The 111808-nt window shown below is 69.2% G+C and carries 116 protein-coding genes and 2 tRNA genes (1 of these 118 only partly in view); 68 read left to right on the top strand and 50 right to left on the bottom strand.

Annotated elements, in window-relative coordinates:
* Positions 1–75 precede the first annotated feature (75 nt).
* Both ABZV40_RS01370 and ABZV40_RS01365 read left to right on the top strand, forming a co-directional pair.
* A complete protein-coding gene (locus tag ABZV40_RS01370) occupies positions 76–549 on the top strand; it encodes a DUF3291 domain-containing protein (RefSeq protein WP_355433994.1) in 474 nt (157 codons plus the stop codon).
* Positions 550–581: 32 nt separating this feature from the next.
* The gene (locus ABZV40_RS01365) at positions 582–1061 is read left to right on the top strand and encodes a GAF domain-containing protein (RefSeq protein ID WP_355433992.1); all 480 of its coding nucleotides are present in this window, start codon (positions 582–584) and stop codon (positions 1059–1061) included.
* Between the two features lie 6 nt (positions 1062–1067).
* Here the strand turns inward: ABZV40_RS01365 and ABZV40_RS01360 are convergent, their stop codons facing one another.
* From ABZV40_RS01360 to ABZV40_RS01350, 3 genes are all read right to left on the bottom strand, one after another.
* Positions 1068–1292, bottom strand: a complete 225-nt coding sequence (locus ABZV40_RS01360; protein WP_355433990.1) for a hypothetical protein — start codon at positions 1290–1292, stop codon at positions 1068–1070.
* 405 nt (positions 1293–1697) lie between these two features.
* Positions 1698–1771 (bottom strand) — tRNA-Pro (locus tag ABZV40_RS01355).
* A 19-nt stretch (positions 1772–1790) separates the two neighbouring features.
* Positions 1791–2744 (bottom strand): metallophosphoesterase, encoded by a 954-nt coding sequence (locus ABZV40_RS01350; protein WP_355433988.1) that lies wholly within the window; start codon positions 2742–2744, stop codon positions 1791–1793.
* A gap of 69 nt (positions 2745–2813) precedes the next feature.
* On the opposite strand from ABZV40_RS01350, the gene ABZV40_RS01345 reads away from it, so the two are divergent.
* Entirely contained in the window at positions 2814–3284 is a 471-nt protein-coding gene (locus tag ABZV40_RS01345) for a GatB/YqeY domain-containing protein (protein WP_355433986.1), read from the top strand.
* Positions 3285–3323: 39 nt separating this feature from the next.
* On the opposite strand, the gene ABZV40_RS01340 is transcribed toward ABZV40_RS01345, so the two are convergent.
* Positions 3324–4043: an HAD-IA family hydrolase gene (locus ABZV40_RS01340; RefSeq protein WP_355433984.1), complete on the bottom strand. Its 720-nt coding sequence runs from the start codon at positions 4041–4043 to the stop codon at positions 3324–3326.
* Positions 4044–4096: 53 nt separating this feature from the next.
* Between ABZV40_RS01340 and ABZV40_RS01335 the strand changes: the two genes are divergently transcribed.
* Complete coding sequence (locus tag ABZV40_RS01335; protein ID WP_355433983.1) at positions 4097–4756, top strand: GntR family transcriptional regulator; 660 nt, start codon at positions 4097–4099, stop codon at positions 4754–4756.
* On the opposite strand, the gene ABZV40_RS01330 is transcribed toward ABZV40_RS01335, so the two are convergent.
* Both ABZV40_RS01330 and ABZV40_RS01325 read right to left on the bottom strand, forming a co-directional pair.
* Positions 4739–5179, bottom strand: coding sequence for a hypothetical protein (locus ABZV40_RS01330; protein ID WP_355433981.1), 441 nt, complete (start codon positions 5177–5179; stop codon positions 4739–4741). The two genes, ABZV40_RS01335 and ABZV40_RS01330, sit on opposite strands and share 18 nt — an antisense overlap.
* 2 nt (positions 5180–5181) lie before the next feature.
* A complete protein-coding gene (locus ABZV40_RS01325; protein ID WP_355433979.1) occupies positions 5182–7635 on the bottom strand; it encodes a transglycosylase domain-containing protein in 2454 nt (817 codons plus the stop codon).
* A 238-nt stretch (positions 7636–7873) separates the two neighbouring features.
* Between ABZV40_RS01325 and ABZV40_RS01320 the strand changes: the two genes are divergently transcribed.
* Positions 7874–8164: a WhiB family transcriptional regulator gene (locus tag ABZV40_RS01320; RefSeq protein WP_109630938.1), complete on the top strand. Its 291-nt coding sequence runs from the start codon at positions 7874–7876 to the stop codon at positions 8162–8164.
* 3 nt (positions 8165–8167) lie between these two features.
* Here ABZV40_RS01320 and ABZV40_RS01315 read toward each other — a convergent pair whose 3' ends face one another.
* Genes ABZV40_RS01315 through ABZV40_RS01305 form a run of 3 tightly spaced genes read right to left on the bottom strand, consistent with a single transcriptional unit; the run spans position 8168 to position 10580 of the window.
* Positions 8168–9295, bottom strand: a complete 1128-nt coding sequence (locus tag ABZV40_RS01315; RefSeq protein ID WP_355433977.1) for an ArsA-related P-loop ATPase — start codon at positions 9293–9295, stop codon at positions 8168–8170.
* Positions 9292–10284: an ArsA-related P-loop ATPase gene (locus ABZV40_RS01310; protein ID WP_355433975.1), complete on the bottom strand. Its 993-nt coding sequence runs from the start codon at positions 10282–10284 to the stop codon at positions 9292–9294. Before ABZV40_RS01310 ends, ABZV40_RS01315 begins: the two co-directional genes overlap by 4 nt.
* Positions 10285–10328: 44 nt before the next feature.
* A complete protein-coding gene (locus tag ABZV40_RS01305; protein ID WP_355433973.1) occupies positions 10329–10580 on the bottom strand; it encodes a hypothetical protein in 252 nt (83 codons plus the stop codon).
* A 68-nt stretch (positions 10581–10648) separates the two neighbouring features.
* Here ABZV40_RS01305 and ABZV40_RS01300 point away from each other — a divergent pair, with 68 nt between their 5' ends.
* From ABZV40_RS01300 to ABZV40_RS01285, 4 genes are read left to right on the top strand one after another with little or no spacing between them, the layout of a single operon-like run.
* Positions 10649–10804 carry a DUF4177 domain-containing protein gene (locus ABZV40_RS01300; protein ID WP_086668176.1) on the top strand — a complete coding sequence of 52 codons (156 nt, stop codon included), beginning with the start codon at positions 10649–10651 and terminating at the stop codon, positions 10802–10804.
* A complete protein-coding gene (locus tag ABZV40_RS01295; RefSeq protein ID WP_355433971.1) occupies positions 10801–11253 on the top strand; it encodes a RidA family protein in 453 nt (150 codons plus the stop codon). The genes ABZV40_RS01300 and ABZV40_RS01295 overlap by 4 nt, the downstream gene beginning before the upstream one ends.
* Position 11254: 1 nt before the next feature.
* A complete protein-coding gene (locus ABZV40_RS01290; protein WP_355433969.1) occupies positions 11255–11857 on the top strand; it encodes a hypothetical protein in 603 nt (200 codons plus the stop codon).
* Positions 11858–11868: 11 nt separating this feature from the next.
* Positions 11869–13008: a hypothetical protein gene (locus ABZV40_RS01285; protein WP_355433967.1), complete on the top strand. Its 1140-nt coding sequence runs from the start codon at positions 11869–11871 to the stop codon at positions 13006–13008.
* On the opposite strand, the gene ABZV40_RS01280 is transcribed toward ABZV40_RS01285, so the two are convergent.
* Both ABZV40_RS01280 and ABZV40_RS01275 read right to left on the bottom strand, forming a co-directional pair.
* Entirely contained in the window at positions 13002–13811 is an 810-nt protein-coding gene (locus tag ABZV40_RS01280; protein ID WP_355433966.1) for an MBL fold metallo-hydrolase, read from the bottom strand. The two genes, ABZV40_RS01285 and ABZV40_RS01280, sit on opposite strands and share 7 nt — an antisense overlap.
* Positions 13808–14602, bottom strand: coding sequence for an NUDIX hydrolase (locus ABZV40_RS01275; protein ID WP_355433964.1), 795 nt, complete (start codon positions 14600–14602; stop codon positions 13808–13810). The genes ABZV40_RS01280 and ABZV40_RS01275 overlap by 4 nt, the downstream gene beginning before the upstream one ends.
* 39 nt (positions 14603–14641) lie before the next feature.
* Here ABZV40_RS01275 and ABZV40_RS01270 point away from each other — a divergent pair, with 39 nt between their 5' ends.
* The 3 genes from ABZV40_RS01270 to dnaN all read left to right on the top strand — a co-directional run bounded on the left by ABZV40_RS01270 (position 14642) and on the right by dnaN (position 17063).
* Positions 14642–14998, top strand: coding sequence for a hypothetical protein (locus ABZV40_RS01270; protein WP_355433962.1), 357 nt, complete (start codon positions 14642–14644; stop codon positions 14996–14998).
* 14 nt (positions 14999–15012) lie between these two features.
* The gene (locus ABZV40_RS01265) at positions 15013–15906 is read left to right on the top strand and encodes a Gfo/Idh/MocA family oxidoreductase (protein WP_355433960.1); all 894 of its coding nucleotides are present in this window, start codon (positions 15013–15015) and stop codon (positions 15904–15906) included.
* A gap of 65 nt (positions 15907–15971) precedes the next feature.
* Positions 15972–17063, top strand: a complete 1092-nt coding sequence (dnaN, locus tag ABZV40_RS01260; RefSeq protein WP_355433958.1) for a DNA polymerase III subunit beta — start codon at positions 15972–15974, stop codon at positions 17061–17063.
* A gap of 148 nt (positions 17064–17211) precedes the next feature.
* On the opposite strand, the gene ABZV40_RS01255 is transcribed toward dnaN, so the two are convergent.
* The 3 genes from ABZV40_RS01255 to ABZV40_RS01245 all read right to left on the bottom strand — a co-directional run bounded on the left by ABZV40_RS01255 (position 17212) and on the right by ABZV40_RS01245 (position 19915).
* A complete protein-coding gene (locus ABZV40_RS01255; protein ID WP_355433956.1) occupies positions 17212–18465 on the bottom strand; it encodes an MFS transporter in 1254 nt (417 codons plus the stop codon).
* A gap of 329 nt (positions 18466–18794) precedes the next feature.
* The gene (locus tag ABZV40_RS01250) at positions 18795–19469 is read right to left on the bottom strand and encodes a Crp/Fnr family transcriptional regulator (protein WP_030469453.1); all 675 of its coding nucleotides are present in this window, start codon (positions 19467–19469) and stop codon (positions 18795–18797) included.
* A 206-nt stretch (positions 19470–19675) separates the two neighbouring features.
* Positions 19676–19915 carry a hypothetical protein gene (locus tag ABZV40_RS01245; RefSeq protein ID WP_045311605.1) on the bottom strand — a complete coding sequence of 80 codons (240 nt, stop codon included), beginning with the start codon at positions 19913–19915 and terminating at the stop codon, positions 19676–19678.
* Positions 19916–20051: 136 nt separating this feature from the next.
* On the opposite strand from ABZV40_RS01245, the gene nth reads away from it, so the two are divergent.
* Genes nth through ABZV40_RS01225 form a run of 4 tightly spaced genes read left to right on the top strand, consistent with a single transcriptional unit; the run spans position 20052 to position 23178 of the window.
* On the top strand, positions 20052–20759 hold the full coding sequence (gene nth, locus ABZV40_RS01240; protein WP_355434124.1) for an endonuclease III: 708 nt from the start codon (positions 20052–20054) through the stop codon (positions 20757–20759).
* On the top strand, positions 20756–21319 hold the full coding sequence (locus ABZV40_RS01235) for a TlpA disulfide reductase family protein (protein ID WP_355433954.1): 564 nt from the start codon (positions 20756–20758) through the stop codon (positions 21317–21319). The genes nth and ABZV40_RS01235 overlap by 4 nt, the downstream gene beginning before the upstream one ends.
* On the top strand, positions 21316–21975 hold the full coding sequence (locus ABZV40_RS01230; RefSeq protein WP_355433953.1) for a CoA pyrophosphatase: 660 nt from the start codon (positions 21316–21318) through the stop codon (positions 21973–21975). Before ABZV40_RS01235 ends, ABZV40_RS01230 begins: the two co-directional genes overlap by 4 nt.
* 15 nt (positions 21976–21990) lie before the next feature.
* Positions 21991–23178 carry a MarP family serine protease gene (locus tag ABZV40_RS01225; RefSeq protein ID WP_355433951.1) on the top strand — a complete coding sequence of 396 codons (1188 nt, stop codon included), beginning with the start codon at positions 21991–21993 and terminating at the stop codon, positions 23176–23178.
* On the opposite strand, the gene ABZV40_RS01220 is transcribed toward ABZV40_RS01225, so the two are convergent.
* On the bottom strand, positions 23175–23870 hold the full coding sequence (locus tag ABZV40_RS01220; RefSeq protein ID WP_355433949.1) for a TetR/AcrR family transcriptional regulator: 696 nt from the start codon (positions 23868–23870) through the stop codon (positions 23175–23177). The genes ABZV40_RS01225 and ABZV40_RS01220 overlap by 4 nt on opposite strands.
* Before the next feature lie 69 nt (positions 23871–23939).
* Between ABZV40_RS01220 and ABZV40_RS01215 the strand changes: the two genes are divergently transcribed.
* Complete coding sequence (locus ABZV40_RS01215; protein ID WP_355433947.1) at positions 23940–25427, top strand: FAD-dependent oxidoreductase; 1488 nt, start codon at positions 23940–23942, stop codon at positions 25425–25427.
* Here the strand turns inward: ABZV40_RS01215 and ABZV40_RS01210 are convergent.
* From ABZV40_RS01210 to acs, 4 genes are all read right to left on the bottom strand, one after another.
* Positions 25399–26316, bottom strand: coding sequence for an alpha/beta hydrolase (locus ABZV40_RS01210; RefSeq protein ID WP_355434121.1), 918 nt, complete (start codon positions 26314–26316; stop codon positions 25399–25401). The two genes, ABZV40_RS01215 and ABZV40_RS01210, sit on opposite strands and share 29 nt — an antisense overlap.
* Entirely contained in the window at positions 26313–26768 is a 456-nt protein-coding gene (locus ABZV40_RS01205; protein ID WP_355433945.1) for a phage holin family protein, read from the bottom strand. Before ABZV40_RS01205 ends, ABZV40_RS01210 begins: the two co-directional genes overlap by 4 nt.
* Entirely contained in the window at positions 26765–27931 is a 1167-nt protein-coding gene (gene nhaA, locus ABZV40_RS01200; protein WP_355433943.1) for a Na+/H+ antiporter NhaA, read from the bottom strand. Before nhaA ends, ABZV40_RS01205 begins: the two co-directional genes overlap by 4 nt.
* Positions 27932–28057: 126 nt before the next feature.
* A complete protein-coding gene (gene acs, locus ABZV40_RS01195) occupies positions 28058–30040 on the bottom strand; it encodes an acetate--CoA ligase (protein ID WP_355433941.1) in 1983 nt (660 codons plus the stop codon).
* A gap of 259 nt (positions 30041–30299) precedes the next feature.
* On the opposite strand from acs, the gene ABZV40_RS01190 reads away from it, so the two are divergent.
* Positions 30300–31028 (top strand): oxidoreductase, encoded by a 729-nt coding sequence (locus ABZV40_RS01190; RefSeq protein ID WP_355433939.1) that lies wholly within the window; start codon positions 30300–30302, stop codon positions 31026–31028.
* On the opposite strand, the gene kynU is transcribed toward ABZV40_RS01190, so the two are convergent.
* Both kynU and ABZV40_RS01180 read right to left on the bottom strand, forming a co-directional pair.
* Entirely contained in the window at positions 31018–32118 is a 1101-nt protein-coding gene (kynU, locus tag ABZV40_RS01185; protein WP_355433937.1) for a kynureninase, read from the bottom strand. The two genes, ABZV40_RS01190 and kynU, sit on opposite strands and share 11 nt — an antisense overlap.
* A complete protein-coding gene (locus ABZV40_RS01180; protein ID WP_355433935.1) occupies positions 32115–32930 on the bottom strand; it encodes a tryptophan 2,3-dioxygenase family protein in 816 nt (271 codons plus the stop codon). The genes kynU and ABZV40_RS01180 overlap by 4 nt, the downstream gene beginning before the upstream one ends.
* A gap of 106 nt (positions 32931–33036) precedes the next feature.
* On the opposite strand from ABZV40_RS01180, the gene ABZV40_RS01175 reads away from it, so the two are divergent.
* On the top strand, positions 33037–33477 hold the full coding sequence (locus ABZV40_RS01175; protein ID WP_355433933.1) for an Lrp/AsnC family transcriptional regulator: 441 nt from the start codon (positions 33037–33039) through the stop codon (positions 33475–33477).
* Positions 33478–33572: 95 nt separating this feature from the next.
* On the opposite strand, the gene ABZV40_RS01170 is transcribed toward ABZV40_RS01175, so the two are convergent.
* From ABZV40_RS01170 to ABZV40_RS01160, 3 genes are all read right to left on the bottom strand, one after another.
* Positions 33573–34484, bottom strand: a complete 912-nt coding sequence (locus ABZV40_RS01170; RefSeq protein WP_355433931.1) for an N-acetylmuramic acid 6-phosphate etherase — start codon at positions 34482–34484, stop codon at positions 33573–33575.
* Positions 34481–35401, bottom strand: coding sequence for a MurR/RpiR family transcriptional regulator (locus ABZV40_RS01165; protein ID WP_355433929.1), 921 nt, complete (start codon positions 35399–35401; stop codon positions 34481–34483). The genes ABZV40_RS01170 and ABZV40_RS01165 overlap by 4 nt, the downstream gene beginning before the upstream one ends.
* Positions 35402–35518: 117 nt before the next feature.
* A complete protein-coding gene (locus ABZV40_RS01160; RefSeq protein ID WP_355433927.1) occupies positions 35519–35965 on the bottom strand; it encodes a carboxymuconolactone decarboxylase family protein in 447 nt (148 codons plus the stop codon).
* Between the two features lie 50 nt (positions 35966–36015).
* On the opposite strand from ABZV40_RS01160, the gene ABZV40_RS01155 reads away from it, so the two are divergent.
* On the top strand, positions 36016–37353 hold the full coding sequence (locus tag ABZV40_RS01155) for a PLP-dependent aminotransferase family protein (protein WP_355433925.1): 1338 nt from the start codon (positions 36016–36018) through the stop codon (positions 37351–37353).
* On the opposite strand, the gene ABZV40_RS01150 is transcribed toward ABZV40_RS01155, so the two are convergent.
* The 4 genes from ABZV40_RS01150 to ABZV40_RS01135 all read right to left on the bottom strand — a co-directional run bounded on the left by ABZV40_RS01150 (position 37336) and on the right by ABZV40_RS01135 (position 43147).
* Positions 37336–38859: a serine hydrolase domain-containing protein gene (locus ABZV40_RS01150; RefSeq protein WP_355433923.1), complete on the bottom strand. Its 1524-nt coding sequence runs from the start codon at positions 38857–38859 to the stop codon at positions 37336–37338. The two genes, ABZV40_RS01155 and ABZV40_RS01150, sit on opposite strands and share 18 nt — an antisense overlap.
* A gap of 7 nt (positions 38860–38866) precedes the next feature.
* A complete protein-coding gene (locus tag ABZV40_RS01145; protein ID WP_355433921.1) occupies positions 38867–40072 on the bottom strand; it encodes a DUF1343 domain-containing protein in 1206 nt (401 codons plus the stop codon).
* Positions 40069–41724, bottom strand: coding sequence for a glycoside hydrolase family 3 N-terminal domain-containing protein (locus ABZV40_RS01140; RefSeq protein ID WP_355434118.1), 1656 nt, complete (start codon positions 41722–41724; stop codon positions 40069–40071). Before ABZV40_RS01140 ends, ABZV40_RS01145 begins: the two co-directional genes overlap by 4 nt.
* A 628-nt stretch (positions 41725–42352) precedes the next feature.
* Positions 42353–43147: an HAD-IB family hydrolase gene (locus tag ABZV40_RS01135; RefSeq protein ID WP_355433919.1), complete on the bottom strand. Its 795-nt coding sequence runs from the start codon at positions 43145–43147 to the stop codon at positions 42353–42355.
* Positions 43148–43595: 448 nt separating this feature from the next.
* On the opposite strand from ABZV40_RS01135, the gene ssd reads away from it, so the two are divergent.
* The 8 genes from ssd to ABZV40_RS01095 all read left to right on the top strand — a co-directional run bounded on the left by ssd (position 43596) and on the right by ABZV40_RS01095 (position 49542).
* Complete coding sequence (gene ssd, locus ABZV40_RS01130; RefSeq protein WP_355433917.1) at positions 43596–44630, top strand: septum site-determining protein Ssd; 1035 nt, start codon at positions 43596–43598, stop codon at positions 44628–44630.
* 782 nt (positions 44631–45412) lie between these two features.
* A complete protein-coding gene (locus ABZV40_RS01125; protein ID WP_355433915.1) occupies positions 45413–46528 on the top strand; it encodes a TadA family conjugal transfer-associated ATPase in 1116 nt (371 codons plus the stop codon).
* Positions 46522–47292: a type II secretion system F family protein gene (locus tag ABZV40_RS01120; RefSeq protein ID WP_355433913.1), complete on the top strand. Its 771-nt coding sequence runs from the start codon at positions 46522–46524 to the stop codon at positions 47290–47292. Before ABZV40_RS01125 ends, ABZV40_RS01120 begins: the two co-directional genes overlap by 7 nt.
* Positions 47289–47816: a type II secretion system F family protein gene (locus tag ABZV40_RS01115; protein ID WP_355433911.1), complete on the top strand. Its 528-nt coding sequence runs from the start codon at positions 47289–47291 to the stop codon at positions 47814–47816. Before ABZV40_RS01120 ends, ABZV40_RS01115 begins: the two co-directional genes overlap by 4 nt.
* Before the next feature lie 14 nt (positions 47817–47830).
* A complete protein-coding gene (locus ABZV40_RS01110; RefSeq protein ID WP_355433909.1) occupies positions 47831–47992 on the top strand; it encodes a DUF4244 domain-containing protein in 162 nt (53 codons plus the stop codon).
* Between the two features lie 10 nt (positions 47993–48002).
* Positions 48003–48302, top strand: a complete 300-nt coding sequence (locus tag ABZV40_RS01105) for a TadE family type IV pilus minor pilin (protein ID WP_355433907.1) — start codon at positions 48003–48005, stop codon at positions 48300–48302.
* Positions 48299–48724 carry an Rv3654c family TadE-like protein gene (locus tag ABZV40_RS01100; RefSeq protein ID WP_355433905.1) on the top strand — a complete coding sequence of 142 codons (426 nt, stop codon included), beginning with the start codon at positions 48299–48301 and terminating at the stop codon, positions 48722–48724. The genes ABZV40_RS01105 and ABZV40_RS01100 overlap by 4 nt, the downstream gene beginning before the upstream one ends.
* Positions 48725–48921: 197 nt before the next feature.
* Complete coding sequence (locus tag ABZV40_RS01095; RefSeq protein ID WP_355433904.1) at positions 48922–49542, top strand: bifunctional DNA primase/polymerase; 621 nt, start codon at positions 48922–48924, stop codon at positions 49540–49542.
* Positions 49543–49990: 448 nt separating this feature from the next.
* On the opposite strand, the gene ABZV40_RS01090 is transcribed toward ABZV40_RS01095, so the two are convergent.
* The gene (locus tag ABZV40_RS01090; RefSeq protein WP_355433902.1) at positions 49991–50758 is read right to left on the bottom strand and encodes an aminoglycoside adenylyltransferase domain-containing protein; all 768 of its coding nucleotides are present in this window, start codon (positions 50756–50758) and stop codon (positions 49991–49993) included.
* Positions 50759–50905: 147 nt separating this feature from the next.
* Entirely contained in the window at positions 50906–53221 is a 2316-nt protein-coding gene (locus ABZV40_RS01085) for a DEAD/DEAH box helicase (RefSeq protein WP_355433900.1), read from the bottom strand.
* 197 nt (positions 53222–53418) lie between these two features.
* Here ABZV40_RS01085 and ABZV40_RS01080 point away from each other — a divergent pair, with 197 nt between their 5' ends.
* The 11 genes from ABZV40_RS01080 to ABZV40_RS01030 all read left to right on the top strand — a co-directional run bounded on the left by ABZV40_RS01080 (position 53419) and on the right by ABZV40_RS01030 (position 66100).
* Entirely contained in the window at positions 53419–55731 is a 2313-nt protein-coding gene (locus ABZV40_RS01080) for a sodium-translocating pyrophosphatase (RefSeq protein ID WP_355433898.1), read from the top strand.
* A gap of 67 nt (positions 55732–55798) precedes the next feature.
* Entirely contained in the window at positions 55799–56371 is a 573-nt protein-coding gene (locus tag ABZV40_RS01075; RefSeq protein ID WP_355433897.1) for a hypothetical protein, read from the top strand.
* A 29-nt stretch (positions 56372–56400) separates the two neighbouring features.
* A complete protein-coding gene (locus ABZV40_RS01070) occupies positions 56401–56973 on the top strand; it encodes a hypothetical protein (protein ID WP_355433895.1) in 573 nt (190 codons plus the stop codon).
* A gap of 84 nt (positions 56974–57057) precedes the next feature.
* Positions 57058–57669, top strand: a complete 612-nt coding sequence (locus tag ABZV40_RS01065; protein ID WP_355433893.1) for a hypothetical protein — start codon at positions 57058–57060, stop codon at positions 57667–57669.
* Between the two features lie 8 nt (positions 57670–57677).
* A complete protein-coding gene (locus ABZV40_RS01060; protein WP_355433891.1) occupies positions 57678–58256 on the top strand; it encodes a hypothetical protein in 579 nt (192 codons plus the stop codon).
* 5 nt (positions 58257–58261) lie between these two features.
* Complete coding sequence (locus ABZV40_RS01055; protein ID WP_355433890.1) at positions 58262–58807, top strand: hypothetical protein; 546 nt, start codon at positions 58262–58264, stop codon at positions 58805–58807.
* Between the two features lie 68 nt (positions 58808–58875).
* Positions 58876–59448, top strand: a complete 573-nt coding sequence (locus ABZV40_RS01050; RefSeq protein WP_355433888.1) for a hypothetical protein — start codon at positions 58876–58878, stop codon at positions 59446–59448.
* A 129-nt stretch (positions 59449–59577) separates the two neighbouring features.
* Positions 59578–62343 carry a type I DNA topoisomerase gene (gene topA / locus ABZV40_RS01045; protein WP_355433887.1) on the top strand — a complete coding sequence of 922 codons (2766 nt, stop codon included), beginning with the start codon at positions 59578–59580 and terminating at the stop codon, positions 62341–62343.
* Positions 62344–62358: 15 nt separating this feature from the next.
* Complete coding sequence (locus ABZV40_RS01040) at positions 62359–62772, top strand: hypothetical protein (RefSeq protein WP_355433885.1); 414 nt, start codon at positions 62359–62361, stop codon at positions 62770–62772.
* Positions 62773–62872: 100 nt separating this feature from the next.
* A complete protein-coding gene (locus ABZV40_RS01035; RefSeq protein ID WP_355434115.1) occupies positions 62873–64879 on the top strand; it encodes an MFS transporter in 2007 nt (668 codons plus the stop codon).
* 24 nt (positions 64880–64903) lie between these two features.
* Positions 64904–66100, top strand: coding sequence for a DNA polymerase III subunit delta' (locus ABZV40_RS01030; RefSeq protein ID WP_355433883.1), 1197 nt, complete (start codon positions 64904–64906; stop codon positions 66098–66100).
* A 3-nt stretch (positions 66101–66103) separates the two neighbouring features.
* Here the strand turns inward: ABZV40_RS01030 and ABZV40_RS01025 are convergent, their stop codons facing one another.
* Genes ABZV40_RS01025 through kduI form a run of 3 tightly spaced genes read right to left on the bottom strand, consistent with a single transcriptional unit; the run spans position 66104 to position 68387 of the window.
* Positions 66104–66841 carry an IclR family transcriptional regulator gene (locus ABZV40_RS01025; RefSeq protein WP_355433881.1) on the bottom strand — a complete coding sequence of 246 codons (738 nt, stop codon included), beginning with the start codon at positions 66839–66841 and terminating at the stop codon, positions 66104–66106.
* Positions 66838–67563 carry an SDR family oxidoreductase gene (locus ABZV40_RS01020; RefSeq protein WP_355433879.1) on the bottom strand — a complete coding sequence of 242 codons (726 nt, stop codon included), beginning with the start codon at positions 67561–67563 and terminating at the stop codon, positions 66838–66840. Before ABZV40_RS01020 ends, ABZV40_RS01025 begins: the two co-directional genes overlap by 4 nt.
* The gene (gene kduI, locus ABZV40_RS01015) at positions 67560–68387 is read right to left on the bottom strand and encodes a 5-dehydro-4-deoxy-D-glucuronate isomerase (protein WP_355433877.1); all 828 of its coding nucleotides are present in this window, start codon (positions 68385–68387) and stop codon (positions 67560–67562) included. The genes ABZV40_RS01020 and kduI overlap by 4 nt, the downstream gene beginning before the upstream one ends.
* 133 nt (positions 68388–68520) lie before the next feature.
* Between kduI and ABZV40_RS01010 the strand changes: the two genes are divergently transcribed.
* Together ABZV40_RS01010 and ABZV40_RS01005 are read left to right on the top strand one after the other, a co-directional pair.
* Positions 68521–70110: an L-lactate permease gene (locus ABZV40_RS01010; protein ID WP_355433875.1), complete on the top strand. Its 1590-nt coding sequence runs from the start codon at positions 68521–68523 to the stop codon at positions 70108–70110.
* Positions 70107–71300 carry a glucuronyl hydrolase gene (locus ABZV40_RS01005; protein ID WP_355433873.1) on the top strand — a complete coding sequence of 398 codons (1194 nt, stop codon included), beginning with the start codon at positions 70107–70109 and terminating at the stop codon, positions 71298–71300. The genes ABZV40_RS01010 and ABZV40_RS01005 overlap by 4 nt, the downstream gene beginning before the upstream one ends.
* Here the strand turns inward: ABZV40_RS01005 and ABZV40_RS01000 are convergent.
* Positions 71254–72612 carry a hypothetical protein gene (locus ABZV40_RS01000; protein ID WP_355433871.1) on the bottom strand — a complete coding sequence of 453 codons (1359 nt, stop codon included), beginning with the start codon at positions 72610–72612 and terminating at the stop codon, positions 71254–71256. The genes ABZV40_RS01005 and ABZV40_RS01000 overlap by 47 nt on opposite strands.
* Positions 72613–72720: 108 nt before the next feature.
* On the opposite strand from ABZV40_RS01000, the gene ABZV40_RS00995 reads away from it, so the two are divergent.
* A tRNA-Thr gene (locus tag ABZV40_RS00995) sits at positions 72721–72794 on the top strand.
* 19 nt (positions 72795–72813) lie between these two features.
* On the opposite strand, the gene ABZV40_RS00990 is transcribed toward ABZV40_RS00995, so the two are convergent.
* The 3 genes from ABZV40_RS00990 to ABZV40_RS00980 all read right to left on the bottom strand — a co-directional run bounded on the left by ABZV40_RS00990 (position 72814) and on the right by ABZV40_RS00980 (position 74996).
* Positions 72814–73200, bottom strand: coding sequence for a tyrosine-type recombinase/integrase (locus tag ABZV40_RS00990; protein WP_355433869.1), 387 nt, complete (start codon positions 73198–73200; stop codon positions 72814–72816).
* A gap of 113 nt (positions 73201–73313) precedes the next feature.
* Complete coding sequence (locus ABZV40_RS00985; RefSeq protein WP_355433868.1) at positions 73314–74456, bottom strand: helix-turn-helix domain-containing protein; 1143 nt, start codon at positions 74454–74456, stop codon at positions 73314–73316.
* Between the two features lie 126 nt (positions 74457–74582).
* Complete coding sequence (locus ABZV40_RS00980) at positions 74583–74996, bottom strand: NUDIX hydrolase (protein WP_355433866.1); 414 nt, start codon at positions 74994–74996, stop codon at positions 74583–74585.
* Between the two features lie 160 nt (positions 74997–75156).
* Between ABZV40_RS00980 and ABZV40_RS00975 the strand changes: the two genes are divergently transcribed.
* Together ABZV40_RS00975 and ABZV40_RS00970 are read left to right on the top strand one after the other, a co-directional pair.
* Complete coding sequence (locus tag ABZV40_RS00975) at positions 75157–75900, top strand: TauD/TfdA family dioxygenase (RefSeq protein ID WP_355433864.1); 744 nt, start codon at positions 75157–75159, stop codon at positions 75898–75900.
* Complete coding sequence (locus tag ABZV40_RS00970) at positions 75897–76241, top strand: hypothetical protein (RefSeq protein ID WP_355433862.1); 345 nt, start codon at positions 75897–75899, stop codon at positions 76239–76241. Before ABZV40_RS00975 ends, ABZV40_RS00970 begins: the two co-directional genes overlap by 4 nt.
* A 412-nt stretch (positions 76242–76653) precedes the next feature.
* Here ABZV40_RS00970 and ABZV40_RS00965 read toward each other — a convergent pair whose 3' ends face one another.
* Positions 76654–77307: an HNH endonuclease family protein gene (locus tag ABZV40_RS00965; protein ID WP_355433860.1), complete on the bottom strand. Its 654-nt coding sequence runs from the start codon at positions 77305–77307 to the stop codon at positions 76654–76656.
* Between the two features lie 65 nt (positions 77308–77372).
* Here ABZV40_RS00965 and ABZV40_RS00960 point away from each other — a divergent pair, with 65 nt between their 5' ends.
* Positions 77373–78821 carry a DUF885 domain-containing protein gene (locus ABZV40_RS00960; RefSeq protein WP_355433859.1) on the top strand — a complete coding sequence of 483 codons (1449 nt, stop codon included), beginning with the start codon at positions 77373–77375 and terminating at the stop codon, positions 78819–78821.
* Here the strand turns inward: ABZV40_RS00960 and dctA are convergent.
* Genes dctA through ABZV40_RS00945 form a run of 3 tightly spaced genes read right to left on the bottom strand, consistent with a single transcriptional unit; the run spans position 78768 to position 81405 of the window.
* The gene (gene dctA, locus ABZV40_RS00955) at positions 78768–80045 is read right to left on the bottom strand and encodes a C4-dicarboxylate transporter DctA (RefSeq protein WP_355433857.1); all 1278 of its coding nucleotides are present in this window, start codon (positions 80043–80045) and stop codon (positions 78768–78770) included. The two genes, ABZV40_RS00960 and dctA, sit on opposite strands and share 54 nt — an antisense overlap.
* Before the next feature lie 47 nt (positions 80046–80092).
* The gene (locus ABZV40_RS00950; RefSeq protein WP_355433855.1) at positions 80093–80812 is read right to left on the bottom strand and encodes an SRPBCC domain-containing protein; all 720 of its coding nucleotides are present in this window, start codon (positions 80810–80812) and stop codon (positions 80093–80095) included.
* Entirely contained in the window at positions 80809–81405 is a 597-nt protein-coding gene (locus tag ABZV40_RS00945; RefSeq protein ID WP_355433854.1) for a helix-turn-helix domain-containing protein, read from the bottom strand. Before ABZV40_RS00945 ends, ABZV40_RS00950 begins: the two co-directional genes overlap by 4 nt.
* Positions 81406–81548: 143 nt before the next feature.
* On the opposite strand from ABZV40_RS00945, the gene ABZV40_RS00940 reads away from it, so the two are divergent.
* Entirely contained in the window at positions 81549–81722 is a 174-nt protein-coding gene (locus ABZV40_RS00940; RefSeq protein ID WP_355433852.1) for a hypothetical protein, read from the top strand.
* On the opposite strand, the gene ABZV40_RS00935 is transcribed toward ABZV40_RS00940, so the two are convergent.
* The 3 genes from ABZV40_RS00935 to ABZV40_RS00925 all read right to left on the bottom strand — a co-directional run bounded on the left by ABZV40_RS00935 (position 81704) and on the right by ABZV40_RS00925 (position 83947).
* Positions 81704–82666 carry a TIGR03617 family F420-dependent LLM class oxidoreductase gene (locus ABZV40_RS00935; RefSeq protein ID WP_355433850.1) on the bottom strand — a complete coding sequence of 321 codons (963 nt, stop codon included), beginning with the start codon at positions 82664–82666 and terminating at the stop codon, positions 81704–81706. The two genes, ABZV40_RS00940 and ABZV40_RS00935, sit on opposite strands and share 19 nt — an antisense overlap.
* A 29-nt stretch (positions 82667–82695) precedes the next feature.
* Positions 82696–83376, bottom strand: coding sequence for an excalibur calcium-binding domain-containing protein (locus ABZV40_RS00930; protein WP_355433848.1), 681 nt, complete (start codon positions 83374–83376; stop codon positions 82696–82698).
* Between the two features lie 118 nt (positions 83377–83494).
* The gene (locus ABZV40_RS00925) at positions 83495–83947 is read right to left on the bottom strand and encodes a DUF4442 domain-containing protein (protein WP_355433846.1); all 453 of its coding nucleotides are present in this window, start codon (positions 83945–83947) and stop codon (positions 83495–83497) included.
* Between the two features lie 174 nt (positions 83948–84121).
* Between ABZV40_RS00925 and ABZV40_RS00920 the strand changes: the two genes are divergently transcribed.
* Positions 84122–84637 carry a MarR family transcriptional regulator gene (locus ABZV40_RS00920; protein ID WP_355433844.1) on the top strand — a complete coding sequence of 172 codons (516 nt, stop codon included), beginning with the start codon at positions 84122–84124 and terminating at the stop codon, positions 84635–84637.
* Between the two features lie 2 nt (positions 84638–84639).
* Positions 84640–86280: an MDR family MFS transporter gene (locus ABZV40_RS00915; protein ID WP_355433842.1), complete on the top strand. Its 1641-nt coding sequence runs from the start codon at positions 84640–84642 to the stop codon at positions 86278–86280.
* A 68-nt stretch (positions 86281–86348) separates the two neighbouring features.
* On the opposite strand, the gene ABZV40_RS00910 is transcribed toward ABZV40_RS00915, so the two are convergent.
* Positions 86349–86855: an inorganic diphosphatase gene (locus ABZV40_RS00910; protein WP_330853529.1), complete on the bottom strand. Its 507-nt coding sequence runs from the start codon at positions 86853–86855 to the stop codon at positions 86349–86351.
* A 123-nt stretch (positions 86856–86978) separates the two neighbouring features.
* Between ABZV40_RS00910 and dacB the strand changes: the two genes are divergently transcribed.
* The 4 genes from dacB to hpt are packed head-to-tail and all read left to right on the top strand — an operon-like array spanning position 86979 to position 91783.
* On the top strand, positions 86979–89237 hold the full coding sequence (gene dacB, locus ABZV40_RS00905; protein WP_355433840.1) for a D-alanyl-D-alanine carboxypeptidase/D-alanyl-D-alanine-endopeptidase: 2259 nt from the start codon (positions 86979–86981) through the stop codon (positions 89235–89237).
* Between the two features lie 28 nt (positions 89238–89265).
* Complete coding sequence (locus ABZV40_RS00900; protein ID WP_355433838.1) at positions 89266–90309, top strand: zinc-dependent metalloprotease; 1044 nt, start codon at positions 89266–89268, stop codon at positions 90307–90309.
* Entirely contained in the window at positions 90306–91217 is a 912-nt protein-coding gene (gene tilS, locus ABZV40_RS00895; protein WP_355433837.1) for a tRNA lysidine(34) synthetase TilS, read from the top strand. Before ABZV40_RS00900 ends, tilS begins: the two co-directional genes overlap by 4 nt.
* A 17-nt stretch (positions 91218–91234) precedes the next feature.
* Complete coding sequence (hpt, locus tag ABZV40_RS00890) at positions 91235–91783, top strand: hypoxanthine phosphoribosyltransferase (protein ID WP_355433835.1); 549 nt, start codon at positions 91235–91237, stop codon at positions 91781–91783.
* Between the two features lie 108 nt (positions 91784–91891).
* On the opposite strand, the gene ABZV40_RS00885 is transcribed toward hpt, so the two are convergent.
* The gene (locus tag ABZV40_RS00885; RefSeq protein ID WP_355433833.1) at positions 91892–93589 is read right to left on the bottom strand and encodes a substrate-binding domain-containing protein; all 1698 of its coding nucleotides are present in this window, start codon (positions 93587–93589) and stop codon (positions 91892–91894) included.
* A gap of 327 nt (positions 93590–93916) precedes the next feature.
* Between ABZV40_RS00885 and ftsH the strand changes: the two genes are divergently transcribed.
* From ftsH to ABZV40_RS00850, 7 genes are read left to right on the top strand one after another with little or no spacing between them, the layout of a single operon-like run.
* Positions 93917–96097, top strand: coding sequence for an ATP-dependent zinc metalloprotease FtsH (gene ftsH / locus ABZV40_RS00880; protein ID WP_355433831.1), 2181 nt, complete (start codon positions 93917–93919; stop codon positions 96095–96097).
* The gene (gene folE / locus ABZV40_RS00875) at positions 96094–96741 is read left to right on the top strand and encodes a GTP cyclohydrolase I FolE (RefSeq protein ID WP_355433830.1); all 648 of its coding nucleotides are present in this window, start codon (positions 96094–96096) and stop codon (positions 96739–96741) included. The genes ftsH and folE overlap by 4 nt, the downstream gene beginning before the upstream one ends.
* Positions 96742–96785: 44 nt before the next feature.
* Positions 96786–97571, top strand: a complete 786-nt coding sequence (gene folP / locus ABZV40_RS00870; protein WP_355434112.1) for a dihydropteroate synthase — start codon at positions 96786–96788, stop codon at positions 97569–97571.
* A complete protein-coding gene (folB, locus tag ABZV40_RS00865; RefSeq protein ID WP_355433828.1) occupies positions 97564–97959 on the top strand; it encodes a dihydroneopterin aldolase in 396 nt (131 codons plus the stop codon). The genes folP and folB overlap by 8 nt, the downstream gene beginning before the upstream one ends.
* Complete coding sequence (gene folK / locus ABZV40_RS00860; protein WP_355433826.1) at positions 97956–98453, top strand: 2-amino-4-hydroxy-6-hydroxymethyldihydropteridine diphosphokinase; 498 nt, start codon at positions 97956–97958, stop codon at positions 98451–98453. Before folB ends, folK begins: the two co-directional genes overlap by 4 nt.
* Entirely contained in the window at positions 98450–98902 is a 453-nt protein-coding gene (locus ABZV40_RS00855) for a DUF3180 domain-containing protein (RefSeq protein WP_355433825.1), read from the top strand. The genes folK and ABZV40_RS00855 overlap by 4 nt, the downstream gene beginning before the upstream one ends.
* A gap of 50 nt (positions 98903–98952) precedes the next feature.
* A complete protein-coding gene (locus ABZV40_RS00850; protein ID WP_355433823.1) occupies positions 98953–100443 on the top strand; it encodes a DUF6779 domain-containing protein in 1491 nt (496 codons plus the stop codon).
* 141 nt (positions 100444–100584) lie between these two features.
* Here ABZV40_RS00850 and ABZV40_RS00845 read toward each other — a convergent pair whose 3' ends face one another.
* The 3 genes from ABZV40_RS00845 to ABZV40_RS00835 are packed head-to-tail and all read right to left on the bottom strand — an operon-like array spanning position 100585 to position 103037.
* Complete coding sequence (locus tag ABZV40_RS00845) at positions 100585–101670, bottom strand: NADH-quinone oxidoreductase subunit D (protein ID WP_355433821.1); 1086 nt, start codon at positions 101668–101670, stop codon at positions 100585–100587.
* Positions 101671–101682: 12 nt separating this feature from the next.
* Positions 101683–102105, bottom strand: a complete 423-nt coding sequence (locus ABZV40_RS00840; RefSeq protein WP_355433819.1) for a DUF1203 domain-containing protein — start codon at positions 102103–102105, stop codon at positions 101683–101685.
* Between the two features lie 17 nt (positions 102106–102122).
* Positions 102123–103037, bottom strand: coding sequence for an SAM-dependent methyltransferase (locus ABZV40_RS00835; protein ID WP_355433817.1), 915 nt, complete (start codon positions 103035–103037; stop codon positions 102123–102125).
* A gap of 30 nt (positions 103038–103067) precedes the next feature.
* Here ABZV40_RS00835 and ABZV40_RS00830 point away from each other — a divergent pair, with 30 nt between their 5' ends.
* From ABZV40_RS00830 to ABZV40_RS00810, 5 genes are all read left to right on the top strand, one after another.
* Positions 103068–104213 (top strand): PrsW family intramembrane metalloprotease, encoded by a 1146-nt coding sequence (locus ABZV40_RS00830; protein WP_355433815.1) that lies wholly within the window; start codon positions 103068–103070, stop codon positions 104211–104213.
* Positions 104214–104315: 102 nt separating this feature from the next.
* Entirely contained in the window at positions 104316–105206 is an 891-nt protein-coding gene (locus ABZV40_RS00825; protein WP_355433813.1) for a DUF2520 domain-containing protein, read from the top strand.
* 1 nt (position 105207) lies between these two features.
* The gene (gene panC / locus ABZV40_RS00820; protein WP_355433811.1) at positions 105208–106098 is read left to right on the top strand and encodes a pantoate--beta-alanine ligase; all 891 of its coding nucleotides are present in this window, start codon (positions 105208–105210) and stop codon (positions 106096–106098) included.
* Between the two features lie 10 nt (positions 106099–106108).
* Positions 106109–106579 (top strand): aspartate 1-decarboxylase, encoded by a 471-nt coding sequence (gene panD / locus ABZV40_RS00815; RefSeq protein ID WP_167978192.1) that lies wholly within the window; start codon positions 106109–106111, stop codon positions 106577–106579.
* 11 nt (positions 106580–106590) lie between these two features.
* A complete protein-coding gene (locus tag ABZV40_RS00810; RefSeq protein ID WP_355433809.1) occupies positions 106591–107382 on the top strand; it encodes a type III pantothenate kinase in 792 nt (263 codons plus the stop codon).
* Here the strand turns inward: ABZV40_RS00810 and ABZV40_RS00805 are convergent.
* Positions 107372–108127, bottom strand: a complete 756-nt coding sequence (locus ABZV40_RS00805; RefSeq protein WP_355433807.1) for a methyltransferase domain-containing protein — start codon at positions 108125–108127, stop codon at positions 107372–107374. The two genes, ABZV40_RS00810 and ABZV40_RS00805, sit on opposite strands and share 11 nt — an antisense overlap.
* Positions 108128–108263: 136 nt before the next feature.
* Between ABZV40_RS00805 and lysS the strand changes: the two genes are divergently transcribed.
* The 4 genes from lysS to ABZV40_RS00785 form a co-directional block, all read left to right on the top strand.
* Entirely contained in the window at positions 108264–109718 is a 1455-nt protein-coding gene (gene lysS / locus ABZV40_RS00800; RefSeq protein ID WP_355434109.1) for a lysine--tRNA ligase, read from the top strand.
* Between the two features lie 116 nt (positions 109719–109834).
* The gene (locus ABZV40_RS00795) at positions 109835–110182 is read left to right on the top strand and encodes an Lsr2 family protein (protein WP_030471050.1); all 348 of its coding nucleotides are present in this window, start codon (positions 109835–109837) and stop codon (positions 110180–110182) included.
* Between the two features lie 265 nt (positions 110183–110447).
* Positions 110448–111440 (top strand): iron ABC transporter permease, encoded by a 993-nt coding sequence (locus tag ABZV40_RS00790; protein ID WP_355433805.1) that lies wholly within the window; start codon positions 110448–110450, stop codon positions 111438–111440.
* Positions 111437–111808: the start of an iron chelate uptake ABC transporter family permease subunit gene (locus tag ABZV40_RS00785; RefSeq protein WP_355433803.1), read on the top strand. Its footprint extends 675 nt past the window's final position; 372 of the gene's 1047 nt are visible here — the first part of the coding sequence; it begins with the start codon at positions 111437–111439; its stop codon lies off the right edge, out of view. Before ABZV40_RS00790 ends, ABZV40_RS00785 begins: the two co-directional genes overlap by 4 nt.

Genomic DNA, 111808 nt, shown 5'->3' with positions numbered 1-111808 from the left:
TCAACACTAGAGTCAGACCCGGTTCCAGGGGGATCCGAAATGCCACGACCACCTCAGCGGGGAGCTGCCGCGTCGATGGAACTCGCCCAGGTCAACATCTCGCGCCTGCTCGCACCGCTGGACAGCCCGCGGCTCAAGGAGTTCGTCGACGCCCTCGACGAGGTGAACGCGGTCGCGGACGCCGCATCCGGCTTCCGCTGGCGGTTGCAGAGCGAGGCGGGAGACGCGACCGCGATCCGCGTCTTCGACGACGACTGGCTGATCGTCAACATGTCCGTGTGGGAGTCGCCGGAGACGTTGCTCGACTACGTCTACGGCGAGGCCCACCGAGCGGTGCTGCGCGGCAGGCGCAAGTGGTTCCACCGGCCGACCGAGGCGATGACCGCGCTGTGGTGGGTGCCCGCCGGCCACCGGCCTTCCGTCGCCGAAGCCGAGGAACGGTTGGTGCACCTGCGCGCGCACGGCCCGTCCTCACACGTGTTCACGCTGAAGCAGATCTACGGCGAACAATCGATCACGCCATATTTCACGCCGCGCCGGAATATCTAGGCCGTGCGGGCGGCGCGAGTTAGTGTTGATACATGTCCGAAACGATGGAACGCCTCGCCGGAGCCGCGACGTTGGAGGAAGTGCAACGGATCGTCCGCACCACGGCTCGTTCCTCGCTGGCAGCTCACGGCGCCACGTTGGTGCTGCTGGACGGCGATCTCTGCTACTACGCGGACGAGGACTCGATGAGTCCGTTGTGGAAGGGCCAGCGCTTCCCGGCCGTGAACTGCATCAGCGGCTGGGCGATGCTGAATCGTCAAACCGTGGCGATCAGGGACATCCGCTTCGATTCGAGGATCCCTCAGGAAGCGTATCGCCCGACATTCGTGCGAAGCCTGTTGATGGCCCCGATCCTGCGCCCGGAACCAATCGGCGCCATCGGTTGCTACTGGGCCGTCCCGCACATCGCGACGCCCGCGGAGACCGAGACCCTGCAGGCGCTGGCCCGTGACGCCGGGGAAGCGCTGGAACGCTTCCCGGAAGGCCTGCCCGCGCGAGGCTTCTTCAACTGAGCGGTCTCACTGGCGGCCGAGCTCGTCCTCGAAGATCTGGTCGACCTGCCGCGACGCCCGCGACAGCACTTTGACCGTGCCCACGACCACCATGAAGCCGACAGCCACCGCAGCCGCCACCCAGGCCGACGTGAGCATGTAAACGATCGCCAGGGTCTGCAACACCACAATGGACTTGGCCGCGATGACGATCCACGACCTATGGGCAGGTTTGTCGGCGACGGAGTCCATCACAAGCATCTCCCGACTCTTTCAACGAGCGCTGAACCACTGCCTTCGTCGTTTGGATCAAGACACCCGTTACGGACCGTGAGTTGAACCGTCAACCTTCACCCGTAAGGGCTAACGCTACGTGCGCGTTCCGTATAGTTTGACGCGGAACGGTGGCACTGCGTCATGCCTCCACGGTGACCGCTGCGGCTGCCCGTGTCGAGTCAGACCACACGATCGGGTGGTATTAGCGAGCGGAAGTGCCCTTTCGCATGAAGGTCGCCACCCTTCGGCCCTGGCTGGAACCGCTCGACTGAACCGACGGTCTTCTTGATCCACTCCAGGTGCGGCCGCACGCGGGTGACGATCGGGGCAAACAAAAATCGGGCCGATTCCAACACAAGCTGGAATCGGCCCGATTTTCAATCGGGGTGACAGGATTTGAACCTGCGACCTCTTCGTCCCGAACGAAGCGCGCTACCAAGCTGCGCCACACCCCGGCTGGGAACGAGTAGAACTCTACATCATGTCCGCCCCAGCTCCGAATCGGACCCCCTCATTTCTGCCCTGACCTGGCGTAACGGGCCGAGGAACCAGGGTCAGCAGCGAAGCCTCCGGAGGGCAGCAGAACCGCACCGGCGCGTAGGGCGAAGTGCCCATCCCGGCGGACACGTTCATCCACATGTGCGAGCCCCACCGCGACACCCCGCGAGCGCGCCCGCGGTCGAGTTCGCAGTTGGTCACCAGGGCGCCGTAGAACGGCACGCGCAACTGTCCGCCGTGGGTGTGCCCGGCCATCACGAAGTCGTAGCCGTCGGCGGCGAACGGGTCCAGCACGCGCGGTTCCGGGGAGTGCGTGACGCCGAGGCGCAGTGCGGCGGACGGGTCGGGGGTGCCGGCGATGTCGGCGTAGCGGTCGCGCTTCAGGTGCGGGTCGTCCAGGCCGGCGGCGAAGATCGTCTGGCCGCCCACCTCGATGGTGCGGCGCACGTGGGTCAGGTCGAGCCAGCCGCGTTCGATCATGCCCGCGCGGAGGTCGCGCCACGGCAGCGTCACACCGTGGATGCGCTTGGTCTTGGCGGACGGCAGCAGGTAGCGCACCGGGTTCTTCAAGCGGGGCGCGTAGTAGTCGTTGCTGCCGAACACGAACACGCCCGGCTTGTCGAGCAACGGGCCGAGCGCGCGCAGCACGCCGGGGACCGCGTCCTTGTGCGCGAGGTTGTCGCCGGTGTTGACGACGAAGTCCGGGTTCAGGTCGGCCAGGGAGGCGACCCAGCGCTGCTTCGACACCTGGTTCGGCGTCATGTGCAGGTCTGAGATGTGCAGCACACGGATCGGCTTGGAACCGGGGGACAGGACCGGCACGGTGGCGGTGCGCAGAGTCCAGTGCCTGCGCTCGATTCCTGCCGCGTACGCGATGGTCGCGGCGCCGACTGCGGTCGTGGCGAGAAGTGCTCGGCCGAGCTTGTTCACGGTGTCAAGGGTACGGAAGGCGGTTAACTCGATCGGCGCGGCATCCGGCGGGCGGTACCGTTCTGCGCCATGGCGGAGTTGAAGACGCGGCTGCAGAACGACCTCACTGCGGCCATGAAGGCCAGGGAGACTGTCACGGCCGGTGCGTTGCGGATGGCGCTCACGGCGGTCACGAACGAGGAGGTCGCGGGCAAGCAGGCGCGCGAGCTCACCGACGACGAGGTCGTGAAGGTCCTCACGCGCGAGGCGAAGAAGCGCAAGGAGGCCGCCGAGGCCTTCGAGGGTGCCGGCCGGGCCGAGAAGGCCGAGCTGGAGCGCCAGGAGCTCGCCGTGCTGGAGACCTACCTCCCCGCCCAGCTCGACGACGCCGCGCTGACGTCCATTGTGGACAAGGCCGTCGAGGCCGTGGCCGCGCAGCTCGGCGAGACGCCGGGGCCCAAGCAGATGGGCCAGGTCATGAAGGCCGTCAACGCCGAGGTCGCCGGTCGTGCCGAGGGCGGCCGGGTGGCCGCCGCGGTGAAGTCCAGGCTCACGAGCTGAACCAGTGCCGCGGCGGGCGCGAAACCCGCTGCGGCACCCCTACTGGAACGCCTTCTCGACCGCGTCCGCGAACTCGCCCATCGACCCGAACTCCAGGTCGTAGCCGAACTCACCGGACGGCTGCGGCGTCGCGCCCCAGCCCGGCCTGTCGTGCCGCCGGTTGATCCACGCGGACGGCAGTCCCTCCCGGCGCGCCGGCACGTGGTCGTGGAACAGGCTCTGCGCCACGTGCAGCAGACCCTCGCGCTCCACTCCCAACGAACCGAGCGTGTCGTCCAGCGCCCGGAAGTGGTTCTCGGCCGGCTTGTAGGCGCCGACGTCCTCCGCGGTGATGATCGCCGCGAAGTCCCCGCGCAGCCACCGGTTGCTGCCCGCGAACCCGTCGCGGTGCACATTGGACAGAATGATCAACCGGTAGTGGGCGGCCAGCCGCGCCAGCGCGTCCGCGGAGTCGGGGAACGCCGGCCAGTCCGGCACCGACGCGCCCAGCCGCTGCGCCCACTCGTCGGTCACCTCGCGTCCCAGCTCGGCGCCGACCCGGCGGAACGCCGTCGCCAGCACGTCCGGATACAGCCGGAACGGCTTCTCGGCCTCCACGGACGCCTCCTGCGTCCCGTACGCGAGCAGCAGTTCCTCGTCGGACAGTGAGAGCCCCTGTTCGCGCGCCCACGGCGAGAGCACCGCGGCGATACCGGTCTCCCAGTCGATGAGCGTGCCGTAGCAGTCGAAGCTGAGTGCCTGGAACTCGGTCAGGTCCATGCCGCAAACTGTAGTACAGTTCAACTGCAGAGCAACCGAGTTAAACTCGATCCATGTCCGCCCTCGACGGCCTCGAAGTGCGCCGCACCACCACGGCCCAGCAACTCGCCGACGGCCTCTCCGAGCGGATCATGGCCGGCGCCTTCGGCCCTGGTGACCGGCTCAGGGAGAGCGCGATCGCGGCCGAGCTGGGCGTCGCCCGCAACACCGTCCGCGAGGCCGTGCGCATCCTGGAGCTGACCGGCCTGGTCCGCTACGAGGTCAACCGCGGCGCCGTCGTCATCGCGCCCACTCCGGAGAAGGTCGAGGCGCTCTACACCGCGCGCGAACGCCTCGAAACGGCCGCGGTGGCCCGCACTCCGCGCCCCGAGCAGCTCGCGGCGATCACGAAGGCGTTCGACCAGCTCGTCGACGCCGCGGCGACCGGCGACAAGAACAGGATCGTCGACCGCGACCTCGCCTTCCACCAGGCGATCGTCGCGTTGCTCGACAGCTCACGGCTCGACGAGTTCTTCGCCGGGCTCACCCAGGAACTGCGCTTCTACCTCACCGTGCTCTCGAAGTCGGAGACGCCTGAGGACGTCGTCGCGGAGCACGAGGCCATCCTCGACGCCATCCGCCTCGGTGATCGCGACAGGGCGGTCGCCGAGGTCCGCGCCCACGTCGGCGTGAGCGTCGAACGCCTCAAGGCACTCCTAGCGGCCAGGCCGTGACGGACAGCTGTCCACCTCGCGCTGCCGCACCACGGTCTCCGCGGTGATCGGGAGTGCGATCTCGTACTCGACGCACTGGGTGCCCGAGCCCGAACCGAACCAGCCGGACCCGCTGCCCTCGACCGAGGTCGTGATCACGACGCGGTCTGCTTCCCTGCGCACCGATCGCAGGTCCTGCGTGGTCCTGACCAACGCCACGTCCGCCTCGGACAGGTCGCCGTCCGCGATGGCCTCGCGGAGTGCCGTGTTCGTCTGGTTCATCGTTCTGGCGACGGAGATTCGCGCGTCCTCCCGATTGCGTTCGGCCGCGTTCGACGACGCGACGACCAACCAGAGGGCGCCGCCGATCACGAGGACCACGAACCCGATGAGCACCCACGGCACAGCGGCCAGGAGTGCCCGTCCGGCGTCTCCGCGCCACACCACTAGCGAGGCTCGCCCGGTTCGGTCGGCAGAGTGATCGGCGGTGGCTCGTTCGGGTTGCCGGGGTTGGGAGGTGGCTGGTTCGGGTTGGTGTTCGACGGCTCGGTCGCCACCGGCGGCGGCACGTAACCCGAGCTCACCGAGAGCGTGATCACCGTGCCGCGCAACGCGTTGCCGCGCGGCGTCTGGCTGACGACCGTCCCCTTCGACTGCTCGGAGTTGACCGACTGCTGGCTCACCGCGTAGCCGGCCTGCTCCAGGATCCGCGTCGCGTCGTTGACCTGACGGCCCACGACGTCGGGCACCTGGATCTCCTTGCCGCCCTTGAGATACCGCTGTTCGACCGGCGGCAGCTGCTTGACCGGCAACGACCCGTGCACCTTCGTCATCGTCTCGAACCACGTCTTGGCCGGGATCGTGCCGCCGAAGATGTTGCCGCTGCCGCACAACCTGGGCTGCCCCGCGCCGGCCAGGCAGATCGGGCGCGGGGCCGTGCCGTCGTTGAACGTCTGCACGGCGCCCGCGAAGTCCGGGGTGGCGCCGATGAACGCCGCCGACTTGTACTCCTCGGTCGTGCCCGTCTTGGCGATCATCGGACGCGTCCACTTGGCCGCACGGGCGGCGGCCGCGGCGGTGCCGTTGCCCTGGTCGTCCTTGCTCATGCCGGTCGCGAGGCCGTTCGCGAGCGCCTCCGACACGACCTGCTCGCACGGCGCCTCGTTGACCGGCACCGGCTTCTGGTTGCGGTCCAGCACCTTCGCGATCGGCGTGGGCGGGCACCACTTGCCGCCGCTCACGATGGTCGCGGCGACGTTCGCGAGCTCCAAAGTGGACACGGGCGCAGGCGACAGCGTGAACGACGCGTTGCCGCCGTTCTGCTTGTAGAACTCCGTCTGCGAGATGCGGTTCTGCTTGTCCTTGGCCTTCGGGTCCGGCCGGGTGCCCTGCAGGTTCGTCGCCATCGTCTCGCGCATGCCCAGCCGCGAGGCCATGTCGACGACCGCGTCCATGCCGACCTGCTCCTCCAGGATCACGAAGCCGGTGTTCGGCGACGTCGCCAGCGCCTGCTGCAGCGTCATCGACGACGGGTAGCTGCCGTCGAAGTTCGAGAGGCAGTACCAGCGGGTGCCGGGCTCACCGGTGCTCGGGCAGCGCTGCGCGCCACCCTTGAAGACCTTCGAGACGTGGTGGGTCGGCGTCTGGATGACGTTCTCGATGCCCATGCCCTTCTCGAGCGCCGCCGCGGCCGTGAAGACCTTGTAGACCGATCCGGCGCCGAACTTGTTCTCCACACCGCTGGGCAGGTCGAACGTCGTCTGGTTCAGCTCCGCCTTCAACCCGTAGTCGCGGTTCGCGACCAGCGCCAGCACGTCGTGGCGGTCCTTGCCGGGCCGCACGACGGCCATCGTGTTCGCGATGCCGTCGGCGTTCTTGGCCACCCCGGCCTCCGCCGCCGCCTTCGCCTGCGCGGTCACCGTTCTGTCCAAAGTGGTCTGAATGGTGTAACCGCCGGTGCGCAGCTGCTCCTCGCTGAAACCCGCGCGCTGCAAGTAGTTCACCACGTACGAACAGAAGAAACCGTTTTCCGGACCGGCGCCCACACAACCGTTCGGTGGCGTTCGGACCGGGTTCGCGAGTCCGAGGCCTTCCTTCTTCGCCGCCTCACCGGCATCGCGCGAGAGCTTGTCGTTCTCGACCATCCTGTCGATCACTTTGTTGCGCCGCTCCAGCGCTTTGTCCGGATACGCTTCGGGGTCGAGCGCTGACGGACTGTTGACCATTCCGGCGAGCATCGCGGCCTGAGGAACCGTCAACTTGTCCGGCGTCGTGTTGAAGTACGCCTGCGACGCCGCGGCGATGCCGTAAATGGTCGAGCCGAAAGGAACGACGTTCAGGTACCTGGCGAGGATCTCCTCCTTGCCGAGCTTTCGCTCCAGCTGCAGGGAGATCCGGGCCTCGCGCAGCTTGCGCGCGATGGTCTGCTCCTGGGCCTTGGCCTGCTCCAGCTTGTTGTTCCGCGCCACGACGTGGACCAGGTAGTTCTTCACGTACTGCTGGGTCAGCGTGGACGCACCCTGCGACACCGAGCCGCTGACCTGGTTCGTCAGGCCGGCGCGGATGGTGCCCTTCCAGTCCACGCCCTGGTGCTCGTAGAACCGGCGGTCCTCGACCGAGATCAGCGCCGCCTTCATGGTCGGCGAGATCTTCTCCGGCGGGGTCAGGACTCTGTACTGGTCGAACAGGTAGGCGATCGGCTGCCCGTCCTTGTCGGTGACCGTGGTGATCAACGGGGGATCGGTGGTCACGAGGTCGGCGGAGATGCTGTCCACGGTGTCGCTGGCGCGGTTGGACACGAGGCCTGTCGCGCCCACGACTGGGAACAGCATGCCGGCGAGGAGAACCCCAGCCAGCAGGCACAGGCCGAGCATCTTGAGCACGCCATTCCTGACTCGCACGCAGGTCAGCGTACGCCGTACACGAACGGGTGACTGTGATCAGTAAGGCCCGTTACTCAGCATGAGTAGAGATACGCAAGACAGGTAACAGTTGGGTGGCCCAGGGTTGGACGTGGAACCGAACGGCACTACAGTCCGTCAACGTCCAAGGAATGCAGCCGTGGCTCGAACGCTACGGCATCCGTGGCAGGGGTGTGGCGGATTTTCCACATTTGGACAGCACTGAGGAGTGGGGGATATGAACCAGGGGGATTGGCGTATCAACGCTTCGTGCCGCGATGAGGAGCCGGACCAGCTCTTCGTTCGGGGTGCGGAGCAGCGCAAGGCGAAGCTCGTGTGCCTGGGTTGCCCAGTTCGCATGGAATGCCTGGCCGAAGCGCTGGACAACAGGATCGAGTTCGGGGTCTGGGGTGGCATGACCGAGCGCGAGCGTCGCGCTCTGCTGCGCCGCCGCCCGGACGTCGACTCGTGGTTCGAGCTGCTCGACAACGCACGTCAGGAGCACCTCGAGGACACGAGGGTGGGATGACGGCTACTCCCCGGCCAGGCGCCGACCTATCTCTCGGAGGCCGTCCAGGTCGTGCACGTCCGCGGGCAACGCGGGCACGCCGACCAGCGCCACACCGGGGTGCGCACGTGTGAACCGGGCCAGCAGCCGCCGTTCCCGATCGGCGACTGCGACCCGGTCCGCGTGCAGCCGGAGCACCGCCGCCGCGAGCGGCGCCTCACCGGAGCGGTCCAGGTCGTCCGCTGCGGCGAGCGCGTTCGCCGCGGGCAGGTCCGTCGCGATCACGGGATGCGTCCTGTTCGCGACGAGCCCGCACAACGGCATGTTCTCCGCGCTGAGCCGCTCGACGAAGTAGCTCGCTTCGCGCAACGCGTCCGGCTCCGCCGCCGCCACCACGACAAAACCGGTGCCCGGCGATCGGAGCAGCTCGTACGTGCGCTGGGCGCGTTCGCGGAAGCCGCCGAACATGCTGTCGAAGGCCTGCACGAACGTCGAGGCGTCCTGCAGCAGCTGGCCGCCGACGATCGTCGACACGGCACGCGTGAAAAGGCTGAAACCGGTTCCGACGATCTTGAGCAGCCCACGTCCGCTCGCGCGCGCGGGTGCCGAGAGCATCCGGATGAACTTGCCGTCGAGCACCGTCGACAGCCGCTGCGGCGCGTCCAGGAAGTCCAGCGCCGACCGCGACGGCGGGGTGTCGACGATGATCAGGTCCCACTCGTCCTGGGCCACCAGCTGGCCCAGCTTCTCCATCGCCATGTACTCCTGCGTGCCGGAGAACGACGAGGAGATGGTCTGGTAGAAGGGGTTCGACAGGATCTGGTCGGCCCGGTCGCGGCCCGCGTGGGTCAGCACCATGTCGTCGAACGTGCGACGCATGTCGAGCATCATCGCGAACAGCTCGCCCTTGGGCTCGAAGCCGTCGACGACGACCTCGCGCGGGTGGTTGTCGAGCTCCCGCAGGCCCAGCGACTGCGCCAGGCGCCGCGCCGGGTCGATCGTCAGCACGACCACGCGCCGGCCGCGCTCCGCCGCGCGCAACGCCAGCGCCGCCGCGGTCGTCGTCTTGCCGACGCCACCGGAGCCGCAACACACCAGCACGCGCGTCGCCGGATCGTCCAGCAACGGGTCGAAGTCCAGCTTCTCGGTCACCGCACACCTGCCGCGACCAGCACCTCGGCCAGCTCGTAGAGCGCGGCCACGTCCACCCCGTCGGTCAGCTCCGGCAGCTCCACCGTCGGCAGGTCCGACTCGCTGAGCAGCTCCATCGCCTCCTGCTGCGACTGCACCCGGACGGCGTGCTCCACGGTCTCGTCGACCAGGCCGTCGACGGTGAACTCGTCGAGCTCCAGCCCGGCCGCCTCGAGCCCGGCCCGCACCCGCGAGGCGTCGACCCTGCCCTCCGCGGCGACCGGCACCGACCGAGCCGGCAGCCGGACCGGGTGGACGCGGTTGACCAGCACCGCACCGGGCCGCAGGTCCGCGCCGTCCAGTTCGGCGACCGCGTCCAGGGTCTCGCGCACCGGCATCTCCTCCAGCAGCGCCACCAGGTGCACCGCGGTGTCACCGGAGTGCAGCAGCCGCACCACGCCCTCGCTCTGCCCCTTGATCGGCCCGACCTTGGCCAGGTCGGCCATGGCCTTCGTGACGTCCAGGAACTTGACCACGCGCCCGGTGGGCGGCGCATCGAGCACCACCGCGTCGTACAGGTGGCGCCCGTCCTTGCCGGTGCGGTTCACGCACTCCTTGACCTTGCCGGTCAGCAGGACGTCCCGCAGACCGGGCGCGAGCGTCGTGGCGAACTCGATGGCGCCCATCTTGCGCAGCGTCCGCCCCGCGAACCCGAGGTTGTAGAACATCGCCAGGTACTCGAGCAGCGCGGCCTCGGCGTCCACCGCGAGGGCGTGCACCTCACCGCCGCCGGGAGCGGACGCGATCCGTTCCTCGGCGTAGGGCAGCGGGGCCCGGTCGAAGAGCTGGGCGATGCCCTGTCGTCCCTCGACCTCGACCAGCAGCACCCGGCGGCCGCCCGTGGCGAGCGCGAGGGCCAGCGCGGCGGCGATCGTGGTCTTGCCGGTGCCGCCCTTGCCGGAGACCACGTGCAGGCGGGCTCGGGTCAGCTCCTCGGTCCACGACGTCACACGTCCAGACTAGGTGTGAATTCGCCGGAAGGTGGATCGGCCGGTCAATCCATCATCGTGAGGAAGAAGACGGCCATCGCGGTTGCGGCGACCAGGGCCCACACGACGACCGAGGGCAGCCACAGCGCGATGCTGACCGTGATGACCGCCACGATCACGAGCCCGATCAGCCCGGCCTTCACGACGTCCGCGTGGTGGCTGTGCTTGCGGTCCCGCACCTGCGCCATGGCGACGAGCACCATCACCAGCCCACCCACCCCGAACAGGCCGGTGGCGATGATCCGCCAGGTCTCCATGTGATCAAGGTAGACCGAACGGCCGGAACCGCGCATAGGTCGTTCGGGTGGCGCGTTAGGCTCCGCGCATGACGAAGTGGGAGTACGCGACCGTGCCGTTGTTGATCCACGCCACGAAGCAGATCCTCGACCAGTGGGGCGAGGACGGCTGGGAGCTGGTCACCGTGCTGACGAACCCGACCGGTGAGCAGCACGTCGCGTACTTGAAGCGGGTGAAGGCATGACCTGGAGCACTCGCCTGAAGGAGCTCGGCATCGAGCTGCCCGGCGTCGCCGCCCCGCTCGCGGCCTACGTACCCGCCACGCAGAGCGGTTCCTGGGTGTTCACCTCCGGCCAGCTGCCGTTCGTCGACGGTCAGCTCGCCGCCACCGGCAAGGTCGGTGCCGAGGTCTCCCCGGAGGAGGCCAAGCAGCACGCCGCGACCTGCATCCTCAACGCTCTGGCGGCAGTTCATGCGCTCGTGGGGATTGACTCGATCAAGCGCGTGGTGAAAGTTGTCGGCTTTGTAGCCTCCGCTGAGGGCTTCACGGGGCAGCCGGGTGTCGTCAACGGTGCCTCGGAGCTGCTCGGGGAGATCTTCGGTGACGCGGGCAAGCACGCCCGGTCGGCCGTGGGGGTCGCCGAGCTGCCGATCGGCGCTCCGGTGGAGATCGAACTGATCGTCGAGGTGTGACATGTCGGACACGTGCCACGAACTGCTGCTGCGGCTCGCGGGACGCCTCCCGGACGACCTGCTGTGGCGGTACCGGGACTGGGCGGCTTCGGACGCATATGCGGTGCTCGCGCGCTCGTTGCCGCGCACACTGCTGCACGGCCGCATCCCTCTGACCGATCACGAGATGCGCCTTTTGCAGGACGCGCTGGTGCCCTACGGGGCGGAGCCCGGTGCTGTCAGTTCGGTCAAAGGGCTGGACGAACTGCCACCCACCGACTACACCTTTTCCCCGGAGTCACCCGATCGGGTGCCGATGGGGGACTCCGCGACCGTCGTGCTCGGTGCCACGCTGCGAGGCCGCCACGGGGTCGGTGAGGTTCGCTCCTGCTGGCGCATCGGACCCTCCGGGGTCAACCGCGTCCTGCTGGTAGCCGCCACCACCGGCCACTCCCGGCTGACCGGCGAGCTGCAGCGCGTGCTGCGGGCGCTGGGCGAACACGATCCTTGCGTCGAGGTCGTGCCGTCCGGTCTGGACCTGCCGCCCTACCACCGGGCGGCGTTGGCGGCTTCGGAGCCGGTGTGCGCCGGCGCCGAGTCCGAGGAGCACCTGGTGCTCAGCTAAGGAGAGTTGACGTGACGAACGACGGTGTCGGCCTGCCGGTCCGTCTCCACGATCTCCTGCTGTCGATGGCCGGGCGCGTGGACGACGACGCCCTGTCACAGGCACGCGAGTTCCTCGCGGTCGGAGAGCTCGACCGCGCGGTCGAGATGCTCGTCGGCACTCTTCTCGCGGGCAGCATCCCGGTGCTGCCGGACGAGAGGGCTGCCATCACGTGGGCGTTGCACGAGGTGCGGTCCGACGCGTCTCTGACCGATCGGCTGCCGGTCGTCGAGATGCTGCCGTTCCTGCGCCACCGGTTCACCGCGGAGAGCGACCCGACCGCGGACCTCTCCGGTGTGCTGAGCCGTGCGGTGTCGGTGCTGCCGGACGTCCGCTCGGTGCGCTGCGTCTGGCGTTCCTCCCCGGCGGGTGCCACGCCCGGTCCGCTGCCGCAACGGGTCGTGCTGGTGGACATCGGTCCGCAGGGCTTCGCGCCCGCGACCGCCTACCGGGTCGACACGGTGCTGCGCAAGGCGGGCGTCCGCGCCGCCGTCGAGGTCCTGACCGTCGGCACCCAGCTCGGCGACTACCACGCCTCCGCGGTGACCGCCTCGCGTCCGGTGCCGATCTCCGGGGCACCGGTGTCGTCTCCGCCCCCGCCGACGCCGGCCGCCGTGGCCCACGAACCGGCGGCCACCTGGTTCGACCAGTCTGAAGACGTTTCCGCTCCGGCGCCGATGGCCGAGCCGACACCGGCGCCGGAGCCAGTGGTGGAAGAGACCGGCTCACGTCGTAACCGCACGCCCTCCCTGGAGGGCTCGCAGCCGTTCCCGCCCAAGCCCGTGAAGCGGATCTCGATGGCACCGGCCGAGCCGGAGATCGAGACCCTGCCGGAGCCCGTGCCGATCAACAGGGCCGAGGTGACCACGGAGCTGAAGGCGGACGAGCTGGCGGCTCTGCAGGCCGCGCTGGCCGAGACGCCGGAACCGTCGTCGGTGGACGCGAACCTGAGCGAGCGGGAACGAGCCCTGCTGCAGCAGCTGCACGAGGAGCTGGCGCAGCGGGAGCAGACCGGTGCCAAGGCGACCGACACCGGCCGTTGGCAGATCGACCGCTCGTCGGCCCGTCAGTCGGCCTTCGGCACGTCCAACAACGGGCACCAGCCTCAGTAGTCGCTGCGCAGGTACTCCAGCTGGGCCCGCACGGACCACTCCGCGGCGGGCCACAGCACCCTGTCGACGTCCGCGTAGACGATCTCGACGACCTGGCGCGGGGTCGGGTCGCCACCCAGCTCCAGCACGGCTTCGCGGACCTGTTCCAGACGTTGGGTGCGGTGGGCGAGGTACCTCCGCGCCGCCTCACCGGCGTCGGCGAGCTCCGGTCCGTGGCCGGGCAGGACCGCGGTGTGTTCCGGCAGTTCGGCCAGCAGCTTGAGCGACTCGAAGTAGTCGCCGAGCTTGCCGTCCGGGTGGGCGACGATCGTGGTGCCGCGGCCCAGGACCGTGTCGCCGGTCAGCACCGCTTCGCCGTCGATCACGAAGCACAGCGAGTCGCTGGTGTGGCCGGGTGTGCCGAGGACGCGCAGTTCCAGACCCGCGCTGGTGATCACGTCGCCGTCGTTGAGGCCCTCCGAGCCGTACGTGAACGTCGGATCCAGCGCGCGCACCGGGGCTTTGACCAGTTCGGCGAACTGGCGGGCGCCCTCGGAGTGGTCGGGGTGGCCGTGGGTCAGCAGGATCTCGGCGATCGGGCCGTACGAGGCGATCCGCTTCAGGTGGACCTCGTCGAGCGGGCCGGGGTCGATCACGACGTACGACGACGCGTCCGGTGCCTTCAGCAGCCACGTGTTCGTGCCGTCGAGCGTCATCGGGCTGGGGTTGTCCGCGAGCAGCACGGCGGCGTGTTCGGTGACCTGACGGAGCTCGCCGTAGCGCGGGTGAGCCGCACGGGCGCCGATCAGCGGGGAACCGCTCACGGGATCACCACCCGGATCTTGTCGCCGTCGCGGATCAGCTTGGGGATGATCTTCGCGACGCTGCGCTCCTCCGCCATGACCTTGTCCACGGTGCCCAGGGCGCCCACCTCGTCGAGGGTGCGCCAGGTGGGCGGCATGAGCATGCGGCGGCCTTCCCTGGCGTCCTGGACGGCGTCCGCGGGCCGCTGCCACGACGCGTCGGACGCCTCGGTCGTCTCACCGTCGGCACGCTGACCCTCGGGCAGCGCGGCGACGAAGAAGCGGGTGTCGTAGCGGCGCGGTTCCTCGTACGGGGTCACCCAGTTCGCCCACGGCCGCAGCAGATCCGCGCGCAGGACCAGGTTGCTGGCCGCGAGGAACTGGGCGAGCGAGATCTCCCGGTCCACCAGCTGCCGCCGGGCCCGCTCGTAGGCCGAGGTGTCCGCCACGACGGACGCGGCGTCGGGACCGGCGAGCAGAACTCCGGACTCCTCGAACGTTTCCCGGACGGCGGCGCACACGAAGGCGCGGGCCGTCGGTTCGTCGACGCCGAAGACCGAACCCCACCACTGCGGGGACGGACCGGCCCATGCGACGGACGTGTCGGCGTCGCGCTGGTCGACACCGCCGCCGGGGAAGACGCTCATGCCGCCCGCGAACGCCATGCCCTTCACCCGGCGCAGCAGGAACGCTTCGAGGCCGTGGGCGCCGTCGCGCAGCAGCACCACGGTGACGGCGTCGCGGGGTTGCACGGGTTGAGCGGGCGGCGAAGTGGGTACCAGGGTTCCCGGCAAGGTCAGGTCGTCGGGCATCCTCCGAGCGTACGACCGCGCTTACCCGAGGATGGTGTGATGTCGACGAACGTCTCCGGCTGCCTGGTGAAGATCCTGCTGTTCCTGCTCGGCGCGATCATGGGCACCGGCCTCACGGCGGTGGCGGGCGTGGTGATGTTCGTGCCCGACCGCACGACCGTGATCAGCGTCGATCCGACCAGCACCGCGCCCGGCGTGTACGTGAAGAAGGTCGAACGGCTCGTTGGCGGCACCTACTACGAGATCTGGCTCGGCCCGTCGCCCGACCGCGGCCACGTCGTGACGGTGCCCAACGGCTGGGAACACGACCCGGACCGCGAGGCGACCCCCGACGGCATGCGCCTGAAGTTCGACAACGGGGGCGAGATCTTCGTCCCCAAAGCCAGTTACTCCTGAGGCAGGATGGGCGAGTGGACGAACCGCTGCGCGTAGGACTTGTCGGTGCCGGCCCGTGGGCTCAGATGATCCACGCCCCCGGCATCGCGAACCACCCCGGCACGACGCTGACCGGTGTGTGGGCCCGTCGCCAGGAGGCGGCTGCTGAACTGGCTGCCGCCCACGGTGCCGAACCGTTCACGGACTACGCGTCGATGCTGTCCACTGTGGACGCTGTGGCGTTCTGCGTGCCGCCGGGCGTGCAGGGGCCGATGGCGATCGAGGCGGCGCAGGCGGGCAAGCACCTCGTCCTGGAGAAGCCGATCGCGGAGTCGGTCGAGGTGGCTTCCCAGTTGGCTGAGGCGGTCACTGCCGCCGGTGTGGCGTCCTTGGTGGTGCTGACCCGCCGCTATGCCCCGGAGACCAAGGAGATGCTGGCTCAGCTGCACCGCACGGGCGGCTGGACGGGTGCCGACAGCCGCTGGCTCGCGGGCGCGCTGCTGGACGGTCCGTTCTCGAACTCCCCGTGGCGCCACGAGAAAGGCGCGCTGGACGACGTGGGTCCGCACGCGTTCGACCTGCTCGACGCGGCGCTCGGCGAGATCACCGACGTGATCGCGGCCAACGTGTCCGACACCGGCCTGTGGCAGCTGATCCTGCAGCACGAGGGCGGCGCCACGAGCACCGTGTCGCTGTGCCTGTCGTTGCCGATGCAGCCGCCGTTCGCGGATCTCACGATCTTCGGAACCAACGGCCACCGCACGCTGTCCAACCGGGACACCCCTGCTCCGGACTGCTTCACCAACCTGCTGGACGACTTCGTGGCCATGGTGCACAGCGGTACCACGACCCACGAGTGCGACGTGCGGCGCGGCCTGCACCTGCAACGGATCATCGATCTGGCGCGGCGCAAGGCCGTCACCCGCTGAGACGAAGTGCTTGCGCTCCGCTGCCGCATCCGAAATTGTCAGGGGTGCTCGCTAGCGTCGCAGGCATGGACCTCACCGCCACGACAGCCGAGCTGGCCGGTGCCGCCGCCGAGGTGGCGCGGCTGTTGCCCACCCGCGTGCTCGACCCGGTGCTGGCCGGACTTCGCCTCAGGGCCGGCACGGACGTCGAGATCGCGGGCAGCGACCAGGAGCACGGCGTGCGCCTGGCCGTCCACGCCACCGTGCACACCGAAGGCGAGGTGCTCGTGCCCGCGAAGCCGCTGGCGGCGACCCTCCAGGCCCTGGACGAGCCGCAGGTGAGGCTCAAGGTCGAAGGCCGCCGGCTCGCGATCCGCACGCCGTCGTCGAGGTTCGCGATCCCGTTGCTGGAACTGGCCGACCACCCCGGCGTCCCGGAACTTCCGCCGCTGCGGGGCCACGTCGACGCCGCGAAGCTCCGGGCCATCGCGGCCGTGGCGGGCGCGGCGAGCAAGGACGACGCGCTGCCGATCTTCACCGGCCTCCGCATCCAGTCCGATCCGCACCGGCTGCACGTGATGGCCACCGACCGCTACCGCATGGCCTACGCGACGCTGCCGTGGGAACAAGAAGGTCAACTCGACCTGTTGGTACCGGCGAAGCCCGTCGCGGAAGCGGCCAGGCAAGCCCAAGGCAAGGTCGCCCTGCACGCCGATTCCGACCGCATCGGCCTGGCCTGGGGCACCAACTCGATCTCCACCGCACTCTTGGCCGCTCCGTTCCCGGACGACCGGGCGCGCCGACTCCTGGAGGCAGTCATCGACAGCACGGTGCTCGTGGACGCGGACGCACTCGCCCGCGCCGTCCGCCGAGCCACCCCCTACGGCGGCCCCCACCAGGCGGTGACCATCCAGGTGGAGGACTCCGAGCTGCGCGTCAAAGGCAGCGATCCGCAACAGGGCGAGTCCGAGGAGTTCGTCAAGGCCACCGTCGAGGGCGACCGCCTGACCAAGACGTTCCAGGCCCGCTACCTCGCCGACGCCCTGAAGGCGTTCGCGGGCCGCCGGATCGAGCTGCGCATCCAGGACGGCCTCCGCTCCACCGTGCTCACCTCCACACCGGGCGAGGACGGCGTGGAACTGACCTACCTGGTCGTCCCAATGCGCTCGGTCGCCTAGGAACGCGGGGGCCCCGCGTTACCTTCTGGGGAACGCGGGGCCCCGCGTTCCTGCCGGCGAGCGGCCATCAGGCCGAAAGCGTCCGGTGCTTGAAGTGCGCGGGGACCTTTCGTACTCACCTGGAGTACGAAAGGTCCCCGCGTGAACTTCAGCGCGCGGCCAGGTCCATCTCGGCGCGCGACGGCAGCGGCTCGGACCGGGGTACACCGCGCTGGACGGTGCCGCGCAGCAGCCACACCACCGAGGCGATCAGCAGTCCGGCCACCCCGGAGGCGACGAACGCAGGCTGCGTGCCGAAGTGCTCGATCAGCTGCCCGGACAGCGCCTGGCCGAGCGCGAGGCCGACGGTCACCGAGGTGATCACCCAGCCGAACGCCTCCGCGGCCATGCCGTTCGGCGTGACCTGCTCGATCGCCGCCGAGTGCGCGGTCGACTGCGGCGTGATCAGCGTGCCGACCACGAACAGCGCGAGGCCCAGGCCCACCAGCGAGGCGGGGATCGCCAGCAGCAGCGACAGCAACGCGAACCCGCCCAGCAGCACCGGCAGGCGCAGGTGCATCGGGCGGGGCCACGGGCGCATGCCGTAGAGCACGCCGAAGATCACCGAGCTGATCGACCACAGCGACAGCATCAGGCCGCCCACCGAGGCGTGGCCCGCGGCCTTCGCGAACGCCGGCACGGCCACCTCGACGAAACCGATCGTCACGCCGAAGCCGAGCGCGGCCAGCGCGACCGTGCGCATGCCGGGGTAGGCGAACGCGCCGAGCAGCGGCCGGGGTGCGGACTCGACCGGGCCCCAGGCGCGCACGACAGGGTTCGTGGCGAACCACAGCGCGCCGAGAACCATCATCACCGCTCCGACCACCACGCCGGTGCCCGCCCACGGGGCCGCGAGCAGCAGGCCTGCGAGACCCGGTCCGAGGATGAAGAAGACCTCCATGCTGATCGACTCGTAGGCGTAGGCCGCCATGCGCGTCGGGCCGGAGGGCACCATCCGCTCCCACAGGGCGCGGGAGGCGCTGCCCACCATCGGCTCGGACGCACCGACGCCGAGGGCCAGCGGGACCAGCACGAACACCGGGGCGCCGGCCTCGACGGCGAGCACCGAGCCGGTGACGAAGAACGCGAACAGGCCGGTCACGAAGACCAGCGGCCGGGTGGGGCCGAAGCGGTCCATCAGCCGGCCCTGGACGACCGAGCCCATCGCCACGCCCACCAGCGCCGACGCCGAGACCAGGCCGGCGACCGCGAACGAACCCGTCGCGCGCTCGACGTAGAGCAGCAGCGAGAGACCGACCATCGCGATCGGCAGGCGGGCGAGCAGGGACGCGACCACGGGGCCGCGCATGCCGGGAGTGGTCAGGGCAGCACGGTAGTCGGAGAGACGGGCGGAGTGGGACATGCGTACCAGTATGCCAAAGATGGTACGGATGTACCAGATCGGGTGCGCAGGGTCACGATGGTTGCGATTGGGTCACGGGAATGGGATGACCGGGTGAAACATGCAACGAATCAGCCACACCCGAGGTCCTTGAGGGTGAAAGGGCTTGAGCGGTCGGGGTGGAGACGTGCGAAAGTTGACTCATCCACCGAGACCAACCTCTGGCTTGAGGGTCGGGGCCTACGCGCCAGAGGGATGGAGGCACGGTTCGTCGGGGGATGGGCCGTGCAACACAAAGGACCGGTGCGCCACGTCGGGGGTGGCGCCCGGTCCTTTGTGCGCAAGCAGCCTTAACGGGCGCGGCGCGCGAGGCGCTCCGGGTCCAGGATCAGCACGCTCTTGCCCTCCAGGCGCAGCCAGCCGCGGTGCGCGAAGTCGGCGAGAGCCTTGTTCACGGTCTCGCGGGACGCGCCGACGAACTGGGCGATCTCCTCCTGCGTCAGGTCGTGCGTGACGCGGAGCAGACCGGCCTCCTGCGAGCCGAAGCGCTGCGCGAGCTGCAGCAACGCCTTGGCCACGCGGCCGGGCACGTCCGTGAAGATCAGGTCGGCCAGCATGGAGTTCGTCCGGCGCAGCCTGCGGGCCAGTGCCCTCAGCAGCTGCTCGGCGATCTCCGGCCGGTTGGTGATCCACTGACGGAGCGCGGGGCGGTCCATGGACACCGCGCGCACCTCGGTCACCGTCGTCGCCGTCGACGTGCGGGGGCCCGGGTCGAAAATGGACAGTTCACCGAACATGTCGGAGGGTCCGAAGATCCCCAACAGGTTCTCGCGGCCGTCCGGCGACTTGCGGCCGATCTTCACCTTGCCGGACTGGATGATGTACAGGCGATCGCCCGGCTCACCCTCCGCGAAGATCACGTGGCCACGCGGGAACTCCACCGTCTCCAGGGTCTGCGCCAGCGCCTCTGCGGCTGCCGGGTCAACCCCTTGGAAGATGCCCGCTCGCGCCAGGGTCTCGTCCACCTCATCCCTCCTAATCGACGCGACGGCACGCCCACCGCCTTCTTTGGCGATGTCAGCGCCGTGCCGCCGATCACTGCGTTGCAGTCTAAGGGCTGTGTTGTGGATCGCCGCTCGGCTCGCCGTCTTACTGGGAACAACCGCACTGACTCGATCCAGAGCCCAACGAATCAGTTTACGCCATTCGGGTGGCGGTCAGCGCGCGGGCGTCAACGAACGCGCTTGCGGACGCCACCGCGGCCGCGGCGACGCAGGCGGAACAGCTCCAGAGCGCGACCGATGCCGTGTCCGTAGAGCGCCTTGACCTCATCGGGCCTGGCCGACTCCAGGAACTCCTCGACCTCGTTCTCCTGCACGGCCACGTGCCGGAGCTTCGCTTCCACGCGCTCCATGAAGAGCGCGAAGAACATGATCACGATCGGGACGACGATCACAAACCAGGCAGTCATGATGCTCCGCAGTGTGGCGCATGTGGGATTCGAGTACGCGTCTAGGGGGTGGGTCCGGCGTGTTGACTACGCTGAATCAGTGCCCGCAACCAAGAAACCGGAAACCAAACTCGGCCTGACCCGCAGGGCCCGCCGGATGGTGCGCGTGCTTGCCGAGGGGTACCCCGACGCGCACTGCGAGCTGGACTTCACGACGCCGCTCGAACTGATCGTGGCGGTCGTGCTGTCCGCGCAGTGCACCGACAAGAAGGTCAACGAGGTCACTCCCGCGCTCTTCGCGAAGTACCCGACAGCCGCCGACTACGCCGGCGCCGACCGGGTCGAACTCGAAGAGATGATCCGCCCGACCGGTTTCTACCGGAACAAGGCGACGTCTCTGATGGGTCTCGGTGCTGCTCTTGTGGAGCAGTACGACGGTGTGGTTCCCGGCACTCTGGAGGAGCTGGTCAAGCTCCCCGGTGTAGGACGCAAGACGGCCAACGTGGTTCTCGGCAACGCGTTCGATGTGCCCGGCATCACAGTCGACACCCACTTCGGTCGTCTCGTGCGCCGCTGGGGCTGGACCGATCTCGAGGACCCGGTCAAGGTCGAGCACGCGATCGGCGAGCTCATCGAGAAGCGCGACTGGACCATGGCCTCGCACTGGATCATCTTCCACGGCCGCCGCGTCTGCCACGCCAAAACACCTGCGTGCGGGGCATGCCTGCTGATGAAGGACTGCCCGTCGTACGGTCTCGGCCCCGAGGACCCCGACAAGGCCGCGAAGCTCGTGAAGGGCGACGAGAAGCCGCACCTGCTCGAGCTCGCCGAGCGGGTCCGGGCCGGTGAGAAGCTGGTGGGGTGAACAACCGCACGCGCTGGCTGGTCCTCGTGCTCGTCCTCGGCGTGGCGGGTGTGGTGGCGCTGTGGCCCCGTGACGGGTCACCGCAGCCGCCGCCCGCGTCCACCCGCCCGACGCAGGACGTGGCCGCGTTGCGCGCCCAGGCTCAGCTCAGGGCGTGCCACCCGGCGGGCGAGGGCGGTGTCGACGTGACCTGTCTCGGCGACGGCACCCGGACGGCCCTCGCGCTGAAGGGTCCGATGCTGATCAACTTCTGGGCGACCTGGTGCCAGCCGTGCCAGGCGGAGCTGCCCGTGCTCGAAACGTATGCGAAGCAACCAGGTGCCGTGCCGGTCGTCCCAGTTCTTGTGGAGAGCAGGGAAGCCGACGGCCTCGAGCTGCTCGCCCGGCTCGGCGTGCGGCTGCCCTCGGTCTACGACGGGGCGGACGAGCTGCGCAAGCGCGTGAAGGCTCCGATGACGCTGCCGGCGACGTTCGTGGTCGGCGCGGACGGCTCGGTCCGCCAGGTCACGGACCCGCCGTACTTCACGGCGCCCGAGCAGGTGGAGAAGGCGGTTCGATGACGGAGGCGACGGAGCCACCCGACTGGATGCAGCGCCTGGCCAAGGCCACCGAGGAGATCGACGCGCGGACGTTCATGCGCGTCCCGCGGGCGCCGTCGGACGGCGTGCGCAAGGCGTCCGTGCTGATGCTGTTCGGCGAGGACGAGAACCACGGGCCGGACATCCTGCTGCTGCGCCGCTCGGACACCCTGGGCTCGCACCCCGGCCAGGTCGCGTTCCCCGGCGGAGCCGCCGATCCGACCGACGACGGGCCCGTCGCCACCGCATTACGCGAGGCTTACGAGGAGACAGGTGTACTGGCGTCAGGAGTGAGACCGCTGGCCCTGCTGCCGGAGCTGTACGTGCCGGTGTCCGGGTTCGTGGTCACCCCTGTGCTCGCCTACTGGGAACAGCCGAGCCCCGTCGCACCGGTCGACCCGGCGGAGACCGCCGCGGTCGCACGAGTGCCGGTTGCGCATCTCGCCGATCCTGCGAACAGGTTCCGGGTGCGTCACCCTGCGGGTTACGTCGGAGCGGCCTTCTCCGCGCCGGGCATGCTGGTGTGGGGCTTCACCGCGGGGTTGATCAACGGCCTGATCGCACTCGGCGGCTGGGAACAGCCGTGGGATGCGACCGATGTGCGTGACCTTGAACTAGCGTTGCGCGCTACACAGTGAGGCGGAGGTTCTGGGTTGAACTGGGTTGACCTGCTCGTGCTGGGCCTTGCCGCGATAGCCGCGGTCTCCGGGGCCAGGCAGGGCATGGTCGTCGCGCTCCCCGCGTTCGTCGGTGTGCTCGTCGGCCTGATCCTCGGCACGCAGATCGCGCCGCTGCTGGTGTCCCAGTTCGAGAACGTCGTCACCAAAGTCGTGTTCGCCGTCGGCATCGTCGTGCTGCTCGTGGCGCTCGGCGAGACGATCGGCGTCTACATCGGGCGGACGATCAAGGCCAGGGTCAACGCGTCGCCGTTGCGCGGCGCGGACAACGCGCTGGGCGCGATCGTGCAGGGCCTGGTCGTCTTCGTCGTGGCGTGGATGATCGCGCTCCCGCTGACCTCGGTCGTCGGCCTGCCGGACCTGACGTCGTCGCTCAAGCAGTCGGTGATCCTCGGCAAGGTCGACGAGACCATGCCGCAGGCCGCCCGCGTGCTCTCCGGCGACCTGCAGAAGCTCTTCGACGTCTCCGGCTTCCCGCAGGCGATGGACCCGTTCAACCGCACGCCGCTCAAGGAGGTCGAGCCGCCCGACAGCCAGCTCGCGAACTCCCCGATAGCGAAGCGGCTGCAGTCGTCCGTGCTGAAGATCCGCGGCCGCGCGCCGTCGTGCTCGCGTGCCCTGGAAGGCACCGGTTTCGTGATCGCGCCGGAACGCGTGATGACGAACGCGCACGTCGTCGCCGGGACCAACGAAGTGACGGTCGAGGTCGGCCGCGGTCAGTTCGACGCCACCGTCGTCGCCTACGACCCGCGCACCGACATCGCCGTGCTCGCGGTGCCGGACCTGGAGGCCACGCCGCTGCAGTTCCGTTCGGAGGAGGTCCAGCCGGGCGAGAGCGGCATCGTGCTCGGCTACCCGCTGGACGGCCCGTACAAGTCCTCTCCCGCCCGCATCCGGGAGCGGATCCCGCTGCTGCGCGGCCCGGACATCTACGACGCGCAGACGGTCACCCGCGACGTCTACACGGTTCGCGCGGAGGTCAGGTCCGGCAACTCCGGCGGCCCGCTGGTGGACACGCAGGGGCGGGTGATGGGCGTGGTGTTCGGCGCGGCCGTGGACGACCCGGAGACCGGTTTCGTGCTCACCGCCCAGCAGGTGCAGTCGGTGGCGCAGAAGGCGTCGACACTGACCCGCCGGGCCTCCACGCAGGGGTGCGCGAACTAGATCCCGTGGCGGACGGCGATGCCGTCCAGCACGTAGTCGAGGCCGTCGTCGAACGCCCGCGCGTGGTCGCCGTCGGAGCCCTCGTACATGACCTTGGCCAGCATCGGGAACCGGCCGGTGGCGAGCATGCGTTGCATGTACGGGCCGTTCGCGCGCTGCCACTGCTCCTCGGTCATGCCCGTGGACCGCTCCGCGCGGAGCTCGGTGATCTCGTTGCGGACGGCGCCGTAGACGTAGGCCATCACCGCGCCGACCGCGCTGAGCGCCTGGTCGATGTCGTCGAACCCGACGGTGGCGAGCGTGGCCTCGATGTGGGCGAGCGAGTTCGGGCCCTGGTGCGGACGGCCGCCGAGCAGGTCGATGAACCACTCGTGCCGCTTCGCCGCCGCGCGGACGGCGTGGGCGACGTGCCGGAGTCCGGTTCGCCAGTCCGCTGACGGGTCCGGTGGCGTGATCTCCCCGTAGACCTCGTCGACCATTAGGTCCAGCAGCTCATCCTTGGTCTCGATGTAGCCGTACAGGCGCATGGGGCCGGCGTTCAGCGCGGCCGCGACCTTGCGCAGCGACACCTCGTCCAGCCCGCCCTCGTCGGCGAGCCTGATCGCGGCGTTCACGATCAGCTCCCTGCTCAACGGGGTCGGCGACGGCTTGCTGGGCGGCTCCGGGCGGTTCCACACGAGTTCGTTCGACATCGAGGTGGACAATACAGCGTCTCTTCGCGATACAGTGTATCGAGCGATACACCGTATTGAGGGGATGAGATGAAGAAGACTTCGGTGTTGGTCGTCGGGGGAGGGCTGGCGGGCACGTCGGCCGCGGTGTTCCTGGCCTGGCGCGGCGTGGACGTGACGTTGGTGGAGAAGCATCCGGGCAGTTCACCGCACCCGCGGGCGGTCGGCTTCAACTCCAGGGTGGGCGAGTTGCTGCGGGCGACCGGGCTGGAGGGCGAGCTCCCGGAGGGCAGGACGGGCAAGGGCTTCGGCATCCGCCGGGTGCGGTGCGAAAGCCTGGTCGGGAAGCGGTTCGAGGAGACGTTCTGGTCGCCACCGGCCGAGCTCTCCGACGTCGAGTACTCGCCGAGCAAGGGCGTCGGAGTGGCCCAGGACCGGATGGAGCCGTTCCTGCGGGACAAGGCCCGCGCGTTCGGCGCGGACATCCGGATGAGCACCCGGATGCTGGAGTTCTCCCAGGACGGCGACGGCGTCACGGCGATCGTGCAGGGTGACGGCGAGCCGTACGAGATCCGGGCCGACTACCTGGTCGCGGCGGACGGCCACCGCAGCCCGATCAGGGAAGCGCTCGGCATCACCCGCACCGGGCGCGGGTTCATGCACACCTCCCGCAGCGTGCTGTTCCGCGCGCCGCTGGACGAGTACCTCAAGGACGGCATCGGCCAGTTCGTGGTCGATGGCGTCGGTTTCCTGACCACCTACGGCGACGGCCGCTGGGTCCTGATGCTCGACGACCGCGAGTACACCGAGGCCGAGCTGCTTGCCAAGATCCACCAGGCGATCGGCCTGGACGACGTCGAGGTCGAGATCGTCACGACGGGCCGCTGGACGATCAGCGCGGGTGTCGCCGACCAGTACTCGAAGGGCCGGATCTTCCTCGCGGGCGACGCAGCGCACACCTTGCCGCCGAGCCGCGGCGGGTTCGGGGCGAACGTCGGCATCGAGGACGCGCACAACCTCGCGTGGAAGCTCGCCGCGGTGCTCAACGGCGAGTCACGACCGTCCCTGTTGGACACCTACGACGCGGAACGGCGGCCCGTCGCGTCGCTGTGCCACCAGCAGATCTTCGCGCGCAACGACGGTCACAACCGGGACAGCCGGCCGGAGGACGCGCCGCTGTACGACAACAACGCCATGCATTTCGGCATGCTCTACCGCTCGGACGCGGTGCTCGACGCGGGGCCGGAGCTGCCACCTGCCCGGCTCCCCGAGCAGTGGAACGGTCAGCCGGGCACACGTGCGCCGCACGCGTGGATCGAGCCCGGCAAGTCCACTTTGGACCTGTTCGGGCGCGGCTGGGTGCTCGTCGCCGATCACCCGCAGTGGGAGGAGGCGGCACAGCAGGCAGGCGTGAAGTACGAACGGGTCGAGCAGCTGGACGTGTTCGGACTGTCCGAAAAGGGCGCCTCGCTGGTCCGGCCGGACGGCTACATCGCCTGGCGCTCGACGGACCTGCCGAACGACCCGGCGGTCGCGCTCAAGGCCGCGTTCAGCTCGACTTCCGCAGGAACTCGGTGATCAACCTGCTCGTGGTGTGGGGCGCTTCCTGGTTCGGGAAGTGCCCCACCTCGGGCAGGACCCGGAACTCCGATCCCGGCCCGAGCCACGACCTGGAGTCACGTGCCGACGACTCCAGGCTGATGGGGTCCAACGCGCCGTGGATCTGCAGTACCGGCACCTGCACCGGCTTGTCGACGGCTTCGGTGAACCGGCGGCCGTCGCTGCGGAGCTGCGAGCGCACCGCCCAGCGGTAGTACTCCATCGCGCTGTGGGCGACGCCCGGCACCATCATGGCCTGCCGGCAGCGGCGGATGACCTCGTCGAACTCGGGCGCCGACCGCCACTTCGGGCCGGACCACGCGGACAGCAGCCGGGCGACCTGCATCGCGTTCTCGCCGGTCAGCCAGCGTTCCGGGTAGATCGGCAGCTGGAAGCGCAGCACGTGGGAGTTCACGCGGGGATGCCGGCGGAACGCCCGCCGCATCGCGAGCGGGTGCGGCGCGGCCAGCACCGAGATCGACGAGACCAGCCGCGGGTGGATCGTGCCGACCGTCCACGCCGTGGCGCCGCCCCACGCGTGCCCCACCAGGTGTGCGCGTTGGGCGCCGAGCGCTTTGATCAGGCCGGCGATGTCACCGGCGAGCGTGAAGCCGTCGTAGCCGCGCGGTGGTTTGTCCGAGTCGCCGTACCCGCGCAGGTCGACGGCCACCGCGCGGTACCCGGCCTCCGCCAGCGTCGTCAGCTGGTGCCGCCACGACCACCAGAACTCGGGGAACCCGTGCAGGAGCAGCACGAGCGGTCCGTCGCCGAGTTCGGCGACGTGCAGGCGGATGCCGTTGGCCGAGACGTCGCGGTGCGTCCACGGACCCGCGACCCGCACCACCGACGGGTCGGGTTTGCGGCTCAGTTGTCGTCGCCCCTGCTGTTGACGTCACGGTGCGTGAGAGCCGCGACCGTGTCTTTCGCGGCCGCGATCGACCTCTCCGGCGCCTTGATCTTCTTGGCCTTGCGGATGCCGAGGAAGACGCAGAGCACGGTGGTCGCGAGCATGATCCCGAACACCAGGAGGAAGCCGCCCCACGTGTCCCAGCCGAACCAGTCGGCGAACCCGTAGCCGAGGAACATGAAGAAGAAGAACAGGCTGAAGCACAGCACCGTCAGCGCGACGATGAAGTAGACGCCGCTCTTGAGACCCTTCTTGGCCTCGGCGACGACCTCGCCCTTCGCGAGCTCGAACTCTGCTCTGACCAGAGTCGACATGTGCGTGGTCGCGTCACGGACGAGGCCGCCGATCGACGCCTCGGCCGTCGGGTCGTCTGCGGTCAGCGGAATCGACGCGATGTGCTCCCTGGTGGTCACTCGGACATGGTGCCATGTGCGCGGCTGCGGCGAATGAGCAACACCGCGGCCAGCAGTGAGGAGATCATCGACGCGATCAGCACGGCGGCCTTCGCGGTCTCGGCCTCATCGAGGGAGAGCTCGGCGATCAGCAGGCTGACCGTGAACCCGACGCCGCCGAGCGTGGCCACGGCGACGATGTCCCGTGGTCCCGCACCTGACGGCCAGACCGCCGCCTTGAACCAGACGGCCAGCCCCGACGCACCCACGATCCCGATCACCTTGCCGACGACGAGCCCGGTGATCACGCCGATCGCGATCTTGTCCGCGAACAGCTTCCCGAACGCATCGGCGCCGACCGGAATGCCCGCTGCGAACAGGGCGAACACCGGCACGGCCACTCCCGCCGACCACGGTTGCAGCCGGTGCTCCAACCGGACCGCGGGCGCCTCCTGCTCGTACGGGTCGCGCTTCACCCTCGTCAGCAACGCCAGCGCGACGCCCGCGATCGTCGCGTGGATGCCTGACGCGTGCATGAACCACCAGGTGCCCACCGCGATCGGTACGTAGAGCAACGGCGTGGTGATCCTCTTGTGCTGCAGGAACCAGTACAGCGCGAGCAGCAGCACGACCGCGCCCGCCGCGAGCAGGTTGAACTTCGTCGTGAACAGGATCGCGATCACGACGATCGCGCCCAGGTCGTCCACCACGGCCAACGACAGCAGGAACACCCGCAGGCTCGACGGCAACCCGGACGCGGTGATCGCCAGCACGCCGAGCGCGAACGCGATGTCCGTGGCCACCGGGATCGCCCACGCCTTCTCGATCCCCGGCTGTCCCCAGCCGATCGCCAACGCGATCAACGCGGGCATGATCATGCCGCCGATCGCCGCGACCACCGGCAGGATCGCGGCCTTGAACTCCGACAGCTCCCCGACCACGAGCTCGCGTTTGAGCTCAAGCCCGGCAACGAAGAAGAAGATGGCGAGCAGTCCGTCCGTCGCCCACTCACCGACGGTCAGAGGTCCGGCGTGCAGGTCGCGCAGCCCGAAGTAGGAGGGGGACAACGGCGAGTTGGCCCAGATCAGCGCTATCGCGGTAGCCCCGAGCAGGACCATGCCACCGACGGTTTCCGTGCGGAGGTAGCGGGCGAACTCGGCGACAACTGCCTTCTTGCGCGACACAGGGCTCCCAGGGCGGTCAGCGGGTACACGAAGTCCTCGTGCCGACCAGACTTCCCGGCTCACCCTGACGCGATCTTAACGCGAACGGGCGCCCTCCACCGAGGACGCCCGTCACGTTTGCGCTGATCAGTCCTCGGACTTGCCCGACTGCAGCCCCGCCGAGATCAGGTCCATGACCGACGAGTCGGCCAGTGTCGTCACGTCACCGACGGCGCGGTTCTCGGCCACGTCGCGCAGCAGGCGGCGCATGATCTTGCCGGACCGCGTCTTGGGCAGCTCCGGCACGACCATGATCTGCCGCGGCTTCGCGATCGGGCCGATCTCCTTGGCCACGTGGTCGCGCAGCGCCTTGATCGCCTCGGCGCCGCCGGCCTCGTCACCGGCGCCGCCGCGCAGGATCACGAACGCCACGATGCCCTGGCCGGTGGTCGCGTCGGACGCGCCGACGACGGCCGCCTCGGCCACGGTCGGGTGCGAGACCAGCGCGGACTCGACCTCGGTGGTGGAGATGCGGTGGCCGGACACGTTCATCACGTCGTCGACCCGGCCCAGCAGCCAGATGTCGCCGTCGTCGTCGTACTTGGCGCCGTCGCCGGCGAAGTAGAAGCCCTGCTCGGCGAAGCGCGACCAGTAGGTGTCCTTGTAGCGCTCCTCGTCGCCCCAGATGCCGCGCAGCATCGACGGCCACGGCTCGTCCAGCACGAGGTAACCACCGCCGCCGTGCGGAACCTCGACGCCGTCGTCGTTGACGACCTTCGCGCCGATGCCGGGCAACGGGCGCTGCGCCGAACCGGGCTTGGTCGACACCACGCCGGGCAGCGGCGAGATCATGATCGCGCCGGTCTCGGTCTGCCACCACGTGTCGACGATCGGGGCCTTGCCGCCACCGACGTTCTCGCGGTACCAGATCCACGCCTCGGGGTTGATCGGCTCGCCGACCGAACCCAGCACGCGCAACGACGACAGGTCGTACTTGGCCGGGATGTCCGCGCCCCACTTCATGAACGTGCGGATCAGCGTCGGCGCCGTGTAGTAGATCGAGACGCCGTACTTCTGGATGATCTCCCAGTGGCGCCCCTCGTGCGGGGTGTTCGGCGTGCCCTCGTAGACGACCTGCGTGACGCGGTTCGACAGCGGGCCGTAGACGATGTAGCTGTGGCCGGTGACCCAGCCGATGTCCGCGGTGCACCAGTAGACGTCGGTGTCGGGCTTGAGGTCGAAGACGTTGTAGTGCGTGTACGACGTCTGCGTGAGGTAGCCGCCGGACGTGTGCAGGATGCCCTTCGGCTTACCCGTGGTGCCCGAGGTGTAGAGGATGAAGAGCGGGTGCTCGGAGTCGAACGCCTCCGGGGTGTGCACGTCGGACTGGTCGTCCACCAGCTCGTGCCACCACACGTCCTTGTCGGTCCACGCGACCTCGGTGTTCGTGCGCTTGACGACGAGCACCTTCTCCACCGACGGCGCGCCCGCGACGGCCTCGTCCACGGCGGGCTTGAGCGGCGCCGGGTTGCCGCGGCGGTACTGCCCGTCGGTCGTGATGACGAGCTTGCACTCGGAGTCCTCGATGCGGGTGCGCAGCGCCTCCGCGGAGAAACCGCCGAACACGACGCTGTGCATCGCGCCGAGACGCGCGCACGCGAGCATCGCGAAGATCGCCTCGGGGACCATCGGCATGTAGATCGCGACGCGGTCCTCGGCGCCGATGCCCAGCGACTTCAGGCCGTTCGCGGCCTTGGAGACCTCGCGCTGCAGCTCGGCGTAGGTGATGGCGCGGGAGTCACCGGGCTCGCCCTCCCAGTGGATCGCGACCTGCTCGCCGTGGCCGGACTCGACGTGCCGGTCCACGCAGTTGTAGGCGACGTTGAGCTTGCCGCCCGCGAACCACTTGGCGAACGGCGCGTTCGACCAGTCCAGCACCTGCGTCCACTTGGTGTCCCAGTGCAGCCGCTCCGCCTGCTTCGCCCAGAACGCCTCGCGGTCGGCCTTCGCCTCCTCGTACAGCTCGGGCTTCGCGTTCGCCTGTGCCGCGAACTCGTCGGAGGGCGGGAACGTCCTGCTCTCCGTGAGCAGGTTGTCCAGAGCTCGGCCCTGGCCTGGCGACTGCGTCATGGTGCGAGACCTCCTGGAAAATCCAGACCGGTTGAAGGTGCGGGTACTGACCGTAGTGCGAGCCAGTTCACTTCCAACAGGCTCCTCCCCAAAAAGGTTCAGACCAATCGTGGGAGGTTGGTTACACGGCTGTCATTGTGTAACCCGTTTTGTCTGCTTGAAGCACGTGTGGCGCGTTGAACGGGCGAAGTTGCGCGCTCAACGGTCCCGCCAGTGAGCTGGATCACGCGTTTCACCTGGTCAGGTACTCTGCGCGACCGTGACCGATCCGCTTGCTCCGCTGCTTTCTCTGCCTGGTGTGGCCGACGCCGCGAACGCGGCCAAGGACGCCGTCTTCCAGGTGCACCGCCATCGGGTGAACTTGCGCGGCTGGGCCACGACGGCGGCCGAGGCGTCCGTGCGCGCGGCCCGTGCGTCGGCGGCGCTGGAGGGCGGTCCGACGGAGATCCCGGAGTCCGGTGAGGTCTCCGATCCCGTGCTGGCCGGGTCGTTGCGGGTCGCCGAGGCCCTGGGCGGACTCGTCGGCACGTGGCAGCGCGCGCCGTTGCAGGCCCTCGCGCGGTTGCACGTCCTCGCCGCCGCGGACCTGTCTTCTGACGTCGGTCGTCCGCGGGTCTCGCCGGACGTGTCGCAGCGGCTGGACCTGCTCGGCTCGCTGGTCACCGGCGGCACGTCCGTCCCGGCGCCCGTGCTGGTCGCGGTGGTGCACGGTGAACTGCTCGGCCTGGCGCCGTTCGAGGTCGCCAACGGTGTCGTGGCACGGGCGGCGGCGCGGCTGACGTCGATCTCCACCGGTCTCGACCCCAAGGGTCTCGGCGTGCCGGAGGTGGCGTGCCTGCGCCGATCCGCCGAGTACGAGGCCGCGTCCGTGGCGTTCGCGTCCGGAGAGCCCGACGGGCTGGCTCAGTGGATCCTGTTCGTCTGCTCGGCCTTGGAGGCGGGCGCCCGCGAGGCGAAGAGCATCGCGGACGCCGCACTCACCGGATGACTTCCGCGAGGACTTCCGCGGCCTTGATCGCGTCCTCGTCGGTCACGTAGAGCGGCGCGAACCCGAACCGCAGGATGTCCGGCGGCCGGTGGTCGCCGATGACCCCGCGTGCGATCAGCTCGTCCATCACGGCTTTGGCGTCCGGGCAGCGCACCGAGATCTGGTTGCCGCGGGTTTCCGGGGTGATGACCTCCAACGAGGTCAGTTTCTCCACGTGCTCGCGGAACGACGCGGTCAGTGCCAGACCGCGCTGCCGAAGCTCGGCCAGGTCGACGTCGTCCCACACGTCCAGTGCCGCGTCGAGCGCGAGCATCGACAGGATGTCCGGCGTGCCGACCCGCGCCCGGACGATGCCGGGATCCGGCTCGTAGCCCGCGGCCATCGCGAACGGCTCCCGGTGGCCGTTCCAGCCGGACAACGGGTTCTCGAACGTCGCCTGCCGGCGCTTCGGCACGTAGATGTACGCGGGGGAGCCGGGGCCGCCGTTGAGGAACTTGTAGGTGCAGCCGACGGCGAAGTCGACGTTCAGCGCGTCCAGCTCGATCGGCAGCACGCCCGCGCTGTGGCAGAGGTCCCAGACCACCTGTGCCCCAACGGCATGCGCCTGCTCGGTGAGCGACTTCATGTCGTGCAGCTCGCCGGTCCGGTAGTCCACGTGGTTGAGCAGCACCACGGCGGTGTCGTCAGTCAGCTCCAAAGAGGACGGACGCGCGGCCCGGATCTTCAACCCCGTCAACGAGGCCACCGACTGCGCGATGTAGCCGTCGGTCGGGAACGTCGACTCGTCGCACACGATCTCCGTGCGGCCGGTGCCTTTCACGGCCCCCATCAACGCCTTGAACACGTTGACCGACGTCGAGTCGCCGACGACGACCTGGCCCTCGGCGGCCCCGATCAGCCGGCCGATCCGGTCGCCGATCCGTTGCGGCGCCTCCCACCAGCCTTCGCTCCACGACCTGATCAGCCGGGTGCCCCACTGGTGCTTCACGACCTCCTGCATCCGTTCGGCGACGTGCTTCGGCGGTGCGCCGAGCGAGTTGCCGTCGAGGTAGATGACGCCTTCGGGAAGGTCGAACAGCTCGCGCTTCACACGTAGCTCCTGGCGGTCCACAGCTCGGGGAACACCGCTCGTTGGGTGCGCCTCTCCAACCAGGCAACACCAGCGGACCCGCCGGTGCCCACCTTCGCGCCCATCGAACGGCGGGTCGCGAGCAGGTGGTCGTAGCGCCAGCGCGCGAACTCCTCGGCGATGTCGGTCAGCGCCTCACCGAGCTCCAGCAGGTCGCGGTCGTCACCGCGGTAGATCTGCGCCCACACCTGCTCGACCTCCGCCGAGGGCTCGTACGCCTTGGTGAGGTCGCGGTCGAGGACGTCCTGCGGGATGTCGAAACCCCTGCGCTTCAACGCGGCCAGCACGTCGTCGTACAGCGAGGGCTTGCTGAGCGACTCCTCCAGCTGTGCGTGCATCGCCGGCACCGCGCGGTGCGGCACGAGCATCGACGCCGACTTCTCGCCGAGCAGGAACTCCATCTCGCGGTACATGCCCGACTGGAAGCCCGAGCCCTCGCCGAGCGCGTCGCGGAACGAGTTGAACTCCGTCGGCGTCATGCGCGCGATCGGCCGCCACGCCGCCGACAACGCCTGCAGGTGCAGGTCCGAGCGCCTGAGCGTGCGCACGGCGGCTTTGAGGTCGTCCGCGCGAAGTTCCGTCTGGGCCTGCCGCCACTCGAAGCAGAGCAGGCCGAAGTACAGCTCCATGACCTGCGTGATGACCAGGAACGACATCTCGCGGGGATCTTTGGACCACTGCTGTTGAAGGGTGTGCAGCACCGACGCGTGCACGTAGTCCTCGTACGGCGTGGTGCCGCCGAAATCCAGCTTGGGGGACACGGGGCAGCTCATGCCGTCAATCCTCGCTCGAACGGCCCGCCACCTGAATGGACGACGAAAGGCGTTCGGGCCGAACTTCTTCCGAACGCAAACCAGATCGCGGAGTAGCTTTGCGTTCATGCTGGACGACGTCGACAAGGCCCTCTTGGAGGCCCTCCAAGAAGATGCGCGCCTTTCGTACAACGAGCTCGCACGCCGCGTGCACGTTTCACCGCCGACGGTCGCCCAACGGGTCCGTCGGTTGGAGAACATGGGTGCGATCACCGGGTACCGGGCCGTGGTGGACCCCACCGTCGTCGGACGTCCGGTCGTCGCGTTGGTGCGCATGAAGTGCTACGGCCCGCGGTGCATCACGGTGCACCCCGAGCTGCTCGACGATCTCCCCGAGGTGGTCGAGGTGGTCCGCCTGACCGGCGACATCTGCTCAGTCGTCAAGGTCGTCACAACGTCGATCGTCGAACTGGAACGGCTGCTGGTCCGCCTGGCCACACACGGCGAGACGTCGAGCGCCATGGTCCTCTCGACACCCATCCCATGGCGCCCAGTGCTACCCGGCTAGCCATCACCCGTTCGTGTTTTCCGACTGCACGCGGGGACCCTACGTATCCCAGGAGAGTACGTAGGGTCCCCGCGTGCAGTTGGAAAAGCGGGAAATCAGCCGGCCAGGCGGGTCAGGGCGTTGCGGACGTGGCCCTTCGTGTCCTTCAGGGCGGCGGCCGCGCGTTCGGTGGGTACGCCTGAGAGCAGGTGCACCAGCGCGACCTTGAGGTCACCGGCCGCGTCGGCCAGCGCCCGCGCGCAGTCGTTCTCGGCCAGCCCGGTGGCCTCGTGCAGGATCCGGATCGTGCGGCCGCGCAGCTTCGCGTTCGTCGCCCGCATGCTGACCATCAGGTTCGAGTAGGTGCGGCCGAGCTTGACCATCACCGCCGTCGAGAACGACGTCAGCACCAGCTTCTGCGCCGAGCCCGCCTTCATCCGGGTCGACCCGGCGATGGCCTCCGGGCCGGTGTCGAGCGCGACCAGGACGTCCGGCGTGATCGGCACCGAGGCGTTGTTCGACACCAGCACCGTGTGGGCGCCAAGCGCTTGCGCCTCTTCCAGCGCACCGATCACGAACGGCGTGCGCCCGGACGCCGTCACGCCCACGACCAGGTCTTTCGCGGTCGCCGAGCGGCGGATCTGGGCCGCGCCGGAGTGGTCCTCGACCTCCTCGACCGCGCGCACGAGCGCCTCGGAGCCGCCCGCGTGGTGGGCGACGAACCAGTCGGGAGGAGCGTTGAACGTCGGCACCAGCTCGGCGGCGTCCAGCGTCGCGAGCCGTCCGGACGTGCCGGCGCCGACGTAGTGGACGCGGCCGCCGGACATGATCGCCGTGACGCCGAGGTCGACCGCGCGGGCCAGCTCCGGCAGTGCCGCGGCGACCGCGGCGGGAACCGTGCGGTCCTCGTCGTTGATCATGCGCAGCACGTCGATCGTGGAGACCCGGTCGATGTCCGTCGTGCGAGGGTTCCGCTGCTCGGTCGGAGATTCCACGCGCACCACCACACCGTTCCGGGGGGAGATCATTTAGTCGTCTCCCGCGGCCGCCGACGGCCATCTGGTCTCGCGCCCAGCCGGTGACCGGACACCGCTTCGTAGGTCGCCTCCAGCGCGGTCTTCGCCGTGTCGACGTGGTGCTGGGCGACCCCGATGAACAGGCAGTCGATGACGGTGAGCTGAGCGATGCGGCTCGCCATCGCGCCGGAGCGGAACGTGGTCTCGCGCGCGGCCGTGGTCAGCACGAGGTCGGCGACCTCGGTGATGGGCGAACGCGGGAAGTTCGTCAGCGCGACGGTGGTGGCGCCGGCGTCCTTCGCCACGCGCAGCGCCTCGACCGTCTCCACGGTCGAGCCGGTGTGCGAGATGCCGACGGCGACGTCCTCGCCGGTCAGCACGGCGGCCGAGGTCAGCGCGATGTGCGTGTCGTTCCAGGCGAAGCAGGTGCGACCGATGCGGTGCAGCTTCTGCTGCAGGTCGAAGGCGACGAAAGCCGAAGCACCGAAGCCGTAGACGTCGACGCGGCGTGCGCCCGCGACGGCCTGGACGACCTTGCCGAGCGACTCGACGTCGAGCTGCTCAGCGGTCTCCTCGACGGCGCGGGCGTCGGCGAACGCGACCTTGCCGACGACCTGCTTCAGGTCGTCGCCCGGCCCGATGTCGCCGCCCATGTCGTGGTTGGCACGGGCGGCGCTGCGAGCGGTGTCGGCGGCGAGCGCGATGCGCAGCTCCGGGTAGCCGCCGACGCCGATGGCCTTGCAGAACCGCGTCACCGTGGTCTCACTCGTGCCCGCCTGCTCGGCGACCTCGGTGATGCTGCGGTGCGCGACCGTCGCCGGGTTCTCCAGCACCACCTTCGCGACGCGCTGCTCGGCGCGCGCGAGACCCGGCAGCAACGACCGGATCTTCACCAGTGGACTGGACTCGGCACTGCTCTCAGTGGACACGTGGGAAACTTACTAACCGCCACTCCGAGGGTCAACGGAGTGTGGGCGGAACTCACCCCAACTGTGTCCCAAAGTCACTCCATCGGCTCGAATGTCTGGCGGCGTGTCGGCGGAAGGTCACCGAACGTCGGGCTTCTTCCGCGTCGACACCGCGATCCGGTTCCACGAGTTGATGGTGAGGATCAGCGCGATGAGCTGGGCCAGCTCCTCCTCGCCGAAGTGCTTCGCGGCCTGCTCGTAGACCTCGTCGCTGACGTACTCGTGGCTGCTCAGCACGGTGATCGCCTCGGTGAGGCGCAGCGCGGCCCGTTCCTTCTCGGTGTAGATGTCCCCGGCCTCCTCCCACGCGTTGAGGAGGTAGATGCGCGCCTCGGACTCACCACCCTTCCGGGCGTCGACGGTGTGCATGTTGAGGCAGTAGGCGCAGTGGTTCAGCTGGGAGGCGCGGATGCGCACGAGCTCGGCCAGCTGCTCGTCGAGGCCCTCACGGGCGGCGGCGTCGAGGGCGATCATGGCGCGGTAGACCTTCGGGGCCTTCTTGGCGAGGTCGATGCGGTTCGTCATGCGAACAAACCTATGGCGCGGATTGGCCATGGTCGTGGTGCAATTCGATCGTGGAATCGTGGGCCAATCTCGACTTCCACCTGGACCTGTCCGGTCCCGGTGGTCTGCGGCAGCGGTTGACGGCGTCGCTGCGGGAGGCGGTCCGTTCGGCGCGGCTGCCCGCGGGGACGCGGCTGCCGGCCTCGCGGTCGCTCGCCGCCGACCTCGGGATCGCGCGCAACACCGTCGCCGAGGCGTACGCGGAGCTCGTCGCCGAGGGCTGGCTGACCGCGCGGCAGGGTTCCGGAACCGTTGTGGCGCAACGGGTCGCGCCGCCACCGCCGGTCACCCGCCGGACCGCCGAGCCAAACGTGCGGTTCGACCTGACGGTCTCCACGCCGGACATCACCGAGTTCCCGCGCACGGAATGGGTTCGCTCGACCCGGCGGGCGCTGATGGCGGCGCCGTCGGAGGCGTTCGGACCCGGTGACCCGCAGGGGCGGATCGAGCTGCGCACGGCGCTCGCGGAGTACCTGGCGCGGGCTCGCGGCGTGCGGGCCGATCCCGAACGGATCGTGGTGTGCTCGGGGTTCGCCGACGCCGTCCGGATGTTCAACCGGCTGCTCAGGCCACCGGTCGTCGTCGAGGACTACGGGCTGCCGGTCCACCGGTCGCTGTGGAAGTCGACGGTGCCACTGCCGGTGGACGACCACGGCGCGAACACCGAACAGTTGCCCGATGACCGGCGTGCGGTCGTGTTGACGCCGGCGCACCAGTTCCCGTTGGGCGGGCCTCTGCATCCACGGCGCCGCGCGTCGGCGGTGGAGTGGGCACGGCGCGTGGGCGGTCTTGTGCTGGAGGACGACTACGACGGTGAGTTCCGCTACGACCGGCAACCGGTCGGGGCCGTGCAGGGGCTTGATCCAGAGCATGTGGCTTATCTGGGCACGTCCAGCAAGGCGTTGTCACCGGCGTTGCGGATCGCGTGGATGGTGCTGCCGGACCGGTTCGTGGACCAGGTTCTGGCGTTGAAGACCGATCGGGAGCAGTACATCAGCATGCTGGATCAGCTGACGTTGGCGGACTTCCTGGCGTCCGGCGCGTACGACAGCCACGTGCGGCGCATGCGGTTGAAGTACCAACGGCGGCGCGACCGGCTCGTCGAGGCCGTCTCGCCGTACGCCGAGGTGTCCGGCATCGCGGCAGGTATGCACGCCGTGCTCGACACACCACACGAAGAGGCCATCGTGCGGACGGCGCGCGAACGCGGGATCGAGGTCAGTCCTCTCTCGTGGTTCCGGCACGAGCGGAGCGACGACGACCGGCGCGGGATCGTGGTGAGCTTCGGAGCGCCCGCGTTCCCACGGGCGCTCCCGTTCCTCACCGAGGTGCTAGCGGCGTGCCGGTGACCAGCCCTCGGCGGTGACATCGCCACGTGCGTGCACATAGACGCCACGGCCGTTGTACTGGCCTGCCTTGGTGTAGACGAACCGCGTCTTCGTCTGCTCCGTGGCAACCCATCGGCGTTCAGTGGTGGTGATCGTGCGGACGTCCTGCCACTGAGTGCCGTCCCAGTGCTGGACGGTCAGCTTGTCGCCCTTGTCGACGTCGACGAAGACCTCGACCGGCCGTTCCGCGACGAGCGTGCCGCCGGAAGTCGTTGCCCGCCACTGCTTTCCGCGCGACTGGACCGCGAGCGCGTTCGCCAGGCCGTCGGTGACGGCGCGGCGGGCCGGGTTGATGCTGCCCCAGTCGCGGGACGGGTGCACGCGGTTGGTCAGCAGGATCGCGATCGACCGCGAGGCCTTGTCGATCACGAGCGAGGTGCCGGTGTAGCCGGTGTGGCCCGCGGTGCCGGGGCCGCTCAGCCCGCCCATGTACCAGCGCTGGTTCAGCTCGAACCCGAGGCCGTGCGCGTCGTCCGGGAACTGCGGGTTGAAGTTGGTGAGCATCAGCTCGACGGAGTGCTCGGTGAGGATCCGGTGACCGCCGTAGGTGCCGCCGTTGAGGATCGTCTGGCCGAGGATCGCGAGGTCCTCGGCCGTGCCGAAAACGCCCGCGTGGCCGGCGACCCCGCCGAGGGACCACGCGTTCTCGTCGTGCACCTCGCCGCGGACCATGCCGCGCGGTGGCGCGGTCTGGAACTCCGTGGCGGCGGTGCGGTTGCGGGCCTTCGGGTTGTAGCCGGTGTCCTTCATGTTCAGCGGCTTGGTGATGCCGTCGCGGACGGCTTCGTCGAGGCGCTTGCCGCTGACCTTGTGGACCAGCTCGCCGAGCGTGATCAGGTTCAGGTCGGAGTAGACGTAGGTCGTGCCGGGCGTGGACTTCGGTTTCACGTCCATCACCGCTTTGATGCGTGACGGGATGTCCGGGTACAGCTTCCACAACGGGATGAACGGTTCGAGGCCGCTCGTGTGTGTGAGGAGCTGCTTGACGGTGATGTTCTCCTTGCCGTTCACGCCGAACTCGGGCAGGTAGGTGGCGACCTTCTCGTCGATGTCCACCCGGCCCTGCTCGACCTGCTGGATCACCGCGATCGACGTGAAGAGCTTGGAGACCGAGGCCAGGTCGAAGATCGTGTCCTGCTGCATCGGGACGCGTTCTTCTTCCGGCAGCTGGGTTTGCTGGTCCTTGTACAGAACGGCGTAGCCCGTGCGGTCGTGCGTGACGATCTTGCCGTCGTGCACGAGCATCGTGACGGCGCCGGCGAACAGCGGTTTGCCGTTGGCCTGCGGTTTCTGGAAGTCGCGCAGCTGACGCAGGGCCGCGTTGATCGGTTCGGGGTCGAGGTTGGCCCAGTACGGGTTGGACTCGCGCAGGGTCGTCCACGGGTGCGCGAACCCGTCCTGGGGCTGGTCGAAGTGACCGGGGATCACGGCCGTCACGACCGCGACGGCCAGTGCGGGGATGAGCATGACGTCCTCACCGGTAGCGCAGGTAGGGCAGGCGGGTGCGGCGGAACTGCTGCAGCTCCTGCTGCCACGCGCCGACGATCTCACCCAGAGGTGCCTGAGCGTCGATCATGGTGCGGAGCCGGTCGGAGCCGCTGAGCTTGTCGATCCAGTTGTCGGGCCGCCAGGCGAACACGCCGGGGTACAACGACTTGGTGGTGATCAGCATGGCCACTGCGGTCCTGATCGCGTCGAACTCGGCGGCATCGGTGACGTGCAGGGTGACGCCGCCGCAGGTCTTTCCCTGGAACTTGTTGAACGTCGGCGCGAAGTAGGTCTCGCGGAACCTGACTCCCTTGAGGTTCAAGGCGTTCAGCGTTTCGGCCCAGCGCCAGTCGATGCCGGGTGCGCCGACGGTCTCGAACGGGCGGGTGGTGCCGCGGCCCTCCGACAGCGCCGTGCCCTCGAACAGGCACGTGCCGGGGTAGACCAGCGCGGTGTCCTGAGTTGGCATGTTCGGGCTCGGCGGCACCCACGGCAGGCCGGTGTCGAGCTGATCTCTCCGCCAGCCTTCGACGTTGACGACCTCGAGTTTCGTGGTGAGACCGAACTCGCCCTGGAAGAACCTCGCCAGTTCACCGACGGTCATGCCGTGCTGCTGGACGATCGGCTTCAGGCCGACTCCGCTGGCGCAGGCGGGGTCGAGCTGCGGGCCGTTCGCCCTGCCGCCGACGGGGTTCGGGCGGTCGAGGACGAGGAAGTTCAGGTCCGGCGCGGCCTGCATCGCCGTGTACATCGACCAGATGTAGGTGTAGAAGCGCGCGCCGACGTCGGCGATGTCGAAGACGACCGTGTCGATGCCCGCCTTGGCGAACATCGCCTGGAGCTTGGTGGCGTTGGCGCCGTACGCGTCGTACACCGGGATGCCGGTGCGCGGGTCGGCGTAGTCGCCCTCGGAGCCGCCTGCCTGGGCCGTGCCGCGGAAGCCGTGTTCCGGGCCGAACACGGCTGCGGGCTTGGCGTCGTGCTCCACCATCGAGTCGACGATGTGGGTCTGGTCTTCGAGGATGCCGGTCGGGTTCGTGAGCACGCCGACCTTGCGGCCCTTCAGCTTGCGCCAGCCGTCCCGGGCGAGCTGTTCGGCGCCGGTGCTGAGCTTGCGGGCCGCGTCGGCGGTGCCGGTCGTGACGAGTGGGACGGACAGTGCGGTTGCCGCGAAGAACTGCCGTCGTCTCACCACGTCACCCCGTGCCCGAACGGGTACGGCGTCGGGCCCGGCACGTCGACCGGGAGCTTGCCCTGCGGTTTCGTCTCGCCGAGCAGGACCTTGGCCAGTGCCTCGACGGAGACGGTCGTGGTCGAGTAGGTGGCGAGCCACGTCTTGGCGTTGCTGTAGGCGACGTCGTACGGGTTGCCGGTGGCGACCGCGATGACCGGTTTGCCGGTGGCGACCAGCTGGTTGAGCAGGTCGAGCTGAGCTGGCCTGGTGCTGAGGTTGTTGGTCAGCACCACGATCTTGTCTGCGTTCGCGGCCGCCGCGAGTGCCTGCTGGATCTGCGGTGCGGTGGGGCTGGTCGCCGTGACGACCTTCGTGCCCTTGAGCCTGGTGGCGAGGGCGGTGGTCGTGGCGTCGCCGGTGCCGACGACCAGGGGAGCGGTCGCGTTGAGCGGGATGGCCTGGGCGTCGTTGCGGACGGCGGTGACGGTGCGGTCGGCGATCTTCTGCGCGGCCTGCGCGTTGGAGCCGACGATCTGGTCGACCTTGTTCACGTCGACCTCGGCGTTGAGCATGACGCCGCGCAGGAGCTTCATCTTGAGGATGCGCAGCACGCTCTCGTCGATGCGCTTCTCGGAGAGTTCGCCGCTGCGGACGGCCTTGACGACGCTGTCGATCGCGAGTCCGAGGTTCGGCGGCATCAGCAGCTGGTCGACACCCGCCTTGATGGCGAGGACCGGGATCTCGGCGTCGGAGTGGAGCTTGCGGACACCCGCCATCTCCAGCGAGTCGGTGATGATGACGCCGTCGTACTTGAGCTCCTCGCGCAGCAGGCCGGTGATGACCCGCGGGCTCAGCGTGGCCGGGTTGCCGGACGGGTCGATCTGCGGCACCTGGATGTGCGCGGTCATGATCGAGTCGATCCTGGCGGCGATGGCGGCCTGGAACGGCGGTGCGTCGATCTGACGCCACTGGTCGAGGCTGCGGTTGGACACCGGCAGGCTCGTGTGGCTGTCCTCGGACGTGTCGCCGTGGCCGGGGAAGTGCTTGGCGGTCGAGGTGACCGAGTCGGGATCGAACCAGCGGCGTCCCTCGTAGCCGGTGACCTGGGCTTTCACCATGTCGGCCGCGAGCTTCGGGTCGCTTGAGAAGCTGCGCACGCCGATGATCGGGTTCGCCGGGTTGGAGTTGACGTCGGCGTCCGGCGCGAAGTTCTGGTTGATGCCCATCGCGCGGAGCTCCTGGGCGGTGATCCTCGCGGCCTCCTCCGCGTCCTGCGTGCTGCGGCCGGCGCCGAGGGCCATGTTGCCCGGCAGCTGCGTGGCCGGGGGGCCGATGCGTGTGACGAGGCCCATCTCCTGGTCGGTCGAGATGAGCAACGGGATCTTGCTGGCCTTCTGCAGGCCGTTGGAGAGCTGCGCGATCTGCTTGGGCGTGTCGATGTTGTCGCGGCTCGAGTTGTTGAAGTAGATGACGCCACCGGGGTGGTACTTGCGGACCATCTCCGCGGGCGTGGCGACACCGAAGTCGGTCTGGTTCTTGGGGTGCGGGACGTCGGCGGCCTGGCCGTTGACGTAGGTGACGAAGAGCTGGCCGACCTTCTCCTCCAGCGACATCCCGCGCAACGTGGTCACCGAGGCGTCCGCTCTCGCCACCGGCGTGAGGGCGACCATGGTCGTGACCAGCGTCAACGCGGCGAACTTCCGCACTTGTCCGTGCCTCCCGGTGATGTTCCCACAGGTAACTGGCGTATTTCGCAAGTTACTCACGGCTGCGTGGTGGGTCAACGGGCGGACATTCTGCCGTTCGACGGTACTTCTTGACCGCACAAGCAGACGGGGCACCCTCGAAAGGGTGCCCCGTCGACAGCGCGGGCTTGCGAGTTACCAAGCGTGCAACTCGTGTCGTACAACCCTGGCCTCGGCGTCCGGCGTCCCGGTACGCAGGCCCTAGACGACAAGCCTCCCGCGGCGTGCTGCGCGTGGGTACTCGAAGTCCGCGCACGGAGCCCTGTCGGGGTGGAGTCTGGCTTCTCTTCGCCAGGTCCCTGGCCGACCCGAGGTCCGCACCACTCATTTAAGTGGGTGGGACAGGTCACGGCAAGGGCTCGGACGGGTGCACCGTTCAAGCCACGTTCAGTAGTGAAAGTACTGGCGTTTCTGGATTTGTGAGCATTTGTTCGTGTTCCGGTACCGCCACCAGGGCGGTGGCGTGCACTCACGCGGGCACCACGAGCGCGCCGCGTTGCCGCTACTCGCCGGTACCCGTCCCGAAGGGTGCGAATCCGGTTCGAGCTCTTGACTAGTCGCGGTTGCGCTTGCGCCGCAGGCCGTACCAGGCGGCTCCCGCGGCGGCCACCGCGCCGAGGCTGATGGCCGTGACCGCGACCGTCCGGCCCGACGGGGTGGGGATGCGGGCGCGCAGGCTCACCGGGTCGGAGAACTGCAGCACCGGCCAGTCCTTCTGCGCGGCGGTGCGGCGCAGGCTCCGGTCCGGGTTCACGGCCGTCGGGTGGCCGACGACCTCCAGCATCGGCAGGTCCGTGACGCTGTCGGAGTAGGCGTAGCTCCTGGTGAGGTCGTAACCGTGCTCGGCGGCGAGCTGCTTGATGGCGACGGCCTTGTTGTCGGCCGCGCAGTAGAAGTCGACGTCGCCGGTGTAGCGGCCGTCCTGGACGACCATCCTGGTTCCGACGCTGTAGTCGGCGCCGATCATCTGGGCGATCGGGGCGACGAGCTCCTCGCCGGACGCGCTCACGATGACGACGTCGTGACCTTCCGCCTTGTGGTCGGCGATCAACTGTGTCGCCTCTTTGTAGACAAGCGGATCGACGATGTCGTGCAGCGTCTCGCTGACGATGCTGCGGATCTGCTCGACGTCCCAGCCCGCGGCCAGTGCCGTGATGTGCGCGCGCATGCGGTCCATCTGGTCCGCGTCCGCGCCGGCGAGCATGAACACGAGCTGTGCGTATGCGCTCTTCAGCACCGCGCGGCGGTTGATCAGTCCCTCCTGGAAGAAGGGACGGCTGAACGCCAGCGTGCTCGACTTCGCGATCACGGTCTTGTCGAGGTCGAAGAAGGCGGCGATCCGACTCATGTAGCTCAGCTTAGGTGTACTCGTCAGTAGGCCGTTCGGGCGGCATTTCGATCGTGTACGAAACCGTTGTGGGACACGGTTACCGAAACTTGGCCCGCAGCTGTTGCCGAAGTTGCGCGCAGCACTGGCGCATGGGGATACAGTAGGAGAGTCCGGTTCGACGGACGGGTTCAGTCCGACCCCCCGGGACTGAACCATTGACGACCCCCGTCCCTCCCCCCTGGCGGGGGTCGTCCCATATCCGGGCCCCGTTTCCCGGCGGGTGCGACTGGACCTCTGCGGCCTTTTCCGTCGCTTTCGACGCCCAACCCCTCACCATCGCACAGGGGTCTGACACTCCCGGCGGTTCAGGCGCTTCAAGATCGCGACTTGTCCACACCCCGCGATTTGTCCACATCTCGATCTTCGCCCGTTGTGTCGTTCATCACGACGAACGACCGTGGTTCCCATGACCCACCCCACCGCCCTGCTCACGGACCAGGACCTCCTCGACGAGGTCCTCCGCCTGGCCGCCGCCGCGGACTGCCGCATCTCCTGCGCCCCCGACGTGACGTCTCTGCGCTCGCAATGGCACAGCGCACCCCTCGTCCTGCTCGACCCGGCCGCGGTCTCCGCCTGTCTGGACGCGAACTTCCCCCGCCGCCCCGGCGTCTGGGTCGTCCACGGCGGCGATCCGCCCTGGGCCCCGGCCGTGGCCCTCGGTGCCGACGGCGTCCTGGAGCTCCCGGTGGAAGGCCGCCTGCTGGTGAGCGCTCTCGCCGACGTGGACGAGGGCCCGCCCTCCGACCGCGGCAGGGTGGTGTCGTTCATGGGCGGCCGGGGAGGTTCCGGCGCCTCGATCCTCGCCATCGCCGTCGGCCGCGAGGCGGTGGCCGACGGCGGCGAGGCGATGCTCGTCGACTGCGACCCGCTCGGCGGCGGCATCGACCTGGCCCTGGGCACGGAGTCCGACGAGGGCGCCCGCTGGCCGGGCGTCCACTGCAGCGGCGGCAGAGTCCCGATGTCGGCCCTCCGCGCCGCCCTGCCCACCTCGGGCAGCCTGAGCATCCTGGCCTGCGACCGCACCGGCCCGGACCCAGAACCCGCCGCCGTGGCAGCAGTCCTCGACGCGGGCCGTCGCGCGGGCTGCACCGTGGTGTGCGACCTGCCCCGCCACCCGACCGCCGCCGCCTCGGCCGCCCTGGACCGCACCGACCTGACCGTCCTGGTCGTGCCGGCCGAAGTCCGCGCCACCGCAGCCGCCGCCCGAGTGGCCTCCCGCCTCCTCACCCAGGGCCGCAACCTCCGCCTCGTCGTCCGCGGCCCGTCACCCGGCAACCTGCAGCCCGCCGAGATGGCCGACGTGATCGGCGTACCGCTGCTGACCCAGATGCGTCCGGAACCGGGCCTCGCCGACGCGGTGGAGCGCGGCCGCTTCCCACACAGCGCCAAGGGCCCACTGGCCACCGCGGCCCGCCAGGTGCTCAAGGAGCTGCGCCCGTGACTCGCCACCTCCCCGATCCGCCCGCGACCATCGAGGCGGTGCCCGCGATCGGCCGAACGTCCGCCGCCGAGCGCAGATCCTCTGGTCCAAGAAAAGCCGCACGCAGGGCATGCCCTGCGTGCGTCAACCGAGCGGTGGCCGCCATGAAGCTCGAACTGAGTCGTGCGGAGTTGGCGATGACCGACCAGGCCATGACCTCCGAGCTGTCCGCGGCACAACGCGGACGAACTTCCGACCGTGGCGACCCGCCAGGCCCCGAACGCATTGCTCCCGTGACGTGTCTTAGCTGCGTCCGCCGGAGAGCGATCGCTTCGCAGGCACAAAAGGGCCGTGCCAAGTCACCCGAGCGCATCCCGGGAACTGCCGTCGGCTCGGTCGTCCGCGGCAGGTTTGGTCGCGGCGACTCGTCGGCGCAGAGCGATGCCGAACCTTTGCCGCCGTTGCGAGGTGCCACCAAGGCACGCCGAGTCCGGGCCGAGTCGGCGGCTGATCCGGTCGCGGGTGCCGCCGGGCCCGCTACCTCCCGCAAGCCCGTCTCGCCGCAGACCGAGATCCCCTCCACGCGAGAGGAACCGCACCCGTGATCCGTCTCCGCATCTGGTTGCGAATGCTGCGCAACCTCTTCGTCTACGGCCGACCCTTCCCACCCCAGTTCATCTTCGAGGAGTCGAAGGAGCCGAAGGAATGAGCCGCTTCCTCGTCTGGTGCCACGAAACCTGGCTCCGCCTGACCGGCCGCGAGGTCGTCCGCGGCCGGCACGCCCGACGCCCGGAGGCCGCGACGTGACCGCGGCGCTGATCGACCGCGTCCGCCATCGGCTGGCCGGCGCGGACGTGGAGATGACCGCTGCTGTGGTCGCGCACGCGGTTCGGTCCGAGGCGGGCGGGGTGCTGGCCGACTCGGACGTCTTGGAAGCCCTCCGAGTTCTTCGGCAGGAGTTCAGCGGTACCGGGCCGCTCGACCCGCTGCTGGCCGATCCCGGCACCACCGACGTCCTGGTCACCGCGCCGGACCAGGTGTGGGTGGACGGTGCGGCAGGTCTGCGTCGCACCGATGTCACGTTCCCCGACGAGGCCGCTGTCCGCCGCCTCGCCCAGCGGCTGGCGGTGGCGGCGGGGCGGCGTCTCGACGATGCCTCGCCGTGCGTCGACGGGTGGTTGCCGGACAGCGGGGTTCGGCTGCACGCGGTGCTTCCGCCGATCGCGGAGAGCACGTGTCTGTCTCTGAGAGTGCTTCGGCCGGCGACGCACGACCTCACGGCGCTTCAGGAGCTCGGCACGTTCGACGCGGAAATCGCCGAAGCGCTGCGCACGATCGTCCGCGGACGGATGGCGTTCCTGGTGGTCGGCGGCACCGGTTCGGGCAAGACGTCGCTGCTGTCGGCGCTGCTGGGGTGCGTGCCGGTGAACGAACGCATCGTGTGCGTGGAGGACGCGGGCGAGCTGCATCCGGATCACCCCCAGTTCGTGCGGCTGGTGGCGCGGCCGCCGAACGTCGAGGGCGCGGGCGAGATCACGGTTCGCGGCCTGGTGCGGGAGGCGCTGCGGATGCGGCCCGACCGGATCGTGGTCGGGGAGGTGCGCGGGGCGGAGGTTCGCGAGCTGCTCTCCTCGCTCAACACCGGGCACGAAGGTGGCGCCGGGACTCTGCACGCCAACTCACCGGCCGAGGTGCCGGCGAGGTTGGAGGCACTGGGTGCGTTGGGTGGGCTTGATCGGCACGCTCTGCACAGTCAGGTGGCTGCGGCGGTACGGCTGGTGCTCCACATGCGACGCCTGGACGACGGCGCGAGGGTGCTCAACGAGATCGGAGCTTTCGCGCGCACGGGAAGCGGACTCGCGGTCCGTCCAGTCTGGACAAGAGCGCACGGCTGGAGCGAGAAGGAGCTGCTGTGCTGAGCCTTCTGCTCCTCGCGACGGCCTTGCTGGTGTGGCCGCAGCTCACACCGCTCCGCAGGCTCAGGCCCAAAGGCAAGCGGGAAATCGTTGTGCCGCAATGGCTGTGGCCAGTGATTGCGGTTGTGATCACCTATCTCGTAGCAGGCATCGGCGGGCTGGTCGCCGGAGCGGTCCTCGCCGCGGTGATCTACCGCATCGTCAAGCAGGGCAAGCAGAACCGTGCGCTGAGAGCGGCCACGGAAGCGCTCAGCAACGGACTGGGCGGTGTGGTCGACGAGCTGCGGGCGGGCGCGCATCCCGCGGCTGCTGCCGAGGGCGCGGCCCAGGACACCCCGCCGCCGGCCGACGAGGTGTTGAAGGCGGCCGCGGCCACCGCGCGACTGGGCGGCGACGTCGAACGCACACTTCGCGATCTCCGCCAGCCACTCCTCGACACCGCCGTGGACCAGCTCGCCAAGGCGTGGCACGTGTCAGCGAAGCACGGCGTGGCGTTGGCCGACGTCCTGGACGCGACGAGACGCGACCTCGACCAGCGGGCGGCGTTCGCGCGGCAGGTGCACGCACGCATGGCAGGACCGAGAGCGAGTGCGGCGGTGCTCGCCGCGTTGCCGGTGTTCGGCTTGCTGCTGGGTGAGCTCAGCGGCGCCAGGCCGCTCCACACCCTCATGTCGACCACCGGAGGACAGCTCCTGCTCGTGCTGGGCGCGCTGTTCCTGGCGGCAGGGCTGTGGTGGACGAAGAGGATCACCGAGGTGCAGCCGTGACGTTCCTCCTCCTGGCGCTGGCGATCCTCGTCGCCCCGGTGCCGCGCAAGGCGATCGACCGGCTCAGACCGGCGACGCACGACCCGCCGCGGCGCGACACCGAGCCGGACGGTCCGTTCGAACGGGCCGCCGCGCTGGACCTGATGGCTGCTTGCCTCAAGGCCGGGTTGCCGGTGCCGACGGCGATCCGGGCCGCCGGCATCAGAGAGCTGGGTCAGGTCGCCGAACTGCTCGCGCTCGGCGCGGATCCCGTCGCCGCGTGGGAGTCGGCGTTGCGTCAGCCCACGACCGCCGCCCTCGCGCGGGCTGCGAGGAGGACCGCGCGGTCGGGAGCGGCGCTGGCCAGGCAGGCGGCCGAGCTGGCCGAGCGGACCAGGGCCGAGGCCGCCGATCAGGCCGAGGCGAAGGCGCAAAGAGCCGCGGTGGCGGTGGCGGCGCCGCTGGCGCTGTGTTTCCTGCCAGCGTTCCTGTGCCTCGGCGTGGTGCCGGTGGTGCTGGGGCTGGCCGACCAATTCCTCAGATGAAAGGACGACGAGAGATGGAACTGCTGAAGGACGACAGCGGCATGAGCACGGTGGAGTACGCGATCGGGACGTTGGCGGTGGCCGCGCTCGCCGGGCTGCTGTACGCGCTGTTCTCCAGTGACTGGATGCAGCACGAGTTGCAGGGGCTGATACAGCGTGCGCTGTCGTCGGTCTGATGACCGGGGCATGGTCACGGTGGAGGCTGCCATCGCGGTGTGCGCGCTGCTGGTGGTCATGGGATTTGCGGCTGCCGGTCTGACGGCGGTCATCGAGCAGATGCGGTGCACCGACGCGGCGAGAGAGGCCGCACGGCTCACGGCGCGCGGTGAGCGACAGCGTGGTGAGGACTCAGTCGGGCAGATCCTGCCCGGAGCGAGCGTCGCGTTCCGGGACGAAGGCGACGCCGTGCGGGTCGTCGTCACCAAACGCGGACCGCTGGGCGTGCCGCTCAGCGCGGAGGCGTTCGCCGTCGTGGAGCCGCGATGAACGGTGCAGCGCCTGGTGATGAGCGCGGTTCGGCTGCGGTGAGCGGCGTGGTGGCGATGTTGTTGCTGATCATCGTGATGATCACCGGTGCGCAGATCGGTGCGGCGCTCGTCGTGCGGCATCGGGTGACCGGTGCGGCTGATCTGGCGGCGCTCGCCGGTGCGGCGAGCGTGCCCGATGGCGACGAAGTCGCTTGTGAGCAGGCAAAACGCGTGGCCGAGAGCAACAGGTCCGTGCTCGAAAGCTGCTCGGTGAGCGGTTGGGAGGTGGTTGTTCAGGTGTCGGCCGTTACGCCGTTCGGCCCGGTGAACGCACGGTCGAGGGCAGGTCCGGCCGAAGATCGAAGCGTTTGGAGCGCGACGAGCGGTCGCCTTCCAGCGGTGAGCGGACTCACACCGGTGCCAGGACATGCTGAACGGTGATCGAACCAAACGCGCGGAGTTCAGTGGCTCTTCCTCGCAGGGGGCGTTCGCCGTCCCGTAGCTACCAGTTGTCGCGGCGGGGGTTACCAAGCCGGGGGCGGGTGTCGTTAGTTGTAGTGGCGGCACCGAGCGGGTGTCCTACGAAAACCGACACCACGTCGATGTCGAGTCAGAGCCTAGGAAGAAGGCGAAGGAAGATGGATTGGTCGGATAGCTGGCGCGGGGCCTTCCGCATCGAACTGCGTGCCGAGGCCGTCAGCCTCGCGTACCGCGGTTGGCCCGTGCTGCCCGGCACCTATCCGGCCGGTTCCGAGCAGGGCGTCACCCAGTGGGCGGGTCGCAGCGGGCTGGAGCTGCACGGCCCCATCCCCGTGCACCGCGACTGGGTGGACCGCATCGGCACGCGTCCCGACCAGGTCGCCACGTGGTGGACCGGTCGTTCCTACAGCCTTCTCGTCGCCACCGGCCACGTGGTGGACGCGATCGAGGTCGGCACCGACCTCGGCCGCCGCGCGGCCGTCGCACTGCGGTCGATCGGTGTTCCCGTGCCGATCGCCGCGACCCCGTCCGGCCGGTGGATGTTCCTCGTGAAGTCCGGCTCGAAGCTCAACACCGAGCTGGCCAACAACGCGGACGTGCACCACTACGCCAAGGGCGAGTACATCCCGCTGCCGCCCACCCCGATGGCGCACGGCGTCGTGCACTGGAGGGTCAAGCCGTCGATCTGCGGCTGGAACCTCCCGGACGCGCACGTCGTGCAGGACGCACTGGTCGAGGCGCTGCACGCCCCGGCCGGCTACCAGCTCGAAACCGTCTGACACAACTGAAACAAGCCCGGCCGTGCTGGGTGTCGTCGTGGACTCTCCCCGACAACCCCGAAGGCGATGCCCTGCACGGCCGTTCCAACCCCAGCCCGGTCCGATGATCGGCCCTCGTACCCCGCACTTCGGGGCCGCGGAGGACCGGGCGAAAAAGCCGAACACGCACCCCGAAGGACAGCCTCCCGCGAAAAACGACCGGGCCGAGGAACGTTAGTGGCAGGGCAACTGCTCTGCCGCGGTCGGTGAAGCCGGCTCCTCCCCGGAGTTCGTCCCAAGACAGTCGACACCGTCGCCTCCCGCGTGTCCTGTCGAGACGAACAACCAGATTCCACCGATGTTCCAAGGGATCCGGTCGCCAAGCGGTAGCAGGCGGGAAAACAGTGTTCGGCACGTGGAGAGGGCGCGCCGCAGGTACCCGTGAGCCTGCGGCGCGCCCCCGCGAAACTCAGAGAAGCTCGCAGTAGGCCGCGAAAGCTCTGGTCTGCTCCATGCTTCCCGGACGCGGGGCAGCGGCGGCGTCGAAGCCGAGGTCCCGGTCCCCGATGACCTGCTCGATCAGCGGGTGCCAACGCTGATCGAGCATTTTCAAACCCCACTCCAGAGCGCCGCGCTTCGAGGTCACCTCCGCGGTGTGCAGCGTGTAGAGCGTCCGGCAGTACTGCGCGACGATGTAGCGCTGAGTCCACGCGACGTCCATCGGTGCCCACGACTTGATGCCTTCCCACAGTTGCGGCAGGTCGGCACGCATCGTCGAGCGCAGCACCGCAGGCGGGACCTCGTCGACCAGCGAGGTGATCGGCGGGCCGTCCAGCACGATGCCGTGGTGGCGCAGGATCCAGCGGGCGTGCGGTGAGTTGCAGTGGGTGTCCCAGATGAGCGTGCGGTGGCCGTGGTCGTTGAACAGCCACGGAACCCCGAGACCAGCCACCGAGCGCAGCGACTCGACGTCGGCGTACGAGCCCTCGATCTCGGTCGACCAGTGGCCTGGTCGCAACGGGATCTGGTCGTGCAGCTCGCGCAGACCGGCCTCGGCAGAACCCGACGGCAGTTCGGTGCAGGCGACGATGAAGTCGCAGTCGCTGTGGACGTCACCGGCGCCCAGGGCGAACGAGCCCTGCACGTAGGCACCGACGTAGGTGGGACCGAGGATCGAGCGGACCGCCGAGACGAAGTCGGCGAGCAGTGCGTTCAGATCAGCGAATGGCGTGAACAAGGCAAACTCCAATGAACCCGTGGCCGTGAAGGGGACGGGCGCGGCGGAGCATCGGACTCAGCCGCGCTTAGGCGCGACGGGTCCGGTCAGTTGCGTTGCAGCTGCATGCGGTCACGCGGCCACCGTAGCCGGGCGACGCCGGACGAGTCAGGCGATTTTGCTCAGCACGACGTCCAGCACGAGCACGGCACCAGCCTTGTCCAGGGGCTCGTTGCCGTTGCCGCACTTGGGCGACTGCACGCACGACGGGCAGCCCATCGGGCACGAGCAGGAGCTGATCGCCGACCGCGTCGCCGAGAGCCAGGCGCGCAGCGCCTCGAAGCCCCTGTCCGCGAAGCCCGCGCCGCCCGGATGGCCGTCGTGCACGAAGACCGTCGGCATGCCCGTGTCCGGGTGAACGGCCGTCGACACGCCGCCGATGTCCCACCGGTCGCACGTCGCGAACAGCGGCAGCAGGCCGATCGCCGCGTGCTCGGCCGCGTGCAGCGCGCCGGGGATCCGTTTGCCCTCAACACCCGCAGCGACCAGCAACGACTCGTCGACGGTGTACCAGACGGCACGGGTCTGCAGCGTCTGCTCGGGCAGGTTCAGCGGTATCTGGTCCAGCACCACGCCGGACGGCAGCCGCCGCAGGTAGCCGACGACCTGCGTGGTCACCTCGACCTCGCCCAGGCACACCGACACGCCGTCGAAGTCGGTGCGCTCGATCTCCTGCACCACGGTGATGTCCACGCAGTCGCGCGGCTGCGTCGTCCACTCCGGGTCTTCGCGGTGCACCATCGCGAGGCCGTTGTCCAGGTCGAGCTCGTCGACCACGTACGCCCGCCCCTGGTGCAGGTAGACGGCGCCGGGGTGCACCTGCCAGCAGGCGGAGCCGGGGTCGACCGTGCCGAGCATGCGGCCGGAGTCGGCTTCCACGACGGCCACCTGGTCGCCGCCGGAGCCGCGGATGTCGACCCCGGCGTGCGGGCGGTCGTGCGAGGCCCAGTACCAGCCGGCAGGGCGTTTGCGCAGCAGTTTCTCCGCCACGAGCTCGGCCAGCACGGCCTCGGCCGGCGGCCCGCCGAAGTCGTCGAGGCAGGCGTGGGTCAACGGCATCTCGGCCGCGGCGCACGCCAGTTGCGGGCCGAGCACGTACGGGTTCATCGGATCCAGCACGGTCGCCTCGACCGGGCGGTCGAGCACCGCGGCCGGGTTGTGCACCAGGTAGGTGTCCAACGGGTCGTCGCGTGCCACGAACACCACAAGAGCGCTGTCACCGGACCGCCCGGCCCGGCCCGCCTGCTGCCAGAACGACGCGAGCGTGCCCGGGAAACCGGCGACCACCACGGCGTCCAGCCCGGCGATGTCGACGCCCAGCTCCAGCGCGTTCGTGGTGGCCACGCCGAGCAGGTCGCCGGTGGACAGCGACTTCTCCAGCGCCCGGCGCTCCTCCGGCAGGAACCCGCCCCGGTACGCGGCGACCCGTCCGGGCAGCTCACTGTCCACTTCGGACAGAATTCGCTGGGTGCCCAGAGCTGTCAGCTCGGCGCCGCGCCGCGACCGCACGAAGGCGAGCGACCGCGCGCCCTCGACCACGAGATCGGCCAGGATCCGCGAGGTCTCCGCACCGGCCGAGCGGCGCACGGGAGCACCGTTCTCACCCTCCAGCGAGGTCAGCGGCGGTTCCCACAACGCGACGGTCCGCGAGGCGCGCGGCGAGAAGTCGTCCACGACAGCGGAAACCGGTACCCCGAGCAGCCTTTCCGCGGAAGCGGAAGGATCAGCCACAGTGGCCGATGCCAGCACGAAGATCGGATCCGCGCCGTACTTGCGCGCGACCCGCCGCAGCCGCCGCATCAACAACGCCACGTGCGAACCGAAAACGCCGCGGTAGGAATGGCACTCGTCGATCACCACGTACTTCAGCCGGCGGAAGAACCGCAGCCATTTCGGGTGCTGCGGCAGGATTCCGCGGTGCAGCATGTCCGGGTTGGTGAACACCCAGTTGGCGTGCGCCTTGACCCAGTCGCGCTCGGCCATCGGGGTGTCACCGTCGTACGCCGCCGCACGGACCCCCTTGATGCCGAGCTCGTCGAGCGCGCGGAGCTGGTCCGCGCCAAGGGCTTTGGTCGGCGACAGGTACAGCGCGGTGGCCTTCGTGTCCGCCAAAAGAGTGGAAAGCACGGGAAGTTGGTAGGCGAGCGACTTGCCGGACGCGGTGCCCGTCGCGAGCACGACATGTGATCCGTACCACGCGAGAGAGGCCGCCTCGACCTGGTGCCGCCACGGTTCGCGCACCCCGATCTCGGTGAACGCGGCCACCACCGCGGGAGCGGCCCACGAGGGCCATTCCACGTGATCAGCCTGCCGCAACGGCAGATCACGCACGTGTGTGAGAGGTGACTCCCCGGCGGGTACTCCCGCCAGCACGCGGTCCAGCAACCGCCGTCCCTGATCCACCACGAGGCGAGCTTTGCACACGACACCGACACTTCTGCCTGGGGCGTGCTCGACTTCCTGCGCAGATAACGGTGTGTGCACGGATCGGGACGTTTCGTTGCCCCGTTGCAAGTACCCCCTAGACTCCCCGCTCATCGCATCCAATGAGGGATGCGTCACGTCGCGCTGGGCGGCTGGTCTGCCTTGGCGCTGCACATGGCAACTCACCAGGAGGACGGATGTCCCGGCAATTCCTCGCGGAGAGCCTCGAGCTCTCCGGGGGTGATCGCGGCGTCGTAGCCGTGGTCGCCGTGGTCGCCCTGGCTGCTCTCGCCGTCGGGTACGTGCTGCTCAGGGAGGTGCTGGCCGCGGGCCAGGGCACCCCGAAGATGCAGGACATCGCCAAGGCGGTTCAGGAGGGCGCAGCGGCCTACCTCAACCGGCAGTTCCGCACGCTCGGCATTTTTGTCGTGATCGTGTTCGTGCTGCTGTTCGCGCTACCGGCAGATGATCTCGCCGAACGAATCGGCAGGTCGTTGTTCTTCATCGTCGGTGCCGCGTTCTCGGCGACGATCGGCTACCTGGGCATGTGGTTGTCCACGCGCGCCAACGTGCGTGTTGCCGCCGCCGCGAACGAAGGTGAAGGCGGTCGCGAAAAGGCGATGCGCGTCGCGTTCCGCACCGGTGGTGTCGTCGGCATGACGACGGTCGGCCTCGGTCTCTTCGGTGCCGCGCTGGTCGTGCTCGTGTACGCCGGCCAGGCCCCGAAGGTGCTGGAGGGCTTCGGTTTCGGCGCCGCGCTGCTCGCGATGTTCATGCGTGTCGGTGGCGGCATCTTCACCAAGGCCGCCGACGTCGGTGCCGACCTGGTCGGCAAGGTCGAGCAGAACATCCCCGAGGACGACCCCCGCAACGCCGCCACCATCGCGGACAACGTGGGCGACAACGTCGGTGACTGCGCCGGCATGGCCGCGGACCTCTTCGAGTCCTACGCCGTGACGCTGGTCGCGTCGCTGATCCTCGGCACCGCCGCGTTCGGTGCGCAGGGCCTGCTGTTCCCGCTGATCGTCCCCGCGATCGGCGTGCTGACCGCGGTCATCGGTGTCTACACGACGAGCGCGAAGACGGGCGAGAGCGGCCTCACGGCCATCAACCGCTCCTTCTACATCTCCGCGGTCATCTCCGCCGTCCTGTGCACGATCGCGGCGTTCGCGTTCCTGCCGAGCTCCTTCGCGGACCTCAACGGCATCAGCGACTCGATCAAGGCCACCAGCGGCAACCCGGCGCTGATCGCGTCCGTCGCGGTGATCATCGGCATCGTGCTGGCCGGCGTCATCCTCTGGCTGACCGGCTACTACACCGGCACCGACCACAAGCCGGTCAAGGAGGTCGGCCAGACCTCGCTGACCGGTGCGGCCACGGTGATCCTGTCCGGCATCTCGGTCGGTTTCGAGTCGGCCGTCTACACCGCGCTGGTCATCGGTGCCGCCGTCTACGGCGCGTTCCTGCTCTCCGGTTCGGTCGTCGTCGCGCTGTTCGCGATCGCGCTGGCCGGTTGTGGTCTGCTCACCACCGTCGGTGTCATCGTCGCGATGGACACCTTCGGCCCGGTTTCGGACAACGCGCAGGGCATCGCCGAGATGTCCGGTGACGTGCACGGCGAGGGCGCGCAGATCCTCACCGAGCTCGACGCGGTCGGCAACACCACCAAGGCCATCACCAAGGGCATCGCGATCGCGACGGCCGTGCTGGCCGCGACGGCGCTGTTCGGTTCCTACCGCGACGCGATCGAGCAGGCCGTGATCAAGGTCGGCAACGTCGCGGGCGACCTGCCCGTGTCGTTCACCAACCTGGTGTTCAGCCCGAACGTCCTCGTCGGTGTCGCCATCGGCGCGGCGGTCGTGTTCATGTTCTCGGGTCTCGCGGTCAACGCCGTGACGCGCGCCGCCGGTGCCATCGTGTTCGAGGTGCGCCGCCAGTTCCGCGACAACCCCGGCATCATGGACGGCACGGTCAAGCCGGAGTACGGCAAGGTCGTCGACATCTGCACCAAGGACTCGCTGCGCGAGCTCGCGACGCCGGGTCTGATGGCCGTGCTCGCCCCGATCGCCGTCGGCTTCGGTCTCGGCGTCGGCCCGCTGGCCGGCTACCTGGCCGGTGCGATCGCGACCGGCACGCTCATGGCGGTCTTCCTGGCCAACTCCGGTGGTGCCTGGGACAACGCCAAGAAGCTGGTCGAGGACGGCAACCACGGTGGCAAGGGCTCCGACGCCCACGCCGCGACGGTCATCGGCGACACGGTCGGCGACCCGTTCAAGGACACCGCCGGTCCCGCCATCAACCCGCTGATCAAGGTCATGAACCTGGTCTCGGTGCTGATCGCGCCCGCCGTCGTCACCTTCTCCATCGGTGCCAACGCGTCCGACGCGCTGCGCATCGCGATCGCCGTGGTCGCGGCACTGATCATCGTCGCCGCGATCGTCGTGTCGAAGCGTCGTGGCACCGCGATCGCGGACACGCCCGCGGAGACCGTGAGCAACGGCGCCGCGTAGTTCCGCACTCCACGGTCGGGGTACGTTCGGGGCATCCCCCGACGTACCCCGACCGAGGAGTTACGACATGAGGCTCCGCCTCGTCGCCACTGCCGTGATCACCGCCGCCGCGCTGGCCGGGTGCACCAACGGCGGCAACTCCGGCACCTCTGCGACGCCCACCAGCGGCGCGGCCAGCCCCGCGGCCATCGCCTACATGGACAAGGTGTGCGGCGCCGCGTCCGAGTTCGCCAAGGTCGAGAAGACCGCCCCGAAGCTCGACGCCGGCGACTCCGCCAAGCTCAAGGCCGAGATGGCCGCCTACATGGGGCAACTCGCCGACGCCTTCACCAAGTCGGCGAACGGCCTCAAGAACGTCGGCCCGTCTCCCGTCGCGGGCGGCGAGGACGCCGTCAACAAGATGGCCGAGGCCTTCACCTCCCTGGGCACCGTCTTCGGCGACGCCAAGACGAGGATCGAGCAGGCCGACGCGAACGACGCCACCGGAGGTATGCAGGCCGCGGGAGAGGCCATCGCCAAGCTCTCCGAGCTCGCTGACCCGCTGCGCGACCTCAAGGCCGTTCCGGAGCTGCAGAAGGCCACCCAGAGCGCGCAGAAGTGCCAGGAGATGCAGCGCCTCAACATCACGCCGACGAGCTGAGCCAGGCCGTCCGGAGTAGCTTCCGGCCCATGCGTCACACAGCCATCGCGCTTCTGACCAGTTCTCTGCTCGTGGTCACCGCGTGCAGCAGCGGAGGTTCGTCCAAGTCCTCGGCGCCGGCCACCCCGAACGAGGCCGACGTCGTGTCGTGGATGGACAAGGTCTGCGGAGCCGTCGACGGCACCGTGAAGGCCATGTCCGACGAGCCCGGCATCGACATGAACGACCCGGCGAAGCTCAAGACCGGTCTGTCGGACTGGCTCGGCACCAAGGTCGCCGCGGCCGACAAGTCGATCGCGGACCTCAAGGCGCTGGAGAACGGCCCGCACCCGAAGTCGAAGGAGCTGGTCACGACGGCGGAGGACGGCATGGGGCAGATCAGGACCCTGCTCGCCGACACCAAGTCGAAGCTCGACTCGTCCACCGATCCGACGCAGGTCGTGGCGGCGTTCACCGAGATGATCGGCAAGGCGTCCGCGCTGGAGAAGTCCGGCGCCGACGTGCAGAAGAAGTTCGACGAGACCGGTCTCGGCGACGCCGCCAAGAAGGCGCCCAACTGCAAGGGCCTGGAGACGGCGTCCAGCTCGACCCCGACGTCCTGACGCACACCGGAATCCCCTCGGACCGGATCGCCCGAACGTGTACCGTTCGGCGATCCGGTTCGACCTGTCCTGGGGGATTTCACCATGAACGCACGTTTGAGATTCGTTGCCGCCTGCGCTGGTACCGCACTGGCCCTGGCCGGCTGCTCCAACTCCGCCGCGCCTTCCACGCAGAGCACCACGCCCGCGCCCACCACGACGTCCGCCGCTGCGCCCGCCGCCGACCCGGTCAAGTGGGCCGGGGCCTTCTGCGGCGGCACCACGCCGGTGCTGACGGGCGCGGCCGAGCTCATCAGCGTCGCCACGACGAACGCCGGCAACCCGGTCGCCCTCAAGGAGGGCATGCTCAAGATCCTCGACACCGGCGCGAAGTCGCTGGCCGACGCCGAGAAGAAGCTCAAGGAGGTCGGCGCGCCCGGCCCGGAGGCCAAGCAGCTGCACGACGACCTGGTGAAGATGTTCGGCGACGGTGCCAAGGAGTACGTGACGGTCGCCGAGCAGATGCGCAAGCTCGACGCCAACGCCCCCGACTTCATGGACCAGGTCCAGAAGCTGGGCGGCGAGTCCGCGGACCCGTCGAAGCTCGCCGACCAGATCAAGAAGCTCGACGCGGACCCGAAGTACAAGGACGCCATCGCGAAGGCGCCCGAGTGCACGGAGATGCGCACCAAGCTCGGCAAGCTCCTGGGCCGGTGAAAGCGGGCATGATCACGGTGGTGGTCGCCGCAGCGGCGATCACCACCGCGTGCGGTGCGAACCCGGGAACAGACCAGAAAGCCACCACCGTCAGCACGCCCACCACGACGTCCGACGTGGCCGGTGCCGACCCGGCGGCGTGGTTCGAGGCGTACTGCGGTCCGATGGGTGCCGTGGAGGTCGCACGGTCCCAGATCGGGAGCAACGCCGCGCAGGGGCGGGAAGCCGTGAAGGACGCCGTGGTGGCCTGGGCGTCGCTGGCCGCCGCGTCCGACCGCAAGGCGGCGGACGACCTGGAGAAGCTCGGCCCGATGGGATCTGACGTCCGCAACCCGCACGACCGGTTGATCGAGTCGTTGCGGGTCTCCGCGAAGGGCTTCGAGGAGGCGTCCGGACGGTTGCGGACCCTGGCTGCCGACGAGACGTTCCCGGAGCGGTATCGGCAGGTCATGGCCACCAGCGGGGACACGGCGCGAGAGAACGCGGAGGCGATGTTCAAACAGATCCTGGGCACGCCGAAGTACGCCGAGGCGTTCCGGGAGACCAAGGTGTGCGCGAACTGGCAGGCACTGGCCAAGGGAAAATAGCCGCCATGAGGACGCGCCTGCTCGCCGCTGTGCTGGCCACAGCGGTGCTGACCAGCGCCTGTGGTTCCGACGAGGACAAGCCGCTCACCGACGCCCAAGGGCAGTGGATCGACGCGTTCTGCGGCGCTCTGGTGCCCGGCATGAAGGCCGGACTGGAGCTGAGGGCCACGGACCCGGCCGACGCCAAGGCGGTCAAGACGGCCTACCTGAAGCTCGTCACCGCCAACGCGACCGCGTTCGTCGACGCGGAGAAGAAGCTCAAGGAGCTGGGGCCGCCGTCGGACGAGCTGAAGGACGTGCACGAACGGCTGATGAAGTACGTCGGCGAGTCGGCCAGGTCCTACGCGGCGGCCCAGGCCCCGGTCGAGAAGCTCGAACCGAACGCGCAGTTCTGGGAGAGCGCGGAGAAGGCGCTCGCCGACACCTCGCAGGTGAGCAGCCCGGAGGAGCTGCGCGCGACCTTCGACGCGCTGGAGAAGTCGCCCAAGTACGCGGCCGCGATCGGCAAGTCCGTTCCGTGCGGTGAGCTCAAGAGCGGCGGTCAGCGGTAGTCGCTCGACCGGCGTAGTCACAAGCGCACCACTGGTCACAGTCGAACGCCTGTTCTACTCTGTGGGCCGTGGTTGGGCAGCTGTCCTTCTTCTCGGCCGAGGCGCGCACGCCGGCCAAGGCGGACCTCGCCGGCCTGCTCTGCGGGCCGGGGCAGGCCGTCAGCTTCGCACGCGGCACGGCTGCCCGCGTGTACGTCGAGCTGCGTGACGAGTGGCGGCACCGGCCGCTCAAGCAGGCGTGTGACGAGCGCGGCGTCACGACGGAGCTCTGCGTGAACGAAGAGGGCACGCGGTTCGTCCGCACGCCGTTCCGCACCGATCTCACCCCACTGGCCGCCCGCTGGCTGGACGGATCCGTCAAGCGGGTGCCGTCCGACTTCGAGCTGAACGGAGCAGTGCTGCGAGTGTGGGCACTGGCGGCGGGCAGCTGGATGGAGTCGGCGTACCTCCTCGGTTTGGACCCCAACGCACCGCAGACACACGAACCGTTGCAAAATGCCCTGCTCGCATCCGGACTTCCGTGCACCCTGGTAGGGGCTCCGGCGTTGCGGGTAACCGGCCGACGAAGGCTGGCTCGGCTCGCTGAGCTGGTCGGGAGCCCTCCGCACGGAGTGGCGATGAGCACCTGGCCGGCGGCCTGAGCGGGCGGTCCGGCAAGGTTGTGTCACTCTGTCTCGTCGTACAGGCGTCGCGGATGGTGTGCTTTTCGGCCGACGCTGGGCAACACTGGCGGGCCTGGGAACCGGGTTTGGAAGAGAGCGGGACGGCGAGTGGCTGGATCGACACGGACGAGAAAGAGCAGCGGAGGCGCGGGCAGCACCCGACGACTGGTGATCGTCGAGTCGCCCACGAAGGCGCGCAAGATCGCGTCGTACCTCGGCAGCAACTTCGTCGTGGAGTCCTCCAGGGGACACATCCGGGACCTGCCGCGCGGTGCCGCCGACGTTCCCGCGAAGTTCAAGGGCCAGGCGTGGGCCAGGCTCGGCGTGGACGTCGACCACGACTTCGAGCCGCTCTACGTGGTGTCCGCCGACAAGAAGTCGCTGGTCACCGAGCTCAAGGAAGCGTTGAAGGACGTCGACGAGCTCTACCTCGCGACAGACGGTGACCGCGAGGGCGAGGCCATCGCGTGGCACCTGCTGGAGACGCTCAAGCCCAAGGTCCCGGTCCGCCGGATGGTGTTCCACGAGATCACCGAGTCCGCGATCCAGGCCGCCGCGGCCAACCCGCGTGACCTCGACCAGGACCTGGTCGACGCCCAGGAGACCCGCCGCATCCTCGACCGCCTCTACGGCTACGAGGTCAGCCCGGTGCTGTGGAAGAAGGTCATGCCGAAGCTCTCGGCAGGCCGCGTGCAGTCCGTGGCGACGCGTCTGGTCGTGGAGCGCGAACGCGAACGGATGAAGTTCGTCTCCGCGAGCTACTGGGACATCTCCGCGCAGATGGACGCCGGTGCGGACGCCACGCCGCGTCAGTTCGGCGCGCGTCTCGTGGCCGTCGACGGCACCCGTCTCGCCACCGGCCGCGACTTCGGCTCGGACGGCAAGCTCACCGGCAAGGCCGACGTCGTCGTGCTGGACGAGGCCCAGGCCCGTGCCATCGCGGCCGGCCTGGAGAACGCGCCGGTCAAGGTCGCCTCCGTCGAGGAGAAGCCGTACAGCCGCAAGCCGTACGCGCCGTTCATGACCTCGACGCTGCAGCAGGAGGCGGGCCGCAAGCTGCGGTTCTCCGCCGACCGCACGATGCGCACGGCGCAGAAGCTGTACGAGAACGGCTACATCACCTACATGCGCACCGACAGCACGACGCTGTCGGAGACCGCGATCAACGCGGCCCGCACGCAGGCCACGGACCTGTACGGCGCGCAGTACGTCTCGCCGCAGCCGCGCCAGTACAACCGCAAGGTCAAGAACGCGCAGGAGGCCCACGAGGCGATCAGGCCGGCGGGAGAGGTCTTCCGCACGCCCGGTCAGGTGGCCGCCGAGCTCGACTCCGACGAGTTCAAGCTCTACGAGATGATCTGGCAGCGGACGATCGCGTCCCAGATGGCCGACGCGCGGGGCAACACGACCAGCGTCCGCATCCAGGGCCGTGCCGCGACGGGCCAGGAGGTCACGTTCGCCGCGTCCGGCCGCACGATCACGTTCGCGGGCTTCCTCAAGGCCTACGTCGAGACCGTCGACGCCGAGGCCGGTGGCGAGTCCGACGACGCCGAGTCGCGCCTGCCGCAGCTGGTCAAGGACCAGGACCTGACGATCGCGGAGCTGTCCGCGGACGGTCACACCACCTCGCCGCCCTCGCGCTACACCGAGCCGTCGCTGATCAAGACGATGGAGGAGCTCGGCATCGGCCGTCCCTCCACCTACTCGTCGATCATCAGCACCATCCAGGACCGCGGCTACGTGTGGAAGAAGGGCGCCGCGCTGGTCCCGTCGTGGGTGGCGTTCGCCGTGGTCGGGCTGCTGGAGGTGCACTTCGGCCGGCTCGTCGACTACGACTTCACCGCCGCGCTGGAGGACGAGCTGGACGGCATCGCCGCCGGTCGTCAGCAGCGCACGACGTGGCTGTCGGGCTTCTACTTCGGCGGCAGCGTCGGCCCGGACGGCTCGATCGGCCGCTCCGGTGGCCTGAAGAAGCTGGTCGGGTCGGGGGTCGAGGACATCGACCCGCGCGAGGTCAACTCGATCCCGCTGTTCAGCGACGCCGAGGGCCGCACGGTCGTGGTCCGCGTCGGCCGGTTCGGGCCGTACCTGGAGCGCGAGGTCGACGGTGCCGCGCAGCGCGCGAACCTGCCGGACGACCTGCCGCCGGACGAGCTGACCGCGGAGATCGCCGAGAAGCTGTTCTCGACGCCGCAGGAGGGCCGGTCGCTGGGCACCGACCCGGTCTCGGGCAACGAGATCGTGGCCAAGGAGGGCCGCTTCGGCCCGTACGTGACCGAGGTGCTGCCCGAGCCGTCCGAGAACGGCACGTCGAAGGCGAAGGCGCCGAAGCCGCGCACCGGCTCGCTGTTCAAGTCGATGTCGCTGGACACCGTCACGCTGGACGACGCGCTGAAGCTGCTCTCGCTGCCGCGCGTGGTCGGCAAGGACCCGGAGACGGGCGCCGAGATCACCGCGCAGAACGGCCGTTACGGCCCGTACCTGAAGAAGGGCACGGACTCGCGGTCGCTGGCGGACGAGTCCCAGATCTTCACGGTCACGCTGGAAGAGGCCCTGAAGATCTACGCGGAGCCGAAGAAGCGGGGCCGGTCGGCCGCCGCCGCGCCGCCGTTGCGCGAGCTCGGCAACGACCCGGTGTCCGGCAAGCCGATGGTGATCAAGGACGGCCGGTTCGGGCCGTACGTCACCGACGGTGAGGCCAACGCGTCGCTGCGCAAGACCGACAGCGTCGAGACGATCACCGACGAGCGCGCGGCCGAGCTGCTGGCGGAGAAGCGCGCCAAGGGGCCGGTCAAGAAGAAGGCGCCGGCCAAGAAGCCCGCCGCGAAGAAGCCCGCGGCGGCCAAGAAGGCTCCGGCCAAGTCCAAGAGCTGACAGCAGGGGGTGGCGGTGCCGGCGAACGAGTTCGGTCCGGACGGGACTCAGGCCCCGCCGCCCCCTCGGCTGTTCCCCGACCCCCTGGCGGGTCTGGTCACCGCCGACACGTGGATCGCTCCTCAGTGGACGTCTTCCACGTCACGTGTGTCCGTGCCGACACCGCCGGCGCCGACCGACGAGATGCGGCAGGCGGTCTGGGCGCAGATGGAACGGGAGCGGTCCAGGCGGCCACGAGGCCGTCGTCAGCCGGCGCCGCCGAACGTGTCTCCTCTGCAGTCGTTCGCCCCGACGCAAGTGCCTGCGGTGCAACAACAACAGCCCGCCAAGTCCTCCGGTGGCGTGGCCGCGTTCATCGGCTGTCTGATCGTGATCGGCTTCTTCGTGCTGGTGATCGTCAACATTCTTGGGGCGATCTTCAGCTCCTGACGCTGAGAGTCGGGCATTGGCCGGCGCGCAGTCCGGTTACTCTGATCCCACGGGGTGGGCCGACATAGGGGTGACTGAGATTCAGGACGCGGACACAGCAGTGACCGAGGCAGGCCAGACGGGGCAGGCCGAGTCCAGCGTGTCCACGGTTCACCGGCTGCGCTCGGTGCTGGCGATCAGGCCGTTCCGCAGGCTCTGGCTCGTCACCTACCTGTGCAGCGTCGGTGACTGGCTGTCACTGCTCGCGCTGACCGGTCTGGTCTCCGAGATGATGCACAGCTACCAGTGGCAGTCGTTCGCGCTGTCGCTGGTCGTGCTCACGCAGCTGCTGCCGGGCATCCTGTTCGCGCCGATCGGTGGCGTGCTCGCGGACAAGTTCGACCGCCGCAAGGTGATGATGGTCTGCGACGTCGCGCGCGGCTCGCTGTTCATCTCCATCGCGCTGATCGGGTCGCCGGTCTGGCTCTTCGTCGCGAACTTCCTGGTCGGCTGCTGCGCGATGCTGTGGATCCCGGCCAAGGAGTCGGCGGTCCCGAACCTGCTGCGCCGTCCCGACCAGGTCGAGTCGGCGAACCAGCTGGGCCTGGTGATGACGTACGGCATCTCGACGATCAGCGGCTTCGGCCTGTACTCGCTGATCGCGGGCGTGCCGACGTACCTGAACCTGCAGGGCGGCGACCTCGAGTTCCGCATCGCGACCATCGCCGTGATCATCAACGGCCTGCTCTACTTCACCTCCGCCGTGCTGATCGCGACCCGCCTGCCCGAGCTCTCCGGCCACGTGGCGAGGAGGAAGAAGGAGGTCGAGGCCGACAAGCCCGGCTTCCTCGCGATGTTCCGCGACGGCATCCGGTTCGCCGCCGCGACGCCGCTGGTCCGCGGCCTGGTGATCGGCATGATCGGCGCGTTCGCCGCGGCCGGTGTGGTGATCGCGACCGCGAAGCTCTACGCGGAGTCGTTGCTCGGCGGCGCCTCGACGTTCGGCCTGCTGTTCGTGGCCGTGTTCCTCGGCCTCGCGCTCGGCATGGCCACCGCGCCCCGGCTGGCCCGCAGGCTCGCCTACAACCGCCTCTTCGGCGTGACGATCGTGGGCGCGGGCATCACGTTGGTGCTGGTCGCGCTGGCCCCGCACCTGTGGATCGCGCTGCTGATGGTGGCGCTCGTCGGTGCCTGCGCGGGTGTGGCGTTCCTGACCGGCCTGACGATCGTGGGCTCGCAGGTCGAGGACGAGATGCGCGGTCGCACGGTCGCGCTGATCCAGTCGTTGCTCAAGATCGTGTTGTTCGGTGCTTCCGCCGGGGCCCCGCTGCTGGTCGCGTTGCTGCAGAAGCGGCAGGTCAGCGTCTTCGGTCACCCGATGGAGGTCGACGCGACCCGTCCGGTGATGCTCGGCGGCGCGGTGATCGCCATCGTGCTGGGCCTCGTCGCGTACCGGCAGATGGACGACCGCCGCGAGGAGCCGGTGCTGTCGTCGCTGTTCGCGGCCATTCGCGGGCGCCGGCACACCAAGGGCATGCTGATCGCGGTCGAGGGTGACACCCGCGAGGACACCTCGGTGCAGGCCCGCCGCCTGGCCGCGGCGTTGCGCGCCGAGGGGCTGGACGTGCTGCTGGCCGCCGATCCCGAGCACGATGAACGCCGTCTGCGTGCGGTGCTGTCGTCGGCCGAGCTGGCCGGGGTGCGGGCGCAGGCCCTCGTGGCTGCTGCCGTGCGCGCCGATGTCGTCGAACGGCAGGTGCGTCCGGCGCTGGACGAGGGTTCCGTAGTTGTGATGGAGCGCTATGTCGACTCACCGCTCGCGCACTTCACGGCGACCAGCACGCTGGAACACCAGGAGCTCGAAGGCCTGGTCGACTGGGCCACCGGCCGGCTGCGGCCCGACCTGACGATCCTGCTGGACCGCCCGGTCGCCGACGGCAAGTCGATCGCGCTGGAGCACCACTGGCGGGTGCAGCGGCTGCTGAGCGAGATGGCCGCCGCCGATCCGGACCGGTACGTGGTCGTCGAGGCCGACGGTGACGCCGACGAGGTGGCCGATCGGGTCCGGTCCGCCGTGGTGCCGTTGCTCGCGACCCGCAAGCGGGCGGTCCCCGAAGCCGCGGTCTGACCGCTCGCTGGAAGACTGCGGTCCATGAGCGTGTGGGACGAGGTTGTCGGGCAGCCCGACGCGGTGGCGACCCTGTCTGCGGCTGCCGAGGCCGCCGCCACGATCGTCGCGGGCGGCACTCCCGCACCCGGCGTGATGACGCACGCCTGGCTGTTCACCGGCCCGCCCGGATCCGGCCGCTCGTCCACCGCCCGCGCCTTCGCCGGCGCCCTGCAGTGCGTGGTGACGGACGACCGTCCCGGCTGCGGTGAGTGCACCGGCTGCCGCACCGCGCTGCACGGCACCCACGCCGACGTGCGCGTGGTGACGCCCGAGGGCCTCTCGATCTCCGTCGCCGAGATGCGCGCGCTGGTGCAGATCTCCGCTCGCCGTCCCACGTCGGGACGCTGGCAGGTGGTGATCATCGAGGACGCCGACCGGTTGACCGAGGGTGCGGCCAACGCGTTGCTGAAGGCCGTCGAGGAACCGCCGGACCGCACGGTGTTCCTGCTCTGCGCGCCGTCGGACCACCCCGACGACGTGTCCGTGACGATCCGGTCGCGGTGCCGGCTGGTGTCACTGGGCTCACCTCGGCCCGCCGCGATCGCCTCGGCTCTGGAGCAGGTCGACGGGGTGGCGCCGGAGATGGCCCGGTGGGCGGCCTCGGTGTGCGGCGGGCACGTCGGACGGGCGCGGCGGCTGGCCGTCGACGAGGAGGCCAGGAGCCGGCGGGAGGCCGTGCTGCGGATCCCGCTGGCGCTGCGCAAACCCGCCGACGTCTTCACCTGCGCCGACGAGCTGATCAAGGCCGCGGAGGAGGACGCCACCACGGCCAACGAGGCCCGCAACGAAGCCGAGCGGGCGGCGCTGGAGACGGCGATGGGCGCGGGCGGCACCGGCAAGGGCACCGCCGCCGCGACCCGTGGGGCGAAGGGCGCGTTGAAGGATCTGGAGAAGCGCCAGAAGTCACGCGCCACCCGGACCCAGCGCGACTCGCTCGACATGGCCCTGGTGGACCTGGCCGGGTTCTACCGGGACGCGCTGGTGACCAAGACCGGGTCCGAGGCCGCGTTGATGCACCCGGACCGGGCCGGTGACTCCAAGACGGCAGCTGCCCAGTGGTCCCAGGAGTCGATCCTGCGGCGGCTGGAGGCGGTGCTGGCCTGCCGGGAGGCCATCGAGGTCAACGTGAAGCCGCGCATCGCGATCGAAGCGATGGTGACGACGCTCCACCGGGGGTAGGCACTAAGCCCAGCCGAGCGCCGCCGACACCTCGTCCGCCGCCTGCACCACGCGTGGCCCGAGAGCGATCAGCTCCTGGATCGAGTGCTCCATCGCGAGCGCCGACGCCGACAACCCGCCGATCACGACGCCAGCGTGGTCCCGGATCGCCGCGCCCACGCACCGGACGCCGGGCTCGTTCTCCTCGTCGTCCAGCGCGAACCGCGACCGCCGCACCCGCGCCAGCTGCGACTTCAACCGGGTCGCCGACGTGATCGTCTTCGGCGTCCTGCCCGGTAGTCCCACGCGCGAGACGTACGCGTCCAGCTCGGACGCGGACAGCGAGGCCAGCACGGCCTTGCCGATGGCGGTCCCGTGCGCGGGCAGGGACATGCCCAGCCGGGACGCCATGCGGTACGGCTTGTTGGCCTCGATCTTGTCCACGTAGACCAGCTCGTCGCCGAAGAGCACGGCCAGGTGCACCGTGCAGCCCGTGGACTCCTGCAGCGTGCGCAGGAACGGCCGGGCCCGCTCCACCGTGTCCAACGGCCGGAGAACCTTGCCCGCGAGGGCGAGCACCCGCGGTCCGGTCAGGTACCCGTCCGAGCCCATGGTCGCGAAGCCCCGGTCCACCATCGTCTGCAGCAGGCGGTGGACCGTGGACTTCGGCAGGCCGGTGACCCGCGCGATGTCGGTGATGCGCGCGTGGTCGGCCAGGGCCTCCAGCACGGCGAGCGTCTTCTCGACGGCGGTATCGGTCATCTCGCCAGCCAGCCTCCATCGACCACGAGCACGTGTCCGGTCACATAATCGGACGCGCTGGACGAAAGAAACACCGCTGGGCCCACGAGATCTTCCGGCGTGCCCCAGCGGCCCGCCGGAATCCGGCTCCTGATCGCGGGTTCACGGTCGGGATCGGCGCGCAACGGTGCCGTGTTGTTGGTTTCGATGTAGCCCGGCGCGATGGCGTTGACCTGCACGTTCGAGGCCGCCCATTCGTTGGCGAGGAGCTTCGTCATGCCGACGAGCGCGTGCTTCGAGGCGGTGTAGGCCGACACGAGGATTCCGCCCTGAAAGGACAGCAGCGACGCGATGTTCACGACCTTGCCGCTGCCCCGCGCCACCATCTGACGGCCGCACAGCTTCGAGATCTCGAACGCCGAGTCGAGGTTGACCGCCATCACCCGCTGCCAGTCGGCCAGCGACACGTCGACGGCGGGACCGCGGTGGATCGTGCCGGCGTTGTTGACCAGCACGTCCACCTGGTGCTCGGCCAGGACCGGCGCCAGCGCCGGTTCGACGGAAGCGGGATCCGAGAGGTCCACCGACACCGTGGCCACGGCCGGAGCCACGTCCGAGAGGTCACCGCGGCCGACGAGGATCAGCTGGGCTCCGGCGTCGTGCAGGCCGCGGGCGATGGCGCGGCCGATGCCGGTGCGCGCACCGGTGACGACCGCGGTCTTGCCTTCGAGGGAGAAGCTCACCGCAGCTCCGCCACGGCGACGGGGTCCATGTCGTCGTAGGCCTGGTTCTCGCCGCCCATCGCCCAGACGAACGTGTACGAGTGCGTGCCCGCTCCACTGTGGACGGACCACGACGGCGAGATCACGGCCTCTTCGTTGCGCACCACGATGTTGCGGGTGTTCTGGGGCTCGCCGCACAGGTGGATGACGCGGTGGTCCTCCGGCAGGTCGAAGTACAGGTAGCACTCGGTGCGGCGGTCGTGGGTGTGCGGCGGCATGGTGTTCCAGACGCTGCCGGGCGCCAGCGACGTCACGCCCAGCACGAGCTGGGAGCTGCGGATGCCGTCCGCGTGCACGAACTTGCGGATCTCGCGGACGTTCGCGGTGCTCCGGTCGCCCAGCTTGAGCACGTCGACCTCGTCGAAACGGGCGACGGCGGTGGGGAACGACGCGTGCGAGGGCGTGGAGAAGAGGTAGAAGCGCGTGTCCTCGTCGGCGGCGTGGAACTCGACGTCCACGGCGCCCTGGCCGACGTAGAGGCAGTCGCGCGTACCGAGTTCGTGCTCGGTTCCGTCCACGGTCACCGTTCCGGAACCGCGGACGGCGAGCACGGCGAGCTCACGCCGTTCGCAGAAGTGCGCTGATCGCAGCGGTGGAGCGCTTTCCAGCTTGAGCGGGTGGCCTGGTGACGGCGACGCGCCGCCCAGCACGATGCGGTCCTCGTGCGTGTAGACGGTCCGGATCTCGCCCGGTACGAACAGGTCGTCCACCAGGTAGTGCTGCCGCAGCCCGTCCGTGTCGAAGCCCGGCAACTGCGCCGGATGGGTCGAGTGCCTGATTTGCATCTGTCGGTGCCTTCCGATCGGGGCGGCGGAATGACACGATGTGCGCCGACCACCATGGAACTACGTTCCGTGCAATGGAACAAGCCTGAGACCTCCACGCCGCCGGAGTTCAGGCTTATGAAAGGCGGCCTTGGTGTACCAGCAGAATCCGAATCCGACGGGATCGTTGTTCCTGTCGGCTCTGCTCGCGTTGATACCGCTCGTTGCCGTGCTCGTGCTGCTCGGCGGTCTCAAGTGGAAGGCTCACTGGGCGGGGTTGACCGCCCTCGTGCTCGCGATCGGCGTCGCCGTGTTCGGTTACTCGATGCCGGTCGGCCAGGCGCTCAACTCGGCGGCGTTCGGCGCGCTGACCAGCGTGCTCGTGGTCCTGTGGATCACGTTCAACGCCATCTGGATCTACAACCTGACGGTCCACAGCGGACACTTCGCCGTGCTGCGGCGGTCGTTCAGCTCGATCTCGGACGACCAGCGCGTGCAGGCGATCGTCATCGCGTTCTCGTTCGGCGCGCTGCTCGAGGCGCTGGCGGGTGGCGGTGGCCCGGTCGCGATCTGCTCGGTCATGCTGATCGCGCTCGGCGTCGACCCGATGAAGGCCGTGGCGCTGTCCCTGATCGCCGACACCGCGCCGGTGGCGTTCGGCGGCATGGGCAACCCGATCACGGTCCTGAACACGGTCACCGGACTGCCCGCCGACACGTTCGGCGCGATGACCGGCCGCCAGGTGCCGATCCTGGCGATGCTCGTGCCGTTCGTGCTGATCTTCGTGGTCGACGGCAGGCGCGGCTTCAAGCAGGCGTGGCCGGCCGCTCTGGTCGCGGGCGGCTCGTTCGCGGTGACGCAGTACCTGGTCTCGAACTTCTGGTCCTACAAGCTGTGCGACATCATCGCGGCCATCGTCTCGGTGCTCGCGGTGATCCTGCTGTCGCGGGTGTGGCAGCCGGAGCGGTCGATCCCACCGGTCATCGCGGGCGGCGCGGCCACGGACTCGCGGCGTGACGTGATCATGGCGTTCACCCCGTACGCGGTCATCGTCGTGGTCTTCTCGCTCGCGCAGATCGTGCCGATCAAGAAGGCGCTCGACTCGGTGACGATCAAGTTCCCGTGGACGTCGCTGCACCTGGCCAACCCGTCCGGCAAGCCGATCAAGGTCGAGTACGTGCTCAACTGGGCGTCGGCCACCGGCTCGCTGCTGTTCCTGTCCGGCCTGATCACGCTGGCCGTGCTCGGCATCGGCCTGGGCAAGGCCGCGCAGATCTACGGCCAGACGATCAAGCAGTTCAGCTGGGCGATCCTCGCGATCCTCGCCGTGTTCTCGCTGTCGTACGTCATGAACTACTCGGGCCAGATCACCACCCTGGGCCTGTGGCTCGCGGGCACCGGCGCGTTCTTCGCGTTCCTGTCGCCGGTCGTCGGCTGGTTCGGCGTCGCGATCACCGGCACGGACGCGGGCTCCAACGCGTTGTTCGGCGGCCTGCAGGTCACCGCGGCGCAGCAGCTGCACGTGTCACCGTTCCTGTTCGGCGCCTCGAACAGCTCCGGTGGCGTGATGGCCAAGATGATCTCGCCGCAGAACCTGGCCATCGGCACCGCCGCGGCCGGTCTGGTGGGGCGTGAGGGCGACCTGTTCCGGAAGGTCTTCGGCTGGAGCCTGTTGCTGTTGCTGGCGATGTGCGTGATCGCGTACCTGCAGTCCACGCCCGTGCTCGGATGGATGGTGCCATGACGTTCAGTCGCAGGACCCTGCTCGGTGCGGCCGCGGCGGCTCCGGTCGTGGCAGGGGTCGCGGGGGAGGCCTCGGCCGCTTCGGTGCGGTTGTTCCGGGAGTCCCTGGACTACGCGCTCGGCAAGCTGCGCCAGGTCGCGCCCAACGTCACCTCGTTCCCCGAGGAGACCAAGTTCGAGAAGTGGACCTACGTCAGCTCCGGTGGCTGGGTCGGCGGTTTCTGGCCGGGCATGCACTGGTTGGCGTTCCTCGACTCCGGTGACGAGCAGTTCAAGAAGTGGGCGGTCGAGTCCGCGTCGCGGTTGTCCCCGCGGCGCACCGACACGTCGACCCACGACCTGGGCTTCCTCTTCTACCCGTCGTGGGTGACGGCGTACCGGATCACCGGCGACACCTCCTGGCGTGACGGCGCGGTGCAGGCCGCCTCGTCGTTGATCCAGCGCTACAACGACAAGGGCCGCTTCATCAGGGCGTGGGGCGCGCTCGGGACACCTGCGAACGCGGGCCGGGCGATCATGGACACGATGATGAACCTCGACCTGCTGACGTTCGCGTCGCAGCAGACGGGGGAGTCGCGGTTCCTGGACGTCGCGGTGGCGCACGCTTCGACGACCCGCGCGAAGTTCATCCGCCCGGACGGCTCGACGCCACACGTCTTCGACTTCAACCCGGACACCGGCGAGGACATCGGCCCCAACACGAACCAGGGCTACAGCCCGACGTCGTGCTGGTCGCGTGGCCAGGCCTGGGGCATCTACGGGTTCACGACGATGTACCGGCGGTCTCGACGTCGTGAGTTCCTCGACGCGGCCTGCAGATTGGCGAACTTCGCGCTGGATGTCCTCACCCCGGACCACATTCCGGTGTGGGACTACCGCTCACCGTTGGCGCCCAACGACATCAAGGACTCGTCGGCGGGCGCGGTCATGGCGTGCGGTCTGCTGGACCTGGCCGCCGCGTCCGGACGGCTGTCGTATCGGGTGTCCGCGTTGCAGATCCTGGATGCGTTGTGCCGCACGTGCTTGACGACCCGTGCCGAGAAGCACGAGGCCGTCCTGGCGCGCGGCACCCGCAACCGCCGGACCGAGACCGGCATCGAGGTTTCCCTGCCCTACGGCGACTACTACCTCATGGAGGCGTTGCTCAGGGTGCTGAAACCTCGCGAGCTCGGACGCGCGATCGGCCTCTGACCGGCAGCGCGGCCACCACGACCACGCCCGCGAGCAGCAGTCCCGTGCCGGTCCAGAACAGCGGGATCGCCTGGTACGCGGCGTTGGTGTAGGCGAGCGGCGGCGTCTTCTGCTGTGGAGGCGCCGCCGGTCCGCCTGGCTGCTCCGGCGGCTGGGCCGTTCCGCAGATCACGCCACCCTGCGGCGCCGCGGCCCGCACGATCTGCTCGCCGAGCGAGATCTGCGCGAGCGCCGTCGGCAGGTTCGGCAGCTTCAGCTTGTCCGTCGGCAGCAGCTGCACGTCGAGCATCCGCGCCGTGGCCCCGAGCTGGAACCCGCTGAACCCGTTGCCGGAGAAGCTCGCCTTCTTCTCGGTGAGGCCGGCGATCTGCAGCTTGACGACGACCAGGTCGAGCACCAGCGGAACGTCCAACGCCGGATGCGCGGCGTCCAACGTGCCGAGCTCCTTGCCGTTCTGACTGACCTTCAGCACCGGCGCGGTGTACGTGATCTTGGATGTTCCTTCGTCGCCGGTGGCGGTCGCCGTGAGCGTCGGCGGCGTCACCACGTCGATCTTGATGCCACCCGCGATCTCCACGCTGACCGCGCGCATGGTCGACGTCGACTCGACGGCCTTGTTCCTGCTGCCGGGCAGGTCGACCAGCCGCACGTTCGAGTTCGCCTCGAACGTGTCCGGAATGCTCACCAGACTCTTGGACGGCAACGGCACCTCAGCCGGCAACGCGCTGAGCACCTCAAGCCCCGCGAGCGAGGTCCTCGCCGTCGCCAGCGGACTCACGCACGGCCCGAGCTTCTCGTCCCACCGCGCCTGCACGCTGCCGTTGAGGACCTTGAGCCTGCCCAGCGGCGTCTCGGGAATCGGCAGCCCACCCGTCGTCGGCTGCGGGTTGTCCGGAATCGCCGTCTGCACGAGCGTCCCCGGCGACTGCGGCGACCGCCCGGCCACCGCGAACCCGAACGGACTGGCCTGCGTGACCACGCGTTCGGTGCTCAGGAACGCCTCGGTGTTGACCTGCGCACTGGCGAGCCCCAACCCGAACTCGGTGACCGACTGCTTCGGCAACTGGTCGCTCAACCCGGGCAGAATCGTGTTCGTCGGCACCCCCTGCGGTCCCAGCCTGACGACGCTGAGCCCAGTTCCCGCATCCCCCACCGCATGCGCAAGCGGTTGCGGCCCGTTCGGTGCCGACGCGGGCGGCTGGTTCGGGTCCCGCGGCCCTGGCACCGGCGTGGTGGGAGGCTGCGCGAGCGCGGGCGCGGCAACGAGCGCGAGCAACACCCCGGCCAGCGGCACGGACAACGATCGGCGCATGAACCACTCCTCGGCGGTGAGAAGGTGGTGACATCGGTCACGGTCCGTACAACGAAGCCGACCCCCGTGAGTGACGGGTCCGCGGACCCGCTATAGTTATCGCGTCTCGCCGCCTTAGCTCAGTCGGCCAGAGCGGCTCACTCGTAATGAGCAGGTCGTCGGTTCGATTCCGACAGGCGGCTCGGTGAGATAAGACCCAGGTCAGGCTTCCTGACCTGGGTCTTTCTTTTGCCCCAGGTTCGTGACGAGTTGTAGAGCTGCGCTGCTCTGGGCCTCGTGTGTGCCCGAAGTGTGCCCATCGGTTCCGGTGGACCTGCGCGGGACGAGCTTGGCCGCTGCTTCGGCGGCCCGATGAGCGACCTCGGGGAGAACACTCGTGTAGATGTCCGACGTGATGGTGATGGAAGAGTGGCCGAGCATTTCCTGCACGGTCTTCATGTCCGCACCGCCCGCGAGTGCGAGCGTCGCGGCACCGTGCCGCAGGTCGTGCAGCCGGATCGGTGGGAGGCTCGACGTCCGCACGATCTTCTCGAATGCTTCGGACACCTTGCCGGGGTGCAGCAGCGTCCCGTTGGCTTCGGTGAACACGGCGTTAGTCGCAAGTGGTGTCACATCTGGCTGCCAGGCATGCCCTGTATCGGTGTGACACCAGCAACGCGTTACTGACTGTGGTCGTCCGCTGAGATCGACTCAGTCGACGCTCATCCGCCCGGCGTCAGAAGGGCGTTGAGGCGTTGTAGCGCCAGTTGCCCACTCGTGCTGATTTCGACGAGCCCGCCGTCGTCGGCAGCGCGGATTGTTCGCTGAATCTGATGCGGCAGGCGGTGGGTCTCTGCCGCTACGAGTGCGGTACGCAAGGCGTCCTCCGCGCCGTCTCGCTGTCGGGCGGCAAGTAGAACCTGCCCTGCGGTGACGCGCTCGATGATGTGCCATTGCGGGGCGATTGGCGCTGCATCCGGCATGTGCGTCTGTATGATCCGGACCGCGTTGGCGGCTCGGCCGGTTGCGACCAGTCCGCGTAGTTCGATCTCCCGGAACGTGAACGAGTTGAACAGCATGCTTCGGCCGCCACCGTCGTCGAGTCGTTCGCGATACCCGTTGATCGCGAGGTCGAACAGGTCGGGGTCACCGTGTTCGCCTGCCGCACGAGCGAGAAGCGCGAACGCCGCTCCCTGCCCTTCCCGATCCTCGGACACAGCAACAGCTCGGCTGAGTCGAGCGATTGCTGCGCCGAAGTGGTCAGCCTTGCGCAGCTCGTTCCCGTGCATCCGGAGCGCGTGAGCAAGGAACGCCCGGTCGCCGAGGCGTTCGGCGATCACCAGTGCCTTGCCCGTCCAGCGGGCAGCAGCCGTCAGCCGTTCCTCAGGCAGCACCGTGCCGAGCGAGACGCCGAGCGCGGCGCGGCCCTGCCCGAGCAGGATCATCGTGTCTCGCTCGGCCCGTCCCTCGGCGGCTCGTGCCTCAAGCCGAGCGACCAGCGGCCACAGCTCGTTGACCGCATCGACGGCCTTGCCGGACTGTCGCGCGATCTCGGCAAGGCGGATGGTCGAGTCACCGAACTGGATCATCGCCGCGAAGTCGGCGTCGTCGTTGTCGGTCACGCCGAGCGCGTGCATCGGCAGCCCGAGTGTCCGCGCGATGTGCCGGCGTGTGACGACATCGCTGATGTTCCGGCGACCGGTCTCGATCATCGACACGTAGGTCTTGTCATAGCCGAGCAGGGTGGCGAGACGTTCCTGACTGAGCTTGTTCAACTTGCGGTAGGTGCGCAGGATTGTTGCCAGATCACGACTTCTGAGGGCCGCGGTTGCCTCTGGTGCCGACCACAACCACACGGCGGGCATGAACCGACGAGCAGGAACGACCGGGGCGACGTGACGCGCACTGGCGTGACAAGTGGGACAGATCGGCTCGACGGCGAGCCGACTGAGTTCAGCTCAACACGCGTCACACCGTCCGCCCGTCATGGCTTACCTGACCGCGTCCGTGCGTAGCCGCTCGAACCACGTCGCGATCGAGCGCTTGTAGCCCTCTGGCATGTTCAAGCCGGGCACCTCGTCCTCGGTGAATAGGCCGATTTCCTTGTGCTCGTGGGAAAGTACGGGTTCGCTGTCACCGTCCGGGTGGCAGCCGTAGGTCGCGATGAAGACGTTCTTCTCGGCGACGTTGATGTAGTACATCCACGTGTCGAGGATCGGCCCGGTCGTCACCTTCCACTGCGTCTCTTCCGTGATCTCGCGGGCAACGCACTCTTCCGGCGTCTCGCCCGGTTCGATCCGGCCGCCCGGCAGCTCCCACTCCTCGCGTTCGTTCTTCAGAAGCAACACCTTGCCGTCGCGGACCACCACGCCCTTGATCGAGACGGGGTAGGCAAGCTGGCTCATCGAGGTGTCCTCCGTGATCGCGGGCGGTTGCTCAACGGCAACGTAGCACCGGAACCCACCATGCCGAGGCGACGCGGTGTTGACAACCTGTCACTGGACGTGGTGGATCAAACGGCGTTCTGCTGATCCCGTAGACGAGTCGTTTCGGGAGGTAGACGCCATGATCGAGCCGTATCGCGTCAACGCGGACTCCACCAACCTGGTCGGGCTGATCGCTGAGCAGGGACTCGCTGTAGTCGACGGTCTCGACGGCCCCGGGGACCTGCTGAGGCTCGCGCAGTCGATCGCCATAGTCGTTCCTCATCGCGACAGCGGACCTGACGGCGTCACCACGATCGCTGATCTTGGCGAGTCCATCGTGCGTAGTGGGTTCGCAGGCTTCAGCGCTTGTGCGCTCAACCCGCACACCGACCGCTCAGGCGTTCCACATCCGCCCGCCCTGCTGATGATGAGCTGTACGCAGGCGGCGGCAACCGGCGGCGAGTGCGTGCGCATCGACGGCCAGGCCGTGTACGACGATCTCGCCGAGTCGGAGCCCGAAGCGCTCACCGCGTTGAGCACGCCGCGTTCCGTGCTGTTCGGCGGTGCGGCAGGGCATCTCAGCTCGATCTTCAGCGACAACGGTCGAGGTCGAATCGCCGTCAGGCTTCGGCTCGACGAGCTCGCTCAGTTCGCGCCTGAGGTCAACCGCTGGATTCCGGCACTCCGGGCGGCGATCGACCGCCACGCGTTCGAGTTCAGGCTCACTGCCGGACAGGGTTACGTCCTCGACAACCACCGCTGGTTGCACGGTCGGCGAGCGTTCACCGGACAGCGCGTGGTCCACCGCATGAACGGAGATCCGTTGCCGGAACTGGTTGTGGCGACCGGTGTTCGCGTCCGGGCGTCGAGTGATGCCGCATGAACGACGACGCGGCGATCCGTGCCTTTCCCGCACTCGCTGCGCTTATCGCGATCAGGGACGCGGGCTGGAGCTTCGTCCACCGCGACGCGGTCGAGGGAGTGCCGACACAGGTCGACGGCTACCGAGTCTGGCCAGGTGGATGGATCGACGCCGTCCGCGTTCGCGATGAGGACGACGCGATGGCGTTGCGCACCGATGGGGATGAGCCGCCCGGCATCGTGTGGGAGCGCGCAGGTTCGCTGACGAACGTGGTTCAGGAGCTGCTGAGCGTTCCTGCTCCCGGTGATCGGCTCGCGCCTCGGCTCGTGAAGGCGACCGGGCCGATCCTGTGGACGCCATAGTCAGACCGGCAGTAGGGGTCTTCCGAGCATTGGCGCACGCGGTCGACGCGCGAGAACGGCCGGTCGACTTCCGGGGGATCGCACTCTGGTTCGCCGTTTGCGGAGCGGTATCCGTGCTGGTCAGCGAGGGTGAGATGGGGGTTCGCAAGGTGTGCCCATTGTGTGCCCGAACGCTCCGAAACGAGCTGATCGACAACGGCACCGAGCGGCAGCCGCACCGGCCTGACCAGGATCAATCAGACCGGTGCGGTACTACCCGTCAGCACTCAACACGAACACCGGGGAACTCGTAATGAGCAGGTCGTCGGTTCGATTCCGACAGGCGGCTCGGTGAGATGGAAGGGCCAGGTCACTTCGCTGACCTGGCCCTTCTGCTTTCTCCAGTCCGCGCGCAGCCGCTCGAACTCGGGTTTCAGCCGCAAGTGGTGAGCGCGTTCTCCAAAGCCGAGCGTTCCGCCTGAGTGACGCTCAACCCGTACGCCGCCTTGACCGTCACGTAGATCCGCCCGTACGAACACGCATACGCGGCGTTGGGCGGCATCCACTCGTCCGGCGTCTTGTCGCCCTTCGACTGGTTCTCCTTGCCGGAGACCGCGACCAGGTTCCGCAGGTCGTTGGCCGCGGTCACCCTCCGATCAGGTGCCCAGGCGGCCGCCCCGCTCCGCCACATCTCGGCGAGCGGCACCACGTGGTCGATCTGGATCTTCGACACGCTGGTGATGCGCGAACCGGTGTACGGGTCGTCGAGGGTCCCGGACTGCACGCCGCAGCGGCCGGGTTTGCGCTCGACGTTCGTCAGGTCGCGGGCCAGGACCTGGCTGCGCTGGTCGCAGCCGTCACCGTCGGTGTCGAACCACGGCTGGCCGAACACGCACGCTTTTCCGTCGTCGCAATCGCGCACGTAGCCGTCCAAGCGGCCTGGTGTGGCGACGGGGAGTGCCGCGAGAGAGGTACGCGCGGTGCTGACATCGAGGGTTCCCGCGGGTACTCGGTCGACCTGAGGCGCGGACGACAGGGGTATCGCGGAACAGCCGGTCAGCAGGATGATCAGCAGCAACCACCGCATGAGAAGGGCATACCCCTCAAGCCGAACCGCGATGGCCGCTCAACGGCGTAACTCCCGGGGGACAGATGTCCGAGATCCACGCGCTCGCCGACCGTCTCTTCGACACCGTGCTCGACCACCACGCGCTGCGGCCGAACCTGATGGGGCTGCGCGACGACGGCGTGCTGCAGGACCACAGCGAGGAGGCGGACCAGCGCTACCTGCGGCGCTACCGGGAGATCGCCGAGGAAGCAGAACGACGGACCGCGGAAACCCCGGACGACCGCATCACGCAGGAGCTCGTCCTGCACCTGGCCCGCGCCGAGTGCGACACGATCCAGTCGAGGGCCGTCGAGTTCGGGGTGAGCGCGCACGTGCGGTCCGCGGTACCCGAGCTGCTCTACTTCCTGGGGCACCTGAAGAGCCACCACGCCGTGCCGGGGTTCCTCGCGACCGTCGCCGAACGGCACCGTGCCGGCATCGAGGCAGGCCGGACGCCGGTCAGGCACCTCGTGGAGCAGGCGATCGAGCTCGTCGGCCGGTACGACGATCCGGCCGTCCGTCGCTACCGCGATGTGCTGGTGAACGACGTCCTTCCGCACGGCCGCGACGAGGAGCACGCGGGGCTGTGCTGGCTGCCGGACGGCGAAGAGCTGTACCGCACGGCGATCCGCACGCACACCACCGCGGATCTCGACCCGGACGAGCTGCACGCCACCGGCCGGCAGCTCGTCGAGGACCTCAAGCGCGAGCTCGGCGACCATCGAGGTGCCAAGTACGTCAGCGCCGAGGAGATGGTCCAGGACGCCGAAGCAGCCGTGCGCAGAGCCGAAGCCGTTGCGCCGCAATGGTTCTGGACGACGCCGGACGAGCGCTGCGTCATCGCGCAGACGGCGCCGTCGGTACCCGCGAGCACGTCGCCGCACTACCTGCCTGCCGCGCTCGACGGCAGCCGCCCCGGCACCTACTTCGTCAACACCAAGGAGCCGCACACGCGGCTCCGCGACGTCGCGGAGGCGACGGCGTTCCACGAGGCCGTGCCGGGTCATCACTTCGAGGCCGCCAGAATCGCGCTGCTCCGGGACCTGCCACTGCTCCGCCGCAAGGCGCAGATCAGCGTGTTCAGCGAGGGCTGGGCGCTCTACTGCGAACGTCTGGCCGACGAGATGGGCCTGTACAGCAGCGAAGAGGCCCGGCTCGGCATGCTCACCATGGCCGCCAAACGCGCGGGTCGGCTCGTCGCCGACACCGGCCTGCACGCCAGGGGCTGGAGCAGGCAGCGAGCCGTCGACTACCTGCTCGGCAACACGCCGATGCCGCGCGAACTGGCGGAGGCCGAGGTGGACCGCCACCTCGCCGAACCTGCCCAAGCGCTCGCGTACGCGGTGGGGCGCCTCAAGTTCGACGAACTGCGGGCCAGATCGGACCGGGCCGGCCGGGATGTCCGCGACTTCCACGAGGTCGTGCTCAGCCAGGGACGGCTAACCCTCGCGCTGCTCAACCAGGTCGTCGCGGACTGGCTCGCCGAGGACTGACCGCATCTGCTCGACGTCGAGCATGCCTTCCCAGCGCGACACCACGAAGGTCGCCACGCAGTTGCCGAGCAGGTTCGTGAAGACGCGCATCGAGTCCATGATCCGGTCCGCGCCGAGCAGCAACGCGACCGCAGCGGCCGGGATCGAGCCGACCGCGGCGACCGTGGCCGACAGGGCGAGGAACGCCGAGCCGGGCACGCCGGCCATGCCCTTCGAGGTCAGCACGAGCACCAGCACGATCGTCAGCTGGTCGCCGAGGTCGAGCGGCACGTTCAGCGCCTGGGCCAGGAACACCGTCGCGAGCGACAGGTAGATCGAGGCGCCGTCGAGGTTGAACGAGTACCCGGTCGGCAGCACCAGGCCGACCGACGTGGGCGCGCATCCGGCCCGCTGCAGCTTCATCATCATCCGCGGCAGCACGGCTTCAGACGACGCAGTACCGAGCGCCAGCAGGAACTCTTCTTTGGCGTACCGCACGAACCGCAGCAGGTTCACGCGCGCGAACGTCCACGCGACCACGCCGAGCAACGCGCAGAACAGCAGTGCCGCGCCGTAAGCCGAGAGGATCAGCCACAGGTACGTGACCAGCGAGCCCAGTCCGTACTGTCCGATCAGGAAGGCCATCGCGCCGAACGCGCCGAGCGGCGCCAGCTTCATCACGTAACCCAGCACCGTGAAGAACGCCAGGTTGATGCGCTCCAGCAGGTCCACGACGGGGGTCACGCGGTCGCCGAGCTGGGCCAGCGCGCAGCCGAACAGCACCGCGAACAGCAGCACCTGAAGCAATGCGTTGCGCGCCAACGCGTCCACCACGCTGGACGGAATGAGGTCCAGGAGGAACTGCACGACGCCGGGGAGATGGCCGCCCTGCGTTTTGGCCTCGACGGCGGAGGCGTCCAACGTGGACGGGTTCACGTTCATGCCCGCACCCGGCCGCACCACGTTGCCGACCAGCAGTCCCAGCGCGAGCGCTGCCGTCGACACCACCTCGAAGTAGATCAGCGCCTTCACGCCGATCCGGCCGACCGCGCGCAGGTCGCCCGCTTTCGCTATGCCCGTCGCCACGACGCAGAAGATCAGCGGCGCGATCACCATCTTGATCAGCTTGATGAAGCCGTCGCCGATCGGCTTCAGGTCGGCGCCGAAGGACCGGAAGAAGTGACCCACCAGCACTCCGGCGACGACCGCGACGAGGAGCTGCAGAAAGAGCGACCGAGTTTTCACATGGCGGAATCTAAATCTCATTTGTAAGCGATGGAGTGCCCTGGGTGTTACACCTCGAGCACCCGAGCCAGGAACGCCGACCACTTCTCGTTCTGCCCGCTCGCGTCGCCGAACACGTGGTGCCCGACGGCGTGGGTGCCGTGGAACCGGTACAGCCCCTCAGGTCCGCGCACGCCCAGGAACAGGCCGGGAACGCCGTAGTCGACGACACCGGTGATGTCGAACGGTTCCAGCTTCACCTCGTCGCCGACCTGGAAGTCCGCCGGCACACCGAGCGCGGCGGCCAACCGGGGCCACGCGTCCTCCGGTTGCTCCGCGGGAGCCTGTGCGAACACGTAGGTGCCGTGCCGGCCGGGGAAGTACCGCACGTACTGACCGAGCGTGAACAGGTACATGTCCCAGCCGTGCGAAGTCTGGTCGAGGTACTCGTCGCCCCAGCCGTCGCCGAGGATGCCGTCGTGCACGAACCGCAGCACGGTCGAGCCCTGGTCACGGCCCTCGATCAGGTACTCGAACGCGTGGAACGTGCCGTCCTCGGCCTTGTCGGAGGAGTGGGCGAGGCGCTTGCCCGGCTCCCACCCGGTGATGGTGGAGCCCTCCTGGAAGAAGCCCATGTCGATCGACATCCGCCCACCGAGGCGGCCGTCGACCGTGTGCGGGCCCATGAACCACGAGTCGATGCCCGGCCCGGTCGCGATGGCGTCCCAGACCTGCTCGGGGGTGCCCTCGACCTCGACTTCCTTCCTGATCTCGAACTCGCGGGTCACGACTCCTCCTCCTTGGGAGCGACGCTGGGGTGCAGGGCGACGACGACTCGGTGCGCCCGCCCGCCTTCGGCCTGTTCGTCGTGGTACTTCGCGACGAGCCGCGTCACGCACGTGGCGAGCTCTTCGGCGAACGCGGCGCGGTCGGCTGCAGTGGCGAACCGGACCTCGCCGTCCAGCGCGAAGGTCGCGAGCCGCTTCTTCGCCCTGGTCGCGCCCGTGATCAACGTGCCGACGTCGCGGACCAGTCGTGCCGAGACCGCGAGCAGCCATCGGGCGGACAGCCGGTCGGGTGAGCGCGCCGGGTCCGGCTGCACGGCCGCGAGCGCGGTCGGGGAGATCACGTAGGACGCTGCGGTCGCCTGCAGCAGGCGCTCGTTCACGTTGCCCTTGCGCCGTTCCTCGACGAGCTCCACCAGGCCGTGCTGCTCCAGCGTGCGCAGGTGGTAGTTCACCTTCTGCCTGGGCAGACCCACCCTCGCGGCGAGCATCGTCGCCGATCCGGGCTCTGCCAGCTCCGCGAGCAGGCGCGCCCGCACGGGGTCCAGCGACACCTCGGCCGCGGCCGGGTCCTCGATCACCGCCACTTCGAACATGGCGCAAGCGTCACACCGAAAACAAATTTAGTCAAGAACTGACTTGCTGTCGGTGACTTTGCTCCACCTGGGTGGCTTTGAACCCGGTACCGTAAGTGGCGTCTCGATTGGTCGTTGCTTGTTCGCAACCCCTGAGGAGACACATGATCACGATGCTGGTCCTGACCCTGCTGGCCTTGCCGTTCGCGTTGACCGCGGCCAACGTGGGCAGACGCAGGTGGATTCGCAAGAGAGGCGTGGCCAGAGTGCGCGCCGAGCTCGCCGCTTTCCACGACGAGCTGGCGCGGCAGGGTCTCAGTCACTTCTCCGGCGGCTGAAGCACGTTCTTCGACGGTGAGATCCGCGTGACCACGTCACCGAAGCGGTCCATCAGGCCCGCCGTGACGGTGTCCGCCGAACCGACCACGGCGAACTCGTGCAGCACCTCGTCGGTGATCAGCTCACTCATCTCGGCCCACTGCTGCCTGCGGGACATCCGGTGCAGCTCCTCGTGCAACGCGCCCCAGCCGTGCAGGTCCAGCACCGGCTTGTACGCGGGCGTCGACCCGTAGAACGCGATCTGCCGTTTGACGTCGGCGATCTCCTCGTCGTTCGTCGCGGCGAACACCGGACCGCTGATCTCGAAGCCCTCCAACGTCTTGCCGGCCTTGGCCCGGCCGCGGGCGAGCGCAGGCAGCGTCACCTCGCGCAGGTACCGCTCGGTCGTGAAGTTGTGGCACAGGAAGCCGTCCGCGACCTCGCCGGCCACCTCGGTCATCAGCTCGCCCACGCCCGCGAGGTAGATCGGCGCGGTGCCGTGCGGGTTCGGGCCGGGGTCGAAGAACGGCGTCATCAGCGTGTGCCTGTAGAACTCGCCGCGGAACGCCAGCCGTTCGCCGGTCTCCCACGCGTGCCAGATCGCCCGGATCGCCAGCACGAACTCCCGCATGCGCGCGGCAGGTTTGCCCCACGGCATGGAGAACCGCTTGGTGATGTGCGCTTCGACCTGCGAGCCGAGCCCGAGGTTGAACCGGCCACCGGACAGCAGCTGCAGGTCGTTCGCGGTGGTGGCGACGGTCATGGGGTTGCGCGCGAACGCCACCGCGATGGCCGTGCCGAGCTCGATCCGCTCGGTCGCCGCGGCCGCGCCGGCGAGTGCCAGGAACGGGTCGTGCTTGGTCTCGGCGAGCCAGAAGCCGTCGTAGCCCTGCTCTTCCGCCTGCTTCGCGAGGTTCCCGGCGCCGGCGGGGGTGTAGTCGACGGCGCTGCTGTCCAGCTTCATGCCGTTGAGGTTAGAAAACTCTCGGGCGATCAGCGGCGCGGCGGCTCGCAGGCGATCCCGTTCCGGTTCGCGTCCAGTTCGACGCGGTAACCCGGCTGTCCCCAGTAGATGGGCGCCGCACCGGCCCGCCAGGCGTCCTCGCACGTCGCGAAGAACACCGGTTTGGGCTTGGGGGTCGTCGTGGTCGGCTTCGGAGCGGGCGGCGGTGGTGGCGGGGGAGGAGGCGGCGTGGGCGTCTCGGTGGCGTCCTTGCCGCCGCACGGTGCTCCCCACAGCCCGATGGGGACCCGCTGCGCCGCTCCTTCGGCCTCCTTCTGCGCGGGCGTCGCGCTGCCCGTGGTCCGCCCGGCGCCGTTGCCCAGCGCGAGCAACGCGTAGTCGGTGCCGTCCGCGAGGCTGAGCGTGCCGGTGGTGCGGTCGTAGCGCACCTGCTGGCCCAGCAGCATGCTCCTGGCGAACCCCGCGGCCGCCTCCGCCCAGCACGGCCCCGGCTGGGCGAGGCCGTTGACCTCGGCCTTCGAGCCGTCGGACAGCATCACGGAACGGCCGTCGACGATGGACGCCACGGTGATGCCCAGCATGGCCGGTGGCACCGACGGTGTCGTCGTGACCGGCGTGTCGACCGCGGGCTTCTCCACGGCAACGGGAGTCGACTGCTGCGCCTGCGCGGTGCATCCCGCGGTGAGCGCGACCAGCAGGACTCCGCTCACAATTCTCCACCCCGACATGAACCCGAATGGTGCTCTCCGGCCGGAGTGTGGCCAAGGTTACGTATTTCGCTCGGATCGGTTCACAAGTAGTCCGAACTGAAATACGGAGATGCCCAGTTCAGCGTGCGGGCTTCAACGTCCAGACGACGGTCATCTCGCAAGTGGTCACACCTTCGGCGTCGGTGATCGTCACCGTCACCGGGAACTCGGGCCGCGTGCCGGAGTCCAGCTCGGCCAGCACGTCGTCCGCGGACCGGCCGAGAACGGCCTCAGCTCGCACCACACCCATCGCCACCTTCTTGTAGGCGATCTCGGCGCGGACGGCGAGCGGCGTGGCCTTGCCGAGGTGGGCGGCGAACGCGGACATGACGACAGCGCCGGACGCGGACTCGCCGAGGCCGAACATCATCGCGGCGTGCGGTCCGCCGATGTGGTTGTGCAGCGCCTCGTTGTCCGGCAGCGACGCGACGACGCGGCCGGGCGAGACCTCCTCGAACTCGATGCCGGTGGTCTTCACGTACGGCACGGCCTGCTTCATCGCGTTGGCGAGGAACGACACGTCTTGGCTCATGGGACGGATGCTACCGACGAGTAACCAGTAGGGCTACCCGTCGGTAACCGCTACTGCGCGCAGTTGTGCCGCTCCACTGTGCAGTGAGACCTGAAACTCACTTGCAATCCGGCCGGCAGAGATGGATGCTTGTAGCGAGCAACTAGTTGGGTGATACAAGCATCGAGGTGTCAGATGGTCGATCCGGGCAGGTGCATCAGCATCGATCCCGAGCACGAGCTCGCGGATCGGGTGGGCATGGCCATGGTGCGACTGAACAAGATGCACGCTCAGGTCGCCCATCAGATGGCCAAGCAGGGCATGGACAAGTCGGCCTTCGTGCTCCTCGCGACGCTCTCCGCTCTCGGTGAGTGCCGTTCGAGCGCGCTCGCGGAGGCGGTGCTCTCCGACCCGTCCACGGTCAGCCGGCAGGTAGCCGGGCTGGTGAAGGACGGGCTCGTGGAGAGGCGAGCTGATCCGGGCGACGGACGGGCCAGCGTTCTCGCGGTGACGGAGGCGGGACGCAAGCTGATCATCGACCGGCGCCGGCAGCGCAACGAGGCCATCGAGCAGATGTTCGCGGACTGGCCGGACGAGGACCTCAAGATTTTCGCGGAGCTGTTCGAACGCTTCGTCCAGGACTACGAGCGCGCAGTTCCAGCGCTCTTGATCGAACGCGGGACGGGGACCCGCGCAGGAGGGGAAAAGTAGAGATGTCATCAACCACCGAGGCGACACCCGCACCAGGGGTCTCCCTGACGCATCGCCAGATCATGACGGTGCTGTCCGGCCTGCTGCTGGGCATGTTCCTCGCGGCGCTGGACCAGATGATCGTCGCCAGCGCCATGAAGACCATCGCGGACCAGCTGCACGGCCAGACGCTGCAGGCGTGGGCGACCACCGCCTACCTGATCACCGCGACCATCACGACCCCGTTGTACGGCAAGCTGTCGGACATCTACGGGCGCAAGCCGATGTACCTCGCGGCGATCTCGCTGTTCCTGGCCGGTTCGCTGCTCTCGGGCATCGCGACGTCGATGTACGAGCTCGCCGCGTTCCGCGCGGTGCAGGGTCTCGGCGCCGGCGGTCTGATGTCGCTGGCGTTCGCGATCATGGCGGACATCATCTCGCCGCGTGAGCGCAACAAGTACTCGGCGTACTTCATGGCCGTGTTCGGTTCGGCCAGCGTGCTCGGTCCGGTCATCGGCGGTGTGTTCGCGGGTCTGGACACGTTCCTCGGCGTCACCGGCTGGCGCTGGGTGTTCCTGGTCAACGTGCCGATCGCGCTGCTCGCGCTGTTCGTCGTGGGCCGCGTGCTGAACATCCCGCACAACCGGGTCGACCACCGCATCGACTACTTCGGCGCGCTGACGCTGACCGTCGGCCTGGTGCCGCTGCTGATCGTGGCCGAACAGGGTCGCGAGTGGGGCTGGGCCTCCGGCACGTCGATCGCCATGTACGCGATCGGTGTGCTTGGCCTGCTGGCGTTCGTCTTCGTCGAGACCCGCATGGGCGACGAGGCGCTGCTGCCGATGCGGATGTTCCGCAACCACACGTTCGCGCTGGGCAACACGATCAACTTCGTGCTCGGCATCGGCATGTTCGGCGGCATGGTCTCCATCCCGCTGTACCTGCAGATCGTGAAGGGCGTCTCGCCGACGGTCTCCGGTCTGATGCTGCTGCCGATGACGTTCGGCATCATGTCGGCCACCGCGACTGCGGGCCGGATCACGTCGAAGACCGGGCGCTACAAGATCTTCCCGATCATCGGCGCCGCGCTGATGTCGATCGCGCTGTTCCTGTTCAGCACCATCGGCACGAGCACGCCGAACTGGCAGGTCATGATCTACATGTTCATCATGGGCGCCGGTCTGGGCCAGTGCATGCAGACGCTGCTGCTGGCGATCCAGAACGACGCGGAGCCGCGTGACATGGGTGTCGCGACCGCTTCGGCGACGTTCTTCCGCCAGATCGGTGGCACCGTCGGTACCGCGGTGTTCCTGTCGATCCTGTTCAGCACGGTCGGCGACAAGATCGCCGAGGGCTTGAAGGCCGCGATGCAGACCGAGGCGTTCAAGGTCGCTCTGAGCCACAACCCCGGCTTCGCGAAGGCCCTGCAGGCCGGTGGCGGGTCCGGTGTCGACATCAACAACACCGAGTTCCTCAAGAACCTCGACCCGGTGCTGGCCAAGCCGTTCCTGGACGGGTTCTCCAGCGCGATCGACACGGTCTTCATGACCGGCGGCATCGTGATGGTGGCGGCGTTCGTCCTCGTGTGGTTCCTGCGCGAGAAGCCGCTGTCGACCAAGTCGGGTCTGGAGCGGGTGGCCGACGCCGAGGCCATCGCGGTCTGACCTTCAAACGATGAACGGCGCTTTTGTCCACCTCAGGCGGACAAAAGCGCCGTTCATCGTTTCCAGGCTCAGTGGAAGGTCTCGCCGCGCGCCTCGGCGTCCTTCAGGCGCTGGTAGGAGCGCTTGATCTCGGCCTCGGCCTCGGTGCGGCCCACCCAGGTCGCGCCCTCGACGCTCTTGCCGGGCTCCAGGTCCTTGTAGACCTCGAAGAAGTGCTGGATCTCCAGGCGGTCGAACTCCGCCAGGTGGTGGATGTCCCGCAGGTGCTCGTGCCGCGGGTCGAAGGCCGGGACGCACAGGACCTTGTCGTCGCCGCCCTTCTCGTCCGTCATGCGGAACATGCCGATCGCGCGGGCGGCGATCAGGCAGCCGGGGAACGTCGGTTCCTGGACGAGAACGAGGGCGTCCAGGGGGTCGCCGTCCTCACCCAGGGTGTTCTCGATGAACCCGTAGTCGGCCGGGTACTGCGTCGACGTGAACAACGTGCGGTCGAGGCGGATGCGACCAGACTTGTGGTCCACCTCGTACTTGTTGCGCACGCCCTTGGGGATCTCGATCAGGACGTCGAACTCCACTGGTCCTCGCTCATGTAGCCCATTCGTGACGCCACTAGTGTGGACCACGACGCCCTGTCAACCCTCATCGGAGCGGCGGCTGGAGGGTGTGAGATTGCCCGTACCGAGCTGACGGAGGCCCCCTTGCCGGACGAGCCCCAGTGGCCGACCGACGATGACGACGCGGACCTGGACACACCGGTCGCCGAGTCGACGGTGCAGGTCAGCCGCCCGTCAGTGGATCAGCCGACCATGCGGTTCCCCGTCGCGGCGGTGCTGACGCCACCGTCCACTCCGGAGCCTCCGCGATCGTCACCCGTCCGTTCCGACCCGAACGGCGGCCACGGTCCGGCTCTGCCCTCCAACGGGTCCGGCGGGGTTCCGGGCGGATCTTCCAGTGGGAAGCCTCACGGCGCGGTTGGGCCGGACGGCGGCCAACCCCGGCAGGCCCCCGCCGAGCCGCCGCGCGCGGCGCCGGTGCGGATCGCACCGGGCGAGCACGGCAAGCCGGCGCCGGTGGTGGAGCCGAAGAGCGACCAGACCCGCGTGGTGCCGAAGCCGGAAGTTGTCCACAGGCCGGACCAGAAGACGACAGAACTGTCGGTGCCGCCTGGCAAAATTGAAAACGGGGGACCCCAGGGAGGGGACCCCCGCGTCAGCATGGCCGCGAACGCCAAGACGGCGCGGGTCGACCAGTTGCCGAAGACCGAGCCGTCGTGGTTCGACCAGCCGGTGAGACCGGAGTCGCCGCGTCAGGAGCCGCAGCGCACCGAACCACAGCGTGCGGAAGCGCAGCGCACCGAGATGCTGCGCGTGGACCAGCTCCAGCGCTACGAACCTCCGCGCGGCGAGCAGCCTCAGCGTCCCGAGCCCGCGCGTTCCGAACCGCCGCAGCGCCAGGAACCCTTGCGCGCGGACCAGCTCCAGCGCCACGAACCGCCGCGCGCCGACCAACCGCACCGCCAGGAGCAGATCCGCGAGACCCTCCCGGTCTCCGGCTACGACGAGGAGCCGGAAGACCGGCTGACCTCCGACGAGCCGAAGAAGAGCCGCAAGCCGCTGGCGGTCGTCCTCGCCCTGCTGGTCGTGGCCGCCCTCGCCGGCGCCACGATCTACGCGGTGAAGGAGTTCGGCGGCCCCGCGGCCGTCGAGACCAAGCCGCCGGCCCCACCGGCGAACGTCCAGCTGCTGGTCAAGGCCGCCACCGCAGGCGCACCGGCCCCGAGCGCGGCCGGTGTGAAGGCCGCGATCACCGGTCCGGCGGGCAACGCCGCGCTCGGCACGCTGACCGGCAGCATCATCGACCCCGCCGGCGGCACCGCCCTGTGGCAGCAGGGCGACACCACGCCGGCGACCCCCGCGTCGAGCCTCAAGATCCTCACGGCGGCCGCGGCGTTGCTGAGCCTCGACAAGACCGCGCAGCTGTCCACCAAGGTCGTCCAGGGTGCGGAACCCGGCACGGTGGTGATCGTCGGCGGTGGTGACCCGACGATCTCCGGCACGCCCGGCAGCTCCGTCTACCCCGGCGCGGCGACGCTCGACGACCTCGTCAACCAGGTCAAGCAGAAGGGCCCGGTCACCAAGGTCCTGTTCGACCTGAGCCGGTACACGGGCGAGGCGCTGGGGCCCCAGTGGGAGACCGCGGACATCGCGGGCGGTTCGGTGGCGCCGATCGTGCCGTTCATGCTGGACGGCGGCAGGCTCGACCCGAAGAAGGACGTGTCGGCGCGCACCGGCAGCCCCGCGCAGACCGCGGCGGACGCGTTCGCCCAGCGGATCGGCGCTCCCGGTGCCACCGCGGGCACGGCTCCGCAGGGCGCGCAGGTGCTCGGCGAGGTCAAGTCCGCGCCGATCGAGCAGCTCGTCGACAACATGATGCAGATCTCCGACAACGTCCTCACCGAGGCGGTCGCGCGGGAGGTCGCGATCAAGTCGGGCAACGAGCCGTCGTTCGCGGGTGGCGTGAAGGCCGTGCGGGACATCCTCACCAAGAACGGGTTCGACCTCACCGGCGCGAACTTCGTCGACGGCAGCGGGCTCTCCGCCACGAACCGGATCCCGGCCAGGCTGCTCGCCGAGGTGCTGGCCACGGCGGCCAAGCCTTCGCTGGACGACCCGCGCACGGCGAAGCTGCGGCCGTTGCTGACGGCGCTGCCGGTGGCGGGCGGCAGCGGTACGCTGGCCGGTCGCTACGGCGGCAACGCGTCCGACGGCAAGGGCTGGGTGCGGGCCAAGACGGGCACGCTCACCGGCGTCAACGCGCTCGCCGGCATGGTCGTCGACGTGGACGGACGAGTGCTCGTGTTCGCGTTCATGTCGGCGAGCAACCGCAACCCGGAGACCGAGGTGCGGCCCGGCCTGGACGCGATGGCCGCGGCGTTGCGGGGCTGTGGCTGTTCGTAGCGGGGCGTGCGCAGGTAACTTCGGCAGGGTGAACGGCGCGACGGAGGCAGAGCTCGGCCCGGTGGACTGGGAGCTGGCGGTGGCGACCGCCGTCCGGCTCGTGCGGCCAGGTCCGGTGATCGGGAAGGACGAGGCCGACCACGTCGTCGGCAGACTTCGCGAGCTCGCGCCGCAGGCGGAGGTGCACGTCCGCGAGCTGACCGGCCTGGGACAGGGGCTGCCGCTGTTGCCGGGTGAGGTCGTGGACCGCCCCGCGTGGGTCCGGGCCGCCGCACAGGGCCTCGCCGCGCTGACCGCGCCCGGGATGCCGCGCCAGGCCGGTGCGATGGCGAGCATCCTCGCGGGCACCGCCGGTGTGCAGGCGGGCGTCGTGATGGCGTTCCTGTCCTCGCGGGTGCTCGGCCAGTACGACCCGTTCAGCCCGCAGGACCAGCTCGCCGGACGGCTGTTGCTCGTCGCGCCGAACATCGTTGGCGCGCAACAGGCCCTGGACGTCCCCGCGGACGACTTCCGGATGTGGGTGTGCCTGCACGAGTGCACGCACCGCCTGCAGTTCACCGGTGTGCCGTGGCTGCGGAAGTACTTCTCCGACCAGGTCACCGCGCTGCTCTCCACAATGGACGACGACCGCGCACCGCTGCCCGAGGTCATCCGCGACTTCCGGCACAAGCTGCGCGCCGGCGACGGCCCGATCGGACTGATCGAGCTCATCCAGTCGCCGCAGCAGAAGATCGTGCTCGACCGGCTGATCGCACTGTCCACTTTGCTCGAAGGCCACGCCGACCACGTGATGGACGCCGTCGGTCCCACCGTCGTGCCGTCGGTCGGGACGATCCGCAGCCGCTTCACCGCGCGGCGCAAGGGCGGCGGCCTGCTCGACCGGGTGCTCAGGACGCTGCTCGGCGTGGACGCCAAGGTGCGCCAGTACGAGGAAGGCGCGGCGTTCACCGAGTACGTCGTGCAACGCGTCGGCATGGACGGCTTCAACGCGATCTGGACCTCCGCCGACACCCTGCCGACACGCGCGGAGATCGCCGAGCCGATGACCTGGCTGCGCCGCGTGGCACCGTGAACGGTCCGGTCGCCGAGGTCAGGACGGCGGTCCGCAGGTTTCTCGACGATGTGCGCCCGGACGCCGTGACCGTCGCGGTCTCCGGCGGCGCCGACTCGATGGCGCTGGCGTTCTGCGTGGGACGCCTGGTGCCCGGCGCGTCCGCGGTGGTCGTCGACCACCAGCTGCAGCCGGGTTCGGCCGGCGTGGCCCTGCGCGCGGCGTCGTTGTGCGCGGACTTCGGTCTGGTGCCGCGCGTGGAGGCGGTCGAGGTGACCGGGCCCGGCGGACCGGAGGCGGCGGCCCGCAAGGCCCGCTACGCGGCGCTGAGGCCCGCGTCCGGTGTCGTGCTGCTCGGCCACACGCTGGACGACCAAGCCGAGACCGTGCTGCTGGGCCTGGGCCGCGGCTCCGGTCCGCGCTCGATCGCCGGCATGCGCGCGTTCGACCCTCCCTGGGGACGCCCGTTGCTCGGCGTGTCCCGCGCGGTGACGCGCGCTCTCTGCGCGGAACAGGGCATCGAGGTTTGGGAAGACCCCCACAACGCCGACCCCTCGTTCACACGCGTGCGGTTGCGCACAGAGGTCCTGCCGTTGCTGGAGGACGTGCTGCAGGGCGGTGTCGCGTCGTCGTTGGCGCGCACGGCGGCACAACTGCGCGAGGACTGTGACGCACTCGACTCTCTCGCCGCGGCGTTCAGCGGCGACTGCTGTGCCGTGGACGACATCGCCGAGTTGCCCGTCGCACTTCGACGCAGAGTGCTCAGGTCGTGGCTCATCGATTCCGGCGTGCCGGAACTGTCCGATTCGCACCTGCGACGTGTTGACGCACTGGTGAGTGAATGGCGCGGTCAGGGCGGTGTCTGGCTGCCGGGTGGCTTTGTCGTGCGGCGCGCGCATGGCAGGCTCGTTGCAGAACCAGAGTCTTAAGCAGAGGGGACCTGTCCGTGTACGACGGCGACATCGCATCCGTGCTCATCACCGAGCAGGAGATCAGCGACAAGGTCACCGAACTCGCCAAGCAGGTCGCGGCTGATCACCCAGAAGGTGACTCCGACCTCGTGCTGATCACCGTCCTCAAGGGCGCGGTGATGTTCATGGCCGACCTCGCACGTGCGCTGCCCGTTCCGGTGCAGCTCGAGTTCATGGCCGTTTCGTCCTACGGCTCCTCCACGTCCTCCTCGGGCGTGGTGCGGATCCTGAAGGACCTGGACCGCGACATCGCCGACCGTCGGGTGGTGATCGTCGAGGACATCATCGACTCAGGGCTGACGCTGTCGTGGCTGCTGAAGAACCTGCAGTCGCGCAAGCCCCGGTCGCTCGAGGTGTGCACCCTGCTGCGCAAGCCCGACGCGGTCAAGGTGGAGGTGCCGGTCAAGTACGTCGGCTTCGACATCCCCAACGAGTTCGTCGTGGGCTACGGCCTCGACTACGCCGAGCGCTACCGCGACCTGCCGTACATCGGCACGCTGGACCCGAAGGTCTACTCCAGCTGAGTTGTCCACAGATCTGCGAACGGTCGTTTTCGCAGGTGGAGGGGCAATAGAATGGCCGAGGGGCCGTCCCCCCGGGAAGGGTGGGGGCTGCCCCTCGGCCGTTCGCGTTCAGCAGTTCGGGCGGCAGCGGCGCTGGGAGACCGCGTCCAGCAGCACGCCGCGGATGTCCTCGGGGTTGCGCGCCTGGTAGGCCTTGCCGCCGGTGGCGCCGGAGATGGCCCGCAGGGCGTCCATGTCGACCTCGTCGCCGAGGCCCACCATGATGATCGGCACCGGCTTGGCCGGGTCGGACTCGCGCTTCAGGGTCTCGATCAGCGCGGCCGTGTCGATCGACGAGATGTCGTCGTTGCGGCCGTCGGTCATCAGGACCACCGAGTTGACCTTCGACGGGTCGTAGCCGGACAGCACGTGCCGGAAGGCCGCCAGGGTGGTGTCGTTCAGGGCCGTGCCGCCGCCGACGAGACCGGGCAGCTGGCTGGCACCGGCCTCCAGGCGCTTGCGGCGGGTCACCCCGGCCAGGGGCTCGCCCAGCGGACCCACCGGCACCAGCTCGATCCAGTCGTTCGGCGGCTTCTTGTTCGTCGAGAACGCCCACAGGCCGATCTGGGTGGTGTCCGGCAGCATCGACAGCGCCGTCATGGACGCCTCCGCCGCCGCCTCGATGCGCGTCTTGCCGTTGCTGCTCTTCTCGATCATCGAGCCGGAGACGTCGATGACGGTCAGCATGCGCATGTCCAGGCTGATGGCGCCCCACGTGCGGAGCAGTTCGGAGACCTGGTCGGCGTTCGGCGTCTCGATCAGCTTCACGTCACCGGCCTGCACGCCCTCGACCTTCGTCGACCACTTGGTCGGAGCGGCGCCCTGCACGGTGCGGAAGCCGGCCTCGCCGAAGCGCTTGACCGTCTCGGCCGAGCGGAGCACCTTCTCGAACTCCGCGGCCGCCTCGCCGATGCCCTCGGTCTCGTTCGGGCGGGAGACGCGGACGAGCGGGTAGTCGAACGAGAGCGTGCCCTCCTTGGGCGGGGCGCCCAGCACCGAGTTGGCCTTGGCCGCGCGGTTGTTGGCCACGATCGACTGCTCGGTGGCGGCGAACAGCGGTGCCTTCGCCGCGTCCGTGGTGACCTTGCCGAAGGCGTCGCGCACCGACGGGATGGCGCTGCGGCCCACCCTCAGCAGGGCGCCGACCAGCTCGGGCTTCGGGGTGCCGTCCGCGTTGCCCAGCAGCGTGCGGATCACGAACAGCGTGGCGAGGCCCTCGGAGGTCATGGTCGGGTCGCTCATCGAGACCTGGACCTTGGGGTCGAGGACCTTGGACCAGGACACGGGCGAGACCGGGTAACCGATCTTGCCCATCGCCTGCTCGGAGCCGGCCAGCACCAGCGGGCTGGACGCCAGCGAGGGCTTGATGTCCAGCTTCGGGGCCTCCGGGCCGGTCTCGGCCGCCTGGCGCTGGGCCTCGGCCGCCCACATCGACGAGTCGGGAATCCACAGGGAATGGGGGTTGATCTGCGCGGTGGGCAGCTCGTTCGCCACGTCGGCCGCGTTGCGCGCCTCGACCTGGACCTGAACGCACCGGCCGTGCACGACGGGCTGCGACCGCTGGTAGTCCTGCGCTGCAGCGTTCACCACATCTAACGCTGCGGGGGTGACGGCGACCTTCAACGGCAGTGCACCGGAGCAGTCGGCGCCGCTGGTGACACGCAGTGCCACGACCGTGACGCCCGCCGCCGCGACCACTCCGAGCAGAGCGCCCACGGGAAGGGCGACCCGCCGGAACAGACCGGGGGACGTGTGACGTGCTGACATACAGTTACTGACCTTCGGTCACGTGTTCACTCTTTCGAGTGGCGGGGGAACACTCAGGGGATGCATGAGGATGACATGGGACCCCCAAACGTAGTGAGACGGCGTGACCTGCGTCACTCGTCTGGACGGCCGTATTTGTTCCGGATGAACCAAACAGCGTGAACATGCGTGGTAGCGGTCACGGACGGGAACCAGGAACCGTCCCCGGCCGTTGGTTGCTCAGTACCCGACCAGCGGGCGGTAGGCTGGTCGGACGCGGTATGTGGGTCTTCCACTGCCCGACGCGCAAGTCAGGGAGGGTCGAGGCCGCCCGCCGGCCGTAAGTGCATGGACCGCAAGCGCCTGCTTCGCAACCCGCTGCTGTGGATCGCTGCGGTGTTGCTGCTCTACTTCGTCTTCACCGTGCTCTTCGACGACTCACGGGGCTACCACCCGGTCAAGACGTCCCAAGCACTGCAACAGGTGCGGGACGGCAAGGTCAAGGAAGCCACGATCGAGGACAAGGAGCAGCGGCTCCGGCTCACCCTCACCGACGGCACCACCTTCGAGGGCAGCAACCGCCTCATCACGCAGTTCCCGGCCAGTGCGACGGACGAGATCTTCAACGTCCTCGACCAGGCCGGCAACAAGCCGACCGTGGAGACCAAGGTCAGCCAGGAGTCCATCCTGATGCAGATCCTGATCTACCTCGTGCCGCTCGGCCTGCTGTTGCTGCTGCTGATGTGGATGATGAACAACGCTCAGGGCGGCGGCAACCGCGTTCTGAACTTCGGCAAGTCCAAGGCCAAGCAGCTGTCCAAGGACATGCCCAAGACGACGTTCGCCGACGTCGCCGGTGCCGAGGAGGCCGTCGAGGAGCTCGAGGAGATCAAGGACTTCCTCCAGAACCCCGGCCGCTACCAGGCGCTCGGCGCGAAGATCCCGAAGGGCGTGCTGCTGTACGGCCCGCCGGGAACCGGCAAGACGCTGCTCGCCAGGGCCGTCGCCGGTGAGGCGGGCGTGCCGTTCTACTCGATCTCCGGTTCGGACTTCGTCGAGATGTTCGTCGGTGTCGGTGCCTCGCGTGTGCGCGACCTGTTCGAACAGGCCAAGCAGAACGCGCCGTGCATCATCTTCGTCGACGAGATCGACGCGGTGGGCCGCCACCGCGGTGCCGGTCTCGGCGGTGGCCACGACGAGCGCGAGCAGACGCTGAACCAGCTGCTCGTCGAGATGGACGGCTTCGACTCGCGCGGCGGGATCATCCTGATCGCGGCGACGAACCGTCCCGACATCCTCGACCCCGCGCTGCTGCGCCCCGGTCGCTTCGACCGCCAGATCCCGGTCTCCGCACCGGACCTGAAGGGCCGCAAGCAGATCTTGCGGGTGCACTCGAAGGGCAAGCCGCTGGCCGCGGACGCGGACCTCGACGGCCTCGCGAAGCGCACCGTCGGGTTCTCCGGCGCCGACCTCGCGAACGTCATCAACGAGGCCGCGCTGCTCACCGCCCGCCAGAACGGTCACGTCATCACGGCGTCCGCGCTGGAGGAGTCGGTGGACCGGGTGATCGGCGGTCCGGCCCGCAAGAGCCGGATCATCTCCGAGAAGGAGAAGAAGATCACCGCGTACCACGAGGCCGGGCACGCCCTGGCCGCGTGGGCGATGCCGGACATCGACCCGGTCTACAAGGTCACGATCCTCGCCCGCGGCCGCACCGGCGGCCACACCCTCTCGGTGCCGGAAGAGGACAAGGACCTGATGACCAGGTCCGAGATGATCGCGCGGCTGGTGTTCGCGCTCGGCGGGCGCAGCGCCGAGGAGCTCGTCTTCCACGAGCCCACGACCGGCGCGTCCAACGACATCGAGCAGGCGACCAAGATCGCCCGCGCGATGGTCACCGAGTACGGCATGAGCGCGCGGCTGGGTGCCGTCAAGTACGGCCAGGAGCAGGGCGAGCCGTTCCTCGGCCGCTCGGCGGGCCGGCAGGCGGACTACTCGCTCGAGGTCGCGCACGAGATCGACGAGGAGGTGCGCAAGCTCATCGAGGCGGCGCACACCGAGGCGTACGAGGTGCTCAACACCTACCGCGACGTCCTCGACGACCTCACGCTCGAGCTGATCGAGAAGGAGACCCTGCACCAGAAGGACCTGGAGCGGATCTTCGCCCGTGTCGAGAAGCGGCCGCGCATCACCCAGTTCAACGACTTCGGTGACCGCACGCCGTCCGACATCCCGCCGGTCAAGACCCCCGGCGAGCTCGCCAAGGAACGCGGGGAGCCGTGGCCCCCGGTCGTCGAGGACACCCTCGACGACGAGCCGCAGCAGGCGGAGCCCGCCGCGGCACCGACCGAGGAGCTGCCCTCGCCGAACGGTTCCAACGGCGTGCACCAGTCGGGGCCGCCGAACCAGTCGGGTCCGCCGAACTACGGCGCCCCGCCCGGATGGACCCCGGCGACCGTGCCCGGCGGCAAGCCGCACAACGTCTGGGAGCCGAAGAAGCCGCAGCCGGACCAGGACGAACGGCAGTGACAGAGCAGCATCAGCTCGACGGAGACGCCGGCCTCACCCGCAACGGGGAGGCCGGCGTCTCCGCGCGGCGGGTCTTCGACCAGGGGCGCGCCGAAGCTGCGGTGCGCGAGCTGCTGATCGCGTGCGGTGAGGACCCGGAGCGCGAAGGCCTGCGCGAGACACCCGCTCGGGTGGCGAGGGCTTACCGGGAGTTGTTCGCCGGGCTCTACACGGATCCCGACAGCGTGCTGGCGAAGACGTTCGACGAGAGCCACGAGGAGCTCGTCCTCGTCACCGACATCCCGATGTTCAGCTTCTGCGAGCACCACCTGCTGCCGTTCCACGGCGTGGCGCACGTCGGGTACATCCCGAACGAGCAGGGCCGGGTGACGGGCCTGTCGAAGCTCGCGCGGCTCGTCGACCTCTACTCGAAGCGGCCGCAGGTGCAGGAGCGGCTCACGTCGCAGGTCGCGGACGCGCTGGTGCGCAGGCTCGAACCGCGCGGCGTGATCGTGGTCGTCGAGGCCGAGCACCTGTGCATGGGCATGCGCGGCGTGCGCAAGCCGGGTTCGCGCACGACCACCTCGGCGGTGCGCGGGCTGCTGCGCACGTCCGCGTCCACGCGGGCGGAGGCGATCGAGCTGATCAGGGGCCGGACGCGGTGAGTGCCCTGGTGAGCACACTGCCGAGGCCCGGTCGGTGCGTCGTGATGGGCGTGCTGAACGTGACGCCCGACTCGTTCTCCGACGGAGGCCGCTACCTCGACCGGCAGGACGCGGTCGCGCACGGCGTCGAGATGAGCAAGCGCGGTGCCGACCTGATCGACGTCGGTGGTGAGTCGACCAGGCCGGGCGCCGTCCGCGTCGATCCCGCCGAGGAGATCGCGCGCGTGGTCCCGGTGATCCGCGAGCTGGTCGCCGAGGGCGTGCCGGTCAGCGTGGACACGATGCGGGCCGCTGTCGCGTCGGCGGCGCTGGAGGCGGGCGCGTCGATCGTGAACGACGTGTCCGGCGGGCTGGCGGATCCCGAGATGGCCGCCGTCGTTGCCGAGGCAGGCGTGCCGTACGTGCTGATGCACTGGCGCGGGCACAGCACGGAGATGGACTCGTTGGCGACCTACGAGGACGTGGTGAGCGACGTCCGCGACGAACTGCTGGAGCGCGTCGAGGCCGCGATGGCCGCGGGCGTCGCGGAGTCGTCGATCGTGCTCGACCCGGGACTGGGCTTCGCGAAGCTCGGCGACCACAACTGGGAGCTGCTGCAGCGCCTCGACGAACTGGTCGAGCTGGGTTTCCCGGTGCTGGTGGGGGCGTCGCGCAAACGCTTCCTCGGCACGTTGCTCGGCAACCGTCCACCGGATGGCAGGGAAGACGCGACCGCCGCGGTGTCTGCTCTGGCGGCGTTCAACGGAGCGTGGGGTGTGCGGGTGCACGACGTCGACCGGACCTTGGACGCGGTCGCCGTCGCCGGAGCGTGGAGGCGGGGACATGGCTGACCGGATCGCGTTGACGGGTCTGCGGGTTCGCGGCAACCACGGCGTGTTCGAGCACGAGAAGCGCGACGGCCAGGAGTTCGTCGTCGACATCACGCTGTGGCTGGACCTTTCGTCAGCGTCGCGCACGGACGACCTCAAGGAGACCTACCACTACGGCGAGCTCGCCGAGATGGCCGCCGCGATCGTCGGCGGCGAACCGTGCGACCTCATCGAGACGGTGGCCGGGCGCATCGCCGACTCCGCGATGACCGACACCCGGCTGCACGCGGTCGAGGTGACCGTCCACAAGCCGTCCGCGCCGATCCCGCTGGCGTTCGACGACGTGTCGGTGACGATCCGCCGCTCGCGCCGGCTGGCCGCACCGCTGCCGCCCAAGGAATCCCGGTGACCCGCGCGGTTCTCTCGATCGGCTCGAACCTGGGCGACCGGTTCGCGTTCCTGCGGTCGGTCGTGGACGGCTTGCGGCCGTTCGTCGTGGCGGTGTCACCGGTCTACGAGACGGCGGCCTGGGGCGTGCAGGACCAGCCGGACTTCCTCAACGCCGTGGTGATCGTTTCTGGCGAGGGGATCGACGAGTGGGGCTGGCTGCGGCGCGGCCAGGAGCTGGAGAACGCCGCCGGACGCGTGCGGGAGAAGCGCTGGGGACCGCGCACGCTGGACGTGGACGTGGTTTCGGTGGACGGGGTGACCTCGGACCACCCGGAGCTGCTTCTGCCGCATCCTGGGGCGTTTGAGCGCGCAACAGTCATCATCCCGTGGCTCGACGTCGAACCCGACGCCGTGCTGCCGGGCCACGGACCCGTTGCGGCGCTGCCGTTCTCGTCCGAGGGCGTGCGGCGGCGCGACGATCTCGTGCTGACTTCCGGTTGGATGGACTCGTGAGGTTCACCCGTCCTCGTGATCTGGCGACGATCGCGATCATCGCCGGACTGCTGGCGCACCTGCTGCTGCGACTCGCGTACGACACGTTGCCGCCGTTGCCGCTCGCGGCGGGTTCGACGCTGCTCGCCGTGGCGGTGGCGGAGCTGGTGCTCGCGTTCTCGTTGCGGGCCAGGATCCAGCGCCGTCCGGGCGCACGGCCCGTGCAGCCGCTCACCGCGGCCCGCGCCGTCGCGCTGGCGAAGGCCTCCTCGGTTCTGGGCGCGTTGATGTTCGGTGCCTGGACCGGGTTGCTGATCTACGTCGTGCCGGTGCGCGACGAGTTCGCGGCGGCCGGGAACGACCTGTTCGCGGCCGTGGTCGGGATCGTTTCGGCGGCCGGTCTGACGGCGGCCGCGCTGTGGTTGGAGCACTGCTGCAAGACGCCGACGGAGACTCCCGGGAAGGATTAGATACCCGGCTGTAGGTCTCAGTCGCATAACTACGCGGTACCGTAGTCCCCATGACCGGGCGAGGCGCGTCGATCGACGACGAGCAAGAAGATCACGGTCGTGGCTCCGGGCGATTGCTGTTGGTAGCGGCGTTGGCGCTCGCTCTCGTGGCCGCGGCGGTGCTCGTGCTGAGCGACAGCGCCCGCATGCTGCGCCTGGCCGTGGTGGCCGCGCTGTGGGCGGCCCTGGTGGGAGCCTTCCTCGCCGCCAAGTACCGCAAGCAGGTCAGCGAGCGCGACGACGAGGTGGCCGACCTCCAGTCCGTCTACGAGCTGGAGCTCGAACGCGAGGTCGCCGCCCGCCGCGAGTACGAGCTGGAGATCGAGTCCGAGACCCGCAAGCGGATCGAGGAGGAGTCGCGCGCGGACATCGAGTCGCTGCGCGCCGACCTGAGGGCGTTGCGGGACAACCTCGAAGCCCTGCTGGGCGGCGATGTTCTCGTCGAACGCGTGGCCCTGCGGGCCGAGTCGACCCGCCTGCGTTCGCTCGCCTCCGACGCCGCACGGCTGGCCTCGCTGTCGGACAAGCGCGTCATCAACGCCAAGCCCGCGATCACGGCCTCGGTGCCGTCCTCTCCGGCGGAGAAGCCGTCCGAGCGCACCGAGCTGATCGAACGCGTCGCCCACGAGGCGAAGGTGCAGCCGCCACGCCGCGAGCCGGCGCGCCCAGAGCCCGCACGGCCGGAACCGACCAGGGTCTCGCCCCGTCCGCAGCCCGCCGCAGTGCGCCGCGAGCCGGTGAAGGCCGTGAAGCAGGAGCCCGCGCGCCCGCAACAACGCCCTGCCGGTGGCGTGGCAGCCCGGTTGGGCGGAACCCCACCCCAGGTCGCCCAGCCGCCGACGGTGAAGGCCCCGCAGCCGCCCGTCGCAGCGCCGCAGGCCACTCAACGGGTGCCGCGCCCGCAGCCGCAGCAGAACCGCACCGAGTCGCTGTCACGCCCGGTGGAACCGCCGAAGGCACCCGCCGCGGTCGCCAAGGCGGTCGAGACGCGCAAGCCGGAACCGCGGTCCCGCGTGGCCGAGCGCACCGAGATGATCAACCCGCAGGTGCTCGCCGACTCGCGCGCCAAGCCCGCCGGCGGCGGTCGCCGCCGTGCCGACGACCGGCAGGAACCCGAGCAGAACAGCGGTTCGTGGGAAACCCTGAAGCCGTCGAGCGGCGGCACCTCCGGCGGTCGCCGCCGCGCGGAGGACACCCCGTCACGCCCGTCGGAGGACTCGCTGGTGTCGCTGCCGCCAGTGGGCCGCCGTGCCGCGGACCAGTCGTCGACTCGGCTGCCCGTGGTGTCGACCGGACGCCGCGCCGCCACCGATGAGCCCCCGGTCGCCGGACGCCGGGTCGCGGAGGAGTCGTCCACGCGCCTGCCCGCGGTGTCGACCGGACGCCGTGCGGCGCCGGAGGACCCGTCCGGTGCGCACGCGGACGGCAAGTCCGTGAGCGAGCTGCTGGCCTCGCTCGGTGGTGGTGACGCGCCGCGCCGGCGCCGCCGTCGCGACGACTAGGCGCCTGCCAGAGGTCCCGCCTGCTGGGCTGTTACGTGGATGAAGGGCGCCTTCATCCACTCCAGGTGGAGGAAGGCGCCCTTCATCCACCTCACCAGACGGCGGGTTCGTGGTCAGGCGCCGTGACGGTCCGGCGGCTCGCTACTTGTCGATGTCCCCGACGATCACGGCGAACGAGCTCAGCACCGCCGGCAGGTCGTCCACCGCGGTGCCCGGCAACAACGCCGACAGCGCCTGAACGTTGTTGAACGACGGCGTGCGCAGCTTCAGCCGCCACGGCGTCTTCTCGCCGCGCGACGACAGGTGCACGCCGGACGTACCCAACGGCGCCTCGACGCGCGTGTAGACCGAACCTTCCGGTGCCTTGATGGCCTTGGGCAGCCGCACGTTCACCGGGCCCGACGGCAGCTGTTCCAGACAGGCCGAGGCCAACGAGACAGACAGCCGCGCCTCGTCCAGGAGGCACCGCACGCGGGCAGCGGCGTCGCCCTCTGTTCGTACGACGGGCGTGAACTCCAACGACTTGTACGCGGGCAACGGGTCGTCACGTCGCAGGTCGAAGTCGACCCCGCTGGCGCGTCCGATCGGTCCGGTCACGCCGTACGCCAGGGCATCCGCTTGCGGCAGTACGCCGAGGCCGTCCAGCTCCGAGAAGTCGATCTCCAGCGTGTTGACGTCCACAGTGGACAGGAATGCGGCGACGCGGTCCGTCCAGCCTGCCGGGACGTCCTCGCGCAGGCCGCCGATTCGGTTGAACATGAAGTGGATGCGGCCGCCCGAAGCCTCTTCCATCAGGCCCTGCACGCCCTCGCGGTAGGTGGCGGCGTTGGGGCACAACGGGGTCAGGAAGATCATGTGGGCCATCAGGCGGTTGAGCTCGCACAGCAACGCGCGCAGCCACTGGGCCCTGGCTGGGACGTCCATGCCCGTCATGCGTTCGACGGCGAGCGCGACGGCCAGTTCGTTGCAGAACGCGGAGAGCCAGTCGTGGCGGTTGGCCAGCGTCAGCACCTGGCGGTAGTCGCGGACCTCGAAGAGCTTCTCGGCGCCGCGGTGCAGGTGGCCCACGAGCGGTTCGGCCGCGGTGATCATCAGGTCCGGGGTGACGGTCAGGCGCAGGCGGTAGGCGCCGTGGGCCGACGGGTGCAGTGGGCCCAGGTCGATCACGCGGTCCACGCCCAGGTACTGGGCGCCCGCGCCCACGCCGACGGTGATCTGCTCGCTCACCGGAGCATGGTTTCACGCCCTCGTGATCGCGAAGAGGAAGCACCCGTGCGACAGGCTGCGGACCTGCAGAGTCTCGATCGTTGGATTGTTGAACGATTCGGCGATCACGCGATCGAACGATCCCGGCTCCACCAGCTCGCCGTCGTGGATCTGACCCGCCGCGTTGTAAGAACGTAGGATGCGAGGATTGTTCAACAATTCTACAGGGAGACGATCCAACGAAGGCGAGTCGGGACAGTCCACGTGCGTGAAGATCGGACCGACCTCGGCGTACGGGCCCTTGCCGGCGGCAGGCGAGTAGCGGAAGAGCCAGACCGGTTCGTCCGCGAGCGACTTGCGCAGGCAGCAGCGCAACGGCACGTCGGGCTCGGAGGCGCGGTACTCGCGGCCCGCGTCGGACAAAGCGGCTGACGGCGGCACGTTGTGGATTCGCATGCCGTCAACGATCGTCCTCAGGAGACCGCGAAGCTGGCGGGAATCGGACGCCAGGGCGGCAGCGCGGGCAGCAGGTCCGCGACCGCGACACCACACCCGTGCAGCAGCCACCCGAACCCGCCCAGACCGCGTGGGTCACGCAGCTCGGCGATCCGTCCGGCCCGCGCGGCCGACTCCAGCCAGTCCCACCCGGAACCGGCAACGACCCCGGTCAAACCCAGCGCCGCCAACGCATCCCGTTGCGAGACGAGCACGAAGTCCCCACCGGCGGCTGCCGCGCACGCGTCCAGAGCCACGTGTGCGGTGATGTCGCACGACCCGTCGAACACCGGCGAGACCTGACGCCCGTCCTGGTACCCGGTCAGCGTGAACCGCCGTGACGACACCAGATGCCCGTAGTCGATCGCCAACGCCGCCCCGTGCACCGACGACACCGCCGCAGCCCAGGCCGCATCCCGCGGCGCACCCACCTCCGCCTGCTCACCGTCCCGCAAAGAGGGCCACCACCGGGTGATCCACGGATCCGCGGAAGGCCCGGTCACCACCGGACAGGGAATCGAGTCGAGCCACTCGTGCCCGACCAGCAACCCCACGCACGAAGGCACCTCGGAAACCCACCGAACCCCGGGCAGCTCAACGGGTGGACCGAGCTCGACGGCCGTGACGCGCAAGCGGGACGCCAGCGACCCGGTCGCCAGCGACCGGACCGCGAACGCGAGCTCACCGCCACCCGCGCCGACGTCGACGAAGTCCACGACCGGGGGAAATCCGAGTGCGGCGTCCACCCGCGCCAACAGCTCCAGAAGTGCCGTCGCCAGCTCCGGCCCGACCAGCGGCGAGGTCCGGAAGTGCGACGACGGCTTCTCGCCGCGCGCGAAGAAGCCGGAAGGCCCGTAAAGAGCGGCGTGCCACGCGGCTTCCCAGTCGAACACGGGTCAAGTGTGCCTCTAAGGTCATTTCCCGTGAACGACGCCGACCTCACGCCGACGCCGACCCGCAAGCGCATCGAGCAGCGCCGCTGGACCGTCCTGTTCCCCGTCGTGGCGCTGATCGCTCTCGCCGCCGCGGGTCTCGTGCTGTTCGCGCTGGGCACGTCGGCCATCGGCATCGAGCCGTTGCTGGTCGGTGCGGCCGCGGCGCTGATCCCCGTCGCGTTCGTGGTGAGCGCGTTCCTGTGGATCGACCGCTGGGAGCCGGAACCGGCGAAGATGCTGCTGTTCGCGTTCGTCTGGGGTGCGTGCGGGGCGACGATCAGCTCTCTCGCGTTCAACCAGACGAGCCGGGTGCTCGGCAGCCTGCTCACCGACGACGGCACGACGTTCACCGCGGTGGTGGGCGCGCCGATCGTCGAGGAGGCGACCAAAGCGGCGTTCCTGCTCGCGGTGTTCCTGAGGCGCCGGCACGAGTTCGACGGCGTCGTGGACGGCATGGTCTACGCGGGCATCACGGCCGCGGGCTTCGCGTTCACCGAGAACATCTGGTACTTCGGCCGGGTCTTCCTCGCCGACGGGCTCGGCGGCATGGGCGGTGGCGTGATCGCGCTGTTCATCCTGCGCGGGGTGCTGTCGCCGTTCGCGCACCCCCTGTTCACGGCCATGACGGGCATCGGCGTCGGCATCGCGAGCAGCAGCAGCAAGGCCACGACGCGCATCATCGCGCCGATCCTGGGTTACCTCACCGCTGTGGGCCTGCATTCGCTGTGGAACTTCTCCACGACCGTCGGCACCGGGTCGGACTTCATCAACCTGTACTTCCTGATCATGGTGCCGGTGTTCGCGGGCGCGGTGGCGATCGTGGTCTGGCAGCGGCGCCGGGAGCAGCGGATCGTGGCCGGGCAGCTGGCCGCGATGGCGCAGAACAGGTGGATCGCCAACAGCGAGGTCGCGCTGCTGGCCAGCCTCGAAGGCCGCAGGAACTGGCTGCGGGCGGTCAAGCGCAAGTCCGGTGACGGCGCGGCCAAGGCCGTGAAGAGCTACCAGAACGCCGTCACCGAGCTGGCCTTCCTGCGGCACCGCATCGAGCAGGGCACGGCGGGGCAGAGCGCGGAACAGCGGCACGGAGTGCTGCTGGACACGCTGCACGCCGCACGGGCGGCCGCGCGCCGGTGAGTCCCGTCACCGACCGGCCTCAGGCCAGGATCGGCGGGATTACCCTCGGCGGCGTCGTCCGGTACCCGCACAGGGACTGGAACGTCTGAAGGAGTTAGTCGCATGGACGCGACCCCACGTCCGGCCAGGCTCGCCGTCGGTGTCATCTCGGCAGGCCGGGTCGGTTCCGTGCTGGGCGCCGCGCTGGCCAGGACGGGTCACGTGGTGGTCGGCACGTCCGCCGTCTCCCAGGCCTCCCGCAACCGCGCGGAGGAGCTGCTGCCCGGCGTCCCGGTCGAGGACCCGACGGAGGTCGCCCGGCGCGCCGACCTGGTGCTGCTGGCCGTCCCGGACGACGAGCTGCCCGGTCTGGTCAAGGGCCTGGTCGCCACGGAGTCGCTGCGCGCGGGCCAGATCGTCGTGCACACCAGCGGTGCCCAGGGCGTGCACGTCCTCGAACCCGCTGCCCGGCTGGGTGCCCTGACGCTCGCCCTGCACCCCGTCATGACCTTCACCGGTCGTGAGGAGGACCTGCAGCGGATGCGCGCCGCGTGCGTCGGCGTCACGGCCGCGGACGACGACGAGGTGGCGTGGAGCGTCGGTGAGGCCCTGGTCGTCGAGATGGAGGCGGAGCCGATCCGGGTGCCGGAGGCCGTCCGCCCGCTCTACCACGCGGCACTGGCCCACGGCGCGAACCACCTGATCACGCTGGTCCGCGATGCCGCGGACCTGCTCACCAACGCCGGCGTCGCCAACGCCGAGCGCCTGCTCGGCCCGCTGCTGTCCGCGGCGCTCGACAACGCGCTGCGCCACGGCGACCGCGCCCTCACCGGTCCGGTCGCCCGCGGCGACACGGGTACCTTGCGCAAGCATCTCGACGTGCTCGCCGAACAGGCACCCGACCTCCTGCCCAGCTATCGCGTGCTCGCCCGCCGCACCGCCGAACGGGCAGAGCACTCCGGGCTGCTCAAGCCCGACGCGGCCAACGACGTTCGCACCACTCTTGAGGACTGACGTGACCAAGCCACTCACCAAGGACGACTACCGCCCGGACGACGTCACGGTGCACCGCGACCCGCAGCGGCTCAACCGCGTCGTGCGGGCCCTGCGGGGTGCCGGCCGCAACGTCGCGCTGGTGCCCACGATGGGCGCGCTGCACGCGGGCCACCGGCAGCTGATCCGCGAGGCCAAGGTCATGCAGAACACGGTGATCGTGGTGTCGATCTTCGTGAACCCGTTGCAGTTCGGGCCGAACGAGGACCTCGCCAAGTACCCGCGGCAGTTCGAGTCCGATGTGGACATCTGCCGCGAGGAGCGCGTGGGGCTGGTGTTCGCGCCGTCGGTCGAGGACATGTACCCCGAGGGCGCGCAGGTCACCGTGCACCCCGGCCCGCTGGGCGACGAGCTGGAGGGCGCGTCCAGGCCCGGCCACTTCGCGGGCGTGCTCACGGTCGTCTCGAAGCTGTTCAACATCGTGCAGCCCACGTACGCGGTGTTCGGGCAGAAGGACTACCAACAGCTGCAGCTGATCCACAAGATGGCGCGGGACCTCAACTTCCCGCTCGACGTCGTCGGCGTGCCGACCGTCCGCGAGCACGACGGCCTGGCGCTGTCGTCGCGCAACGCCTACCTGAGCCCGGAGCAGAGGCAGCAGGCCGTGACGCTGTCGGCCGCGCTGACCGCTGGTGCCCACGTGTCGTCGCAGGGCGCCGACGCGGTGCTCAAGGCCGCGCACGACGTGCTGGCGCAGACGCCCGAGATCGAGCTCGACTACCTGGAGCTGCGCGGGCCGGACCTCGGTCCCGCGCCGGAGAACGGCGACGCGCGCCTGCTCATCGCGGCCCGCGTCGGTTCCACCCGCCTGATCGACAACATCGCGGTGTTGCTCGGCGAAGGCGACGAGTAGGGGGAATGACATGTTCCGCACGATGCTGAAGTCCAAGATCCACCGGGCCACCGTGACGCAGGCCGACCTGCACTACGTCGGCTCGGTGACGGTGGACGAGGACCTGATGGAGGCCGCCGACCTGCTGGCGGGCGAGCAGGTCGCCATCGTCGACGTCACCAACGGCGCGCGGCTGGAGACCTACGTCATCCCGGGCGAGCGCGGCACCGGCGTGCTGGGCATCAACGGTGCGGCGGCGCACCTCGTGCATCCCGGCGACATCGTCATCCTGATCGCCTACGGGCAGATGGACGACGCCGAGGCCCGCACCTACCAGCCCCGCGTCGTCTTCGTGGACGCCGACAACAAGGTCGTCGACCTCGGTGCCGACCCCGCGCACGCTCCCGAGGGCTCCGGTCTGGTGAACGGCTCCACTTCGGCGCCGTCGTCCGAGACCGTCGAGGCGACCGCGCTCGACGCGTTGATCCAAGCCGAGAACTGAGGAACCGCACCGTGCTGCTCGCCATCGACGTCGGCAACACCAACATCGTGCTCGGTCTGTACGACGGGGTCGGCGACTCGGCCCCGCTCGTGCGCGACTACCGCATGCGCACCGACGCCAGGATGACCGCCGACGAGCTCGCGCTGACCATGCGCGGCCTGCTCGGCGAGTACGCCGACAAGATCACCGGCATCTCCGCGCTGTCCACCGTGCCCGCGGTGCTGCGCGAGCTGCGGGTGATGCTCGGCCGCTACTACGACTCCGTGCCGAAGATCCTGGTGGAGCCGGGCGTGAAGACGGGCGTGCCGCTGCTCGTCGACAACCCGAAGGAGGTGGGCTCGGACCGCGTGATCAACACGCTGGCCGCGCACCACCTCTACTCGACCTCGTGCATCGTGGTCGACTTCGGCACGTCCACGAACCTCGACGTGATCTCGTCGCGCGGCGAGTTCCTCGGCGGCGCGCTGGCCCCCGGCATCGAGATCTCGGTCGACGCCCTGGCCGCCCGCGCCGCGCAGCTGCGCAAGGTCGAGCTGGTCAGGCCGCGCAACGTGATCGGCAAGAACACCGTGGAGTGCCTGCAGTCCGGCATCGTCTGGGGGTTCGTCGGCCAGGTCGACGGGTTGGTGCGCAAGATCACCGAGGAGCTCCAGCAGACCGATCCCGGACCCGTGACGGTGATCGCCACGGGAGGTCTCGCCCCGCTGGTGGTGTCGGAGTCCTCGACGATCGCGCACCACGTGCCCGACCTGACCCTGCTGGGGTTGCGGCTCGTGTTCGAGCGCAACCTGCCTAGTCGCTGAGGCGAACCGACCGGAAGACCTCCGTGCGCAAGGGGACGTCGAACGGCCCGTTCGACGTCTCCGGCCGCGAACGGAGGAACGCGAGCATCTTCTCGTTGATCGCCGCCCGCTCCTCGTCGTCGACGACCAGCATCCGCGAATGCGTGTTGACCGTGGCGATGAGCGCTTCCGGCGAGTCCCTGCGGTGCGCGTGCGGGAACGTCCTGGTCTCGATCGGGCTGAACGACGAGTTGGTCATGTCGCCCGTCGGGTCCTGCCGCTGCGACTCGACGCTGGTGGACGACAGCTGTTCGAACTCGGACAGCCACTCGACGTCCCGGGCGTGTTCGTTCCACATCGCCGCGAGGACGCCACCGGGTCGCAGCACCCGTGCGATCTCCGGCAGTGCCTGCTCCTGGTCGAACCAGTGGAACGCGGTGCCGACCAGCACGGCGTCCACCGTCTGGTCCGGCAACGGGATGTGCTCCGCATGACCGGGCAGGGCGCGCACGTCGTGAACGCGGCGCACGAGCTCGGACAGCATCTGCTCGTTGGGCTCCACGGCCGTGACGCGGTGGCCTTCCGCGACGAGTCCCGAGGTCAGCTTGCCGGTGCCGGCGGCCAGGTCGAGCACGTCCAACCGCTCTGAGGTGCCCAGTGGCTCCAGGGCCCACCGGATCGCCGCCACGGGATAGTCAGGCCGGTGTTCGGCGTAGGCCTCCGCCTGAGCGCCGAACGAGTCCGCTCGCCTCGCGTGTAGATCCATAACCCCAACTTAGGGGGCCGCGGATCTGCCGGGGTATCCGGTTCGCTTCACCGCAGAGCACTTCCGTACCCTTCTCCGCGTGAGTGAGCAGCCGAAGCAAAACCCCGTGACCAGCGAAGAGGACCTGCCCGAGCAGATGCGCGTGCGCCGGGAGAAGCGTGCGCGGCTGCTCGCTTCCGGCAAGGAGCCGTATCCCGTCGAAGTCGAGCGCACGCACACGTTGCGCGAGATTCGCGACGCGCATCCCGAACTCGAACCCGACACGCAGACCGGTCAGATCGTCGGTGTGACCGGGCGCGTGATGTTCATGCGCAACACCGGAAAGCTGTGCTTCGCGACGTTGCGCGAAGGCGACGGCACCGAACTGCAGGCGATGCTGAGCCTCGCCGGTGTGGGTGAGGAAGCCCTTTCCGAGTGGAAGACCGACGTCGACCTCGGTGACCACGTTTTCATCCACGGTGAGGTCATCAGCTCGCGCCGCGGCGAGCTTTCCGTGATGGCCGACGCGTGGCAGCTGACGTCGAAGTCGTTGCGCCCGTTGCCGGTCGCGCACAAGGAACTCGGCGAGGAAACCCGTATTCGGCAGCGTTACGTGGACCTGATCCTGCGGCCGTTGGCGCGGGACACCGTTCGGACCCGCGCGAACGTCGTTCGTTCTCTGCGCGACTCGTTCCACCGGCGTGGATTCCTCGAAGTCGAGACGCCGATGTTGCAGACGCTGCAGGGTGGTGCGTCGGCGCGTCCGTTCATCACGCACTCGAACGCCCTCGACATCGACCTGTACCTGCGCATCGCGCCGGAGCTGTACTTGAAGCGCTGTGTGGTCGGCGGCATCGAGAAGGTCTTCGAGATCAACCGCAACTTCCGCAACGAGGGCGTGGACTCGTCGCATTCGCCCGAGTTTTCGATGCTGGAGTACTACGAGGCCTACGCCACGTACGACACCAACGCGAAGCTGACTCGCGAGCTGATCCAGGAAGCCGCGGAAGCGGTGACGGGTTCTCAGATCGTGACGTTGGCGGACGGCACCGAGTACGACCTGTCGGGTGAATGGACGACGATCAGCATCTACGAGTCGTTGTCCGGGGCGGTCGGTGAGGAAATCACCCCCGAGACGCCGGCCGAGGTGCTGCGCAAGCTTTGCGACCGGCACGAACTCGAGCTCAACCCGAAGTTCGGGCACGGCAAGCTGGTCGAGGAGCTGTGGGAGCACCTGGTGTGCGACTCGCTCTACCTGCCCACCTTCGTGCGCGACTACCCGGTCGAGACGTCCCCGCTGACCAGGCAGCACCGCAGCAAGCCGGGTGTGGCCGAAAAGTGGGATCTGTACGTGCGCGGATTCGAACTCGGAACGGGTTACTCCGAACTGGTGGACCCCGTGATCGAGCGGGAACGCCTGGAAGCGCAGGCCCGCCTTGCCGCGGCCGGTGACGACGAGGCCATGCCGATCGACGAAGACTTTCTGCGATCACTGGAGTACGGAATGCCACCGAGTGGTGGTGTCGGAATGGGTATCGATCGGCTGCTGATGGCCCTCACCGGTCTGGGTATCCGGGAGACCATCTTGTTCCCGCTCGTTCGCCCTGAATGAGTAACTTTCCGGGATGTCGATAGGTGCAATGTGCCACCCGTGCGCTAACCTGCCTCGCAGAAGGCTTTAGTTGGCGACGCGGGTGCACCGCGCATTCGGGGTCCAGGAGGATACGCATGGCGCAGAAGGTCACCGTGACCCTCGTCGACGACCTGGACGGCTCCACTGCGGAGGAGACCGTCGAGTTCGGGCTGGACGGTGTCAGCTACACGATCGACCTTTCCTCGGGCAATGCGGGCAAACTGCGGGACGCTCTTGCCGACTTCGTCGGTAGTGCACGTCGCGCGGGTGGTCGTAAGCGCGTTGGGCCAGGTCGTCCGGCGGGTGTGAAGGCGCGCCCGGCATCGGCGGACCGTGAGCAGAACCAGGCCATTCGCGAGTGGGCTCGCAAGCAGGGCATGAAGGTGTCGGATCGCGGCCGCATCCCGGCCGAGGTCCTCGACGCCTACCACCAGCAGGGCTGAAATTCGTTAAATCACGAAGGGGTTCCGGGACGATTCCCGGAACCCCTTCGTGTTTTTGTGTGAATGATCAACTACTTGCGGTGAGAAGAAGGTCTACCCAAACGAGATCGTCGGCGGTCACAACGAGTTGACCGAATATCGCGCTCCGAACTTCCCGGCCGTTCTTCCCCTCGGTTGTGACCGGAACCGCGTCCCTGCACGTCGGAGGCCCGCGGTACTTCGGTTAGGCTTGCCTGTCTTCAGTTGCAGCCAGGAGGGGTGGGCCTTGGGTCGTCGGTCGTTCGGCCTGCTCCTCCTGCTGGTCGTGCTGGTCGCCGTGGCGCTGGTGAGCATCGCGGTCGGCTCGAAGGAGATCCCGCTGTCGGGCGTCTGGCACGGGCTCTTCACGCCGACCGGGGCCGAGGACGACGTGGTGGTGCGCGAGCTGCGGATCCCGCGAACGCTGCTCGGCATCGCCGTGGGCGTCGCGCTGGGCGTCGGTGGCGCCCTGATGCAGGGCCACACGCGCAACCCGCTGGCCGACCCCGGCATCCTCGGCGTCACGCACGGCGCCGCGCTGGCGGTGGTCGGTTCGATCTTCCTGCTCGGCGTCTCGTCGCTGGTCGGCTACATCTGGTTCGCCTTCGCCGGCGCGATGATCGCGAGCGTGGTGGTGTTCCTGCTCGGCTCGGCCGGGCGGGGCGGCCCGTCGCCGGTGACGCTGGCGCTGGCCGGTGCCGCGGTGTCCGCGCTGATGAACGGCCTGGTGTCGGCGATCGTGCTGCTCGACCAGCAGTCGCTCGACGCGTTCCGGTTCTGGCAGGTCGGCGCGATCGCCGGACGTGACCTGGCGGTGCTGACCCAGGTGCTGCCGTTCCTCGTCACCGGCCTGGTCGTGGCCGCGTTCAACGCACCGGGGCTCAACGCGCTGTCGCTGGGGGAGGACGTGGCGAGGTCGCTCGGCGTGAAGGTCAGCCGAACGCGGTCGCTGGGCGTCCTGGCCATCACGCTGCTGGTGGGAGGGGCCGTGGCCGCGTGCGGGCCTATCGGGTTCCTCGGCCTCGTGGTGCCGCACGTGGCGCGTGCGTTCACCGGACCGGACTACCGCTGGATCCTGCCGTACTCGGCGCTCCTCGGTGCCGTGCTGATCCTGGGCGCCGACGTCATCGGCCGGGTGGTCGCCCGGCCGTCCGAGGTGGAGGTCGGCGTGATGCTGGCGCTGCTCGGCGCCCCGTTCTTCATCTTCCTGGTGCGCCGCAAGAGGCTGGTGAAGATTTGACCGCGCTGAGGCTGGGGCCCGCCTCGTTCAGGCTGCGCCGCCGGCCGCTGCTGGTGGTGGCGGTGGCGCTGGTGGCGCTGGCGGCCCTGCTGGTCGTCGGCATCATGATCGGCGACTTCCCGCTGAGCGCGGCGCAGGTCGTCGACGTGCTGCTGGGCGGTGGCACGCGCCGCGACCAGTTCGTGGTGACGGAGCTGCGGTTGCCGCGCGCGTTGACCGGCCTGCTCGTCGGTTCCGCGCTCGGGCTGTCCGGCGCGATCTTCCAGGTGGTCGTGCGCAACCCGCTGGCCTCGCCGGACATCCTCGGGGTGACCTGGGGCGCCGGTGCCGGAGCGGTCTCGGTGATCACCTTCGCCGGGTCGCTCGGG

It is taken from the genome of Lentzea sp. NPDC004782 (genome assembly GCF_040609115.1).
GTDB lineage: Bacteria > Actinomycetota > Actinomycetes > Mycobacteriales > Pseudonocardiaceae > Lentzea.
Note: the sequence above shows the minus strand (reverse complement) of the source record. Positions and strands in the feature narration are given on the sequence as shown.

Bases quoted from the DNA above. Each gene is read 5' to 3' on its own strand.
- ABZV40_RS01370 (WP_355433994.1), top strand. From the start codon at position 76: ATGGAACTCGCCCAGGTCAACATCTCGCGCCTGCTCGCACCGCTGGAC.
- ABZV40_RS01365 (WP_355433992.1), top strand. From the start codon at position 582: ATGTCCGAAACGATGGAACGCCTCGCCGGAGCCGCGACGTTGGAGGAA.
- ABZV40_RS01360 (WP_355433990.1), bottom strand. From the start codon at position 1,292: ATGGACTCCGTCGCCGACAAACCTGCCCATAGGTCGTGGATCGTCATC.
- ABZV40_RS01345 (WP_355433986.1), top strand. From the start codon at position 2,814: ATGGCGGAGTTGAAGACGCGGCTGCAGAACGACCTCACTGCGGCCATG.
- ABZV40_RS01340 (WP_355433984.1), bottom strand. From the start codon at position 4,043: ATGGACCTGACCGAGTTCCAGGCACTCAGCTTCGACTGCTACGGCACG.
- ABZV40_RS01335 (WP_355433983.1), top strand. From the start codon at position 4,097: ATGTCCGCCCTCGACGGCCTCGAAGTGCGCCGCACCACCACGGCCCAG.
- ABZV40_RS01320 (WP_109630938.1), top strand. From the start codon at position 7,874: ATGAACCAGGGGGATTGGCGTATCAACGCTTCGTGCCGCGATGAGGAG.
- ABZV40_RS01305 (WP_355433973.1), bottom strand. From the start codon at position 10,580: ATGGAGACCTGGCGGATCATCGCCACCGGCCTGTTCGGGGTGGGTGGG.
- ABZV40_RS01300 (WP_086668176.1), top strand. From the start codon at position 10,649: ATGACGAAGTGGGAGTACGCGACCGTGCCGTTGTTGATCCACGCCACG.
- ABZV40_RS01295 (WP_355433971.1), top strand. From the start codon at position 10,801: ATGACCTGGAGCACTCGCCTGAAGGAGCTCGGCATCGAGCTGCCCGGC.
- ABZV40_RS01290 (WP_355433969.1), top strand. From the start codon at position 11,255: ATGTCGGACACGTGCCACGAACTGCTGCTGCGGCTCGCGGGACGCCTC.
- ABZV40_RS01275 (WP_355433964.1), bottom strand. From the start codon at position 14,602: ATGCCCGACGACCTGACCTTGCCGGGAACCCTGGTACCCACTTCGCCG.
- ABZV40_RS01270 (WP_355433962.1), top strand. From the start codon at position 14,642: ATGTCGACGAACGTCTCCGGCTGCCTGGTGAAGATCCTGCTGTTCCTG.
- dnaN (WP_355433958.1), top strand. From the start codon at position 15,972: ATGGACCTCACCGCCACGACAGCCGAGCTGGCCGGTGCCGCCGCCGAG.
- ABZV40_RS01255 (WP_355433956.1), bottom strand. From the start codon at position 18,465: ATGTCCCACTCCGCCCGTCTCTCCGACTACCGTGCTGCCCTGACCACT.
- ABZV40_RS01245 (WP_045311605.1), bottom strand. From the start codon at position 19,915: ATGACTGCCTGGTTTGTGATCGTCGTCCCGATCGTGATCATGTTCTTC.
- nth (WP_355434124.1), top strand. From the start codon at position 20,052: ATGGTGCGCGTGCTTGCCGAGGGGTACCCCGACGCGCACTGCGAGCTG.
- ABZV40_RS01230 (WP_355433953.1), top strand. From the start codon at position 21,316: ATGACGGAGGCGACGGAGCCACCCGACTGGATGCAGCGCCTGGCCAAG.
- ABZV40_RS01220 (WP_355433949.1), bottom strand. From the start codon at position 23,870: ATGTCGAACGAACTCGTGTGGAACCGCCCGGAGCCGCCCAGCAAGCCG.
- ABZV40_RS01215 (WP_355433947.1), top strand. From the start codon at position 23,940: ATGAAGAAGACTTCGGTGTTGGTCGTCGGGGGAGGGCTGGCGGGCACG.
- acs (WP_355433941.1), bottom strand. From the start codon at position 30,040: ATGACGCAGTCGCCAGGCCAGGGCCGAGCTCTGGACAACCTGCTCACG.
- ABZV40_RS01180 (WP_355433935.1), bottom strand. From the start codon at position 32,930: ATGAGCTGCCCCGTGTCCCCCAAGCTGGATTTCGGCGGCACCACGCCG.
- ABZV40_RS01175 (WP_355433933.1), top strand. From the start codon at position 33,037: ATGCTGGACGACGTCGACAAGGCCCTCTTGGAGGCCCTCCAAGAAGAT.
- ABZV40_RS01170 (WP_355433931.1), bottom strand. From the start codon at position 34,484: ATGATCTCCCCCCGGAACGGTGTGGTGGTGCGCGTGGAATCTCCGACC.
- ABZV40_RS01160 (WP_355433927.1), bottom strand. From the start codon at position 35,965: ATGACGAACCGCATCGACCTCGCCAAGAAGGCCCCGAAGGTCTACCGC.
- ABZV40_RS01150 (WP_355433923.1), bottom strand. From the start codon at position 38,859: ATGCTCATCCCCGCACTGGCCGTCGCGGTCGTGACGGCCGTGATCCCC.
- ABZV40_RS01140 (WP_355434118.1), bottom strand. From the start codon at position 41,724: ATGGTCGCCCTCACGCCGGTGGCGAGAGCGGACGCCTCGGTGACCACG.
- ABZV40_RS01135 (WP_355433919.1), bottom strand. From the start codon at position 43,147: ATGAGTCGGATCGCCGCCTTCTTCGACCTCGACAAGACCGTGATCGCG.
- ssd (WP_355433917.1), top strand. From the start codon at position 43,596: ATGACCCACCCCACCGCCCTGCTCACGGACCAGGACCTCCTCGACGAG.
- ABZV40_RS01110 (WP_355433909.1), top strand. From the start codon at position 47,831: ATGGAACTGCTGAAGGACGACAGCGGCATGAGCACGGTGGAGTACGCG.
- ABZV40_RS01105 (WP_355433907.1), top strand. From the start codon at position 48,003: ATGGTCACGGTGGAGGCTGCCATCGCGGTGTGCGCGCTGCTGGTGGTC.
- ABZV40_RS01100 (WP_355433905.1), top strand. From the start codon at position 48,299: ATGAACGGTGCAGCGCCTGGTGATGAGCGCGGTTCGGCTGCGGTGAGC.
- ABZV40_RS01095 (WP_355433904.1), top strand. From the start codon at position 48,922: ATGGATTGGTCGGATAGCTGGCGCGGGGCCTTCCGCATCGAACTGCGT.
- ABZV40_RS01080 (WP_355433898.1), top strand. From the start codon at position 53,419: ATGTCCCGGCAATTCCTCGCGGAGAGCCTCGAGCTCTCCGGGGGTGAT.
- ABZV40_RS01075 (WP_355433897.1), top strand. From the start codon at position 55,799: ATGAGGCTCCGCCTCGTCGCCACTGCCGTGATCACCGCCGCCGCGCTG.
- ABZV40_RS01070 (WP_355433895.1), top strand. From the start codon at position 56,401: ATGCGTCACACAGCCATCGCGCTTCTGACCAGTTCTCTGCTCGTGGTC.
- ABZV40_RS01065 (WP_355433893.1), top strand. From the start codon at position 57,058: ATGAACGCACGTTTGAGATTCGTTGCCGCCTGCGCTGGTACCGCACTG.
- ABZV40_RS01060 (WP_355433891.1), top strand. From the start codon at position 57,678: ATGATCACGGTGGTGGTCGCCGCAGCGGCGATCACCACCGCGTGCGGT.
- ABZV40_RS01055 (WP_355433890.1), top strand. From the start codon at position 58,262: ATGAGGACGCGCCTGCTCGCCGCTGTGCTGGCCACAGCGGTGCTGACC.
- ABZV40_RS01030 (WP_355433883.1), top strand. From the start codon at position 64,904: ATGAGCGTGTGGGACGAGGTTGTCGGGCAGCCCGACGCGGTGGCGACC.
- ABZV40_RS01025 (WP_355433881.1), bottom strand. From the start codon at position 66,841: ATGACCGATACCGCCGTCGAGAAGACGCTCGCCGTGCTGGAGGCCCTG.
- kduI (WP_355433877.1), bottom strand. From the start codon at position 68,387: ATGCAAATCAGGCACTCGACCCATCCGGCGCAGTTGCCGGGCTTCGAC.
- ABZV40_RS01005 (WP_355433873.1), top strand. From the start codon at position 70,107: ATGACGTTCAGTCGCAGGACCCTGCTCGGTGCGGCCGCGGCGGCTCCG.
- ABZV40_RS01000 (WP_355433871.1), bottom strand. From the start codon at position 72,612: ATGCGCCGATCGTTGTCCGTGCCGCTGGCCGGGGTGTTGCTCGCGCTC.
- ABZV40_RS00985 (WP_355433868.1), bottom strand. From the start codon at position 74,456: ATGCCCGCCGTGTGGTTGTGGTCGGCACCAGAGGCAACCGCGGCCCTC.
- ABZV40_RS00980 (WP_355433866.1), bottom strand. From the start codon at position 74,996: ATGAGCCAGCTTGCCTACCCCGTCTCGATCAAGGGCGTGGTGGTCCGC.
- ABZV40_RS00975 (WP_355433864.1), top strand. From the start codon at position 75,157: ATGATCGAGCCGTATCGCGTCAACGCGGACTCCACCAACCTGGTCGGG.
- ABZV40_RS00970 (WP_355433862.1), top strand. From the start codon at position 75,897: ATGAACGACGACGCGGCGATCCGTGCCTTTCCCGCACTCGCTGCGCTT.
- ABZV40_RS00965 (WP_355433860.1), bottom strand. From the start codon at position 77,307: ATGCGGTGGTTGCTGCTGATCATCCTGCTGACCGGCTGTTCCGCGATA.
- ABZV40_RS00960 (WP_355433859.1), top strand. From the start codon at position 77,373: ATGTCCGAGATCCACGCGCTCGCCGACCGTCTCTTCGACACCGTGCTC.
- ABZV40_RS00945 (WP_355433854.1), bottom strand. From the start codon at position 81,405: ATGTTCGAAGTGGCGGTGATCGAGGACCCGGCCGCGGCCGAGGTGTCG.
- ABZV40_RS00940 (WP_355433852.1), top strand. From the start codon at position 81,549: ATGATCACGATGCTGGTCCTGACCCTGCTGGCCTTGCCGTTCGCGTTG.
- ABZV40_RS00935 (WP_355433850.1), bottom strand. From the start codon at position 82,666: ATGAAGCTGGACAGCAGCGCCGTCGACTACACCCCCGCCGGCGCCGGG.
- ABZV40_RS00925 (WP_355433846.1), bottom strand. From the start codon at position 83,947: ATGAGCCAAGACGTGTCGTTCCTCGCCAACGCGATGAAGCAGGCCGTG.
- ABZV40_RS00920 (WP_355433844.1), top strand. From the start codon at position 84,122: ATGGTCGATCCGGGCAGGTGCATCAGCATCGATCCCGAGCACGAGCTC.
- ABZV40_RS00915 (WP_355433842.1), top strand. From the start codon at position 84,640: ATGTCATCAACCACCGAGGCGACACCCGCACCAGGGGTCTCCCTGACG.
- ABZV40_RS00885 (WP_355433833.1), bottom strand. From the start codon at position 93,589: ATGTCAGCACGTCACACGTCCCCCGGTCTGTTCCGGCGGGTCGCCCTT.
- ftsH (WP_355433831.1), top strand. From the start codon at position 93,917: ATGGACCGCAAGCGCCTGCTTCGCAACCCGCTGCTGTGGATCGCTGCG.
- folP (WP_355434112.1), top strand. From the start codon at position 96,786: ATGGGCGTGCTGAACGTGACGCCCGACTCGTTCTCCGACGGAGGCCGC.
- folB (WP_355433828.1), top strand. From the start codon at position 97,564: ATGGCTGACCGGATCGCGTTGACGGGTCTGCGGGTTCGCGGCAACCAC.
- ABZV40_RS00850 (WP_355433823.1), top strand. From the start codon at position 98,953: ATGACCGGGCGAGGCGCGTCGATCGACGACGAGCAAGAAGATCACGGT.
- ABZV40_RS00840 (WP_355433819.1), bottom strand. From the start codon at position 102,105: ATGCGAATCCACAACGTGCCGCCGTCAGCCGCTTTGTCCGACGCGGGC.
- ABZV40_RS00825 (WP_355433813.1), top strand. From the start codon at position 104,316: ATGGACGCGACCCCACGTCCGGCCAGGCTCGCCGTCGGTGTCATCTCG.
- panD (WP_167978192.1), top strand. From the start codon at position 106,109: ATGTTCCGCACGATGCTGAAGTCCAAGATCCACCGGGCCACCGTGACG.
- ABZV40_RS00805 (WP_355433807.1), bottom strand. From the start codon at position 108,127: ATGGATCTACACGCGAGGCGAGCGGACTCGTTCGGCGCTCAGGCGGAG.
- lysS (WP_355434109.1), top strand. From the start codon at position 108,264: ATGCGCGTGCGCCGGGAGAAGCGTGCGCGGCTGCTCGCTTCCGGCAAG.
- ABZV40_RS00795 (WP_030471050.1), top strand. From the start codon at position 109,835: ATGGCGCAGAAGGTCACCGTGACCCTCGTCGACGACCTGGACGGCTCC.